Source organism: Vibrio sp. 10N.239.311.G01 (assembly GCF_041465805.1).
Classification (GTDB): Bacteria; Pseudomonadota; Gammaproteobacteria; order Enterobacterales; family Vibrionaceae; genus Vibrio; species Vibrio crassostreae_C.
This window is the reverse complement of the sequence record NZ_JBFSRM010000016.1, coordinates 1-115343: the sequence shown is the minus strand read 5'-3', so window position 1 is coordinate 115343 and position 115343 is coordinate 1. Positions and strand designations below refer to the sequence as shown.

Genomic DNA, 115343 nt, shown 5'->3' with positions numbered 1-115343 from the left:
ACTTACGCAGCATTACTACTTCTAGAAGCGACCATCAAAGCGGGTGGCGGTCTAGGATTAAACTCTATTGCCCGAAAAACCTTGGGTAAACAAGGTCAGTTGCTTACCAACGGCTTGCTATACGCGTTGTTGATTTGCCTATTAATGGCTTACATTCTGGGCGCAGGTGACTTGCTGAGTAAGTTACTGTCTAACTTTGGCGTCGAAATTACCGCGATTACCAGCCAAACCGTGTTTACCTTGCTTGCTGGCGCAGTAGTCGCAAGTGGTACTGGTGTGATTGATAAGCTCAATCGAGCATTGTTCTTCGTGATGCTTGCTAGTTTGTTTGCAACCATGGCCTTCTTAGCGCCGAGCATGACTCAAGAAAACTTGATGCAGGTAACCAGCCATGACCACGTTGACCTAATCAAAACCAGTGCCATCCTGTTTACGAGCTTTGGCTTTATGGTGGTGATTCCAACCTTGGTTTCTTACAACCACGAAGCGACAGACAAACAGCTGCGTAACATGGTGATCATCGGTTCTCTGATCCCATTAGTGTGTTACTTGTGTTGGTTGTTTGCGGTAGTGGGCAACTTGAGTGAAGAGCAATTCAGAAGCTTTGAGAACGTATCAGATTTGATGGCGGCGTTTGAGGCTCAGTCTCCTTGGGTGGGTAACGTTCTGTCTACCTTCACGGGCTTGGCGTTGTTGACCTCTTTCTTTGGTGTGGCGATGGCGTTGTTCAACCAGAACAAAGACATGTTCAACCAAAATACAGCGGTAACGTACTGCATTAGCTTTATCTTGCCGTTGGCTGGTTCATTGCTTGCGGCAGACAAGTTCCTACAAGTACTGAATTACGCAGGTATCATCTTGGTGTTCCTAGCGGTGTTTGTTCCTCTGGTTATGGTCCACAAACAGCGTTTCATGAAAGTTGCTGATGACCGATACCGAGCAGAAGGTGGCAGCGCAATGATGTTGTTCTCACTGCTGTTTGGTTGCTTCCTGCTTATCTCACAAGTGATCTAGTTCTTTGGTCCATTATCTAAGATGCGAATCGAGCATCTTAGATATAAGTGGCCGGAATTCAGATACAAAAAAGGAACGCATCGGCGTTCCTTTTTATTATCTGCTGATTAAAAACAGATTGATTCAAAGGCTATCAACAAACAACCTTAACAGCCAAACCACCTTGAGAAGTCTCACGGTATTTAGCGTTCATGTCTTTACCTGTTTCTAGCATTGTTTCGATAACTTTATCTAGAGAAACAGTAGGAGCAGAAGAACGACGAAGTGCCATACGAGTCGAGTTGATTGCTTTAACTGCAGCAATACCGTTACGCTCGATACATGGTACTTGTACTTGGCCAGCAACTGGGTCACATGTTAGACCTAGGTTGTGCTCCATGCCGATTTCTGCAGCCATACATACTTGCTCAGGGCTACCACCCATAAGCTCAGCAAGACCAGCAGCAGCCATAGAGCATGCCACACCAACTTCACCCTGACAGCCAACTTCAGCACCAGAGATTGAAGCGTTACGCTTGTAAAGACCACCGATCGCGCCAGAAGCTGCGAAGTAACGGATGTAATCTTTCTCTGTCACTGTTTGGATGAACTTATCGTAGTAAGCCAATACAGCAGGGATGATGCCACATGCGCCGTTTGTTGGTGCCGTTACTACACGGCCGCCAGCTGCATTTTCTTCGTTTACTGCGAAAGCAAACATGTTTACCCAGTCAACAACCGACATTGGATCATTGGTTGTTTTTTCTGAAGTCATTAGCTGTTGGCGAAGTGCTGCTGCACGGCGAGGAACACGTAGTGGACCAGGCAGGATACCTTCAGTATTCATACCGCGATCCATACACTCACGCATAGTTTTCCAGATGTTAGCGAAGTAAGTGCGAGACTCTTCGTCTGAGTGGAACGCTGCTTGGTTTTTCATAACCAGTGTACTGATAGAAAGACCGCTTTCTTTGCACTGATTAACCAGCTCTTCAGCTGTTGTGAATTCGTAAGGTGCTTTGATTGGGTTTTCTTCTTCTTTGCCGAAGTTCTCTTCGTCAACGATGAAACCGCCACCAATTGAGTAGTACGTTTTTGAGTATGCAACTTCGTCACCAACCCATGCATGAATGCTCATGCCGTTCTCGTGTAGAGAAAGGTTGCTAGTGTGGAAGTTCATACCGCCATCGCGTGGGAACGATACTGTATGACAGTGCATGCCAACAGGAAGGCGCTCAGTTTCTTCTACGCGAGCAATGAAGCCAGCAATAGAATCGATATCAACACGCTCAGGAGTATTGCCAGCAAGACCCATGATGATTGCGATATCTGTGTGGTGACCTTTCCCTGTCAGTGATAGTGATCCATATACGTCCACGGTGATTTTAGTGATGTCGCGCAATTTTCCCATTGAACGTAGGTCATCAATAAATTCTTTACCCGCTTTCATTGGTCCAACTGTGTGTGAGCTCGATGGACCAACACCGATTTTATAGATATCAAATACACTAATCATAGCGATTACCTCAAAAAGAGAGCCTCCCAAGGGGAGTCGGGAGGCTCATTTATTATCATTATATTTTTTGTCTAATCTCGCGATATAAGATGGATGCCATCTTATAAAAACGGCTTGAGATTAAAGAGCGCCGTAGATTACAGAACTAATAGCCGCTAGACCACATAAAGCTGTAAAGATTTGCACAGGTGCTGAAGTTTTGTACTTAGCCATAGCTGGTACTTTCTGCATCGCGAACACAGGCATTAGGAACAGGATAGCTGCAATCATTGGAGCACCCATTGTTTCAATCATACCTAGGATACTTGGGTTAACTACTGCAACAATCCAAGTTGTAACAACGATGAACGCTAGAGATGCTTTTTCAATCTTAGAGATTGAAGAACCAGAGCGAGACTTGATTAGACCAACAAGACCTTCGTGAGCACCTAGGAAGTGACCGAAGTAGCTAGAAGTAATCGCTGCGAACGCTACTAGAGGACCCATGTAAGAGATAAGTGGAGACTCATGTACGTTAGCTAGGTAAGAAAGAACAGAGATGTTCTGTGCTTGCGCTGTTGCTAGTTGCTCTGGAGATAGAGAAAGCACTACAGAGAATACGAAGAACATTACAAAACCCATCAGCATCATTGCTGCGCCACCAGTGATCGCGTCAGTTTTCTTAACTGCGTCATCACCGTATACACGACGTTGCTCTTTAGAGAACTGTGAAATGATTGGGCTGTGGTTGAAAGAGAACACGATGATTGGAATAGCAAGCCAGATAATAGAAGGCATTGTTGACCATTCTGGGCTTACGTCCATCATTGAAGTGTTCCAATCAGGAACTAGGTAAAAAGATAGCGCTAGTAGGATGAATACTAGTGGGTAAACCATTGCTGAAGTTGCTTTAAGCATCAGCTCTTTACCGAATACAACACCTGCTGTCATAGCAAGGATAAGTGCACCAGAAAGAAGAGGACGAGGAATAGATTCCATACCCATTTGGTTTACTAGGAAAGAATCAACGGTGTTTGTGATACCAACACCGTAGATAAGAACGATCGGGTAGATAGCGAAGAAGTAAGCAAAAGTAATAATGTTTGCGCCAGTCTTACCGAAGTGCTCTTCAACTGTGTCTGTAATATCAGCTTCAGGGTTTTTAGCAGACAGTACGAAACGAGCTAGAGATTTGTGTGCGAACCAAGTCATTGGTGCCGCAATTAGAGCTAGGATAACTAATGGCCAAAAACCACCCGCACCAGCTTTGATTGGAAGGAATAGTACGCCAGCACCAACTGCTGTACCGAATAGTGATAAACACCAGGTAAAATCTTTATAGTTAAACTTGCTTGAATCTTTAACGGCATTTGCCGAAGAAGTTGTTGTGTTCATGTTAAATTACTCATTTTTTGGGAACAGGAAATAAGTCGGGGCTAATTCTGCAGAATTTTCTTCTGCAAAAAATAGATCTAAATCATGTAATGAAACGGCGTGTCACATGATATGCGAAAAACGAATTTTTGATCACGAAAATGGCGTGCTACATGTGATTTATGTTTATGCCTGGTATTAGTTTTATTTATGCGAAAGGCGGGGTTGTATAGATTTATACCAGGGAAACGTTTGCGTAAAATTGCATTAATAAATCTGTTCCATAGAAAGTCTGGATTTTGTTAACAGAGATTAAACAAAACGTAGTTGCTATGTGATTCGTTGCAGTACGTGTTGCTGCAGCGATTGGATAATTTGCGCCGTAACGCCCCAAATTAGGTGCTCTTGGAAAGGCATCGCAAAAACCCGATGCTTGATTTGTTTAAAGTTAACAGTGTGGCTGTGTAACTTGGCTTGGTCTAAAACATAGGTAGCGGGTACCTCAAAAATTGAGGCAACTTCGTTCTCATCAATGATGGCTTCATAGTCAGGATCGACCATGGCAATAATCGGCGTCACAGAAAATTTACTAATAGTACTCAATGCTGGTAATTGCCCAATAATTTTAACTTGATCCGATCGAATTCCCACCTCCTCATGGAGCTCTCTGAGTGCAGTGAATTGCATAGAAGGGTCAGAAAGTTCGTGTTTACCACCAGGAAAGCTGACTTGGCCGGGGTGATGCTTTAAATGAGCCGCTCTTTTAGTAAAAATGACATGTAAACCATCTTCTCTTTCAACTAAACCTACCACCACTGCCGCTTTACGTAATTGCTCGCCACTGATGTGCGAAACACGCTCTACTGACTCAGGATGATAGCCAACGGTAGGGTTAAGTTGGAATTGCTGAAGGAAGTTTTCTTTATTCATATCAAGCCAATATATTGATTATTATGATTTTAAGTATAGACATAACCGTGGGTTGATTACCAATATCGAGTTTTTCTTCATTCACTTTCCCTCTTTTAGTTATCAATTGGGCGTCATGAGAGGCTGTTTACCGATGAATCTCCTCAAAATGACGATTTTTGCTATATTCAATATGTGCATACAGGCGAGTAAGCGTTACCCATGTCATAAAATTGGGTGACGAAACGTAGATTTTTTGTTTAAGAATTTGATAACAATAACTTAGTGGACCATTCTAAAAAGAAATAGAAGAAAAGGTATGAGATGAAAGGAATCATATTCACCGAATTTTTAGAGCTTGTTGAAGACAAGTTTGGGCTAGAGCTTTTGGAAGAAGTTCTAGAAATGTCAGAAGATGAAGGAATCTATACGTCGGTCGGCAGTTACGACCACAAAGACCTTGTCAGGTTGATTATCAACTTGAGTAAGAAAACCGATATTGATGCGGCAAGCTTGCAACGCGTGTTTGGGCAGTCTGTATTTAAGAACTTACTGGCCTCATTACCGAATAAAGCGAGCCTTGCTCACAGCAATACCACCTTTCAATTTATTCAGCACGTAGAGCGTTACATTCATGTTGAAGTGAAGAAGCTCTATCCAGATGCTGAGCCACCTGAATTCAGTTTTATCACCACGAACGAAGCACAACTTGTTTTTGACTACAAAAGCGCAAGGTGTATGTCTCATGTTTGCTTAGGGCTTATTGAAGGATGTGCTGAATACCACGGTGAATCTATCGCGGTGGAGATGACGCCACAAAATGATGACCAAAGCGTGGTTAGGTTTAATCTCAAAGTAGAAAAGTAATATGGATCTGGCATCTGCCCTAGAGAAGAAGCTTAAGCGTCAAATCGCGGCAAGGAAAGCGGCTGAAGGATTGTTGGAACAGAAGAGCCTCGAACTGTTCGAGGCTAACCAACAGCTTGAGCTTGCTTTGCGTCAGTTAGAAAAGCGCTCCAACGCGAATATACGCCGCATTGAATTCCAAGAACAAATCGACAACCTGTTGATTGATTTTGGGCGCGCGTTTCTAAGAAATGATCTCGATGATGTCATGCTATCTGAACTAACGACCAACGTGACTAACAGTTACTTAATCGAAGCCAGTCGTTTGATTCTACCTCCCAAGCTCATCCCTCAGTTACAGACCTATGATTATGGCGATGAGACTGTCGAGGTGTTAGAGCAAGACATTCAAGAACCTCATTGGCAAGACAACCTACTGACCGTGCCCTTAGAGGTTGAAAAAGTCATAGTTGGTGCGTTAATCGTCAGAGTCAGGTTGTTAGACCAAGACTACGAGTTTATCCAAAGCCAACTGTTGTTGGTCACGGACCTTATCTGCAGTGCCTTAACCCATCAACTAGCAATCAACCGAAATATTGAATCACGTAAACGAGCGGAAGAGTCCGAAAGGGCAACGCGTGACTTTGTGGCCATGATTAATCATGAGTTAAGAACTCCACTTAATGGCTTACTAGGCAGTGCCGAGTTGATCAGTGATACCGAACTGAATAGCTCTCAGCGTGAGATAGTGAACAACCTGAGCCAATCTGGAGAGTTTCTCCGAACCATCATTAATGATCTATTGGATTACAGCAAAATCAATGCAGGGATGTTGGAGCTTATTCCAAAGAAATTTGCCCTACGTGATTTGAGAAACACGATTGAAAGCATCTTCGTCAATCGAGCAATTGAGAAGCAGCTCGAATTCAATATCAGTGTTACGTCAAACGTTCCCTCCCATTTCCAAGGCGATTTAGAGCGCATCACACAACTGTTTGTGAACTTAATAGGTAATGCGATTAAATTTACAGAAGAAGGGCATGTGAATGTTGATATTGAGTGGGACAAAAACCAATTTGTTTTCTCTGTAGAAGATACCGGAGTCGGAATTGCTGAATCAGCACATAAGACGCTATTTGAACCTTTTACACAGGCAGATAACTCAAGTAGCCGAAACTATGAGGGCACCGGGCTTGGCTTAGCGATTTGTCGCAAACTGGTGGCTCTGATGAATGGCGATATTGGGGTGACCAGTGTTGTTGGCTCAGGCACGACCTTTACCATCTCGATTCCTCTTCAAGTTGTCGATGTTCCGGCAGAGAGTGATAGTGTCGCCAAGGGCTTTGAGTCTGAAGCGGAATTGTCACTACTTAAAGTGCTGGTGGTTGATGATATTAAGATGAACCAGATCATCATCCAGCAAATGCTTCGTAAACATGAGATTGAACCTGCTATCGCAAGCAATGGTGTCGAAGGGTTTGAACTCGCGTCAGACAATGAATACGATATTGTATTCATGGATTGCAGAATGCCTGTTATGGACGGGTTTGAAGCAACAGAGAAGCTAAGAGAGAAGGGTTACGTTAAATCTATTGTGGCTCTGACCGCCGGAACGACACTTGAAGAACGCGAACGTTGTATTCAGTGTGGGATGGATGACATTTTGAGTAAACCTTACACCGCCAACGATCTGAAAGAGATGCTTAAGAAGTGGGGTGTCTCTGCGGTGAAGGTCGCTTAAACACGCGAATAAAGCGTTGTGAGTTATGTACTCTAACTTACAGACTAAAAAACCGAAGTGATCTTACGATCCTTCGGTTTCTTTTTATATCGAACTTTTGCTAGCCGTTAAGCTACGGAACTCGCAGTTAATGACACTAGGTTTAGCAATCTTCAAGTACCGGTAGAATTCGACTCAGCTTATCCAGTGTTTCTTGGTATTCAGAAGCACAATCACTATCAAATACCACACCACCGCCAGCCCAAGCATAAAGCGTGTTGTTCTCGGCGACTAATGTACGAATGGTAATACTGGTATCCATTCTGCCATTTCGGCTGATGTAGCCAATACTGCCGCAGTACGCTGAACGTCGATGCGGTTCTAACTCTTCAATGATCTGCATCGCGCGAACTTTTGGTGCGCCAGTAATCGAGCCTCCAGGGAAACAGGCTCTCAGAAGGTCAGTTACAGAGTATTGGTCATCAAGGTCCGCTCGTATCGTGCTCACTAAGTGGTGCACGGCAGGGAAGCTTTCAATATCGAAGAGCTTTGGTACATGCACTGTGCCCGGTTTTGCTACTCGGCCAATGTCATTACGAAGTAGGTCGACGATCATCAAGTTTTCCGCCTGATCTTTATCGGCGCTTGCTAGGTCTTGCGCGTTGGCATTATCAATCATCGGGTCCTCAGAACGAGGTCGTGTGCCTTTGATTGGCTTGGTTTCAATGACGTTGTCTTTGAGTTCTAAGAAACGCTCTGGCGAAACACTGATGATTGCGCAGTCGGCCAAACGGATAAAACCCGAAAAGGGCGCTGAGTTGTACTGTTCTAACTTGTCATAAGCCAGCCATTCACTACCTTGGTATTGGGCATTGAAGCGCTGAGCTAAGTTAATCTGATAGCAGTCCCCGGATAACAGGTACTCTTGAACACTATCGAACTTAGTGGCGTAGCTCTCTTCGCTCATATTGGATTGCCACGGTGTGGTTAACCCAAAGGGCGCATGTGATAGGTGTGATTGAGCCATCTGCTGCATTAGCCAATCATGATGTTCATCGATATTGCTACCGACAATACACGCCGTTTTCAATTGGTGGTCAACGATAACAGCCCATTCATACAAGCCAACTGCCATGTCAGGTGCTTCAATATCACGCTTTGCGAGTGATGGAAGTGTCTCGACTCTGCGCCCTAAATCATAGCTAAAATAGCCTAAAGCGCCGCCAACGAATGGCAACTGAGTGTGCTCTTTAGTCGCAGGCAATAATTGTTGCTGATATTGGTCGAGTAGTTCGAAAGGATCAGAGTCTGAAACCTCGCACGTCTCATTAACATTAACGGTCGTTTCTGCACCGATTGTCTCGAAGGTGGCGATGGGTTGAGCAACTAAAATATCGTATCGACTATCAACGTGGCTTTCTGAAGCGGAGCGTAATAGCATTGCCCACGGCAGGTTTTCAATATGAGAAAACAGCTGTTTAGCTAAAGTTGATTGATATTCAAGCGGCTTGATTTGGATAGAGCGAAATTCGTTGTTATTCATTTGTTTAATTTGTGACAAAGAGTTCGATCACTGCATGGCGTGTGAGAGGAAGCAAGAGTATCATAAATTGAAAATAAAATGGGTTCTTGATTAGAACGGAGTAATCCAAGTGGTTTAGTTTAAAGCTATGCAAGCGATTGCTAAAGCAACTAAATACAGCTCAACACAATAAAAAGCTAAACCACCTAATTCGATTTGGCACATATAGTCAAACTGTGAACCCACATGGAACCAGAACAATAAAGAGGCATGCAATGACGGTTATTCGTAAGCAAGATGTGATCAGCAGTGTCGCTGACGCACTTCAGTACATTTCTTATTATCACCCTTTAGACTTTGTCCAAGCCCTAGAAAAAGCGTACGAGAAAGAAGAGAGCCAAGCAGCTAAAGATGCGATCGCTCAGATTCTTATCAACTCGCGCATGTCTGCGGAAGGCCATCGTCCAATTTGTCAGGATACGGGTATTGTTACTTGTTTCGTGAACATCGGTATGGATGTTAGGTGGGAAACGGATCAAACAGTACAACAGATGGTTGATGAAGGCGTTCGTCAAGCTTACAACAACCCAGATAACCCATTGCGTGCATCTGTCCTAATGGACCCTGCAGGTAAGCGTATTAATACCAAAGACAACACACCAGCGGTTGTCCACATTAATATGATTCCAGGCAACAAAGTTGAAATTCAAATCGCGGCTAAGGGCGGCGGTTCTGAGAACAAAACCAAGATGGTTATGTTGAACCCTTCTGATGATATTGCAGAATGGGTAGAGAAGACGTTACCAACAATGGGTGCAGGCTGGTGTCCACCGGGTATGCTAGGTATAGGCATCGGCGGTACGGCTGAGAAAGCAGCTGTGCTAGCGAAAGAATCTTTGATGGAACACATCGATATCCAAGAGCTTATCGAGAAAGGTCCTGAGAACGCAGAAGAAGAGCTTCGTTTAGACATCTTCAACCGTGTAAACAAGCTTGGCATTGGTGCACAAGGTCTTGGCGGTCTCACTACTGTGGTTGATGTAAAAATCAAAACAGCACCAACTCATGCTGCTTCTAAGCCTGTATGTTTGATCCCGAACTGTGCAGCAACGCGTCACGTTCACTTCACACTAGATGGCAGCGGCCCAGCAGAGCTAACGCCACCTAAGTTAGAAGAGTGGCCAGACATCACTTGGGAAGCGGGCGCAAATACACGTCGTGTTAACCTTGATGAAGTGACTAAAGAAGACGTACAAGAGTGGAAGACCGGCGAAACGGTTCTTCTGTCAGGTAAGATCTTAACCGGTCGTGATGCTGCTCATAAACGTATTCAAGGCATGCTAGAAAGCGGCGAAGGCTTACCAGCCGGCGTTGATTTCAAAGGCAAGTTCATTTACTACGTGGGTCCTGTTGATGCTGTAGGTGATGAAGCGGTAGGTCCTGCGGGCCCAACAACTTCAACACGTATGGATAAGTTCACTGACATGATGCTGAACGAAACTGGCATTATGGGCATGATCGGTAAAGCGGAACGTGGCCCTGCAACGGTTGAATCAATCAAAGAGCACAAAGCGGTTTACCTAATGGCGGTTGGTGGTGCAGCTTATTTAGTCGCAAAAGCAATTAAAAAAGCACGCGTTGTTGCGTTTGAAGATCTCGGTATGGAAGCGATTTACGAGTTTGAAGTTGAAGATATGCCTGTAACGGTAGCGGTTGACTCTAACGGCGTGAACGCACACCAGATCGGCCCTGACACGTGGAAAGTGAAGATTGCTGAAGCTGAGAAAGCGTAATTAATCGACGCCAAAAAATCGTAATTGTCGCTAACTTCAGCGTTTGAATTGCAATTTTTGACAGAAAGTTAAAGACAAAAGTGCAGCATTATCTGCACTTTTGTCTTATTATCAATGATATAGTGATAAACACATAGTTTGATATAAGAACATAGGAGAGAGGAATGCCTCGTTTTATTCAGATCCTACAGATTATCTTGGCAGTGGTGATTGGTGCTTTTGTTGGCTACGACCTGATCTTGAAAGGGATCAGTATCTTTGATAATAAATACGTGACGATTACATGTGCGCTTTGGCTAATTGCAGAGATTGCACTGTTTGTTATCTACAAGTTGATTGAAGACGATTAGACGTCGGATATCGTGCAAAAATTCTAAAGCCCCTGATTATGAATGTAGTCAGGGGCTTTTATTCATCTAGCATTAAGAATGTGTATTGCATACTCATCAACATAAGCAAAAGCATACAAACTATCCCAACGGGGAAAGAACATAGGCTTGCCTTTCTATTATCATAACCAGCTAGCCTAACTATCACGGAGTCGTTCAAATGAAACACCTAACTCAAGAAATGAGTGACTTTATAAGCAGAGGAACGGATTCTCATATTCGAGTAGCGGTCACGGGGCTCTCTCGTGCGGGTAAGACAGCATTCATTACTTCGCTGGTTAATCAGCTTCTTCATACGTCTACCCACAAAAACTTGCCACTGCTTGCATCTGCGAGAGATGGAAGAATTATTGGCGCAAAGCGCATCCCGCAACACAACATGATGATTCCACGCTTCTCTTATGATGAAGCGATGGAGTCGTTGAATGCACAGCCACCAGAATGGCCAGTGCCAACGCGTGATGTCAGTGAGATTCGTCTAGCAATCAAATATAAGCCTGCGAAGGGCGCGAAAAAGCTACTGAGTAAAAACAGCACCCTTTATCTCGATATTGTCGATTATCCAGGTGAATGGCTGCTTGATTTGCCGTTACTGGATATGGACTTCGATACCTGGAGCCAATCTCAGTTTGCCGCATTGAAAGGCGACAGAGAAACTTACTCGCAACAGTGGAACGCCATGCGTGGTGATATCGATTTGCTAGCAGAAGCGGACGAAAAGAAACTGGTCGCGATTGCCGATAGCTACACTCAGTACCTTCATACTTGTAAAAGTAACGGGCTGCATTGGGTACAACCGGGTCGATTCGTATTACCCGGTGAGCTTGAAGGCGCGCCTGTGTTGCAATTCTTCCCGTGCATCGCACCTGAGGGTAAGTTCTCAAAAACAAGTAACTATGCGGTACTGAAAGCGCGTTATGAAGAGTATCAACAGAAGGTCGTCAAAGCGTTCTACAAGAATCACTTCGCGACGTTCGACAGACAAATCGTGCTAGTGGATTGCTTACAGCCACTTAATGCGGGCTATGACTCTTTCATGGACATGCGTGGCGCGTTAGAACAGTTACTTAAGAGCTTTAAGTACGGTCGAAGCAATATCTTAAGACGTTTATTCGCGCCGAAGATCGACAAGATCTTGTTTGCAGCCACAAAAGCTGACCACGTGACACCGGATCAACATCCGAACTTGGTGTCACTGTTACAACAGATGGTGCATCCAGCTTGGCAGCAGGCGGCGTTTGAACACATCGACATGAGTTGTATGAGTATCGCGTCTATTCAAGCGACCAGCGCGGGTTATATCTCGTCGGGTTCAGACAATGTTCCGGCGTTGCAAGGTGTGACTTTGGATAATGTCCCTCAAACCATGTATCCGGGAGAGGTGCCGCGTAAGTTGCCTAATAAACAGTATTGGGAAACCAACCAGTTTGATTTCACGAGCTTTAGACCGATGGAGCAACATTCCGATGAGCCTTGCCAACATCTAAGAGTCGACAAGGTTTTAGAGTATCTCATTGGCGACAAGTTGAAGTAATTGAGGCAATCAAAATGAGTGAATTAAAAACAAAGCAGGTCTTTAATGAACCGTTGAAGACCTCTTTTGATGAGCAAGACAAGAGTGACGTTGGCCCGGATTTAGGCGCTCAACAACTGTTCACAGAGCAAGAGAAATTTGTCCCTGTCGCACCGCAAGTGAAAGCTGATCTTGATGGTGAAGCTGAGCAGCAATTGGAACAAGTGATTCGACCGAGCAAAAAGAAGAAGTGGTTTGGAACGGGTTTATTGGTCGCTTTCTCTGGCCTAGTTGGATGGCAGGCAATTGATTCGGTCATTACCGCGATTCAATCGGCTGACTGGCTGGCGTTAGGTTGGGCAGGCTTCATTGCTGCCATTGCTTCATTGGGTTTAGGCGCAATAGGCAAAGAGCTGTGGAAACTGCGTTCACTTAAAGATCACTTTAGTGTGCAAGAGCAGAGTGAAGAGCTACTCCAAAGTCAAAGTGTCGGCAAGGGCAAAGCGTTCTGTGAAAACATCGCCAAGCAAGGTGGCATTATCGCTGAGTCTCCTTCGTACGATAAGTGGCGAAACAGCATTAACCCAGCACACAGTGATGCAGAAGTGTTGGATATGTACGATGCGTTAGTCGTGAGTCAACAAGACAAAGTAGCGACTCAAATCGTCACTAAGTTTTCGACCGAATCGGCGGCTTTGGTCGCGGTGAGTCCATTGGCGGCGGCTGATATGTTGTTGGTGGCTTGGCGGAATTTCACCATGATAGACAAGCTTGCTGATGTGTATGGCATTGAGCTTGGCTACTGGTCTCGCATTAAGCTATTTAAACTGGTGTTAATCAACATGGCCGCTGCAGGAGCAAGTGAGCTCGCGATTGATGCAAGTATGGATCTCGTCTCGATGGATCTTGCAGGCAAAGTCTCAGCTCGAGCAGGGCAGGGGCTAGGTGTCGGTATCCTTACTGCAAGACTGGGCTTAAAAGCCATGACATTGCTGCGTCCTATGCCTTGGCATAACGAACGAAAAGTAAAACTGGCAGACCTCCGCAAAGCCGTCCTTTCTGAAATAAAGCGTATCACTCTTAAATAAAGCATTTGAAGCTCAATAGTTTGAGAAGAAGAGTAAACATATGTTTACTCTTCTTCTTGACTGAACTCAGAGCTTAATCCACACTACTGTCAACTTATCCTGACACCTATAATAGGACTATTTGTGCGTCTTGAAGTATTGTGTGAAGACAGACTCGGCTTAACGCGTGAGTTGCTCGATATCTTGGCCTCAAAAAGCATTGATTTAAGAGGAATCGAAATTGATGTTAAAGGTATTATTTATCTAAACTGCCCTGATATTGATTTTGATGCTTTTAGTGAACTTATGGCTGAAATTCGCCGAATTTCAGGTGTGAAGGATGTACGTAAAATCCAATTTATGCCAAGCGAAAGGCATAACACAGAGCTGATTGCTCTGCTGGCAAACCTACCTGATCCTGTTATTGCGATTGACCTTAAAGGCTTAGTCGATATGGCTAACCACGCTGCATTGAACCTTTTTAATAAGCAAGAAGACGCAGTCATCGGTGAACCGCTAGCGACGTTTGTTCCTAGCTTTAACTTTGCTCGCTGGATCGAAGGCGATGTAACGCGTCATCGTGAAGTTGTCGTGTTAGATGGTTTAGATTTCTCTATTGAGATCCTGCCGATTTACCTTGGTGGTGATGTCAACGAAGCGGTACTGGCAAGCGCAGTAATGACGATTCGCTCTTGTAATCAAGAGATGAACTCGCCAGATTCAATCCCAGAACAGAACAACCTAGGTTTCGAACACTTTGTTGGTGTCTCTAATCGCCATAAAGCCTTGATCAGCCAAGCTAAGAAATTGGCTATGCTGGATCAGCCTCTATTAATTGAAGGCGATACAGGGACAGGCAAAGAGATGTTGGCAAAAGCGTGTCATAACCGTTCAAATCGATCGTCTTTCCCATTCTTGATTCTAAGCTGTGCATCGATGCCTGATGACGTAGCGGAAACGGAATTGTTTGGTCATGCGCCGGGTTCATTCAACCATGAGCAAGGTCATAAAGGTATTTTCGAACAAGCGAATGGCGGTACCGTATTTTTAGATGAAATTGGCGAGATGAGCCCGCATCTACAAATCAAGCTGCTGCGTTTCCTACAAGATGGTTCATTCCGTCGTGTTGGTGAAGAAGAAGAGATGCACGCTGATGTTCGTATTATTGCATCAACGCGCCACCGTCTTTCTGAATTAGCCGACTCGGGTTCGTTCCGTGAAGATTTGTTTTACCGCTTGAATGTACTGACTCTGTCTATCCCTGCATTGCGTGAACGCTCAAACGACGTAGCGCCACTGTTGGAACTGTTCGTTGCAAAGTACGCGCAGCAGTTAGGTATGTTAAAACCAAAACTGACTCAAGAGTTAGTCGACCAGCTTGGTAATTACCAATGGCCGGGCAACATTCGTCAGTTAGACAACATGGTTCTACGCGCACTAACAGAGTTGGATTCAGACACGCTAACGGTTGAGCAATTCCACTTGCCACAGCTTGAAACAATGACGGCTGGAATGGCGAACCTGAGCTTAGACGGCTCGCTCGATGAGATCATGAAAGACTATGAATCTCAGATTCTAGAGAAGCTTTATCAGTCTTTCCCATCAAGCCGTAAGCTAGCAAAACGTTTGAATGTTTCTCATACCTCAATTGCGAATAAGCTTCGTGATTACGGTATCAGAAAGAACTGATCGAATAAGAACAAGATTATGGAAGATTTGAGTACACCAGAGCGCATTTATAAGCATGATGGTAATCTGATTCTACGCACGGCTGAAATCGATGATGCTGGCATGATCAGCGAGTACTTTCAGGTTAACAGAGAGTATCTGAAACCTTGGGAACCGATTCGCGAAGACGCGTTCTTTGATAGAGCGAGTTGGGCGCAGCGACTGATCAAGTTAAACGAGCTTCATAAAATGGGGCTAGGCTATTACTGTTTACTGATTAACGCTGACTCTAATGAAATGTTAGGCACCATATCGTTCAGTAATTTGTCTCGTTTCCCGTTCTACGCTTGTAATGTCGGTTACTCATTGGCGCAAAGTGCACAGGGCCACGGTTACATGCGCAGAGGTTTGAACATGGCCAAAGACTACATGTTTGATGTGCAGAACATGCACCGCTTAATGGCGGGCTACATGCCTCACAACGAACGCAGTGCTGGCGTATTAGAACATCTTGGTTTTGTCCGAGAAGGTTTTGCTAAAGACTACCTACAGATTAACGGTAAATGGGAAGACCATATACTGACGGCATTAGTTAACCCAAACTGGGAAGATAGACGCGCTGTATAGAGATCAATAGTCATTAGGCGTAAGTACCAATTAAGCGTAAATACAGATTTAGAGGCAGTGACGACATAGATAAAATGAAACCGTCACTGCATCAAAAAGAACAGATAGGCATGGTAAATCCATCAGCCTGAGAAGATATTTGAGGAATTTTGATGTCATACACAACTTTGGACGAATACCAAAGAAAATGGATTTTCACACACCAGTCAATGCCGCTGCCGGCAGAGGACTTGGAAAAGATTAAGCCAATGACACAGGCGAGAGCTTCTCAGTTCTGGAAAGAGAACGTGAGCCCTCAAAGCCCAGACGCAGAACGACTGAGCTCGCAAGACTGGCCAAGCAAAGCATCGAACTGGAATGAAGAGATCAGCTGGATGGCGCATTGGGAAGCGGATGAGCCTGAAATGCCAGAAGAGATTCTTAACTTTATTGATTGGCAAGATGACGTAACTGTTTATTTTTGTTATGAAAAGTACAATGTTCTTGAAACCAAATGGGCGATTTTCAAGAAGCATTGGAAGAACTTTTTGTTCTACGATGATGGCCCGATTTTAATCGGTCGTCGTCGTTCAGAAGCCCTTTGGTTTGCTACCAATGGCAAGGTGAAAATCGGTAACCGTGCTTAATCTCGGTGTGATTTAATCGAGTGAGTGTTGGTGTTTCGATCAACAGATAGAAAAACAAAAAGCGAGCATCGAGCTCGCTTTTTTTGTGCCTAATGATCTTCGAAGATCATGGGGAAAGACCCACTATTTGAGCCCAACTAAAGGTGACCATATCCACTCATTTAAAGCGAGTGAATTACGAAATTGAGATCGCTATCTCATTGGGTTAGTTGAAGTTTCATGGGGTTGAGCTATCTTTATATTACTGCCTTAGTGGAGGTGAAGTATTATGATTTGGGATACTCTCGAACGTGTAAATAAACTTCGCAAGGAAGCAATGGAGGATCCAGAGTTTTTGGATTCAGCAAAAATGCATGAGGAATGGCTTTTAAGCGAAACTCATAATCAATCGAACAAAGGAGCAAAAGAGAAGAAACCGAAAAAACTATCTGACATTTATGAAAATACGGATTTTCCTATCAACCCAATTGGAACCAAACATTAACAATGATGAACTGCAACACGGCTAAGGCTCTTAACCAAAAAGCTATAAGTCGATTACACATACCAGCCTTAAGCCACCAATAAAAAAGCCACTTTCAACGAATCGAAAGTGGCTTTTTCTTTTCTTGCTAGCTTCTTTACCATTAGCAACGAAAGCTAATCGTTTTCAAACCTAGTTATTGATTAGGCTTAATCCGCTTGGTAACGCATCACCAAACACACGCTTAGATTCACTCTCAGAAAGCTCAGTCACTTCACTCACTAGTGTTAACCATGAGTCAGGTACCTTGCTTTGCTTAAGCTTCTCAATCACTTGATTGCGATAGTCGTCAGAGATATCAAACTGACGGTCACCGGTTTTTCGACAAATCATCACCGCTGCGAAGGCGATCATCTGCTCTTTCTGCCAGTTCTGTTCAAGCAGTTTTGGTAACCACTGTTCAGCTTGCTCTCTAGGAATTACGCTGTGTTGGCTGCCATACAAAGGCGTTCTTGATGCTAATCGTCCTAGCGCCCACCAGTGAGCCTGTTCAAATTGGTTATGGTTGATCGCTTTGCTTAAGAACCAACTTGCCAGCAGCACTTTGTCTTCAACCTCAAGTTGCTCAAGTGACGCCGCTAAACGGACCATGGCTTCATAACCATTATCTTGCGCATCTTTGGCTGTCTTAGGGTTCTTCATTGCACCTGGGTGAAGGTATTTAGCGATGTCAGCCAAGATACTCTCTTGCTGCTCTTGGTTTAGCCCACCAGCGACACGACGCCAGAATACCCACCAGTCTGTCCAGCCTTGGTGGTTCTTGAACTGAATGTTCTGTTGGTAAAGGCCCCAAATCTGTTCGATACGCCATGAGTCAGTCGGATCGCCAAAGCCAGGACGTAGCGAGTATCCCGCCAAACGTAGCCAGTTCTTCTCGTGTGCTTCTGAGCGGCGACGACGTTTACGACCTAATGAGAAGGTATCAAATAGATGACGAAGGGTCGTGAAGTCCCATTCATCGCGTTTACCTAGTCGCTTCTCAAGATCTTTCGATAGTGTTTTGATCTCTTTCGATTCAGCACTCTTCTTGTTGCCGCTGTACAGGCGAGAAATCAACTCCTTACACTCTTCCAATCTTGGGTGAAGCGCGGAGGTATCAGATTCATCGCCTTGCTTGTTTCTTACTTCAAACTCAAGCAACCAACGCTTAGAGTCATCTTCTATACTCACACACTCCATTTTCAATGTGCCGACTTCGGTTAACTGACAAGCGAGCAGTACTTCGACGCGTTCTTTTTGGTTGGCTTGAAGCTCTGCAGTACCAGACCCTTCCAGCGTAGAAATATAAGGTGGAAGAGGGGAGAACAAGTCGGCATCCACATTGACCATCACACCGTTTTGAATGGCGGTGTCATGAGCAATTTGATCGTGTGTTGAAGTCAGAAGATTAAATCGTACTGGCTCACCTAAAGTCAGCGAGAAACGACGGCTGTTCAAGCGTATCTCTTGGCCTTCTTCGGTTCCTTTGGCAAGCAGACAAAGCGCTTTACCCATCTTGTTTTTCTCTTGCAGATGCAAGAAGTAAGAACGGGCAGCACCGCCACCGATTTTCAGCTGTGCACCGCGGCGTGCTTTACCAAAGGCAACCGCGCCAAGGGCAACAGACCAATCTGGATGAGGGTTATCAAGTACTGTGATAGGAGAACCGTTCCAGTTGCCCAGTAGCTGAGTAATTCGCTCTGTTACCAGTTCACTGTTAAACACACCACCATTGAGCAGCACGCCAACTGGAATTGCAGGTTTGGTGTCATCGAACTCAATAGAGTCTGAGTTTTCCAATGCGGCTTTAGACACTTGTTGGTGCGTTGCTAGGAATTCTGCAACGTGCTTACTCACCGCAGGGTCAGCCACGTAAGGCAGACCAAACTCAACCACAGCACTGCGGCGTTTGTCGGGTGTTTCAGTAAACTCAGAAAGCGGGAAGAAACCTTCCAATGCGATTTGATGGACTTCTTGTTTAGTTAAACCAATACTCTTAGTACCGCCAAGCAGTTTTGAACCGCTGCCCAGCATGGTGATCTTTACATCATCGGGCGCATTGGCAGAAAGCAGGCTCTCTTTTGCGGCGCGAGTCTGTTGAATCAGTTTGGTTAGGCTAGAGGCATTCAGCTTTTTGTTTTGATTGAAGCGTTGCTCTGCAAGGTGGGCAAGGGCTAAATCGAGGTTATCACCACCAAGCATCAAGTGTTCACCAACACCAATACGGTCGAGTGCGAGCTCGTTATTACCGTCGCTGTTCGCATCGAATTTGGCTTCAATTAAGCTTAAATCGGTGGTACCACCTCCAACATCACACACTAGAATCAGTGGGATTTGTTGAAGTTCATCTGCTGCGGTTTGTTGGTGACGGGCATACCAGTCATAACAAACGGCTTGCGGCTCTTCGAGTAATAGAATCTTACCTAAGCCCGCCAGTTCTGCGGCTTCGAGTGTTAGCTTGCGTGCTGTCTCATCGAAGGAAGCAGGAACGGTAACCACAACATCTTGGTCTTCAAGCTTGTTGCTCGGGTTACGGTAGTTCCATGCTTGGCGAATGTGGTTGAGGTAGCTTGCACTCGCCACAACTGGCGAGACTTTATCGACATCTGCTGCGCCTGCCCAAGGCAGAATGTCGGAGTTACGATCCACCGCTTGGTGTGACAGCCAACTCTTAGCACTCGATACTTGGCGGCCTTCAACCTTAGCGCCTAATTCACGTGCCCATTCACCGACGATAACGTTCTTAATATCGCCTTCAACGGGGCTTGGTTCCCACGGCATTGTCAGGTCAGAAGGGGATATTTGACCTTGTGCTGGGTGGTAACGAAAGGATGGGAGTAAGGGCTTGCGAACCACTTCACCGGGGCCGATGAGTTGGTCAATATCGAAAAGAGAAACGGGAGCATGTTGTAGGTCGTCGTTGATTTCACAGTAAGCGACAACCGTATTGGTTGTACCTAAGTCAATGCCGACTAAAAAACGAGGAGTTGCCATACAAAACCTTATTCTTCCAGAGTGATGACCAGTTTTTTGATAGCTTTGGTCTTATTGTTGTTATTCGTAAACGTCATTCCTGAGAAACAGGCAGGACTAGATTGAGAAATGCATTGATAAAGTAACGGCACCCGCTAAGGTGCCGTTGATTCATTATGCTTGTTCGTTTGAGTCGTTATTCGAGTCTTCACGAACATCGAACTCAACGTGCCACTTCTGACCGTTGTCAGTAGCAATCGCTTCTAGGTGTAAGGTGCCTAGCTCAGTAACGCGAGAAGCCAAAGTCACTGGAACCACTTCACCTTCGCGACGGCCTTCAGAAACCGGCAATGTCACTTGGATTTCAGGAAGCTCATCAAGCTCTTCAGGCGCCCAGTGATCAAGGTGCGTACCCGCTTCATCTTCACGACGAATGGTTGAACCGAAGAACTGGAAGTGTACTGGCTGACCAATCACTAGACCGAATTCTTGGCTAGGTACTTGTACGCTTGAACCTTCTTCCATACCAAATGGTGCAACACACAAAGCTTCCATCGGAGGAGCCATACCTGGGATAGCTGGCATCGCGCTTTCAATTCCTACGTAGTAAGAAGATGCGATACCACCACGGATACGAACGCCTTGGCCACGACGAACTGCGCCGTAGTAAGAAGCGCCACTTGCAACCGCTAGGTCTAAGTCTAAACCTGAAAGTTGTTTAGCAAATTCAGCATCTGCATTAATTAGCCATTCATTGATCGTGTCTGAAAGACGATCAGCAAGTAGGTTAGATTTTAGAACACCACCATTGAACAGTACCGCTGTTGGTTTGATGAAGTCTGCCGCTGGCGCTTCTGACCCTTGCGCTTCTGTACCGGGCATACCGGGCATGTTTGCAAACGGGTTGAAATCTTGCTGAGCGGTTTCACTATTTCCAGAAAGCGCGTTCGCTTGCTTAGAAAGGAATGCAGCAATGTGACGAGTAATACCTGCGTCTTGAGCGTAAGGCAGACCCATTTGAGTCAGTGCGCCACGCGTCTTTTGTACTGGGTGCTCAGTCACCGCTACTTTCGGGAAGAAGCCATCAACCAATGTTTGTTGTACTTCTTGCTGAGTTAGATCTGTTTTCAGTGTTGCGCCCAGTAGTTTAGAACCACGGCTTGGAACAACGATTGGCACAGATTGAAGCTCAGCATCGTTAAGCAGTGCTTCTTTCGCATCACGACACGCGTGAGTCATTGCTTGAACCTGCCAAGGAGCCAGTTCTTTACCTTCTTGAGCCAGTTTCATCTTCAGACGGTAAGCCAGAGCTAAGTCCATGTTGTCGCCGCCCAGTAGGATATGTTCACCTACAGCGATACGGTTCAGGCTTAAGTTGCCTTCATCTTGTGTTACTTCAACTAACGAAAGGTCAGTCGTACCACCGCCGATATCGACAACAAGAACGATGTCACCAACGTTCACTTCATCACGCCATGTGTCGTTGCTGTTATCAATCCAGCTATACAGTGCTGCTTGAGGTTCTTCAAGAAGTGTCAGGTGAGTGAAGCCAACATTACGCGCAGCTTCTGCTGTTAGGTCACGAGCCGCAGGATCAAACGAAGCAGGAACCGTGATCGTTACATCTTGGTCTGCCAGTTTGTGTTCTGGGTTAGCGTGGTTCCAAGCATCTTTAAGGTGCTCAAGGTACAACTCAGTGGTCTTAAGCGGAGATACCTTTTCAACTTCTTCAGGGCTGCCTGCAGGAAGGAACGCATCACGACGGTTCACACCACCGTGGCATAGCCAAGATTTTGCACTTGCTACCAAACGGATAGGGGTTTTCGAACCTAGGTTACGAGCAATCGCACCGACTAGCGCTTTTGGCTCAGAAGACCAAGGAAGAACGCGAGATCCCGCATTCATTTCATGTTCGTGCGGCTGGTATAGGAACGAGCCAAGTTGGCTGCGAGTTTCTACTGTACCTGGAGCCGTCAATTGAGGGATTGGCATCACCTCAACGCGAGCGTCTTCATTGCTTGTGTCGATGAAAGACAAAACGCAGTGTGTGGTACCTAAATCGATACCAACACTGAACTTAGGCGCTTGCTCTTGTGAATGCATCTGCGGCGTATGTTCTTGAGAAGAAGACTCGTGCGATGATGGCTGAGTTTGGTGTTCCATTATAGCTCTACCTCTGCCGGTGCAATTACAGATGCATCGTAGTTTTCAGCAAGCTTAGGCAGGTTCATGTCAGTTGCTTTCCAACCTTTGTGAACCAATGTGCCGTTGAATGGTGCATTGCCCGTTACGTTGCCTGTTAGGCGAATTTCTTGAGGATTGAAACCTTCAGCGATAGTGATACGTGTTTCTTCATCTTCAGTGCGGATGTGAGACAGCGTTACGTAATCGGCTAATACTTTTTGACCGCCAGTGTGAATAACACGAGCAGCTGCGCCAACTTCTTCATCAGAGAATGACGTTAGGTCTTCTTTTAGGAAGTCAATTAAACGAGCTTCTTGCTGCATGATAGACAGTAGCTGCATTGCAGAATCTGTTGGTGCTGTTGCCAGCTTAGATTCAACTTCTACTACTTTTTCGATCACACGTTCAACTTCAACAACTTTCTCTACTTCGACAATTTTCTCAACTGGCTTTTCAACTTCAACGATCTTTTCTACTGGTTTTTCTACGACTTTCTCAACCACTTTGGTTTTACGAGAAACGGCAATTAGCAGTAGTAAAACGCTTGATGCAGTTAGGCCTGCGTGAAGCATATCAAACGTTTGTGGGATTAGGTTCAAATCAACGATCATAGTGATTTCTCTTTAAAATTGATTTAACGGTATATTCGTCGGTTTAAAGGAATATACAGGTTGGAAAGAAACTCAGTGGCATAAGGCCGAAATGGTCACTTTCAAGCTATAAATATGGGTGGATACTAGCATATTCAAGGCTTAAGGGCTTTATTTAATGTTTTCAATAAACTGGCTTTTTGGTGAGTTAGCTTGAAAGTTAATCGAGATTTGTTGGTTTATTAGCCGCAAATGTCCATGGGTTGTAAATAGTGTTAGTTTTATCCCATTGTGAGAGTCAAAGATAAATAGAGCCTAGCATTCCGGCAGTGTATACTTTCGACTCAAAATAACATCATATGGGAAGCTGTATGCCCCACACTACCGACCCTATAACAGGGTTGAAGAAACGAACTTTGCCGTTAGTTGTCTTTTTTGCCACATTTTTGATGACGGTGTTGTGTTTTGTTTTGGTTGCGGCGAATCAAAATAGGTCTTTGAATGAGAATCTGGATAGCTTTGCTCAGCATCAAACGCTCAGTTTAAAAGCGTTTATTGATAACGATGTCGCTTATATCGGTTCCGGTGCGAATTTTTTCTATTCGAATGATGTCGATAGTCGGGATCGATTTGATCGTTTTGCTCAGCAAACGATTAACGGTTCGAAAAGCCTGATCGGATTGCAGTGGATGCAAAAAGTGGCGGTACAAGATATCGCCGCGCACACCGCCAAAATGAAAGCTCAATACCCATCCTATAGAATGTTTACTATCCCTAAACATGGGCCAAAAACTTATGGTTATGTCTTGGATGGCGAGCCCGTATTTATCGCGACAGATATTTATCCGAATGATCCAGTGAACAACGGTGTTTTGGGTTTTTACTCTTCTCGTGAGCGGTTTAATCTGGTCATTGATAACATTAAAAAAACACGTGAAGCGAATATTTCAGACAAAGTTCGTCTGTTGCAAGACGGTTTAGACAGCAACACACCTAAGAGCGGAATGTTGGTCTACCACCCTGTGTTTGATGGTCAAACGGACAATTTGTTAGGGGTTGTGATTGGTGTTGTTCGTACCACATACTATTTTGAGAAACTTCTGGCGTCTACTGTCGGCGATATGGACGTTTATGTGCGTGTTACCGATAGCGGTTTTGAAGCTGAAGATGCCCCGATAATGTTCGAAACCAATGGTTATGAAGCGGTAACTGGGCAGCACATTACAAAGACGATTACATTAACTAACCGTGAATGGATTATCGACTTCAAGATAGATGCATGTATTTCATTTAATGGTTACTTAGTGTTGGCGGGAATCGGCATAGTTGGTACCACTATCTCATTACTGCTCGCTTATATTGTGAACCTGCAAATTCGAGAGAAAGAGCGCTTGTATCGAATGATTGATGAAAGAACAGAAGAACTTCGCTTTCTTGCCAATCATGACAGTTTAACGGAAATTTATAATCGCCGAGCTTTTAATAAGATGCTTGGTCAATCGATACAAAGCGATAAGCCGTTTAGCTTAATAGTGTTTGATGTTGATAAGTTTAAAGAGATCAATGATAAGTTTGGGCACCCAGCCGGTGATGCGTTACTTATTCATGTGATTAAGGTTATCTCAGTGAGCTTGAAGTCTGGAGATAACCTATTCCGGATGGGAGGGGATGAGTTCGGTATCATTTCGAGCATCACTGAACATGACTCATTGTCTCGCTATTTAGAATGTATTTTAGATACGGTGAGTGAGTCTTATTGCGAGCATTCTGGCCAGCTATTGAGTTGCACTCTAAGCATCGGGGCTACCATCCGCACTAATGAAGACATTGAAGCGCTCCTTCAAAAAACTGACAGCATGTTATACCTAAGTAAGTCAAATGGCCGAAATCGAGTCACAATTGCAGGCTAAATGAGCACTTGATGCAACTGGGGTCGAGTTCTTTATTAGGCTCATGTACAATTTCACGAAATTTTTGACGAGAGAATTAGGCGACGTATGAATCACAATCGAGTGGTGTGTTTCGATTTGGAAATGTGCTGTTGGAGCGAAGACGGTGTAGGAACAACAGGGGAGATCATTGAAATTGGTCTTGCTGAGATCGATCTTGTATCTGGAACCATCGTGAAGCGCGCGCAATATTACGTTAAGCCCGAAAAAGACGAAGTCTCTCTATTTTGCGCCGAGTTAACGGGCATTACCCCTCGTAAAATCGAAAAGCAGGGTCGCCCATTAGAGTCTGTTATCAAGTCGATGATTAAGAACTTCGGTGGCCCAAAGAAAATCTATGCAGCGTGGGGACGCGACGATCTTATCTTACACAAAGAGTGTATTGAGAAAGGCATTGAACCTCCGTTCAGCGAGTTCTTGAATATCGCCACGCTTTATCGAGTTCAGAATCGCTTGAAAGACAAACGCATTGGTCATCGCGCTGCTCAAGAAGCCAAAAATATTGAGTGGGAAGGTCGTCAGCACTCGGGTTATGTCGATGCTTATAATCTTGCGAAACTCACATTAACTATGTTGTAGCTAAATTTTTAGCTCCTCTCAGCCCTGTTTAGTCAGCTTTCAGTTTACCGATTCAAAAAAGCGACCGGTTTCTTAACCCGTCGCTTTTATTTCAGTTTCCAATTCATTATTTCAGGCACTAATTTTCGCCTAAAACACTTAACTTACTCTTGATGAAGTCACAGTGGTCGACGTAGAGCAGTTCTGCTGTTTTACGGATCACAGAATCTTCGATAGGGTCAATTTCCCCGTCGGCATGCGCTACTTCCCACATCGCTTTGATTAAGTCGATTCGCACTGGCTGAGATAGGTCTCTGAGTTGCGATGTAAAGTCATACAGCGATACTGATTGCTCTACTTTCGGCTCTGCTTGCGCGAGCAGTACCTTTGCTTGTTCTTCATCTAAATCCAGCAAACGCTGCAGAAGCTGTAGCTTAGCGACTCTTTCTGATTCATTGATCTGATGGTCGGCACCCGCGACTTCACACAACAAACTCGCGATGGCGATATTAGGTGATGTGCCTTGGTTTTTGCTTAGGTCCTGGCCTTCAATCAATTGTTTAAACATTGATGTGAGAGAATTGAACATAACGAGCTCCAGTTAAAATTTGTATCGAGTTCCGTAACGCTGATAGCTATCAACTATAACCATAAGCATAACTATTGGGTCTACAGAGTGTGATCGCAAGCGTCTTTACTAAAAACTGACATTACGGATACGCGAGCGATAAGGAGCATTTTATCAATCGGGCTCTGGGAAACGGGTAATTTTACCGTCGCCACTGAGTGTCGTGATCGATTGCGGTTTCCCATCAGTGTCTAGCCTCAATTCTCCAATCGCACTGCGGTTTGAAAGGCGATAGAAGGTCTGATTGTCAGGGCTTCGCTTTTCGATCTTCAAGCGTTTACGCTTAGTGAAGTAGTTCAAAACTGAGCGAGGGCTGTATAACAGGCGGTCCCATACATCGCAGAATTTAAGCAGCGGAGCAGGGAACTGATTTTTAATACCACTGCAGGTGATTTGATAGATGTTCGGGCTGTTGCGACGATACCTAAGCTTGATGTCATAAGCGAAGGAGTAATGAACATCGCCAGAAAGTACCACGAAGTTGGTCGGTGTTTTGGTATGGGTAAAGATGCTAATCAGCGTATTAGCACTGCCCGGATGCGCCATCCAGTTTTCAGCGTCAATCACTAATGGCTTGCCGATTGTGGTCGCCATCTTTTGCAGTGTTTCAATAAACTTCACGCCAAACATCGGTGCAGCAGAAACGATCACCACTTTATCTTGATTCATTAACTGATGTTGAAACTCAATCAAGGCTTCCCAGTCCATTAAACCTGAAGGCTTGTTCATGCGTGACTCTGAACGCCAACGACGCGTACGAGTATCCAACACAATGACTTTGGGTGAGGTATCTATTGTGTAATGCCACTCTTCAAAGCGACTTAACATCTCAATGAAGGCTTGATGCTTGTCTGGCTCGATGTTGCCAATAGAGTGAGTAGTCGCTGCATTGCCGGCTTCATTATGAGTTTGTTTACTAATGCGCGGTTGTTTAGTAATGAGCGGTTGAGCGACAAAAAGCTGTTTTGCTTGCTCGATAAACGTTTCATCGAAGCTCTCCGGTTTGTTACCCCAACCTTGACACATCCAGTAAGCCGCAAGGCCGTTACCAATGACTTGGGTCGCGAACTGGTTTTGGTCGACGGCATGCTCCCAACCCACGGTAAGGTTCCAATCATCCGTCACATCGTGATCATCGAAGATCATGTACGTTGGAATATGCGCGAACAGACGTTGCACTTGCGGTAAGCCAGCAATGAAATCATCCATGATGACGCTTTCATCACGCCATTGTTGCTGCTCAGTCGGTGTTAATTGGCGTCCACCTTGAGTGAAGTTATTCTCAATTAAACGCTCTCGATTGACGCATTGCCACAGTGTCGGAGACCAAACCAATAAGTACATCGCGATAAACTCAGACAGCGTGACCAAGTGGTTTTCACAATCGGTAGAGCTAAAAATCGGCACGCCACGGTTCGGGAATAACTTATCGAGCATGGATTCTGAAGCTGTGTGGTGCGGCAAATAGTGATGACGCTGGTATAAGTGGTATTCACTGTTATACAGAGCGTCACTGTTGTTGATTTGTTTAATTTGCGAGTCAGTCGGTAAGCTTTCGCCTACAAGGCCAAGCAGGTGAATCACTTGTTGAATAGCATCAAGTGTTGGGCCTGCCACATGGTCGGCGTAGATCTGATCGCCGCTCATCATCAGCATGTCGGGTCTTTCAGCGACGGTTTGATCGGCCATCTTGTTATCGGCTGCAACTAGGCTGTCTTTGCTTGGATGATGCGGGTTGCGGCAAGAGCCATGAAGAATGTAATCAGCTGAGGTCGATATCTTAAACTCAACGCGAGATTTACCGTTGTAAACAAGGTGAGGGGCGAGCTCTTTTAGTGAACCTGACTCTGTGTGAATGTCATATTCAAGCAGCGTATTAGTCGGAAACTCACCTTGTAAGCGAATTAGCGTTATCCACGCATGTGTACCGATTTGAATCGAATCATGTTCTTCAAGCGATGAGGTATAAAACGGCTGGTCTTGTGCTGCTTCAGAATCGTCTATTTCTTGAGTATGAAGCTCGGCTCTGCCTGTAAGAGGCGAGCTGGTGGCTAACCAAAGTACCACTTCAGTCGCGGTGGTTTTTCTTAAAATGGGTCCGGCGAGTAACAGGGGAAGAGATGATGTCGTAGAGGGTTTCAATACGGTACCTAAAATCGTTGGTGGCTAGTCGTCGTGGTGTTCTTTTGTTTCGAGCTTGTTCGTGTCTGGCTTTGTGGTTCCAAGCGTTGATGCTTCAAATTCTACTGAGTCAGATTCTGTTGATTATGCTCTGCAATCTCAGGCTCTGTCGTTTCAGATTCTGTTGATTCAAGAACTTCGATAACTTCTGAGCTAGAAAGTTCATGGCCCATTAGAAATATTGCCAATAGGGCATCGGCTTTGGTCTTGGTATCGGAAGGCTCGTCTAATAACAGTTCGAGCTTTTCTCGAATCATAGCAATCTCGTGCTCAACAAAGCCACGGCCTTCTTCATCCCCTTGATTGTCTTCAGGGGCATTATCGAATTCAAGAAATAGCATGTCACCGTCTAGGTTGGTATCCACCAAACGCTCAGGCAACCACGCCTCACCCATAACAATATCTGGATCGGAATCTTTGGGTAAGTGATCTATAATGTTTTGTAATTCGGAGACTTTCACAATACTTTCATTTAACCGAGAATATTCTACATTGTAACGGTCAATGCCGAGCAAACCTAAAAATAGTTAGCCGTCATGGTTAATAAATGTCTAATCAGTAAAACAATATTTTTTTCAAAGAGTAATTACACAAGAATGAAGCTCAAATATTTACCGACTCTTCCTTCATCTGGATTGGTTTTACTAGGTAGCGCTTTCCTAAGTGGCATTTTCGTAAGTGCTAATGCGTGGGCCGCTGAAGAGCAAGAGTGGGGCATCGCTGCAATGTTCCGTACAGCAAGCATCCCTTATGACACGTCTGGTGGCGACCAATCGGTCAGCTCATTCGTACCGATGCTGTTTTTCAAGAACGATTATGTGTTTATTGACGGTACTGAGATGGGGGCATACCTCTATCAAACTGACGATGAGAAGTGGTCTTTCAATGCTATCTCTCGCATGCGCTTTATTGATATTCCTGCATCTGAGCAGAACGCGATTGAAGGCGATACGGCGGACTTTGGTGCTCAACTGACCTACCAACTTGATGATTCTTGGTCTGTCGAGACGGAGTTAATGAGCGACAGTGAATACAACTTCCACGGTAACTTACGAGCTAAAGCCAAGTATGAAACTGGAGATTGGGAGTTTTACCCGAGCGCGACGCTGCGTTATAAAAGTGCTGATTTCAACAGTGAGTATTACTCCGCATCTAATGAAACCATTGGTGCTGGTGTTGACTTAAATGTTGGTGTTGAAACGCGTTACCATGTGGTTTCTAACTTGTACTTATTGGGTTCAACCAGTGTGACGCGATTGGACGATAACGCTTACGATTCTTCGATTGTTGAAGACCGTTATCAGGGGGAATTGTACCTTGGCTTTGGTTTCTTTAACGACAAAGAGAAAGCGCCAAAACCTAAACTGAGCAATGCGCCTTACTTACGTGTCGCACACGGCTGGGGAACGCCATCCAATATTGGCGACATCATGAAGTTCAATAGAGAAAAAGACGAATACAACAACCAGTTGACCTCGTTCTTCTATGGACACCCATTAACTGATGAGATCTTCGGCTTGCCATTGGATATCTATTTGACCCCAGGTATTGCCCACCACTGGAGCTCAGACGTTCAATCAAGCAGCACCGAATACATCATCGCAATCAAAGCGTATTACACCTTTGATTGGCCAACTCAGTGGCGTGTTGGTGTGGCAGAAGGTATGTCTTACATCGATTCGATTACCTACATCGAAGGCTCTGAGATGGACCGTAAAGGTTACACCGCAAGCCATCTATTGAACTACTTAGACTTCTCATTCGATGTCAACGTTGGCGACTTGATTGGTAAGAATGACTTGAACAACTTATGGTTCGGTTATTCATTGCATCACCGTTCTGCAATCTTTGAAAAATCCTCTCAGTATGGTCGTATCAAAGGCGGTAGTAACTACAACACGGTTTACTTCCAATATGAGTTTTAAGCGCAGTTTTTAACGTTAGCTTTAAACCAGAGTTGACTAAGTACGAATTACATTTGACCGCGCTTTCATAGCTCCTGCGAGTGTTAGCGAGATTAATCAGCCTGATAGCTAAAGGTTTTCCCTTTGCTGTCAGGCTTTTTTGTTTGAGACTTGTGATATAATCGCGCGAGTTTAATAAGTACAAGAATAGGACACGCTTTGACTTCGTCTCCGGAAAAAGCAGATAACAACAAGAATGCAGCACAGCCAAGTTCTTCACAGAGCAAAGCGAAACCAAACCAAGCTGCATCGAAAAAATCTGCTGAACAATCAGCGACAAACAACAAATCATCTCAGAATAGCCCAGCCTCTCTTCGTAAAGCGCTCAACGAATGTATGATACGCGATCGCTTCCGTTTGAGTAAGCGAATTGCTGGTGCGAGTAAAATTAAGAACGAACAAGCTAAGCACGCTGTCTTTGATGAGATTGCGTTAGACATTGCTAAGTCAATGATGACGGCAACTCAGCGCGCGGCACAGAAACCAACGATTGAATACCCAGAAATTCTCCCGGTTAGCCAAAAGCGCGAAGACATCGCGAAAGCCATCGCTGAAAACCAAGTGGTTATCGTGGCGGGTGAAACGGGTTCGGGTAAAACCACTCAGCTACCAAAAATCTGTTCTGAGCTTGGCCGCGGCCGCTTTGGCTTAATTGGTCACACTCAGCCCCGTCGTCTTGCGGCGCGTTCGGTTGCGAACCGTATTGCTGAAGAGATGGAAACACAGCTGGGTGAGTTCGTTGGTTATAAGGTTCGATTCAACGACCAGATTTCTGACAATACCCAAATCAAACTGATGACCGACGGTATTCTACTGGTGGAGATTCAACACGACCGTTTCTTAAATCAGTACGACACCATCATTATCGATGAAGCGCACGAACGTAGCCTGAACATCGATTTCATCATGGGTTACCTGAAAGAGTTACTGCCAAAGCGTCCTGATCTGAAAGTGATCATCACGTCGGCAACCATCGATCCAGAGCGTTTCTCTAAGCACTTTAACAATGCACCGATCATTGAAGTGTCTGGTCGTACTTACCCAGTTGATACGCGTTACCGCCCATTAGGTGGTGATGAAAGTGATTCAGACCGCGACCAAATCGAAGGCATCTTTGAAGCCGTTGATGAGCTGTGTGATGAAGGCCTTGGCGATATCTTGATCTTCATGAACGGTGAGCGAGAAATTCGTGATACCGCAGATGCATTAAGTAAACGCAACCTTCGTGATACCGAAATTGTCCCGCTTTACGCGCGTCTATCGGCGGGTGAGCAGAACCGTATCTTCCAGTCTCATACTGGTCGACGCATCGTTCTGGCAACCAACGTGGCAGAAACCTCGTTAACCGTTCCGGGCATCAAGTATGTTATCGACCCGGGTACGGCGCGTATTAGCCGCTACAGCTATCGTACTAAAGTACAACGTCTACCGATTGAGCCAGTGTCTCAAGCGAGTGCAAACCAGCGTAAAGGTCGTTGTGGTCGTGTTGCAGAAGGTATCTGTATTCGTTTGTACTCTGAGGAAGATTTCGAGTCACGCCCAGAGTTTACTGACCCAGAGATTCTTCGTACTAACCTAGCATCGGTTATCCTTCAGATGACAGCGCTAGGCCTAGGCGATATTCAAGCGTTCCCATTTGTTGAAGCGCCCGATAAGCGCAACATTCAAGACGGTGTAAGGCTGCTTGAAGAGCTTGGTGCGATCGCCACCGTTGAACCGTCAGCGAACAAAAACAAGAACCACGGCGACGACAAGAAGAAGCTAACCGCGATTGGTCGTAAGCTGGCAAAACTGCCTATCGATCCACGTTTAGCGCGTATGGTAATTGAAGCGCCACGTAACCGATGCCTACACGAAGTGATGGTGATCGCGTCTGCGTTGTCGATTCAAGATCCGCGTGAGCGTCCATCAGATAAGCAACAATCGTCTGATGACAAGCACAAGCGTTTCTTCGATAAAGAGTCTGACTTCATCACGTTTGTGAACTTATGGGATTACATCAAGCAGCAGCAAAAAGCATTGTCGAGTAACCAGTTCCGCAAACAGTGTAAGCAAGATTACCTCAACTATTTACGTATCCGTGAATGGCAAGATGTGTACTTCCAAATTCACCAAGCAATGCGTGAACTGGATACTAAGTTGAATACAGAACCGGGCAGCTACGATGGCATTCACATGTCACTGCTATCAGGTCTGCTTTCGCACATCGGTATGAAAGATCAAGAGAAGAATGAGTATCAAGGTGCACGTAATGCACGCTTCCATATCTTCCCTGCGTCTGGCTTATTTAAGAAACAGCCTAAGTGGATCATGTCTGCGGAGCTGGTAGAAACCTCAAAACTTTGGGGGCGCGTTATCGCGAAGATTCAACCGGAATGGATTGAACCGCTAGCGAAACACCTGATTAAACGTAGTTACAGCGAACCACATTGGTCGAAGAAGCAAGCGGCAGTAATGGCACACGAAAAAGTGATGCTTTACGGAATCCCAATCGTACCTAAGCGCCTTGTGAACTACGGCGCGATTGATGCAACCGTCAGCCGTGAGTTGTTTGTACGTAGTGCATTAGTAGAAGGTGAGTGGGAAACCAAACACGCTTTCTTCAAGCAGAACCGTAAGCTTCTACAAGAAGTCGAAGAGCTTGAGCATAAATCGCGTCGTCGCGACATCTTGATCGATGATGATGAACTGTTCGACTTCTATGATCAACGTGTTGGCGAAGAGGCGGTTTCTGGCCGTCACTTTGATACATGGTGGAAGAAGACCAGTCAGAAAATCCCTGAGCTGCTTAACTTTGAAAAATCGATGCTGTTCCGCGGTGATGCTAGCCACGTTACTGATTTGGATTATCCGAACTTCTGGCACCAAAACGGTATCAAGCTCAAGCTGAGTTACCAATTTGAGCCGGGCGACGATAACGATGGTGTAACGGTACACATTCCGCTGCCTATCTTGAACCAAATTGACCAAAACGGTTTTGATTGGCAGATCCCGGGTCTACGTCAAGAGCTAGTAATTAGCTTGATTAAGTCGTTACCTAAAACGCTACGCCGTAACTTTGTACCTGCGCCAAACTACGCAGATGCATTCTTGGCACGTGTGACACCGCTTGAAGCACCGTTACTGGATTCTCTTGAGAAAGAGCTACGCCGCATGACGGGTGTGGAAGTGGTACGTGATGACTGGAAGTTAGACCAGATTCCAGAGCACTTAAAGGTAACATTCCGCGCTGTAGATCATCGCAAGCGTAAGCTGAAAGAACAGAAAGATCTGCATGAGTTGAAAGAGAGCCTGAAAGACAAGGTTCAAGAAACGCTTTCTAAAGTGGCAGACGACGATATCGAGCAGCAGAACCTGCACACGTGGAGCTTTGGTGAATTACCAAAAGTCTACCAACAGAAACGTGGTGGCTACGATGTTAAAGCCTTCCCTGCGCTGGTGGATACCAAAGACAGCGTAGAGATCAAACTGTTCGAAACCGAGCAAGAGCAAATCTCGGCAATGAAATCGGGTCAGCGTCGTTTAATCTTGTTGAACGTGCCATCACCGATCAAATACTTGCACTCGAACCTGCCGAACAAATCGAAACTTGGCTTGTACTTCAACCCATACGGACAGGTACTCGATCTTATCGATGACTGTATCGCTTGTGGTATTGATAAGCTGATTGAAGAGAAGGGCGGTTTGGTTTGGGAACCAGAGCAGTTTGAAGCTCTGAAAGAACACGTACGTGCAGAGCTGGGTGATACCGTAGTAGAGATTGCTCAACAGGTTGAAACCATCCTAACCACGGCATTCAGCATCAGTAAAAAGCTGAAAGGACGCGTGGATCTTTCTATGGCATTCGCACTTTCTGACATAAAAGCTCAAGTAGAAGGTTTGATTTTTAAGGGTTTTGCCACAGAATGTGGGTGGAAACGCTTGCCGGATATTCTACGCTATATGAGAGCGATTGAACGCCGCATGGAAAAACTGCCAATTGACCCGAACAAAGATCGTCTTCACATGATCAAAGTTGAGTCAGTAATGAATGATTACAAAGAACTACTGAATAAAATTCCAAAAGGGATCGCGGTTCCAGAAAATGTAAAAGAGGTGCGTTGGATGATAGAAGAGCTTCGTGTAAGCTTCTTCGCACAGCAGCTCGGTACGCCTTACCCAGTATCAGATAAGCGTGTTAAAAACGCGATTGATGCTTGCTAAAGGAATAAAGCTAGACGCAATGGCAAGGTTTGGGTATAAATCTTGCTTATTGCATTACTAATTGAATAGTTATTACATACAGGGCGACTTGGTGGCAATTTATTACCACTCAAGGCCTGCCACTAGGACGAAAAAGGTCGAATATGAAAAAAACGTTATTGGCACTAGCACTACTAGGTGCATCTTCAACAGCAATGGCTGATTCTTGGTTGTACGGCGGTGTAATGGGTGGTCAAAACTCATTCGCTGGTGAAGATGAAAACGCGGTGGGCATCCACGTAGGTACAGGTATCCTTCCACTAATCGGTGTTGAAGCGGGTTACTGGGATCTAGGTTCTTTCGGCAGCGTTAATTACGGCAACCGCGATCTTAAGAATTTAGACGCAAGCACTGCTTACCTAGCGATTAAACCAAGCATCGATTTTGGTCCTCTTCACGTATACGCGAAGGGTGGTCTTCACTCTTACGAGCTTAAAGCTGATGGCTTCAAGCAAGACGATGTTGATATCATGTACGGTGTAGGCGCTGAATACTTCATCTTTGGTCCACTATCTGTAGGCGCTAGCTACCAAAACTTCAAAATGAAAGATGACGACTCTGGCGTATTCACGCTAAACGCAACTATCCACCTACTGTAATCAATCAGTAAAACGATCGTAAATAACGGTCGGATAGTCGTTAAAGAGTTCGTTAGAATTCATAAAAAATGCCAGCTTGATAGCTGGCATTTTTGTATCTGTTAACCGGGTAATTGCAACTCTGTTTTCTTCTAACAGATAGCAAGCGGATGGTTATTTTTTACTGTTCAGAATACGCTGAATTCTTGGGTTAATCGCTTTACCGTGTTTACTTTCGTACTCTTCACGTTTTAAATCGTTCAGGTTCTTTACAGAGTTAGCGGCAAGAAGGAATTCTGGTAACTCAGTTTCAAGCATGCCTTTCTCATCTAAACGTTTTGCTTCCAAGTAGTACTTCTTAAACAGACCATCCAGCTTGTTTTCAGCCGTACGCTTCAAGTCATACAGTTTGTTCTGAATCAGCCATTTTTCAATTTTGTTGGCAGCGGTGCGAGACAACACACGGATACGGCTATCCAGCAACTCTTCTTCAGTTAAAGAATCTTTCAGGATCCACAGCTCACCCATTTGCGGCGGCCAGCTGTTGCCAAGCTGAATACGTTCGTGGCAGTGCATTAAAACGCGGTTAAGGCCGTCTGAATCAACAGAGTTGGCAAACTCAATGAACTTACCGCTTGGCTCACTACCGTACTGATATTCCCACTGCGTTTCGTACACGCTCAAGAAAGAGCCGAACACGTGAATACACCAATCGGTTAGTTCCAGCTCTGCAGGATCTTGATCAACAACAGGTACTTGTTGAGACGCACCGGAATCCGCAGCTTGTGCAGCCGCTACTTTCACTTCGGTACTTTGCGCTTCAATCACTTCAGGTACTAATGGACCTGTAGCGTCAGGTACAACAGGTTGAGCTGGCTCAGAAGGTTGGCTTTTTGCCTTTTTGAATGAGCTGCTGCCTGAAGCGTTCAGATGGGCTAAGCTTTTGTCTATACCCATTTCCTTGAGCTTGTCCTGCATTTCCTGAATATTGAGAGGTCTTCTGCTGTTGTTGTCTTTCATTTTGCTTCTCGTTAACTAGCCAGTACTGCAGCTTGGATTCAATCCGAGATAATGGCATTAATTCATTGGCTTTGGCTTTATACCAGAGGACAAATTTCTTCCATACTAAACTATGGTCACCGGTCAAACCGGAGAATTTAAACGCACGTTCTGCCCATGATGGTATCTCTTCTTCGTTGAGATCATGAGTAGAGACGGTGTTGCTGTTCATTGAGCCTCGACCTTGTGGGCGAGGGGCCTGCTGCATGTGTTGCATTGGTGCCGGAGCAGGCTGAAACTTAGGTGCAGGTGCAGGTGCAGGTGCAGGTGCAGGTGCCGTAGAGTAGACCGGAATACTATTGGTCGGTTGAACCTCAACGTGCGCCGCAGTTTGCTCTTGCTCAATGAGCATTTTGAAAACGTGAATCTCTTTTTTATCCCGATAATCTACTTTTACCTTATCGAGAAAACCTTGGTCGACTAAACACTTAAGACAGTCGGCTAAACCAAACGTAGAGAGAGCACAAAGTTGACCTGCTGTTTGTAGGCACACATTGGTGTAGCCGAATTCGTCAGCACCGTCTGCAAGCATCAATAAAACCAGCTTTTCTGCAGGGCTAGAAGTATTCACTTGCCAAGCTAAATAAGAATATTTGGCGCTCAATATCGTGTTCTCAAAAAAGGTAAGTCGTTGTCACTATTGTAAGTCACCCCTTACCGAATTTATAGCAACTTAACAGAAAACGGCATTAGTAAGCCAAATATTGACCATAAGGAGACGTCTGCCCCATAAAGTAAGCCTACAGTCATTCATTCTTGTGGTTTAAGCTAGGAATCATTGGGCATGAATACGCATAGCAGCTTAAAGTGCCGACATTCTTTGTTAGGTTAAGAATGCCCAATTCGCGTCCACATTCTGTTGGTCACAATACAGGTCTTCTTTTAAAGTCTTCTCTTTAGGTCAACTATTGATGATTTTCTTAGCTATATCCCATTTATTCTCTTTCCATTCACAAAATGTATTTAATTTATAAAACCCCTTGATATGATCAATACTTGCGCTATTATGACGATAAGTCAGAAATGACGAAGCGTCACAAAATGGTTAACTACATGAATTTACTATTCGTGTTAATATATTGGATAGGAGTGTTTTAAATACTGGCGAAGCTTAGATAACGGCTAAGCTCATATACGGACTAAAAAATTATGTTTGGCTTTGGTTGTAAAGGCGATAAACAAGGTATCTTTGGTTGCAAAGGCGTGTTGTCTAAAAAGCAGCAGTCTATTGCAGACCGAGAAGTAGAGTTGATGTTGTTAGCAAAAGATCTGGTTCGAGAACAAGGGTTCGGAAACCTCACGATGGACAAGCTAACGGCAGCGAGCTCTTATTCTAAAGGTACGATATACAATCACTTTTGCAGCAAAGAAGACGTCGTTTTAGCGTTATGTATTCACTCTCTCAAGACAGAAGCAATGATGTTTGCTCGCTCTGGAGAGTTTGAAGGCAACACACGTGAAAAGATCGTCGCATTGCACGTTGCTTACCGAATCTATGCTCGCATGGAACCGGTACTATCAACCTGTGCGATCATGGCTAAAAGCCCGTGGGTACTAGAGAAAGCGTCTAGTGCACGCGTCGCCGAGATGAATGAACTGGAAGAGTTGGTGATTGAACAATGCGACTCTATGGTTAACCAAGCGGTAGAAGCGGGTGACCTAAAGTTCTCTTCTGGCGTTGGCTCAGATGCCATCGTTTTTGCTAACTGGTCAATCGCATTTGGTTCAAATGCCTTGTCACAGAATGCATCAAACAGTCATTGTATTAAGCGGTTACAAGACCCGTATTCAGTATTACACAACGCGAACATGATTTTAGACGGCCTCAATTGGCAGCCCCTTTCTAGCGATTGGGATTACCGCAAAACTTGGCGTCGTGTAGAACAAGAGCTGTTCAGTGAAGAGATCGCTTACTTAGAGTCTGTAGGTCGATAGCTTCCATTAAGCCCACACATGTGGGTTTATTAATAACCATTTTTGACGATTCGTCATAAACTTGAGATTAACCGACTGTGGTTGCTGTTTTCTTGAGTATTTGACTAAGCATTGTGTCTTTTGTCAGCTTCGGCTGGCTTTTTATGACACATATATGACGAATCGTCACAAATGGAGACTGTGATGAAACATGACAGCCAGAAGCCCACGTTCGATCAGCAAAACCGAAATAACCCTAATGCCGATAGCGCAAACGCCGATCTAAATAACAGTTGGCACTCAATACCGACCAAGCGTTCGTTTATCGTTCTGCTGGTGGTGTTTTCAATCATCATTCTCTCTGCATTAGGGGCTAAGAACCTCTATTTTAGAGGGGACTACAACATCTTCTTCGAAGGCACCAACAAGCAGTTGATGGCGTTCGATGAAATCCAAACCACCTTTGCAAAAACCGACAACCTTGCGATTGTTGTCGCACCTGAAGATGGCAATGTCTTCACCCCTGAAACTCTCACCCTGATTCAAAACCTCACGGTCGATACGTGGCAGATCCCGTATTCAAGCCGTGTCGATTCCCTAGCTAATTATCAGCACACCGAAGCCATTGAAGATGATCTTTTGGTAGAAGACTTGCTGTATGAAGAGTACGAGCACACACCAGAGCGCATCGCCAAAGTAAAACAGATCGCCCTTAACGAACCGTTGCTTAAGAATGCCTTGGTGTCGGCCTCTGGCGATGTGACGATTGTTAACGTAACCGTGCAGCTGCCAGAAGTGGACAAAACCGCGGAAGTGCAAGAGGTGATTGCGGCGATCAATGCCATGATCGGTAAGTACCAAGCTCAGTATCCCAACGTCGAGTTCCATAAAGCGGGCATCATAGCCATGAACAACGCATTTATGACTTCGGCTCAACAAGGCAGCTCAACGCTCGTTCCCTTAATGCTGTTGGTGGTACTGGTGTTCCTGACCTTTATGCTGCGCTCGTTCTTTAGTGTGGTGGCGACGCTCATTGTGATCATCTCTTCGATTGTTGCCACCATGGGATTGTCTGGTTGGGCAGGGATGTTCTTGAGTACCGCAACCGTGAATGTGCCAACCTTGGTTTTAACTTTGGCGGTGGCTGATTGTGTTCACGTGATTGTGACCATGAGACAAGCGATGCAGCGCGGTATGGAGAAAGCACAAGCCATTCAATACAGCATCAAGCTCAATGCGATGCCGATTCTGATCACCTCGGTGACCACTGCGATTGGTTTCCTGATGATGAACATGTCGGACTCACCAGTGCTGCGTGATTTCGGTAACTTATCGGCACTGGGTGTACTTATTGCGTGCTTCTTGTCTGTGACTATGTTGCCAGCGTTGCTAAAACTGCTGCCAGTCGAACGTCTACCTGCCAACCCTAAGGCGGCAGACAAAGTCACCTTCATGGATAAGCTGGGCGATTTTGTCGTAACTAACCGTAAAGCACTGCTGCCGATTTCTACGCTAGTGATTGTTGGCGCTGCCGCGTTAATTCCGCTCAACAAAGTCAACGATGAATCGGTGAAGTATTTCGATACCTCAAGTGAATTCAGACGAGCGGCTGACTTCATGGAAGAGACCGTAAGCGGCATGACAACCCTCAGTATCGCAGTGAAAACTAACGAGTCTCAAGCGATTGCTGATCCTGTGTTCTTGCAAGCAATTGGTGACTTTACTAAGTGGCTACGCGTTCAACCAGAAACTGACCATGTGGCAACGCTTTCTGATGTTTATATGCGTTTGAACAAGAATATGCATGCCGACGACGACAGCTACTACAAGCTACCGCTGAACCGTGAACTTGCCGCGCAATATCTGCTGCTTTACGAAATGTCTCTGCCGTACGGCTTGGACTTGAACAACCAGATCAACGTCGATAAATCATCGATCAAAATGGTACTTACCGTCGATAACCTTGGCAGCGTTGAGCTAGTCGAACTCGAAGAGCGCATTTACTCATGGTTTGCAGCCAATGCACCGCAATATGAAGTGGTGGCTTCGAGCCCGTCACTGATGTTTGCTCATATTGGCGAAACCAACATGGCGAGCATGCTATCAACTTTGCCTATCACCCTAGTGCTTATCTCTGGCTTGATGATCTTTGCATTGCGCTCGGTTCGCTTAGGCATGATCAGCCTAGTGCCCAACATTGCGCCTGCGATCATTGGCTTTGGTTTATGGGCGCTTATCTCAGGTGAAATCAACCTCGGTTTGTCAGTCGTGGTCACGCTCACGTTGGGTATCGTGGTTGATGATGCGGTGCACTTCTTGAGTAAATACCAGCGCGCAAGAATCGAAGGGAAATCAGCAGAAGAAGCGGTTCGATACGCTTTCCACACCGTAGGTCGCGCTTTGTGGATCACCACTGTTGTGCTAGTGGCCGGTTTCTCTGTACTGGCGATGTCGAGCTTCAGACTCAACTCCGACATGGGCTTACTCAGCGCGATTGTGATTTTCATTGCGCTGGTGGTCGATTTCATCTTGTTACCAAGCTTACTGATGATCTTCGACAAACAGACCCACTATTCAGCTAAAACTCAGCACGAATCAAAGCCAGATACCAAGTCGCAGCCTAGATCGACAGCCGAACTGACTACTTCGACCAAATAAGGAAACGTCGGCCTGCTGCGGTGGGCTGACTCAAGGAGATATTTATGAAAAGCGTTAAACAAACATTCGCTACTACATTACTTACTGTTAGCTCGTTGGCACTGAGCACATTCGCCGCTTTCCCAGCGTTAGCAGACCCTGCGAAAGGCTTAGAAATTGCCGAGCAACGTAAAGCGGTCGATGTCGGGTGGGGCGATTCTGTCGCAACCATGGAAATGCTACTTCGCAACAAACAGGGCGAAAGCAGTACACGTCTGATGCGATTGAAATCTTTGGAAGTCGATGACGATGGCGACAAAGGCTTAACCATTTTTGATGAACCACGCGACGTAAAAGGCACGGCTTTCCTAAACCATTCGCACATCACCAAATCCGATGACCAGTGGTTGTATCTTCCTGCACTCAAGCGTGTAAAACGCATCTCTTCACGCAACAAATCTGGCCCGTTTATGGGCAGTGAATTTGCGTATGAGGACTTAAGCTCGTTTGAACTTGAAAAGTACACCTTCAACTACATTGAAGACGCGAAACTGGAAGGCGTAGACACCTTTGTTTTAGAGCAAGTACCGACCGATAAAAACTCAGGCTACACCATGCAAAAGGTATGGCTAGACCAACAGCACTACCGCCCAATGAAAGTCGAGTTTTACGACCGCAAAGGCGCACTGCTTAAAACTCTATCGTTCCAAGATTACAAACAGTACCTAAACCAATACTGGCGCGCACACACCATGGCGATGCAAAACCATCAAACAGGCAAAAGCACCGTATTAACCACGACAGATTTAGTGTTCCAGACCGGTCTTAAAGACAAGGATTTCCAAAAGAACACACTAAAACGTGCGAAATAAGGCAGGAATATGAAAAGGATTGTGGCAACAGGAACCCAATTATCCTTAACCTTGGCGGCGACCGTCGGGCTTATGCAGGTGTCGTTGCCTTGTGTGGCGGCAGGCTTTAGTCCTGATATCGCAGGGCAGGTTAACCTTGAACATAGGCAGTTCTTTAGCGACGGCTTACAAGGGCAAGACAAAGGACAAAGCTCACTGGTGTTGCAGCCAGAGTTTTACTGGGAGCAACAAGAGGGCAACGGCAGCATTACCTTCACCCCGTTTTATCGCCTAGACAGTGAAGACGATGAACGAACTCATGGTGATATTCGCGAAGCCTTGTATTTAACCTATTGGGATGATTACGAACTGCGAGCGGGTGTTGGAAAGGTATTTTGGGGCGTAACCGAATCGGCGCATTTAGTGGATGTGGTAAACCAGACCGATGCCATTGAATCGGTCGATGGCGAATCCAAGTTAGGTCAGCCTATGGTGCACTTCACCTCGATAAAAGAGTGGGGCACCATAGACGCCATGTTACTGCCGTATTTTCGTGAGCGTACCTTCGCAGGCGAAGACGGTCGATTAAGGCCAACCGTGCCAGTATCGGACGATGCGCTTTACGAATCTTCACGAGAAGAAAAACACGTTGATGTGGCATTGCGTTACAGCCAAATGTACGGTGATTGGGATGTCGGTTTAAGCTACTTAGGCGGCACAAACCGCGACCCTTATTACCGTGTGGAAGACAATCAACTCAAGCCATACTACGCCCAAATGCAACACTTCGGATTGGATGTTCAAGGCATTATCGGTGACTGGTTATGGAAGCTGGAAAGCATTTATCGCGACAGCTACGACAACCATACCGGCGTGGCGACAGGCTTTGAATACACTTGGGTAGGGGCGCTTGAATCGTACTGGGACATCGGCTTCATCGCTGAATACCTGTATGACAGCCGAGGCAACAATGCCCAAACCATCGGCCAAAATGATGTGTTCCTTGGGGCACGTTTCGCTTTGAACGATGAAGACGGCACCGAAGTGCTTACTGGTATCACTCAAGACTTAGATAACAGTGATGTCTACAGTGCCAAGCTAGAGGCATCGAGCCGTATTAACAACAATCTCAAGTGGCGACTGAATGCTTGGTTGTTTGAGAACGAAACCCCAGAGGACTTGTTGTTCTTCGCACGCAAGGATGACTTTGTTGAACTGGCGTTGGAATACTATTTTTAGTCTTTACAAAAAGTTAGTATTTCCAACCATTTAGCATTTCCAAAAAAATTGGCATTTCCAACAAGTTAGCATTTCCCGAAAAGTTAGCATTTCCCGAAAAGTTAGCATTGGTTTCGTGGGGCGCTCTTGCTAAAGGGGGCGTCTCAGATTTAAGAAGCGCAATATTTAGAATGTTTAATGTCATCTTTTTATAAAATAGAGCAAATAATCGAATAGTCCCAAAGGTAAAATGGTTGTATTTTTCGAGTATCTATAACCTCCGAATATGCATGTAAATCGTGCTGGTGGTATCGGCCCTAAGGGATTTATGAATTTATTTAATTGGGATAAAAACTTTGAAACAGGCATTGGTGTTGTAGATGAACAACATCAATACCTTGTTGGTTTTATCAATCACTACGGAAATCTTTTGTCAGAGAATACTATCTCTATAGACGACATTAACATCGCTTTACTCGAACTCGCGCGCTATGCAGAATTTCACTTTAAAGAAGAAGAATCTTTGATGAGAGATTGCGGTGTACATGAGTTACACATTGAAGAACACATCAAAGTGCATCGTGTATTTAAGCAAGATATCTACGGTATGCAAGCTTTCATCTTAGAAGAAGATCAGGTGTCAGCACGGCAGTTATTGGACTTCCTCACCCATTGGCTTGCTTACCACATCCTCGGCATCGACCAAAACATGGCGCGACAAATGACCGCGATAGAAGAGGGCGCGACACCTCTGCAAGCCTTTGAAGCGGAAGAAAAGCAGCAAGATTCTGCGACTGTCCCGCTGTTGGCTGCGCTTAACGGCCTGTTTGAACAAGTCTCTGAACGAAACAAACAGTTGTTACGCTTCAACCAGTTACTCGAAGATAAAGTTGAGGAACGTACGGCAGAATTAAAACGAGCGAATAAGAGACTTGAAGAACTGTCATTAACCGACTCTCTTACTAATTTGCATAACCGTCGTAGTGCTTTTAAACAGTTAGCGCTGCATTGGCAAGACTCCAAAGAACTGGGCATGCCTTTAGTGTGTATTATGATTGATGCCGACCACTTCAAGCGCATTAATGACACCAGCGGCCATGATGCAGGCGACTTGGTGCTACAAACCCTCTCGCGTGAACTGAAAAACACGTTCCGTAATGATGATATTGTTTGCCGGTTAGGTGGCGATGAGTTCTTGGTTATTTGCCCAAACACCGACCTTAAAGGTGGGATGTACATCGCGGAAACCGCTCGACAGAAAGTGTCTGAATTAGAGGTTGAAACCAGTCATCAAGTTTGGATTGGCAGTATTAGTGTCGGTGTCGCTGAAATGACCCAAGAATTCGAAACCATGAACGAATTGATTAAAGCGGCGGATGAGTCCGTCTATTTAGCAAAAAACGCAGGGAAGAACAGCGTTTGTTCTATTCAGATCTAGCCTTCAGGTCATTTCCAAATTAAGAAGTGGAACCTGTAATTGTTCCACTTCTTCCTACTCCTCATTAATATCCTGTTAAATTTGCCGTGTTTTTAGGCAATAACTTGTTCTTTTAGCGATTCAATTTGGCATTGGTTGCGTGTTTGATTACTATGTGTAGCTATCTAAAAAAACTAATCATCCGATACGGACACTACCAACTGGTAGATGAGGAAATGATGCAACATCTAGAAGAGATCATTGCTAATGCAACGACTGCTATTGATACAGCAGATTCGTTAGTCGCACTTGATGAAGTGCGAGTTCAGTATTTAGGTAAGAAGGGTGAACTAACTCTTCAACTACAAAGCCTAGGTAAACTTCCACCTGAAGAGCGTCGCACTGCTGGTCAAGAGATCAACAAAGCGAAAGGTGCTGTTCAACAAGCGATCGCAGCTCGCAAAGACGCACTACAACGTGCAGAGCTTGAAGCGAAACTAGCTGAAGAAACTATCGATGTGAGCCTACCAGGTCGTCGCATTGAGAACGGTGGTCTTCACCCAGTTACTCGCACTGTTGAGCGTATCGAACAGTTCTTTGGTGAGCTTGGCTTTAGCACTGAGTCTGGCCCTGAGATCGAAGATGCATTCCACAACTTTGATGCACTAAACATCGCAGACGATCACCCAGCTCGTACTGATCACGATACTTTCTTCTTCAACCCTGATCTAATGCTACGTACGCACACTTCTGGTGTTCAAATCCGTACGATGGAAAACGGCAAACCGCCATTCCGCTTCATTGCTCCGGGTCGTGTTTACCGTAACGACTACGATCAAACTCACACGCCAATGTTCCACCAAGTGGAAGGTATGTTAGTTGATGAGAACGTAAACTTCGCACAACTTAAAGGCATTCTTAACGATTTCCTTTGTAACTTCTTTGAAGAAGAAGTTGAAGTGCGTTTCCGTCCTTCATTCTTCCCGTTCACAGAGCCTTCAGCTGAAGTTGACGTGAAACGTAAAGATGGCAAATGGCTAGAAGTTCTAGGCTGTGGCATGGTTCACCCTAACGTACTTCGCTCTGTTGGCATCGACCCTGAGAAATACTCTGGTTTTGCATTCGGTATGGGTGTAGAGCGTCTAACGATGCTTCGTTACGGCGTAAATGACCTTCGTGCGTTCTTCGAGAACGACCTTCGTTTCCTTAAACAATTCAAGTAATCCGGGGCAGTCGAAACTATGAAATTCAGTGAATCTTGGCTACGCGAGTGGGTTAAACCTGCAATTAACAGCGAAGAGCTAGCTCACCAAATCACTATGGCTGGTTTGGAAGTTGACGATGTAGAACCTGTTGCTGGTGAATTCACCGGCGTTAAAGTAGGTAAAGTGGTTGAGTGCGGTCAGCACCCAGACGCAGACAAACTACAAGTAACTAAAATTGATATCGGCGAAGAAGAGCTGTTAGACATCGTATGTGGTGCATCTAACTGTCGTCTTGGCCTAACTGTAGCAGTAGCAACAGTTGGCGCAGTACTGCCTGGTAACTTCAAAATCAAGAAAGCAAAACTACGTGGCGTTCCATCGCACGGCATGCTTTGTTCTTTCTCTGAGCTAGGTATCGACGTAGAGTCTGACGGCATCCTTGAGCTACCAGAAGGCACAACGCTAGGCATGGACGTACGTGAGCTTCTTGAGCTTAACGACGTAACTATCGACGTAGACCTAACAGCAAACCGCGCAGACTGCTTCAGCATCCGTGGCCTTGCTCGTGAAGTTGGCGTACTAAACCGCGCAGACGTTACAGAGCCAACAGTTGACGCTGTTGCAACAAGCATTGAAGACACAGTATCTGTTGAAATCAAAGCAACTGATGCTTGTCCACGTTACCTTGGCCGTGTGGTTAAGAACGTAAACGTGAAAGCGGAATCTCCAATCTGGATGCAAGAAAAACTGCGTCGTTGTGGTATCCGTTCAATCGACCCAGTTGTAGACATCACAAACTACGTGATGCTAGAGCAAGGCCAACCAATGCACGCATTTGATCTCGCTAAGATCGAAGGCGGTATCGTGGTTCGTCTAGCAGAGCAGGGCGAAAAGCTAACACTTCTAGATGGCAACGAAGCTGAACTAAACAGCAACACGCTTGTTATCGCTGACCAAAACAAAGCACTAGCAATCGCTGGTATCTTTGGCGGTCAAGATTCAGGTGTTACTACTGAAACGACAGACGTACTTCTTGAAGCAGCATTCTTCGCACCGGATCACATCCGTGGTCGCGCACGTGCTTACGGCCTTCACACTGATTCTTCTCTACGTTTCGAACGTGGTGTTGATTCAACGCTACAAGCAGCAGCTATGGAGCGTGCAACACAGCTTCTAGTTGAAATCTGTGGTGGTGAAGTTGCGCCAGTAAACGGCAGCGAATCTGAAGCTGATCTTCCTAAAGCAAACGTAGTTGCTCTACGTCGCGCTAAGCTAGATAGCCTACTAGGTCACGAAATCCCATCTACAGACGTAGTGGAAATTCTTACTCGCCTAGGTTGTAACGTTGAAACGACAGACGCTGGCTGGACGGCAACGTCTCCATCTTGGCGTTTTGATATCGCAATCGAGCAAGACCTAATTGAAGAAGTAGGTCGTATCTACGGTTACGATAACATTCCAAACCAAGCGCCTAAAGCGGCACTTAAAATGAATGACCACAAAGAAGCTGACCAACCGCTTAAGCGCGTTCGTGACCTTCTTGTAGACCGTGGCTACCACGAAGCAATCACATACAGCTTCGTAGAACCAGAACAGCAAAAACTTGTTGTACCTGGTGTTGAGCCGCTAATCCTGCCATTCCCAATCTCTGCGGACATGTCAGCAATGCGTCTTGGCCTAATCCAAGGTCTTCTAAACACAGTTGTTCACAACCAGAAGCGTCAACAGTCTCGCGTTCGTCTATTCGAATCAGGCCTACGTTTCATCCCTGAAGCAACTGCTGAAAACGGCATGCGCCAAGAAATGATGCTTGCGGGCGTTATCTCTGGTACTCGTGGCGAAGAGCACTGGGACATTGCAACTAACACTGTAGATTTCTTCGATCTTAAAGGTGACCTAGAAGCAGTTCTTGAGCTTTCTGCAAACGAAATCGCATACAGCTTCAAAGCAGCGAAGCACCCAGCACTTCACCCAGGTCAAACTGCGGCTATCGTAGTAGACGGCAAAGAAGTGGGTATCATTGGTACTGTTCACCCAGAACTAGAGCGTAAGTTTGGTCTAAACGGCCGTACTATCGTATTCGAAATCGAATGGGCAGCTATCAACACTCGCGTGCTTCCAGAAGCCGTAGCCGTATCTAAGTTCCCTGCAAACCGTCGTGATATCGCAGTAGTTGTTGACGAAGCAGTCGCTTCTGGCGACATCGTAGAAGCGTGTATCGCTGCTGGTGGCGAATTCCTAACAGGCGCTAAACTGTTCGACGTATACGTTGGTCAAGGCGTTGAAGAAGGTAAGAAGAGCCTAGCAATCGCACTTAGCCTACAGTCTGTAGAGCGCACACTTGAAGATGCAGACATCGCTGGTTCAGTAGATGCTATCGTAGCTTCAATCTCAGAGAAATTTGGCGCAGCACTTCGCGACTAATCTCTTCTGATAGATAGAAAACCAAAGGCCTCGCATTGCGAGGCCTTTTTGTTTGTTTAAGCTATGACAAAATATTATCTAGTCTTGCGAGAATCTGAACCTTTTCCTTATTTAGTGATTTATCTGTAATATCAATAGCAGGTTGGAAAATATTCATATCCATTTCAAAGTGGTTGAATTCGTTCAAGAGTGTTTTTCTTGACATGAAAAATACACGATGTGCTCTTTTCTCCGCAGTGTCTTTCTTAAATGGAAATGCAGCTAATATGATTTGAGACAAAAGGTCATGTTTTTTAGTATCAATAGAAAATTTATCTACAAGTTTCCTCTCTACATTTAGTCTCAAAAATAAATAGCTCATAGTATGCCTTAGAGACTTTGAAAGTAGGGGGTATTTATTATCTTTTATTGGTTTAAAAGTTTGACTATCCATTGAAATAATATCAGCGGCGGAGACTAGATAATCACCAGTAACTGGGTCTCTAATTTCTTGATCAAATAAGGCCATATAAATCTCACTGAGATTGACCTTTTCATTATTATACCCATGCATTAGCTTTGTTATACTATTTTTTTCTTCACGACGCCCAAGTATTTGACAATATCCACGCATGAAAGGGGCAATAGATATCAGAAATTGCTTATTATCTATTATTTCATCTTTTATATCTTTTCTGAGCAAGTTTAAAAATTCATGTATGTAGAGTAAGATCTTTAGTTCATTTCTATTAACCGGAATAAAACCGTTGTTTTCGTCTTGAACATTATTAAAATAATACAAGTTTATACACTGCTGCTGCTGGTGCTCTAAAAGCTTAATTAGATCGGTGTTATGAGTAAGAATTATTGTTTTCTTATTACGTAGGAATGATATTATTGCATAAGCAAGCTTGTTTTTGTAAATAGAATCGAAGCTTGATATTGGGTCATCTAACACTACAAATTTTTGCTTTGTATTTTTTGCTTTAAGTAGCTCAAATGAAAGTGATAAGAAATTTTGCTCACCATTGCTCAGTGATAGTTGTTTTCTATCTACTTTTAGAAACTCCGAACCACCTAAGAGAAGTTTTATATTATTGTCGTCATCTCTCTCTAATGTTATCTTTCGTTCGAGCGTTTCATTTAAAAACTTTTCGATGAATAAAATGTCTTCACTGTCGAATTCAGGTTTATTAATCTTAAGTTCCTGATACTCATCATTATCATTTTTTAGATTATATTTTTTACTTTCTTCAATTAGTTCTGTTTTTAGGTAGTTCCAATAAATTAGCTTATATTTTTCAAAATCTGCCACCAAGTCAGTAATAAATGTCTTATCGGACTTGTTTATAGCTGTGAAGATTCTCTCTCTAATATTGAATGGGTCACTCTGTGGTAAGCCCTTTATTATTTTTTCGGCAATTTTCTTTTCTTTATCTGAAAGAGACTTATGAGTTTTTTCTACTTGATCGCTCTTTTCACTCAATAATTTCTTTGAGTCTATTTTGTGGTCACATACGATACAATCATCAAGATAGTTATACTTTTTAAGGATGTTTACCGCCTGACTCTGCTCTTCAAGTTTAGCGATTTTTTTATCTTTATCAGTTAGATTGAAATTATAAGCGATTATTGTTCTTATAGTTGATTCTTTATCTGAAAAATCTTTTACAAAGTACTCGAATTTATTTTTATCTAATTCAATCTCTCCTAATAAGTCTTCTTCACTGTAAATTTTCTCTATGAAATCTTCTCGGTCGATTGTCTTTCCTTTTGAACGGCTATTAGCTATATCAGATATTACTTTTAAGTAATATTTATCTAGTATTATTTCATCAAAGCACGAACTTTTAGTGCCTATACCAAACTTACTTTTTAGTAGCTTTACAAGGTCTTTCTCAAAAAGAGATTTAAAGTTGTTATTTATCCGCTCTCTCAATTCATACTCTCTTTTTATATTGTCACCCAATATAAAATCTTGAGTTTCACCTTCAATGAAATTTCGATCATTTTGGTCAGATATTATGTGTGCGATTTGCTCATCTTTTTCTGTGAATGTTATGTCATCTATTTTAACTGTATACTCGGTCTTTTTTTCTCTAGAAAGTACTTTTGATAGGCTTGTTTTCCCGGTCCCGTTTGGTCCGTAAATTACACTTATGCTTTTTCTAGTTAGATCAATTTCATTGCTTGCTTTTAACGCTAAAAATTCATCTGTGAAAATGTTGTCTTTTTTTATTTTTTCTAAAACAAGTTTCATTTTAAAGTCCGACGTTATGATTTTTCTGTATCGTAGCACTGCCTTCTGATGCATACGTTGCTGAATGTCATGAAAAAATGAATGCATATAACAATTGGATTTCTATACTAAGAGCTTGACTTGTCTAAAGCTTCACACTTTATAGTGACTATATTGATTGAGAGGGGCGCTTTCTGTGTTCCCTCCAAAGTAAGTAGAGAGACACTATGAAACGTTTAATTCTAAACATCACACTCTTGGTATTTATCGCTCTTGGTAGCATGAATGCCATGGCTCATGATTCAACGGTTAAGTACGGTATCGCGGTATCTCACGATGGTGAGAAAATTGCGTATGGCAAAAGTGGGAGTGGGGATACAGCGCTGATCTTCATTCACGGCTGGAGCCTAGACAGTAGGCTGTGGCAAAACCAAGTGAGTGAGTTTTCAAAGCAGTACCAAGTGATCACCATGGACTTAGCAGGGCACGGTAACTCATCCTTCAACCGCGAAGAGTACACCATGGTAGCGTTCGCTGAAGACATCAAAGCTATCATCGAGAAAGAACAACTCGAATCCGTCATCTTAGTCGGCCATTCCATGGCGGGTGGTGTGATTGCAGAAGCCGCTAAACTGATGCCGAAAAGAGTGAAGGGCATTATTGGTGTCGATACATCGCAAAACGTCGCACTAGCGGTTTCAAAAAGCGACCTAGATGCAATGACTAAACCATTTGAAGCAGACTTCCAAGCGGGCATTACTATGTTCGTGAAAGACTCGCTACCAAAAGACGTAGACGCGGATTTACTTTACTGGGTAACACAAGACATGGCATCTGCACCACCAGTTATCGCGATAAACCAGTTTCGCCATTATCTAGGACAATACGTGACAGGCGAAGCTCACCGCGTGTAAGAGAACGTGAATGTGCCAGTAATATTGGTCAACGCTCGCCTATGGCCAACGGATTCAGAAGCGAACAAGAAACACATCAAGGATTACAGTATTTACTACATTGAAGACTCAGGCCACTTCCCAATGCTTGAGCAACCACAGCAGTTCAACACAACGTTCATGAAAGCGGTGAAATCAGTGAAGTAGGGCGCTGTAGTTGTTAAAAGATGGTTGTAATCATTCTATAGATAAAACTAAAGCCTCGAGATTGCGGGGCCTTAGTTTTTTAAGTCAAATCGATGGAATCTGTCACTCTGATAGAGTCCATTATTTTTTGTCTTGAGATTCTTTATATTTTTTTGCAATCCACTCATGCAAGTGAAGTCCCGTTTGACGCTTTAGGAATACACTGATACCAGCCAAAATTAACAGTCCAATTATTGTGCCCATAATCATCTCCACGCTTTGTCATTTTTTAAATTCAGTTTAATCAATATGTTAGTGTTTTGATTAATCCATTGATTTCATCATTTTATCTATATTAAGCCCACCAAGATCCTCGAGGTTATTCTTAATCTCTTCATCGATTGATAGCTGGCGTTCCACTTTCTTTATTTCCTTCTCAAGAAACTTTTCAACTTCTTGAGATACGTTGAACATTAAGCCCTGTTCACGCGCTGCTTTTCTCGCTCGTTTAAGACGAACATCTAAGTCTGATGAGATTTTGATGTTCAGTGATACTTTGGATTGTTTTTTCTGTAATGACATATCGATTCTCAACGTTATCTAAAAAATACTATAAACTTTTCTACCTTTTTAGCAAGAAATTCCGAGGTTGACGGATTTAGGGGCGAACAAGAAACACATCAAGGACTACAACCTTTACTACATCAAAGATTTAGGCCACTTCCCAAAGCTAGAGCAACCACAGCAGTTCAACACAACCTTGATGAAAGCGGTTAAGTCAGTGAAGTAGGGCGCTGTAGTTGTTAAAACATGGATGTAATCATTCTATAGATAAAACTGAGGCCTCGCATGTGCGAGGCCTTTGTGTTCGTTGGAGGTTTTGTTAGCTACATTCATTTCAATTTGCGAGTGATGATCGCATCGTTCACTCGTTTCTGGTCCTTAAACGACGGCCTCATAGTTATATAAATGCTCTATCAACCACCCCTAGATACGTAATTAGCACCACTGTTATTAGCAAGGGCTGACCGAATCTAGTGGTGCTTTCTGCTGATAATCACTTTAACTATGTGTTTAGGACGTCCTGCTATGGCTAAGAAAATAATATTCATTCATGGTCGCGCTCAAAAGCCCGATAAAGATTCCCTTCAATCACTTTGGTACGAGGCTACAGAATATGGCTTGCAGCGAGATTGTGGAGACTCAAGTTCATTACAAGCTTTTAAAGATGTCGATAAACGGTTTGTCTATTACGGTGAACTATCAAACACATTGTTAGAGAAACCAACGGAAGACCCTGCAAGTCGACAGCAAGCGCTGTCTGAACTCAAAAAGTACAAGACAAGCCAGTTCAATAAAACAACGTATAACAAGGTATCTAAAATTGGTTTTCTAAAAGAGGCGTTAGCAGATACTTTTTCATCGCTATTTGGAAAGCTAGGAGTGGCTGAGACACTCATAACGAAGGTCGCGCCGGATATGGCGCACTATTGGAATGAAGATACCTATTTTGGTAGCGATGTCAGGCACAGGCTAATGGTTGAACTGAAGGAAGCGCTTGATAATCAAGATGATGTGATGATTGTATCGCACAGTCTCGGGTCGATAATTAGCTATGACGTGTTATGGAAGTTGTCTCATTACGGAGAGTATAGACACGACTATGGTGCGGATAAGAAGGTCAACTTATTGCTCACGCTCGGGTCACCGTTAGGCGATGAAAACGTAAAAGATAGGCTAAAAGGGAGCCGTTTCAAAGATGAGAAGAAGTACCCTTTAAACATTCAGCAATGGATAAACATATCGGCAGAAGATGATTTTATCTCTCATGACAGCAAAATTAGAAATGACTTTAAAGATATGCTCAAACTGGATCTGATACCCGGCGGAATGAAAGATATCCACCCAATCTACAACCTCAATATTCGCAACAGAAAAAGCAATCCCCATGCTTCCATCGGTTACCTCATCAACCCTAAATTCATCAAAGTATTGGATGAATGGCTCTCTAGTTAATTTGGTTTTACTATCGTAAATTGCTAGCTGCTTGTTCGTTGGAACGCAGATAAAACAAGGCCTCGCGTGTGCGAGGTCTTGTTAGACTCGTTCAACACAACACTGATCAAAGTGATTAAGAATTTGTGTATTCGCAATAGTTAAGCTTTTTTGAAAGCGACTCTAGGCTAAGTTTTGCCAATGTATCTTTAAAAGGCGAATTATGTAAGGCAGTAGTGAGGATGTCGCGCTCTTCTGCTGAAAGCAAACTCGCGTGCCTGAATAGAACGTAATCTAATGCTATGTGCAGGTACAATGTTGAGAAGTCAGCTTCAAGCAAATCGTCATTGTTATTCAACTGCCCGATAAGTGCTTTAACGCTTCTTTTAATACCTTCCTTTCCCCTAATCGTTAGCTCGTTTTGCTCAGCTTCGAAGCGGCTCAGTGCAGCACACCGAAAGGCCACTTCCATCAACGTTTTACTCACTCCCAATAACGACATACGTTGAGTGTCGCTAGCCTTGGTCACTGTTAGTTTTTCTGTTGGGTATGCTTGCATGAGGAACTCACAGATCGTTAAACTCTCGGTCAGTGCAACCCCATCACTGGTTTCTAGAACCGGAATGGTACTAAATGGATTAACTGCGACCAATGTGCTGGGTGTTTGCCACGGGTCGACCCATTCAAGAACCATTGGAGCATCACACAAATAGGCCGTTGCCAGCACTGCTCTGGAGAATGGAGAGGTGTCGTTTAAATACAGTTTCATGAGCGATTCCTTTGCTAAGAACTTGTTTGAGCAGTGTTTAATGTCTGCTGTTTAGTTGATGTAAATGCGATGCAGAGTATCGACAAAATCAGTGCACTCGCGCTGATCATAAATAAGAGGTTATAACTGGTGAGTTGAGGGGCGTAGTGAGCCATAACGAAGCCGACTATTCCTTGCGATATAGCAAAAGCCATTGTCATTGCTCCCCAAGATTTCGTATGGAGCTGAGTCCCGACGATTTCTAAGGTGTAGGTTGATACCAGTGTTACGGTGCCAGGCGTAAACATACCGACCAACAAAGATGAAGCAAAAAGTGCTGTTTCACTGGTGCTTAATAGTGGAAGAGCAACCCCAGCAGCTTTACAAATAAACGCCGCTAATAGTGCTTTTTTAAGTCCAAATTTATCCCCTAATATACCAGTTACTATTGGCCCAATCGCTGCTCCTATTCCAAACACAGCCCAATAAAAACCACCGCTCGCAAAACTCATTTTTAGCTCTCGAACAATATAGTCGACCCAAAAAAGAGTATGAGGTAAATAACCAATGGCGCTAAAGGTGTAGGCTAAAAGTACGCAGCTAATACTAATGCGCTTATTCTTAGATAAGGCATCAAACGTCGATGGGCTTTTATCACAATGGTTTGGTTTAGCTTCAAGAGCCCATGTTTTCCACGTCAGGACAGTTGCGAGAAAAGCGATCGCTCCCATACCTAACCATGCACTTTCAACACTTTGGTAGATAAGCAAAGGTATGATTGTTCCTGAAATCATGGCGCCGAGTCCAATGCCTGAAAATACGACGCCACTGATTCTTGCTTTCATCTCTTGAGGGTGAAGGCTGGTGATCACGGGTGGTGCGAGTACCATGAGTACGGCACCTGATATACCCGCAATGGTTCTAAGCGTTAAAAACCATTCAAAGGGCGCAGATTTTAAGGCACAACCAAGATAGCTAAAGCTACTTAACAACAAAGAGGCACGTATGAGTGTGCCTGTTGAATAATATCTTTGTAAAAAGCTCGATGCAGGAGCTCCGAATATATAGCCAATCAGTGTTGCTGCGCCGAGTATGGAGGCATCTTCGCTTGAGAACCACCCACTTTGAATGAGCACAGGCATTAATGCTATGTAGGCAAAGCGACCAATCCCGTTCCCAACTAATGTTGCTGCGAGCCCAGCGAAGGTGTTGCGGTTTAAGAGTTTTACGTGCTGCATATCTCGTACTGTTGGTTTGCATATGTAACATTACGCTAACATTTAAACTTGAACTATCTAAGCTGAGTTTTTGCTCTAATGTTTAAGGTTTGATGACAACTTACATTTTTTGTAAGTGTCAGATTGGTCATTTACATCTCTAATCTCTAGCTAGTATAGGTAAAAGCTAATGGGAGAGGGGGAGTAACTGAATATCGATCGTTACAACTATAGCCATATGTTCAATAGCAAAGAATGATCTCTCCCTCGAACGTTAATCTAAAGAGAGCGTTTAAGTTCATTTGAGAGGCTTTGATGCTAGATCCGTTCAATATAACGTTGATGAAAGCGTTTAAGTTGTAATCGTTGATAGATAAAACAAGGCCTCGCGATTGCGAGGCCTTTTTGTGGTCCGACTGAAACTCAATATTAATCGAGCCTAGCGAAAGCTCGGGATAATCGCTGGAATCCCCGGTAGAAGGCCAACCAACGCCATTACGCCACTTAGCACAATAAACATAGTGCCAGGCAACACCCAGCGGCTCATTTTACTCAGTTCACTACTACGTTCTTTACAACCGACTAAGCCTAAGTTATCCAACAGCATGGTGAGAGCCCAACCAAATGCAGGGTTAACGAGCGCTGAAGAGAACACAACAATCGCGGCCGATTGGGTGGTTTTCCCTTCACGCGTCATTTCCATGCCAGCTTCTAGCAATGGAACAAATACCCCAACAATCAGCGCCACACACAGTACCGGTTGCCAGATAGCTAAATCCATCGGGTAACCCCAAACTGCGGCGATGATACAGAACAGAGCTGTGAGCAAAGCGCCCGCAGGAATAGGGCGTTTAGCAATCGCCGCCGGTACGATGTAAGTACCCCATGAGGACGTAAAGTTAGTACCGCCAAGTAGAGAACCGAACGTTTGACGAATTGAAGCCGTGGTCATGGTGTCGTCGATGTTCATGTGTACTTTTTCGGTACGCTCTGGGTAGCTGATCTTTTGGAATACTTGATGCCCTAAGAAATCCGGTGACCACATCGCTACGGCTAGAATCGCAAACGGCAATACCACCATGAAGTGTTCAATCGTCGGTAGGCCTAGCATCCAACCTGTATCTTCTCCCCACCAATACATAGGGTTCATGTTGGGCAAGCCTGGCTCAGTGTGGAAAGCAAATGGGGCGCCCATGGCAAATGCGATCGTACCACCCAACAAGCAGCTAAGAGGTACTGCTAACCAACGTTTGCGGAAGTGTTCCAATAGCGCGTACAAAATAATGGTGCAAAAGATCACGACAAAAGCAATGTGGCTCATGCCAATTCCCTCAGCCCAAGCGAACAGCTTTTTCACTTGAGAAGCGGTTCCAACAAAGCCGAGGTAGAGCAACAAGCCGCCACACACACCTTTACTGGTGAGGTTGGCCAACATGCTGCCACCTTTACTGATGGCTAAGATGAGGCCAAAAGCGCCAATCAATAACCCAAACGCCATAGGGTGTCCGCCTGCTGCAACCACAATTGGAATTAAAGGGATGAGTGGGCCGTGTGTACCTGCGAGGTTCGCGGTCGGCAACAGGAAGCCAGAGAAAATAATAATGAAAACAGAGGCGATGAGGAGTTCATAACGAACGTTTTCTAGAATGAAGTCTTCATTTAATCCGAGAGCCCCAGCAAAGGTGGCTGCAATAGCGCCTACCATCACCACTTTACCAATGGTCGCCGCCATCGCTGGGATGGTGTCTTCTATCTCAAATCGATAATCTTTAAACGGCAAATTTGGACGCCAGCGCTTAGGCGACATGATTTGCAATTCGTGTTCTAGATACTGTTCTCGGGATTCAAACTCTGAGCTTGGTTTATGTTGTTGTTCATAGGTGAGTTCATCCTCATTGGCTTGAGGCTTCTCTGTTTGTATATGTGCGGACTCTAAAGTAGTGCTCATTTTGATTCCTTTCGTTCACACTCTTAGGTGTGTTATTCCAACAAACGTTGTTGACTCACGGTATGAAGCGCAAACAATGCGTCAACTTATAATTAAAAACTCATTAACATTTAGTTGTTAGTACCTTATACCAAACCAAAAAAAACAAATAGACTCAGTCGGTTAGACATTAGTCGTAGAGTCGGACGACTAGTATTAGACCCTGTAGATAGTATGTGTCTGGTTATTTGTAGTCCCTTAATTTCTCCCACGTTCTGCACTTGATAGTGATAGAATCTCCGCATTAGAGTTATCGAGAAACTAGGTATTTATAAACAATGTTTATCCATCACGTAAATGGCATCGACTGGCTGGTAATTACAGCCTTTGAAGAACTGAAAACTATGTTTATCGAAGATGCAGGCCCAATCCCAGCTTGCTTTTCTACCGCCAGCGAGTTGAGCCTGATTGATCAAGCCAAACGCAGTTATGGATTTTTGCCTAAACTCCGCGGTGTGATCACCGATACCGGCACTTTTCAAAGTAGAGATATTGAAGAAGATTTGAACCCACAGCTTGCGTGTATCGTTGAAGGGCGTGGTCGGGTTTTTATCTATCACGGCGACTACGTGGCTTTTGTCGATGACGAGCAAACCTTCATTACCCGTATGGACTGAGAGTGATTCAGTGAGTTGAGATCGGCGAATTGGTAAATCGGCGAGTTAGCCCACCTAGAATTTAAAACTAAAGGATTAATATGATGGCAAAAACGATCTCATTGGTACTTGGCAGTGGTGGCGCAAGAGGCTTGGTTCACGTTGGAGTCATCCGCTGGTTAATTGAGCATGGCTATCAGATAAAATCCATTTCTGGCTGTTCAATTGGCGCACTTATCGGTGGTGTCTACGCTGCGGGCAAGTTGGATGAATTTGAAGAGTGGGTCACCAGTATCGACCAAGGTGATATGGCGATGTTGTTGGACTTTTCATGGCAGTCGAGTGGTATGTTCAAAGGGGACAAGATCATCGACACTCTGCGTGGACTGATCGGCGAGATTTCAATTGAAGATCTGCCCATCCCTTATACCGCAGTTGCCGCTAACGTCGCCGATGAAAAAGAGGTTTGGCTGCAATCAGGTTCTCTGTTTGATGCCATTCGCGCCTCTATCTCTTTGCCACTGTTCTTGACCCCTCACGTTATCAATGGAGAAGTGCTGATTGATGGCGGCGTTCTTAATCCCGTACCGATTGCGCCTACCTTTGGTGATAATACAGCCTTTACACTGGCTGTGAATTTAGGTGGTGAACCTGAAATGGTTAAACAGGAAGTGATACCGGTTTCCCTGCCAACAAAAGAGAGCAACCTGCATGAGAAGGTTGTGCATTTTATCGATAACCTCGGTAGCAGTGTAAAAAGCAAAATGAGCTTCAACTTTGCTTTTTACGATATTGCCAACCAAGCATTTGATGCGATGCAATCGACCATTGCTCGCCAAAAGTTGGCCGCTTACCCCGCCGATATCACGCTTGAGATCCCACGCAATGCTTGTGGCACCCTAGAGTTTGATCGCTCACAAGAGATGATCGACAGAGGCTACCACTTAGCACAGGCTAAACTGGGCAATCGACTTTAATGTATTTGCTGCTGAATGAGGGTAACTATGGAAACTGAACTCAAACTATCTGAACTCAAAGAATTGGTCACAACAAAAGATGTCATCGTGCTCACCAGCATAGAAGAGCCTGCTGTATCTTGGTTGATAGATTGCTATCAAGAGAATGCTGATATCCAAATTATCGAGAACGCACACCAACTAGATACTGAAGCGATTTTGTCGCAATGCAGAAGCAGCCTTAACGAAAGTAAAAAGGTCATCCTTACAGCGCAGTTTCGTAGCCAACTGCCTATCATCAATATCGCTTCACTGTGTAATGAGAAGCGCAAATCATTGATCAATATTGAGCTATCAGGCTGGGATGAAGACAAACGCGTTCCTCATTCTTACAGTAGTTTCTAGCTTATATTTGTTGCTAGCTTATATTTGTTGCTAGGTAACTGCAGTTTTTAGGTAACCGACAGCGTCTCTATAACCAGAGCAGTTCAACACAAGGTTGATCAAAGCGGTTAAGTCAGTGTCCGGAATTTGTTGACCACTACAGGGTGGTTGTATCGAATCAGGAGTAGAAAAGTCTCTTGAGATTTTACTTGTCTAAATTGTGCTTAATTATTTGTTCCACCACACCATTCATCGTCCTTGAGCTAATCTCCGGTTTCAAATACAAGGAATGATACTCAACTCCTGTTCGGTCTATATAGGCTGCTTGTAAGCCAGCGGATAGCGCACCATGAGTGTCCCAATCATGAGTAGCGACAAGACGAAGGTTTTCGACAGGCTCTTTTAAAGTTTCGGCTGCAAAGTTATACACATCTGAATTGGGTTTGAAACTGCCTGTTTCTTCAACGGAAATGACGGTGTCGAAATAATCTTCTAAGCCTGAGTTCTTGATTTGAGAAGTGATGAGATCGAGGGATGAGTTGGAAAAAGCGACGGTTTTAAACCCGTTCTCGCGCAATTTGAGCAAAGACGCTTTGATATCTGTGTGCGGTGGTAGATTGGCAAAAGAAGTTAACAAGGCACCTTTGCTTTCCGCCGTTAAATCACACTTGTACCGTTGTGCAATAGCGTTGAGCGCTGCATTCGCTAATTCAGAAAAAGTAGATTTTACGTTTGTTGCGATGCAAACCGTTGAAGAGTGTAAAAGCTTTGAAAACCAAAGTGATAATGCATCCTCCTTTCCAAACACCGCTTTAAATTTAGGCTGTAATGACTCCAAATTTAAAACCGTTTCGTTTATATCAAAAAGTATCACTTCTTTTTTCATGCAAAGCCCCCAGATTTAATTGAATTTTATGCTTACATAATCTGCTCTGACGATATGGTTTTCAACCTCCATTCAAGTAACTAAAGCTTTGCTCTCTAATTTGAAAAGAAGCTGGAATGCGTCAACGACAACCCGCCAACTCAAATCTGGCGTTGCTTTATGAGTATCATGCAACGCCAAATCTGAAACGATTTAGCTTAATTTGCGGCTTCGATGGTGCCTTTGAAAGTGCTGTCTAAAAAGTCATTGATCTCTTGTGAGTGGTAAATTGAGATAATCTTTTTATACGTTTCATTATTTTTGTCTTCTTCTCGCGCCGCAACAACCATCACTGCTAAAGGTGCGTCTTTTTTCTCTAAGTAAATGCCTTGTTTCTTAGGGTCGAGTCCAGCCGACATTACATAGTTCATGGTGATTGCAGCAGCATCTACATCGTCAAGAGAGCGGGGTAGCTGCGCGGCATCCACTTCAACAAATCGAATGTTCTTCGGGTTGCTAACAATATCGTTTAAAGACGCGTTGAAACCAGCGTTGTCTTTTAATGAGATCAGCCCTGCATCTTCAAGCAGTAATAGTCCACGCCCGCCATTCGTTGGATCGTTTGGAATCGCGATTCGAGCGTTTTCGGGAATAGAATCAAGCGAAGTGTACTTGTTCGAGTAAATGCCCATACGCATCAAAATTGAACGTCCGATAGAAACTAACTGGCTATCGTGATTGGCATTAAAGTTATCGAGGAATGGCTGATGCTGGTAACTGTTCAGTTGGATACTTCCATCATCTAATGCTGCGTTAGGGGTGATATAGTCTGAGAACTCGACGAGTTCAATGTTTATCCCTTGCTTTGCTGCTTCTTTGGCAACAGCTTGTACAACTTGTGCATGTGGGCCAACTGTCGCCCCAATCTTGATGACAGCCTCGTCTTTTTTTCCACATCCTGTTACACCGAATACGAAAGCTAATGCCAACAGGGATGCTGTGATTTTTTTGTAGCTGTTCATGATAACTCCATTTAATAAATAAAAGACATGTAGACGTCTAGCTATCTATATTATCTATTTGCGCGATCGGGTCAATAGGTTTGTTTGAAGCGAAGTTACATTGATGAGCGGTTAAGTCAGTGAATCAACGAGGCTTCTGTACGTGAGACTCGACCGACAATCCCCTTCTAACCCCCTTGGTTTACATCTCAAACCTATTGTTGGTAATAGGAAAAGGGAGGAACTGATTACCGACCAACAAAGGCCTCGCGAGTGCGAGGCCTTTTGGGTTTTGTAGGGAATAGGGCAGTCACTCGGAATCTAAAGAAAACGGGTTCAGTAAAGCTAACTATTAAGAAAGCTTTTGGTTAAAGAACTCAAGTGTACGTTTCCAAGCTAACTCTGCTTCTTCTTCAGCATAGCGGCCAGTTGAATCGTTATGGAAGCCATGGTTCACGCCGTCATAGATGTAAGCTGTGTAGTCTGCTTCGTTCTCTTTGAGTTCGGCTTCATAATCTGGCCAAGTCGCATTCACGCGTTTATCGATTCCCGCAAATTGGATGAGCAAGGGGCCTTTTACATTTTTTCTTAAATCTGGTGCGGCAGGAGTACCATAAAATGGAACGCCTGCATCGAGTTGCTCTGGCATGACAGCGGCCAACATATTCACGATATAGCCACCGAAGCAGAAACCGACTGCGCCTAGCTTACCGTTACTTTTTTCATGGGACTTCAAGAAGTTTGCCGCTGCGATAAAGTCTTCTTCGATTTTCTCTTTTGATAGCGACTTCTGCATCGTTCGACCTTCATCATCATTACCTGGATACCCGCCAAGCGAATAGAGTGCATCAGGTGCAAACGCAATAAACCCCGCCGCTGCGAGTCGTCTTGCCACATCCTTTATGTATGGATTGAGGCCTCTATTTTCATGAATGACCAATACAACAGGCGCATTGCCCTCTAACTCTTTGGGTACAACCAAGTAACCATAGCCTTCGCCGTGTCCTTTAGGTGAAGGAAACTTCTCGTAGGTTGCTTTGATGGAAGGGTCATTGAAAGAGACTTGCTCTGCCTGCGCATAATTAGGAATCAGTGCAGAAGTTAGCGTCGTCATGGTTAAGCCAAGTACAGCTAGCCCAGATAGACGAGCCATAAACTCTCTGCGATCAATCAGGCCGTGTGCATATTCGTCGTACCAATCAAATGCTTCTTGAGGGATAGATCGAGTCGGCGTTGATTGAGATTCGGTATTTGGATTCATAACTTTTCCTTGTTGTGAGTTGTTTGACCAATCAACTATAGTGGAAAATTTGATATAATTGAACGATCACTCAATAACTTTTGAGCTATTTGTTATATCAAAGTACAAAAATTAGATGACAGTCCGATAAAACGATCACTTCGAATCGATTTCCATCGCTTTGGTTTGTTTTACGGAGCAATTCAATACAAGGTTGATTTGAGGGTTAAGTCAGTGAAGTCGGGTGTGATGATTGTTTGTTTTTAGGGAGGCTCTAAATCTAAGTTGGGCACATTAGAGCTAGGCTTATTTTCCGCAGACATGGACAAGTAAGTTTCAATGCAAAACGCTTGATTTTACTCTGGTATAATCTTTCTCATAGGGACGACCTTAGCGTTATCAGAACCTTCTTGATGAGAGATAAAATAGATGTTGAAACTTCTGCGTCAGATAAAAAAATGGAAACTTGTAACGTTTGGCTTACTGATGCTCATTGCCGCTTTTTTTATCTACAACCAGTTCGGGAACCGTATGTCCCGTGTCGACGAGGCAAAATTTCTAATCGGCCAACTGAATACTGTTTTGGATGCCGCTGAGCAATATTCTCGTGATAATGGCTCTCTGCCTCCTATTGCTTCCGATACCGATACGAACTTCGGCTACTTAAACATCAATCACTTAATTGCAAATCCGGGCTTATCCACATGGAAAGGGCCGTACCTACCTTATGAAGATACATGGATAGGTGGCGATCAGTACATCGACCACCCAGATTACATAGCAACGCAATTACTGCTTAAGGAAAAGGATAGTCTTTGGATAAGAGGAAGCTCCGAGACAGGTTGCGAATCGTCATCATCCACTTGCTCTGTTGCAGCTTGTATCTGGTTGGTACCAACAAAAGTCGCACAAGAAATTAATAAGATTGTGGACGGCAGTTCGAGTATAGAAAGCTCAGATGCGACAGGAAAAATACGTTACGAAAAAGCTTTTGGTGGCGCTCTTATCTGTATGATTGGAGATGATTATCCAATGCCTTCAGCACAGACAAATTAAGTCGTTTCTAATTACCTCACTGGCAACTTGGTCTTAGTTTTTACCTGACCGAAGGCGAAGCTGGATTCAATAGAAGCAATATTAGGCAGGCGAGTTAGTTGTTTACGGATGAACTGCTCGTAGCTTTTTAGCGATTCACTGACTACATGCAATAGGTAGTCGTGATTGCCCGTCATCAGAAAACACTCTAACACCTCGTCAATCACTTCAATGTGCTGCTCAAAGTCTCGCATGTTCTCTTCTGTCGGCTTTTCAAGTTTCACCAACACAAACACATTGACTGGCAGGCCACACGCTTCTTGGTCGACACTGGCGTGGTAACCACGAATTATCCCTTGTTTCTCTAATGCTCGAACTCGGCGTAAGCAAGGAGAGGGCGACAGTGCTACTCGATCGGCCAACTCTTGATTAGACAGCCGAGCGTTGTTTTGCAGTTCAGCCAGTATTTTTTTGTCGATCTCGTCCATTGGCATAATCCATCAATATTGAATTTAGTTTGGCAATATTATTGCTCAAAGTGTATGTCTTACTTCGCAAATAGCAATTTTTAACATCTGCCCAAAACTAAAATTAAAGAAGGAACAACAAGCATGGAATGACTTAGGAATTATGAATACTTCAACTCAACTTAGCCCGCTGCGTAAAACCACCAAACACGAACAAGCAGAAGCTCTTGCCGTTGAGCAAGCAAAGCATTTTGGTATCGACCCAAATAGCGATTACGGCATCACGCTGATTGAACTGGCGACGACACTGTACCAAGCCAATACCAAGACACACGATCTTTGGGCATTGACGGTTGATGGACTTTCAGAGCTCGATAAAAGTGACCGAATCGCTTGGTTTAACGCCAAACGTTTTTTGTCATTCCAGATCGCTAAGATCCTCGATAATCTGCAAAACCCAATGCGCGCCACTTACCAGTCTATTGCCACCAATAATGGTAATTTTGCGTCTAAAGGTGCGTATCCAATTTTCGATAATGTCGCTGCTATATTTTCTGCAAGCCCTGTGATTACACGTACCGCGACCTATTTGTTTGCGTGTACAGAATGGATTGAAGATGCGTTTAACGGTAAAGAGCCGTTGCACGATATATATTCTCGACTGCTTAACCCTACATCGATTTCACTGGCTAACCATATGGTTGATATCGAGGCAGGCTCTAGAGCCAACGAATACCTCGCATGGAACTTTAACTCGGGTATGGCGGCTATTGATGGGTTGTTGAGCCACTTGCTCGGGCATGAAGAGATTGTTTTGGCTTCACGCAATATCTACGGTGGTTCTTACCAGCTGTTGGAAGATTGGTTTGGAAAACCTTCTAATCTGAATGTCGCGGTAGAGTGGGTGGATGGTTACTCCGGTGATGAGTTTGCGACGCGCCTTGATGAGGTTGCTGATAAATACGCAGATCGCATCGCTGCAGGTAAGAAAATCTACGTTTACCTAGAGTCACCGTGTAACCCGCATGGATACGTGTTGGATGTTTCTAGCATCAGTAAAGCTGGTCACTCTCGTGGTTGGGATGTGATTGTTGACTCAACAGTGGGTACACCATTGTTGCACCCAGTACTAAAACGTGACGATGTGATGGAAAGACCAGATTATGTGATTCACTCCTACACCAAAGAACTGGCGGGTTCTGGCACCACAACTGCTGGGGTTGTGATTGGTCGCAATGAGACTATGTTTGTGCCAAAAGGAGAGGAGGTCACTTTCACCAAGCCCAACGGTGATGAGGCCAAAATCCGATGGAACGAAACGCTGTTTTGGAATGTGTACTACATTAAGGGTGCATTCCTAGATGCAGATAAAGCGTTTGAAGTGCTCAATGGTATGAAAACGTATGAGATGCGAGTGGTGCAAAAAACGATTAATACACTGACTCTCGCGAAGATCTTTGATGCTCACCCAGACATCAATGTGTCGTGTCCTGCTTTGCCAGATAGTGATAACTATGAACACTGCCAGAACAACATGTACTTGGGGCTACCAGCGGCGCTTTTCACTATCGATATGGAAGGCAATGGCGACCGTGCGCCAATCAATCGAGATGGCTTCAAACAGTTCTTCGACATGCTTGAGCCCGCTATCGGCATGCAAGTAAGTTTAGGGCAAACCAATACAGTGGCGCTGTGTCCAGCACTGACTACGCACTCAGAACTCAGTGATGAAGCGCTCAATGAAGCCGGTATCAAACCGACGACAATGCGTATCTCTATCGGCTTGGAAGATCCTCGAATGTTCATTGCTCATATTGTCGAGGCGGCTAAATTGTCGATTGACCGCAACCACGTAGATTTCTCATCCAGCTTCCCGGGTAGTGACAATATCGATGAAATCTATATGCAAACTTATATGGATGTACACCAGAGGTTTGTGAAAAGCTTGCCGAAGTTCAGTGAGCTGAGTCAGTAACTTAGGTCAGTAAGGAAAGCTAACAAGAGAAGTCAGCGAAGTAGGTTAGCTGTAAACGTTAAATGAAAAACGTAAGGCCTCGCATGTACGAGGCCTTTTGGTTTTCGAGTAATAACATAAACCAATCTAGAATAAATCTTAGAAAAATGCATCGATGAATCACCTAATAGCCTTTAACTCGTAGAATATGGGTAATTCACTTCTTATAACATAAGGCAAATATGAGTGGAAAAAGTAGTTTTTTGGACAACACTGATGTTGAGCACTTTTTCCACTCAATGAAGCTGCAATTAACGTTGGCTAGGGTCCTTTAATTAAAGACGCTATCGCCCCAAAACTCGGCGCACTAGCCACGATTTTTCTCTTCACTCCTCGTTTTTTAAGTATTGTGTCTATCTCGGTTTGGTGAGAATGCTCAAAAGACATGATGGCGTGAGGTTTGGAGCAATATTGCTCTATCGTTGTTGGCGGTGTTTGCTTTTGAGGATTGTAAAAACAGACCTCTTGGTCAGAAAACAACTTAGTTTGAATTAAATCCGACTCGTTACTCATTAGTTCAGGTGACAAAACAAAATCTACATCGCCAGACCGAAGTAATGAAGCCCACTGAAGTTGAGTTCTGGCTGGAGCTATGTGCAGCGAACTCATCGGCGCTGCTTTCTGGAAATCATGAAACATAGGTTTTATAACGGTTTCTATTTCATAGTCGTTAGCCGCGATGGAAAAAACTTTATCATCTATTAGTGGGTTGTATTGTTGTGAGCTTGCGAAGGCTTGCATCGCTATTACGATTTCTCTGGCTTTTTCAATAAGTTCTCCCGCCTTTGGCGTAGGCGCGATGCCTCTTCCTGAAGTGACAAACAATTCATTTTTTATGGATCAGGTCGCTGCTTTAAGTATTGCGCTGATTATACATCACCTTTGAATTGGGTAGCTAAATTTACTATGCCACTAGACACCTTTTCGGCTTAGTCAGATCGATATTTTTGAATGTCGACCTCGTCAACATGTGCTTCCGGCATAAATTTCTTCGCGTAGTCGAGGTACACTCCGCTCTCCAAGAACAGTAAGAATAAGTCCATATCCAAATGCTCATCCACTGCCATTTGATACATTATATCGATAGCGATACTCACAGGCTTCGCTTTCTTGTATGGCCGGTCTCCTGCGGTTAACGCTTCAAATATGTCTGCAATCACCAATATACGTTCTGGTATCGATAAATCCTCGGCATTCAATTTCCGTGGATAACCGTTACCTTTGAGTGTTTCATGGTGCGTGGAAGCATAGCGCGGTACATTGCTCAGTTCAGGTGGAAATGGCAAAGCTTCAAGCATTCTTATCCCACTAATCATATGCTCATTGATTTTGAAACGATCCTCAGGTGTCAAAGTCCCACGTGAAATCGTTAGATTGTATACCTCACCCATGTTGTATTGATGCTCAGGAACTTGCATTTGGATGCCATGCTCAGGTTCGAATTCGACGGGTCGCACACGTCTAATGATGTGCTCAGGTTTATCTTCTAGCAGTTTTTCCATGACTGGTAGAGACGAATCCTGTTCGGGTTTGTTCATTTCTTCAAATGGCGACAAACCCAAGCGATCGTCAAAGTAACGTAACCATGTTTTCTCAGCAATTTGCTTAATTCGAGCAACTTTATCTTCACTCATGAATTCACCACCGATGTTAGCCTTGGCAAGGAACTCAAAGTCATCGTTCAACTGGCGTACTTTTTCTTTAAACTCGGCATTTGCTTTATCCTTACTTACCTCACTGTGCAATAACACGTTTAAGTAATCGATTTCTGCATCTCTCCGTAGGACTTCAAACCGAGTTCGAATTTCATTGATTCGGTTGTAGTTCGCTTCAAGTTTAGTGCCCTTATCAACAATATGTTCTGGCGTCGTAATTTTTCCGCAGTCATGCAACCAGGCAGCAATACGAAACTCTCTTCGTTCGGCATCATTTTGGAAAGCAAAGTCTTTGAGCTTACCGCTTTGGCATTTCTCAGCTGCACTTGCCAGCATCATGCCAATTTCTGGAACGCGATTACAGTGTCCTGCTGTGTACGGTGACTTATCATCGATCGCTTGAGCAATAAGGCGAATAAACGCTTCGATGAATTCTTCTTGTTGTTTTTCGTGCAATTGAATCTCAGCCATCATTTCCATCATGGCTTCGGAAAGTTCATCAATTTCTTTGACTCTGGTTGTCACATGCTGAAGCAATGCGAATGTGGTGCACCAAGCCAAAAAGTGAAGTTGAAGAAGGCTGCTTGGAACGATGATTATCGGGCACGAGTCTTCTTTGGGTTATAAATTGAACAAAGTGTGCTCGCGCCCTGCAACAGGGGGGGGATGCACATGAACAAGGGTTTTCATGAATAGGGGCAATCGATGGAAGTGGCAATTTCGAGAAGGAAATTGCCCCTAGTTAAAGTGTAACCTGCATGCATATCGGCAAATAAGCGCTCACATACGCTATATAACAATGTTCCGTATTTAGCTTTCTCGATTATGCCTGCTAAGTCAGCAGGCATTTATTGGTGTTATTTCGCTTTTGATGCGGCGTGGTGTTCAATCATGAAGGCAATAGCTTCATCGTTTAAACAAGATTTACTCACATATTGGCGCTGTTTACCGATATGCAGGATAAAACCAAGATCGGTCTGCTCAAGTTGGTCGATGTCACTCCACGCGATGGTGTTGGTCGCTTTGTGGTTTTTGTAACTTACTCCGTTAGCGTCACCTTGAAAGACAATTTTGCTGCCTGCGCCTGAGCTGATTTTTTGTCGCCATAACCACCAGGTTCTTTTGCAGTACACACTGAATGCTTCAATCACACTCAAAACAATAAAGAACCAGCCAACATAGCCGTTAGGTAATAGTTCAAACTCCAGCAGAACCACACCAAAAATAAGAAACAGTATTCCTTTTAAGTAGGCTTTTGGAAATTGAGTCGGAAGGCTAGTTTGATCATAACACTCCGCGAAAAACGTCTTGTCGAGTTTGTATTCTGTAGTGAAACCGGGTTCTTTAGACATGTGAGGCTACTTTATGGTTCTCTGTGAATGGGCTGTCAGTGGGCAGGTGTCCCACGCTGCAATTTTGCAACTTGATTATTGTATCGCTTCTCACTGTTTTTATTTAGATATTTTGGCTCTGTTTTGTAAATCGATGATACTTAACGGGTCTATTCTAACTTTAGCTATCAGACTAGTGTAGGGGCATCTTTAAAGTCACCTAAAAAATTGGTGATGGGATGGATAGATCTGTGGAGTCACCCGGTTGTTGGGACTACTGGCCTTTTTGGATAAAACTTCGATCTCATTTTGTTGGTTGATGGAGTCTATAGTGATTAGCGTGCTTTATCACTACTGTTGAGGGGCTGGCATAGTCTGCTCTAACAGAATAAACATATGAAGCTTGCAAAGTTCATCACTGTTCACTCTGAGAGGCCATGCCCAAAGCGATACCTTGGGCATGGCCTTATTCTATTTCAGTTTTAGGATCAGTACTCGATGAATAATGACACCTGCTTAACGTTAATGAAGAAACTTCTTTCATAGGGAGAAGAGGTAAGAGCAATATCTAGTTTGTTCAACCCAGACACTCTCTTCTCATTTAATGCTTCTAATAGTTTAGAGTTGGTAAACCTAAGCGTTTGACCGGCTTCTACGTTGTTGAATGTAGTGAGTGGATTACTCCATGCTGCACATATTGTAAAAGACTCACAGAACGTGTCGTAATCCAGTGTGTTTGGAGACCAAGTTTGATTAACGATATGCGCAGTTACATTGTTGAATGGAAATTGAAGAGTTGAATCTCCGAAATCAACAATAAGCGTTGCCTATTTAATTTTCCCTCGAACCTCACTTAAGTCAAAACTCGCTAGTGTTTCGTAGTCGTATGGGATTGAAGCCCCCGCTCTTAAGTAACCACCGACACGATGTTGCGTGACATGTGTTGCCGGGGTTGCTTGCCAGTTTTCTCTTTCCAAACCGAATAGGTTAGAGGGGAGGGTCACATTCACTGGCGGACTGAAATCAGAGGCTTGGTATGGTGGAGTTTGACCGAGAACTCCTTGTCGATAGGAGTCAACGCCACTGTAGATTAGCAGTGCGTTCAGTTCATAAGGACCATCGGCTTGCTTAAACGTGTCACCAGGAACGGTAAACTTGATGGTGTTTTCGCCAGCCTCAAGCGGTTCTTGGAAACTCACTAGCTCTAAATACTCTCCGGCTGCACCAACGATATTTACCGAACCTGTGTAAGTTCCACTGCGCGTAACATGGATAGGAAACTCAAAACTCAGCGAATCAATGTAGGTTCCATCTTGCGACATAGTCGGTGTGGTGACTAAACTCCCCGTGACTTCAATCGGTTCGCGGCAACGCTCAAAAGATGCTAAATCAATAAATTCTTCAAACTGAATTCGAGGGGCTGAAATTCGTATGTCATCTTGAGTGATTGCGTAGATGATCGTCGGGTTGGAGGTCAAAGTAGACGCTGAATCAAACGCGCCAAAAATATCTTCAGTTGAGTACTGTAGAGTGACGATTTGCTTCGCAGGTTTGAGTTGCAGACGTTTGCTTGTGTTGAGCTCGTCAATTCCATCGGTGAGGTAACCATGAATGGCAAAATCCCCCGCGGATTTAACATCAAGTTCCAAGCGCTGCTCTAAGGCAATAACACAGCCTTCAGAGGAAAACAGTGGAGCGAGTGAGAGGCTGACAAATTCAATGTCAGAGGGTAGTACGTGGATTTTTTTACTTGTCTGGCGAGTGATAGTTGTTCCATATTCTTCAAAAGACGTTATGCCTTCAATTAGATAATCCCCTTCAGCGGGTGGAACGAAAATATTGCTGTAGACACCATCTTTAGCAATAGCATCGAAATTGACACCCTCATCTTTAAGCGTCAGGCGTGTTTTTATTCCAGCTTCATCAATGATCACTGCGCTGGTTTGGGCACCTGTGATTGGATTCCCTTTGTTTGTCAGCAATGCAGAAACGGGAACTGGTTCACCGACCACAAATTGGTTTGCAGCTATCGCCATGCCAAACGCAATAGGGGATTGGATCGCAACCTGAGCAATAATTACTGTGTTGTAACTTGGGTTTGGAAAATCAACGACGATCTTCCATTCGCCAGGTTCAGGGTTAGTTACTTCAGGCAAAAATAAATAGCTGCCCGGTAGCGGCGGACTTTGTGTGTCACCTGAAAGTATGTTCGCTTGCACATCATTGGATGATGTTGCGACTTGCCCGTTAGGCTTGACTAAATATACGGTTGCATCATCCAACGGCACGATGATTTCTGCTTTTAGGGCTTCCGCTTTGTCGATGGTAAATAGCATTGTGACTTCGTTATCGTTACTAGTCACTGGTTGAGATAGTGTCGTGCTTGTACTCATCCCAACGGGTATTGCATTACTGGCGATAGCCGGTGTGATGAAGGTACAGAAAAGACTGAACACCATCACTAATTGCTTGATGAATTTCATTGTGGCCACTCCTTAGCGCATTGAAATAATTTGTTGTAGAAAACGTTCAACGTTTTGTCCCGTTTTCATTGTTGAGTGGTTAGCCAATACGTTACCCAATGCATTGGTATAACTTGGGTTAGCGCTTGCCAAGGTCACAACAACATCATTTTCTTGCGGTACTGTTTGAATGGCTTGGTAACTGACTATGGTGATTGGATGAGCTTGTGGTCCATGCACACTTGGCATTGTGACCGATTGAGTTTGAGTATCGAGGTAGGCCGCAGAACTAAAGCTTCTTAGCGCCTGCCAAGCGGTAACGCCTGCCCAACGCGATCCCCACGGGAATAGGCCAACGATATCAGGATCTTTCTCAATAACACCGTCTTGGTTGAGATCGGCATTTGCCCCAATAGAAAATGTATTTGCAATATTGCCGCGAGTACGCATTTGGATCGCGTTTGATGCTGTATCCGTTGTTAGATCACGGATACCAGGCATTTTAGGACCCGCAAACGGAATATTTGGGAGTTGCATGTACTTGCCGGCGTAATTATTTGGATCGGTACTGACGTTACTGTAGATATCGGCGTAGTGGTCCATTTTTATCACCGACAAATCTGCTGCGACGCTACCAAGGTGAGGTGTGGAGAAAGTAGAAAGGGAGGTTATCTCAAAGGAAGGGCTAAGTGCTTTGAGGTTTTGGGTATCTAGCCCGCCTTTACTGTGTGCAATGACGTGAACTTTGTCGGATTTCAACTCATCGAGAAAACCCTGAATTTTGTTGTTCAAGATATTAGCGTTAGTCGCTGTGGTTCCATTTTTGTCAGCAGAGAAACGAGTATAACGAATGCCATAGTCATCAAGTGTAGAAAGCACGCCTGGAGCCGTATCATCATCCCAAGTGTCTGATTGTGCAGCAATGCCATGAGCAAGAATCACAGGAATGGCAACATCAAACTCGATTGAGACCCAATCGACAGACATACACCAGTTGTCTCCCGTATTGCCAGTATCAATATCGACGCGAATCTCATTGTTTTGGCCGAACTTGATATCACTGATATCGACTTGAAGGTTAGTATCCGTCCAGCGGTTATCAGAGCCTTGCAGCGTACCTAAAGATTTTCCGTTAAAAGATACGACATCTATTTCTGGAGCAATATTACTGACGTTGGCATTGGAGTCTATGTCGAAGACCGGCATGCTAATCCTTGCGTTAGAACCGAGAACGCCTTTTTGCTGCATATCGCCCAGTTTACTTGGGGCAATTCTCCCGTCACTTTGTAAAACGTTGGGGCTGACAACCATAGGAACAGGTAAAGAGATAAGTAGAGGTCCGCCAGAAGCATAGGTACAACCGGTATCCAGACCAGGACCAGAATTGACAACATAAACGCCGAGTACTTCTTGCGGTGGGGCTATCCCAGAGCTTTGTGAACGCATCGAGAAATTACGCAATTCGTGTGAATCAGGTATATCTTCGGCACTCGCGAAACTCGGAGAAAGTAACAAAACACTGAGCGTGGCGCTCGGAATGTATAGTTTCATTTGTTTACCTTTGAGTATAGGTTATCCAAGAATTTGGTTGAAGAAAGCTCTATCTGTAGTTGTAAGGTAAAGGCTTGGAGTTTGATGTGAAATTTATTGGGTATAATTTCGGCTTGTTACTCAATTGATAAAACTGCTGCTCTATTTTTTTTCAAAATAGGAAGAGTGCGATCGTAGTTTCTGGATTGCGGAAGTTATGTCCTTATTTTCAAAAGGAGGGGGATAGTGCTCTAATATTGTTAGAACAATCTAAGTTAGTTTATGAAAGAGTAGCTAAGAATAGGAAAATCAAAGTTGGATGTAGGTTTGTTACAGAACTACATAGAGCGCGCTGTTCTGAATGGCTGACTACTAACCTAACTGGCTGTGCAAAGTTAGGTTAGTAGAAATTATGTGGCTGTTAATTCAGATTTGAGAGATAAGGGCTAGTGTTTTTTAGTAAAAATGGTAAAGGTCGCAATAAACTGAGGTTTGTTATTACATCGTTCGCTACATAGTGAAAACAGGCGACATACCGCTGTCTTGTCCACTCATTAGCAACAAGCCAATTAAGACAAGCAAAACCCCACCAAAGAGTTGTAAATAATGACCTGCGGCTTTCAGTGTCGCACTGTTACTCTTGCTACCTGCAGCCAAATAGCGTTTTACCAAGTTCTTGCCTGTTAGTGTCATTATAGCAATCGTCGAGGTTGTGAAAGCAGTACCAATCGCCATTGCAAAGGCACTGACAACCCCCATCCAATATAAGCCAACCATGTTTGCGAAAAGCAGAACCATAATCGCGCCAGTACATGGTCTCACGCCAATCGTCACGATGATTCCCGCATATTCTCGGAGCGTTGAGGCTTTGTTAATTGCGTCTGCATCGGCAACATGCTGGTGGCCGCACCCACAGTCGGCATGAGAATGATCTGCATGAGTGTTAGCTGCGGCTTGCATTGTGCTAGTAGCGTCGATTATCGGAGAAGGGGCTGATATTGATGAACGAAGTGCCATTGGCGAACGCGCTGAAATTGTCGCAGCTGTGTCTGTTGCGAGTGTAGTGATGGCTTTCACTTTCAGCTTAGGCTTACGCATAGCGGTGTAGATGTTTTTCAAAGCCTTCCAACATATAAGCGCGCCGACGACCGCGACTAAGGCAAAGCTTAATGAAACAAACATATTCGCTTTGTCATTCACTACTCGCATGGAAGCACTAAAGCCCCACAGCAACACGCTTACTAGTAAGATTGCGACCAATGCTTGTAAAAAAGCGGAGACGACCGTAAGCACTAAACTCGCCTTGGCTTTGGTTGGGTGAGTCGCTAAGTAAGTCGACACGATAACTTTGCCGTGCCCAGGCCCCAAAGAATGAAGCATGCCATAGATAAAGCTGAACCCGATAAGGTAACTGCCTGCGCCCCAAGGGTTGGATTTAGCTTCATAGAGCAGGTCTGCAAGTTCTGAATTGACTTCTCTTTGCCATTGAATGCTAGAGATAACTAACGATGGCCACATGGACCACAGTTGATACGCACCAATAGCAATAAGCACGAACGCGCCAGCACCAATGAGGTAGTGATTGATTTTGGATTGATTTTTCTTCATTTAACAAGAACCTATATCTGAAATCTTTCTGTTAATTAGTTGCCATGCTTAATCAGCTAGACGCTGACTTAAAGGCTGAAACGAATCACTGCGACTAAGAAGCGGGAACTGCCGCACAATGAAGCTCAACCGATTGTGTAAACAGTTGGCCTAGCGTGTTATCTGGATCTGCATCGACAGGTAAAGACATTGCATAACTCATTTGCTCTGGCGTCGGGTTAGGCTCGATTAATTCTAAATGGCATTGTCTTGCTAGTTCAGGTGACAATGTCACGTCTCTGTTGGATAGCCACGACATGTCGACAAAGTAACTAGGGTCAAAAATCAATACGCGAAGCGAGTTTCGTGTCACAGGCTTAGGTTTAGAAAGTGGTAGGTCAAATGTTAGAACCATCTTGGCTTTATCACGCTCAAACTTTGCGTTCTCAACCACCTGATATTTGATGGGCTCTTCACCATCATAAAAGTACGTGAAGTAGTGCTCGTACATCATGTTTTCGATTACAGACGCAGCGAGCTTTTTGAATGTTTCAGTTTCTGTATCGGCAGAGACGTCTTCTCCATCCAACATGTACATCGAGGTCATTGCATCAAAAGACCACTCCATAGAGAGACCGGTGATCATGCCATTCTCTCCCTCAATATGAGTTTTCATCTCTATCCAAGAGTGAGGGTGGGCATATAGATTTGGCGCAAAACACAATAATGCTAGGCCAACAGTCAAGCCCTTGAGAGAGCGAAAGCATGTCGAGAAACGGCTTACATAGCGTGTGGAGAGGCGATTGATGACATCGATTAGAATAAATGGCTGTTTCATGAGAAATGATGGTAATTTAGTGTGATGTTATATTATAACAACCCGATGCGTTGTTCACTTCAAATTATAAGCTTGTTTACATTGAAGCCGACTGCAATTCTTGATTTTCAATCCAACCTATTTTTCCTATAAACATCTTTGATTGGTCCCTAATTCGACATTATTCAGACTAGTGTGTGACGTTGAATAGTCGATTAAGCTCTCGGTTGTGCGAGGCCTTTTTGTAATGGGTTTGAGCTTGGCTCTTGATAACAGGCATTAACAACGCAAAAAATACCCCCAGTAAAAATACTACCCCCTAGTATATATGGTTATTTGAAAGGTAACTGAGATAGGCTGAAGATGACGGTAAGTTTGGGTGCTTGTGATCTTAGTTATCGATCCAGTAAATCTTATTTTTCACATGATAGTTATTGGCATATGCCAATAATGGGGCGTATGCTGAACTCCTGATCATCAATAACAGGAAGTTACTATGTTATACGCAGTACCTTGTCGCGACCTTCATGTTGGCAACCACTTTGCTCGTTCCCCACAGATCGCGATTGTCGATGAACAACGACAGATAAAACAGATTGTTCCTTTGATTGACTCCGACACCTCTTGCAATAAAAAGAAGCAATGGATTTCGGTTCTCCGTTCTTACGATGTGAAATCTGTGGTGGTTCGTTATATTGGTAAGAAGATGCTGGCGCACTTGTTCAATAACGATATTCGAGTCTTGGCATCGACAGGTAAGGCAGAAATCGGGGCTTTGGATTTCGACAATCTACGGGAAGTGACCGATCTCGATTATGGTCGCGAGCCGAGAAATAGTGGGTGTGGCAATAAAACGTGCGGCGAAAACGGGCACAAAAAACAAGCTTCGATTCTAATGGTACAGCCTAATCAGCTAGGTGCTATTCGAGGGTTCCGACAATGACCTTTTTGTTGACGCTATTGGGGTTTGTCGGAGTCGTTACATTGATGGCGATAGGCGTGATTTTTTCGCGCAAGCCAATCAAAGGCAGCTGTGGAGGATTGGCGCAGTTAGATATTGAGCGTGAATGCAATTGCAAGGATGTGTGTGAAGGGCAAAGCAAAAAGCTGTATCAGATTACTGAGCCATCAAGCTAAGTATCGAAGTAAGCATCAGAGTTCTCGCTCACTGAGTTAAATAACTTCTGGCTAACACGTTAATTAACTACTTTGAATCACCAACGCGTGACCATTGACGATGCACTTGGCGACTTTAGCTCGTGCACGCTTGATAATGTTGCCGAACGTTTGGCGAGACACCTGCATTTGTTCAGCGGCTTCAAGCTGGCTCAGGCCTTCTTGATCAGCCAAGCGCAAGGCTTCGAGCTCTTCCAATAGCAATTCTTCTTTATGAAGCTCGTCCATAGGAACACCATTGGGCTTAAAACAAGAGTAAGCCGTACGGGTACACAACTGGCGATGTTTTTTTGGTCGAGCCATATCAATCTCTAGCAATCTATGGGTAAAGGTAAGTATGAAGGTTTTCATTCCACACAATCATCGGCGTTGCCAAGTGTGCAGCCAAGGTTTTTTCAACGACAGCGCCATTTGTTTTGAAGCTATTGGCGAGCATGACACTTTAACTAAGCATGAGGCAGTAGCTAAATATAAAACCAGAGCCAAGATTGTACCAACAGATAAAACTGAGGGCTACGATGGCATCATGCAAGGTGGCATTGTCACTACACTGCATGACAGCGCGATGTTGCATTGTCTATTTCAGAATGATATCAAGGCGATGACGGTGAGTTTAACCTCTCGTTTTCATCATCCGATTTTGATTGGTCAAGAACTGGAAGTTCGTGCCCAATGGGTGAAAAGTAGACGTAATATCTACTTCCTAGAAAGCCAAATTACTCAGTGCGGAAAGTTATGTTCGTCGGCACAAAGTCAGTTTATGTCAGTTTCTAGCTATCAAACTTAAGCTTGGTATAGCGGTGTTGTTTTATCAGTTATAAAAGTCCAACTACGGTTTCATAATCACTGAAAATAACGTGTACGAAGAAGAGATTAACCGCGCCCTGTTGAAGATTCGTGAGTCACGAAAGTGGCGTAAAATCTTGGTCGATTATTTCGCAGATCAGTAATCGAAATTAGAGGCTTATTCAAAAGCTTTTGGACTTTCGCCGTTACAGTTGATCTGAATCTGAGGCCTTGATCTTTTTGAAGTATTTAAATGCACTCCAAACCGCGTAAGCCGCAACCCCTACAATCAATGCCGAGCGAAGGAGAATAGGCGCATCATGCTCAAGTTGACCAACATGAGGAACAATACTGGCAAACAATCGACTGGTAAAAAGCAGCCCCATTACTAACATAATTACTTTATTCATGTGACCTGCCATTCAATTGAGTACGTTGCACAGAACGAGTTTTGGGGCGATTACACGGTTAACACGCCAGACAACGATTCTGCTCGAGATAAAATCATGCGCTTCTCAAACGTAACCGTCAATGCGATATCGGCGTTAAGCCAGTAAGCTAAAATTTCGTTTTTGGAAGGGGGCTGTTCTGGTGCTGGAGTTTCGAGTTCGAGACTGTGGAAGGGCTATGACATCTTCCCGTGAAATTGATTTTCCGGATTTAATATTCTGATTTATGATCGCATGCAATCTAGGGGGGACAAATGTCCTCCTCTTTGTTTCTATCGGCGCTACAAAAATCAAATAATAAAGGACACCCCTATGGACCTATTCGCCCTACTTGATATCAATAATACCTTAGTCAATATCCCAATAGGGGGTGGCTACGCGATGAGCTGGATTGAAGCATTCGGCACCGTGTTTGGTCTGTTGTGTATTTGGTTTGCAAGCCAAGAAAAAACCATTAACTACCTGTTCGGATTGCTGAATGTCACCTTATTTGCGGTTATCTTTTTCCAAATTCAGTTATACGGACTGCTACTTCTTCAATTGTTCTTCTTCTGTGCCAACATTTACGGTTGGTACGCATGGACACGTCCTAATGAGCAAGGTGAAACGCTAGAAGTTCGTTGGTTGAGCCAAAATAAACTAGTAGCAACGGCCGTAGCGTGTGTGATTTCTATTGCTTTGTTAACTATGTACATCGACCCATTCTTTTTTGCGCTAGCAAACATCGCGGTAGATAGCTTGAATCTATTTGGTGCGGATTTAGCGGAGCCAGTGCTTGAACCGGATGCGTTCCCATTCTGGGATGCCACGATGACCATTCTATCTATTGTTGCTCAAGTTCTTATGACACGTAAGTATGTTGAAAACTGGATACTGTGGATTGTGATTAACATTATCAGCGTTGGTATTTATGCGACGCAGGGTGTGTACGCAATGTCTGTTCAATACGCAATCTTAATGTTTATTGCGGCAAACGGTACTCGTGAGTGGGCACGCACAGCTAAACGAAACAGTGATAAATCGTTAACTCAAGCAACGGCTTCTTAGGAGTGAAGATGGCAAAGCAACCTCATATCTGCGTTGATGAAACGCAAATTGCTCCGTTAGTTATTGTTTGTGGGGAGCCAGATAGAGCGAATCGAATCGCTAACTTGCTTGAACATGCTGAACTGGTCTCTGAAAACCGTGAATATCGAATCTTCACTGGTCAATATCAAGGTAAAGCGATATCGGTTTGCAGCACGGGCATTGGTGCACCTTCAATGATCATTGCGGTAGAAGAGCTTAAGTTTTGTGGTGTGACTCATATTGTCCGAGTAGGGTCTGCAGGCGCAATGCAGTCACATATCGGGCTTGGTGAGCTAATTATTGCAGAGGGCGCGGTTCGTGATGAGGGGGGATCTGCGGCTTACGTTAAACCGTCGTATCCCGCTTATGCAAGCTTCTCCCTGCTCAAAGAGCTAGATGGGTTCTTGCAGCAGCAGTCAACACCTTACTATTTGGGCACGGTACGCTCACACGACAGTTTTTATACCGATGACGAGAAGGCGCTTTGTCAGTACTGGAATGGCAAAGGCATTTTAGGTGCAGACATGGAAACATCCGCGCTGTTTACCGTGGGACGCTTGAGAGGGCTTAATGTCGCTTCTATCTTGAACAATGTTGTCTTGTACGAACAAGATGTAAAGGAGGGCGTTGGGCAATATGTCGATGAGGCAGAGGTAATGATGCAAGGAGAGCGGCTAGCGTCATTAGCGGCACTGGAAGCATTAATTACTCAATAAGAGCCTGAATAAATGCAAGACGAAAGCGATGGGAGACCGTCGCTTTTTTATTGGGTTCTCTCCTGTGGTTTAAGTGGTTACAATCGTTTGAATATAAACAGCAGTAATGCAATGAGAGAGTAAGTATGAAGATTGCACCATACTCAAGCGGACGCTTTAAAAACTACTTAGAACAAAAAAGCTCTGAATTTAGAGATCTCATCTACCAACACCAAGTTAACTCTCGTTACTTCAATCAAAATGATGAAATCCTACGTCAAGGTGAGCAGCTTCAGTATCTTTATGTAGTGCCCGCTGGAAGAGTCTCTATGAGTATTTCGGCGGCTAATGGGCGACGCTTTCAATTGGGCGAAGTGAATTGTGATTATCATATCTTCGGTGAGATGGAGTTTTTCACGCAGACCCCTTGTCAGTGGAACGTAGTGGCTGATGAACACATGCAAGTTGATGTTATTTGTATCCAGAAACTATCAGAAGCACTACTTGAAAATCCGGGGATGATGTTCTTCTTTGCCTCTGCATTGGCGGAAGATTATCAAGACTCTATGGGTATTTACACTAACCGTCTTTTACACTCAATTACCTACAATATTGCGTATGATTTATTGGTTCAAAGCGAGACTAACACTGTGTTAGGCGGTTTCGATAAAGTGAATCAAGAAGCAGAACGATTTGGTACATCGAGCAGAGTGTATCGAAGAGCGGTTAAAGACCTATTAGACAAGGGTTTCATCAGAAAAGGAGATCAAGGGTTAGAAATTGTCGATCAGCGAGCACTGCAAGCTTTTATTGACTCCTACGAATAATAAAAGAGCTTGGCACTTACTTAAATGCCAAGCTCGGTTTTTCAATGTTTACTATTAACTACTCGCATCTATTTATGAGCGACTTTCTCTCAGCAACTAGCAACTAGCCCGTAAGTGTCCGCGCACCATTACCGGCGACTAAGTATTAATCCTTAAGCTTTTGCATACATGAGTGTTCTATAACCACCGATTAAGTTGCGTGCTTTAAAGCCGTTGTTGACGAGTTGGCGATAAGCCACGTTACCACGTAACCCGACTTGGCAGTAGATTACAATCTCTTTGTCTGCTTGGAGCTCACTCATTCGATCACGCAGTTGGTCGACAGGAATGTTGATTGCGCCTTCAATAAAGCCACCATTTTCTAGTTCGCTAGGGTTACGAACATCGAGTAGGAGTTGGTTGTCGCTTAATGTTGCAATCTCATCGAAATGAATAGGTGTCGCGTCACCTTTAATAATATTGTTGGCAACAAATGCGGCTTGGTTAATCACGTCTTTGGCACTCCCGTAAGGTGGTGCATAGGTTAATTCAAGGTGTTGAAGCTGATCAACGGTCATACCTGCACGTTGAGCTACTGCCATAACATCAATGCGTTTATCAACGCCATCTTTACCGACGGCTTGCGCACCTAGTATTTTCCCTGTCTTAGGGGCGAATAGCATCTTGAACGAGACAATCTCAGCGCCAGGATAGTAGCTAGCGTGGCTTGCGGTATGCACATAGACTTTTTCATAGTCGACGCCTTCACGCTTCAACTGTTTTTCGTTTTTCCCTGTTGAGGCAACGGCTAGGTCAAAAATCTTACAGATAGCTGTGCCCTGTGTACCTTGATAGATTTCATTGCGTCCGAGCATGTTGTCGGCAGCCATACGACCTTGACGGTTAGCAGGGCCAGCAAGCGGAACTAGAGTTTGTGCACCTGTGACAAAGTCTTTTTCTTCGACCACATCACCCACAGCGTAGATGCTAGGATCGCTAGTCTGCATCATTTCATTGGTGTAGATACCACCTAGTTCGCCAATTTGAAGTCCTGCTTCTTTTGCTAACTTAGTCTCAGGACGCACACCGATAGCCATGATTAAGATATCAGTAGTTAATGACTCGCCATTATTAAGTGTTAATTCTAATTCACCCTCTATGTGTTGGTGCTTCTCGCTCTCGCCTGAATCAAAACTTGCGATGTGTTCGTTAGGTATATATTTCACAGACTCAAGCGCGACGCCGAGTTTTAGGTCGATGCCTTTGTCACGAATCTCCGCATGGGCAAAGCCGGCCATTTCCCGGTCTACTGGCGTCATTACTTGGTCAGCCATCTCAATCAACGAAGTCTTGATCCCAAGCTGATGAAACGCTTCCATCATTTCCAAGCCGATAAAGCCACCGCCAACAACTGTCGCGTGCTCAGGTTTATTCATTTGGATTGTTTCGATGATGCGATCCATATCTGGAATATTGCGTAGTGAATGGGTGAGGGGGTTATCGATTCCTGAGATGGGAGGAACGACGGCACCGGCTCCAGGGCTGAGTAATAAGAAGTCGTAACTCTCGCTGTAGTGATTACCATCAACAAGATTTTTGACTGTAACGGTTTTATTGGTGCGATCAATAGAGGTAACTTCGTTCATCACTCGTGCGTCAACGTTGAAGCGAGCTAAGAAGCTTTCAGGTGTTTGTAACAGAAGCTTGCTTCTATCCTCGATATCGCCACCTATGTGGTATGGCAATCCACAGTTGGCAAAAGAGACGAATGGTCCTCGTTCAAACATTATTATTTCGGCTTCTTCACTAAGACGACGAGCGCGTGCAGCAGCTGAAGCACCTCCAGCTACGCCACCGATGATTACAATTTTAGTCATACGTTTACCTATTACTGTCTCTAAGTTTAACTATACAAATTGCCGAGCATAGAGCTTGTATCTTCTTAATGATCAGTACTGGCTGGTCGCCGGCGATTGAGTAGTTTTCGAAATACCTAGATACTATAAAGATGTAAATTAGCATTGTCTAATATTTATTTTGAAGCTATCACCTCGGGATTGAGCGTTTGGTCCAAGGGCTGTGATTAGACTAAAGCACGCTAGTAAAGGTAATACGCGTTAGCGAGTCGAGTACAGGTTAGCCAAATTAACTGTCATGAGCATAATGAACAGGATCACGGATGTGCTGACTGATTACGTTCTTCAGATCTTGTTCATACAGATCTAGCCAGGCATAACGCTCGCGATACAACTTACGCTTTTGACGTTTTAGAGCTTCAAGATCTTTCCTGTTCGGGTTTGTCGGGAGACGATAGAAATAGTTATCATGCACCTGTCCATCGTGCTCTTCCCACAGACTGTCGTATTTAAGGCTGATGTCTTTGTTTTTCTTACCGTAGCGTAATGAGTTCGAGACATGACCAGACTCTTTTACCGCATAGATATTGTCGATACCCAAGTTAATAGCGAGCAGTCGTAGTGTTTCTACCATGAAGGATTTAGGTCTTAAACCGTAAAAAGCTTTGGTGAATGTGCGGCTAAATCCATTGTCATTGGCGCCACCCTGTATACCGCCGATGTAGATGTTGTTGTCGAAAACAGTAAACGAAATGGTATACATTTTTTCGAGTTGAGAGTTGGTCAATGAAATTGTCAGTTCACCTTCTTTTCTCGCGTTTCTTTCGAAGCTGAGATTAACCAGATAAACGTTGTCATCTATCTCAAGTTTTAAAAGATTGAGCCTTTCGTTATAGATTTGGTGTCTAGCTTCTGTTGCGAAGGTGTTTTCAAACCAGTCGTAGTGTTTGGATAAGATATCGATCTTTTCTTTATTGCTAAAGCCAGTACATAAGTAGGGAGTCACAAATTTAGAAAGGAAGTTGGGTTGCTTGATAAATAATAACTTTCTCTCTTCAGAGTTGAAATTATTACTCATTTTTCGAGTAGCTGAATAATAAAACAGGGCTCGAATAGTAAACTTAACTATCGCTTTGTACTTACCCTTATTTTTATGGGTATTTGCTTCAATCCCCATGCGAACGACATTCATAATCACCTCAAAGAAGAAGGATTGCTCGAACATAGTCGTGTCATGAACCCTTCCAATAATCTCACCAATAATCTCACCAATAACAAGAAAATGATGATAGTGAAAAAGGTGATTTGGGTAAGTATGGATATGTATAGCTATGTAACTCAATCAGTTACTTAGCGTTCAGATGTTGGACAGATGTGTTTGTCGCTTTAGTGGGGAGGGGTATCAATGTTATTTATTAGAGGCGCTTGCTCCTAAATCAAAAATGCCACTACAAATCTGCAGTGGCATTAGAACGATAACAAACTATCACCTTGCTTAAACCTAAACTTTAGTTCTTATATAAACTAAAGTTCTAACAGTTTAGCCAGTTCACGCTCTTCGAGAAGCTCTTCAATGCGTTGACGAGTCTTAGGCGTTTCGGCTTGCGCTTTAGTCGACTTGCCTGCTTTTTTGCTTCGGCTCGTTTTCGCTTTTTCCTTAGTCGTCATCGTAATCTTCCTTGTGTTTTTTGTGTTACAGGTTGCACGTCTCTTTTAGTGCCTTGCCCGCTTTAAATGCTGGCGTCTTTGATGCGGCAATCTGAATCTCTTCTCCGGTTCGCGGGTTACGACCAGTGCGAGCAGCTCGAGAGTTAACTTTAAAGCTACCAAATCCAAGGATCGATACGTCATCACCGTTCGCAAGCGAAGTAGAGATACCTTCAACTAGCGCATTTAGTGCTGTGCCTGCTTGGTCTTTTGAGATGTCTGCAGAAGTCGCGATGTGTTCAACTAATTGAGATTTGTTCATAATCTATATTCCTTATTGAGTACGGCTGGCGTCTACCTTTAGCACCTAGCTTATGCGATCTTATCAACAGCAATTGAAATAATGTCAGTGAGCGGGTAGAGCTTTGTAAAGTAACCAACAGAATTGACTATAAAAGCATCTGTCGGTTCAATCAATGCAATTCATTGATTATTATTGGTTTATAGACATGTTGCCCAAATTTACTTGAGAAAAGAGCATTAGGGTTGCCCGTTCGATTCATAATCCAAATCGAAGCTGTCATCTATCACGTTGATAACGAAAGAGTAAAAACAAAGAAGCCCAGCTTAATTGCTGGGCTTCATGTTGTGCTGTCAGAGCGATTTGTTAATTCAGAACTATTTAGTAATAAAAATTTGTTCTGTTTCTAGTGATGTCATCGTGCGAACTTGACGCCAAATGTAGTAGAAAATACCTAACATCATCAGCATGCTTGGGATGGCGATTGCTGGGTAGCTGTAAAGTGTCAGCTTGCCAAGTTCTTCATTAAAGGCAGCGGTGCCAGCAGGGCTAGTCACAATCCAAGTCGCTAGGAAGTAGTTCATAGCTGAAGAAAATGCGAAAGTACTCGCGAATAGGTAGTTGGATGTCATTAGACAACGATCAAACTTTGCTTGGTTACCGAACTGCTTTAGGCGCTCTTCAATAAGAGAGATATTTAACAGGGCCGGTGTGAAGATAACTTTCTGGATAAACGGGTAGCGGGTGAAGGTTGAGCCAAGAACCGCCAAACCAATTAGACCAGGGATTAATGCTTCTTTTAGTGCTAACCAACGAGTGTCTAGCTCAAAGAAACCAATACCGCCCGTCAATAGCACGCTTACAAAGCCGAGCGCAGCGATGAAGTTGAACTTCTTATTGCGGATTAACTCCATGCCACCATAAGCAATAGGGAAGGCAAGGGCAACAAGCAAAGCTAAGCCTGTTCCGAGATGCTCATCTCCACTGAACTTCATTAAAATGAATGAAGGAAGAAAGACGTTAAACACGACTTCGAAAAGAGGACTCGATTTTTTGTTTTCTGTGTTACTCATAATTTCTAAATACATTATGTTATGGATTTATTCTCAGGGATTGTTGTTTACCTCGCCCAAGATGTAAAGCCTTAAGGCGTCATGCTGTGTAACGACATGTGACATCAACGACATCTCTGAGCCTATATAACGCTCAATTTAATACTTTGTGAGGGATGTTTATCTGGCCGACTTGGGGAAATCGAGTGGAAATTTTGGTTTAGTTTATTCAAACCTAATTCAGTTTATTGCGTTGTCGCGTACTCTCACTCACATTCACCGCTCTTAAACGATTGATGAATGTGAAATGAGGCAGAACAGAAAGGAAGAGTTATAAGCCCATTATTCGTCGAAAAGTAGGTTAAAGCTCAAAGGGATTTGGTTGGAAATCGCTAATCCACCCACGGTCGCTGAAAGTTTGTTTAGATTCTCTGTAGATATCCCAAAATCAGCGCCATTGACGATGATTGTTGAAGCTGAGCTAACCATGACAAACCCTGAGGATGGAACCACCACAACTGGGAAGTCGATCGTTTTGGTTACGCCGTGTAAAGTAACTTCCGCTGCTACTGTTGTTCTTTTTGGATCACCAGATAGCATCGACGGTTCAACCTTCCCAGAGATCTTCACTTCAGGAAAAGTCATCGATTCAAAGTAGAGTTCATTCAGTCTCTGGTCACGAATAGCGACTCCGGTGCTCACGCTTTTCAAGTCCAATACTATTGAAAACTGGCCCTCTTCGGTAAGTCCTCCAGACATAGGTTTGATGGATGCGGGCTCGACAACAAACTGCTTTTTAATGGTCGCGAATGTGATGTTCGATAACTTCGGATCTAATGTGTAGCCCGACTCCGCGAAAGATTGAGCGGAGATAACGGTGCATAGGAGGCCGAATGTAGAGATTAGTTTTTTCATAAGTTGTCACCAGATTGATGAATTCACAGGTTTACGTTCTTGAGTCGTACGTTTTTAAAATGACTTTTTGGAAAGAGTGATTGAGAGAAGCTTAGTTCAGCATTCGAAAAATTACCGCAGGAAAAGAAGAGCGTCGCTGTATTACTGGAATCATGATCGACGAAGTGACTTGTTTAATTTTGGCTATGTTATAACATAACCAAAATTACTCTTGCCAAGAATAATTATTCTGTTGGTAAAAGGGAAGCGATGAGCATGTATCAAGGAGACGACGTAATGAATGCCGTGTTAACCAAGCCTTTCCAGCCACTCAACATTAGTTCAGCTGTGAGTATTCAGGATAAGGCAAATCACAAGCCAAGCTTGAGTGCTTCTGAGCAGCCAACGGTATTAGCGGATATCTACCAAAGTGATATTAATATAGCGGTATGGCAGCGACAGTTTGATGAAGGCTTAACGACGGCAATTAGTGAATTTATCGCCTTGAATCCAAACTTTAGTAAGTCTGTTAGCGTGTCACCTGAAAATGCTTTCGATAAGTTGGAATTTGCCACCGATGGCACCGCCTCTAAAGCGCTGTTAGAAAACATGGCAGAGCTGGTGGATATGTTCTGTTGTTTGTTTGAGCTTGAAGAAGTCGGGTTGCGTTTAGCCGTTCTGAATCAAGCGATGTGCCCACGTTTCCATTTTGATCAAGTGCCTTGCCGCTTGGTGACAACTTATCATGGTGTTGCGACTCAATGGTTACCAAACGACTTAGTCGACCGTTCTAAGCTAGGGCTAGGGGCTAACGGACAGCCTGATTCTGTTTCAGGCCTGTACAACGACGAATCTGACATCCAGAAAATGGCCAGTGGTGATGTTGCGTTATTAAAAGGGGAGCGTTGGAGTGGCAATGAGAATAGAGGCCTTGTTCACCGCTCACCAGTCACTTCATCTGACGAAACACGATTGCTGTTAACGTTGGACTTTGGTTGATCAACTTTTGACTATTTAGTTCGCAACCTGTTTCTATTCAGACGTTCAACTCATTTAAATACCTTCCTAATGAGCTAACGGCATGGCGCGATCTGTGCCGTTATTATTCTCAAACAGAGACACTCATCAGCTGACCATGTTTAGCACATTAATTCAAAATTTAGAGTTTACCATTCTCTAAATCAATGGGTTACGATGCGTGCACTTACTCACATATATCAATATTTCAGTTCCTCATCGGTTTCTTAATTTATTTTAAAGCGTAAAATATATCCCGCTTGCAAACCTCTTTGGCAACCAATTTGTTCGCCACGGTTTTTTACTTCCACATTATAGGTTTCCTATGTTCAAGAAACTCTCGCTTAAAAATAAACTGGCGATTTCAGCCAGTATGGCCATTATCCTGGGGGGGATCTTGGTCGAGGCATTGTCTTTTCGTGCTTCATTGCAAAGGTTGGATACAGAAGTTGAACAGCGTTTAGAAGGCGCATCGGCTTCTTACAATCAATATGTATCGGATTGGATCTTATCCAAAGAGCGTGCGCTTACTTCTCTTTCGAAAGAATCCAAACAAGAAAGCTTGGTGACTCACCTAAAACAGGTTCGTGATTCAGCCTCTTTTGATAATGTCTTCTTGGCGTTTCCAGACGGTTCGCAAAAGAACGCAAACGGAGTGGTATTGCCGCCGGGCAATGATGACCCACGTCTATGGGGTTGGTACACCAACGCGGTAGCAAACCCTAGTAAGGTGTTCATGGATAATCCAACGGTTGCAGCTGCAACTGGGGCGAATGTTGTGTCGCTGGGTACTGCCATGCAATTACATGGTCAACAGGTTGTGTTAGGCGCGGATGTTGAAATTACCGACATTCTTAATAGCCTAGAGCAAGTGATTCTTCCGGGTGAAGGTTACATGTTCATCGCGACCAATAAAGGCACGGTTTATACGCACCCTGACACCAAGTTACTGAACAAAAATATCAGCTCACTTGGGTTAGATTTTGCGGACGTACAAAAGGCGCTGACTAGCGGTAAAGACACTTCTATCGAGTTGAATGGCAGCGACTATGTTCTGTACGCACGTGCGATTGATGGAACGAGCCTGATTACTGTGAGCGTTGTTAACCATGACTCTCTGGTTGCGCCACTATTTGATGCAGTGATTGGTCAAGTGTTGGTGACGCTACTTGTGGTGATCGTATGTACCATACTGTTTAACCTGTTGTGTACGATTCTATTCCGTCCGTTGAACCACGTATCTCAAGCACTGGCGCAAATCGCGAATGGTAGTGGTGATTTAACTCAACGCATTCATGTTGAAAACCAAGATGAAGTGGGCGAGTTGGCTCATAACTTCAATACCTTCGTTGGAAGTTTACAGCAGTTGATTGGCCATATCCGTGGGCAGTCAGAGCAGCTAAACAGCCAGTCAGAGCAAAGTGCTCAGCGTGCGAACCGTTCGGTGGATGAGCTTAATCATCAGCAGCAAGAAATCACCATGGTCGCGACGGCCGTAACTGAAATGGCGAGCGCCACGCAAGAGATAGCATCGCATGCCGAGCAAACAGCAAAAGCGGCACAAGACTCAGCGACAAGCACTAACAGTGGTCACGCTCTGGTCGTCGACACTAAAGGTTCTATCAATAACCTAGCCAATGAAGTGAACGAAGCAGGTAATGTGATTAGCGAACTTAACAAGCATGCTCAAGAGATCTCGACTGTACTCGCAACGATTCAAGGCATTGCAGAGCAAACCAACTTACTTGCTTTGAATGCTGCGATTGAAGCGGCTCGTGCTGGTGAACAAGGTCGTGGCTTTGCTGTGGTTGCTGATGAAGTACGTGTGCTTTCGCAGCGCACTCACTCTTCAACAGAAGAGATCAAATCAACAATTGATATCCTGCAGCGCACAACGGCGCAAGCGGTTGAGCTGATGGAGAGCAGTTCTAAGTTGGCAATACATTCAGTAGAAGATGCCGATCGAGCTTCGCATGCGCTTGAAGAGATCAATACTGCAGTTGCTTTGATCAGCGATATGGCGACTCAAATCGCGACGGCTGCTGAAGAGCAAACACATGTGACGGGTGAAATTACCCAGAACGTGGCGACCATTAAAGATGTTACCGACCACTTAGTTGTGGGCGCACAGGACAGCTTAACTGAGTCGAACGAACTTAAGAGCCAAGCCGCTGGCTTAAGTGACAAAGTGGCGACTTTTAAGCTTGCTTAACTGGTTCGCTCACTGATGCCTGATCAGTGAGTGCACGTTAAGCAATAAGCCAAAGCGACGTAGATTACGTCGCTTTTTTTGTATTTGTGAGTCATCGAAGTCTTAATTAATCAGTTTCTGAAAACTCTTTTAGCGCGCTCATTGCAGCTTCTGCTTTGTCTTTTTGAACGAAGATATGGTCGTGATAGTAGCCCGCAACAACGTTAGCGCTAATGCCGTAAGAGCCAAGCTTCGTCGCAAACGCCGCCGTTAATCCAACCGCTTCAAGGCTCGAATGTACCGATAAAGTGATCAGGCTAAACACAGCGTCGAAGTCTAGCTGAGCTTTGGTCGCAACGTCTTCTTCCAGAACCAGCGTTAAACCTTCTTTTTCACGAAAAGTCGAGATTGGATTGAGCTGAACATAGTCTGCTAGCGCTCCGTCGACAGTGCAAAAAACATAGTTACCGTCGATTAATTCTGGTGACATGGATTTCAGTAGGAGGTCTAGGTCGGTAATGGCAGTCATAGTCAGTTTCCCTGCGTTAATAAGCTAATTGATGATGTATGCAGTCACGATAGAAGCAACTGACAGTTAAGTAAAATTAATGATTTTAATTCTGCATCAGTTTTACTAATGGCAAGTTTTCCTCCTTAGTGATGGCATCGTACTTCTACCAACTTGTCGATTGTTCCATCTCGTCAGATAAATGGTCGATAAAGGCTCTTAACAGCGGTGTGACTTGTTTACGCGTTCCATAAATAGCATGAACACCGAGCGTTTTAGGTTGCCATTCAGAAAGCAGTGGCACTAATAGACCATCACGCATCAAGGTTTCCACTGAAGGGAAGGGCAGTAAACAGATACCGTTGCCTTTGAGTGTGGCAGAAAGCAGAACCTCTGAGGTGTTTGCACTGATATTCCCTTTAATCGGAACCGATTCGAGCCCATTGGGGCCATTGAACGTCCAAGCGGTTTTGCCAAAGTAACTGAACGATAAACAGTTGTGGTGCGCTAGATCTTGGGCTTCTGTGGGTGTGCCTTTCTCTTTTAGATATTGAGGCGATGCGCAAATCACGGAGCGGCATTCACCGATCTGCTTCGCGACAATATTGGGCGTCAGTTCGTTGGTTATGCGAATGGCCAAATCGATGCGTGACTCAACCAGGTTGACGGTCTGATCAGTCGAGATAATGTCGATAGAAACCTCTGGCCATTTGGCGATGAAGCGACTAATTGATTCCATCAAGAAGCTATCGACAATCGAGTAGCTCGCAGTAATACGCAGCTGACCTTTTAAATGCTCTCGGTTTTGGTTTCTGATCCCAGCTAGGGATGTTTCCAGTGCCAAAAGTTCTCTGGCGACCTCAAGTGTTTCTTTACCTGCGCTGGTTAAACTCAAGCTTCGTGTTGTTCTGTGAAGCAAGCGTGTGTCCATCCATGCTTCTAACTCACCCAAATAACGAGTGACCTTGGTTCGTGAGAGATCAAGGTGCTCTGCCGCAGCGCTTAAACTGCCACGTTCCACTATGGTGACAAAGACATTCATTGCCTCGAGTTTATCCATTGTTTTATTGCCTAGAGAATTAAACCGACCTCAGTATATGTCCGAAAACTGCAACAGTTAAAGTAATTTGATGTCTATTTCATCTAAAAACAATCAAATAAGATATTTGGACATTCAGCGAGTTGGCAGGTGTTCAACTCCAAATATCGGAATAAAGCCATGAATACGTTATCGAAAACCCTGTTATCAAAAAGCATGCTTTTAGGAACCATAAGCCTAGGAACCGTGCTGGCATCAAGTGTTGCGCTAGCGACAGAACTGAACATTACTCACTATAACCCCGGCGAGAACGCGATATTCCCGGCAAGCTCGGTATTGGTCTCGGGTGAGAAGGAAGTGATTTTGTTTGATGCGCAATTTAGCGTCGCAGATGGGCAAAAGTTGGTGGATCAAATCAAAGCGACTGGCAAAGAGTTGTCGATGGTTTACATCAGCAGCGGCGACCCAGATTTTTATTTTGGCTTAGAACCTATAGTAAAGGCATTTCCAAACGTCGAGATCGTTGCCAGTGAAGCGGTTGTTGCACATATCAAACGCACTAAAGATGCAAAGCTCGAATACTGGGGCCCAATCTTAGAAGACAACGCACCGTCTAAAGTCATTGTTCCAACCGTGCTTAACGACACCACGCTGAGCATAGAAGGTGAAACTATCGAAGTGAGAGAAATCAATACACACCAAGCTTATCTGTGGGTTCCATCTGAAAAAACGGTGTTTGGTGGCGTGTCGGTTTATAGCGGCGTGCATGTATGGATGGCAGATACTGCATCGAACGAGATTCGTAGCCAGTGGGCACAATCATTAGAGCGTATGAAAGCACTTGAGCCTGAAGTTGTCATTCCGGGTCACTACTTAGGTGAAATGCCAACGGGTACTAATGGCGTTCAATTTACATTGGATTACGTGGCTGATATTGAAAAGGCGTTAGCAAGCACAAGCAATCCAACGTCTGTTGATATCAGTGATTACATGAAGACAGCTTACCCGCAATTTAAGGCAACGGAAGGCGACCTAGAACTGGGTGCTAAAGTGCTAAGTGGTGAGATGGAGTGGCACTAAGTTCATTATCTCGGTTGTGTCTCAGAACAGCTTGAAGATTGTGTGCTAGATTTAAGTTGATACACAACTGGAGATATCGATGATCTGGCTTTCAGTGAAAGTACTACAGATTGGACTTGTCTATGGATACAGGAAGTATCAAAAAACGAAAAGAGCTCCAGTTTAGGGGCTCTTTTTTTGTTTCGGAGAGGCGATTTTTTATTTCAAGTGGGAAAGAAAATCTGCATTTTCCCGGTTTACTGTTAGTAGTCAGATTAGCCTAGTAGCCAGATCTGTCCTGCAACTCAAAATCCCCAATAAGCGAAAGTATGTTGAAAATAGAACCCATTACTCCTCACATCGGAGCTCACATCCATGAATTAGAGCTCTCTACATGCAGTGCTGATGAACTCGATAAGGTGTATCAGGCACTGATTACCCATCAAGTCATCTTCCTAGGTGAACAAGTACTCTCACCAGAACAGCATTTGATGATTGCAGATCGTTTTGGACAACTTGAGCCAGCACATCCGTTTTTTCCTCGCGTGGAAAGCGCGCGTCAGGTGAGCGTGATAGAAACAACGCGAGGCAATGCTCCGATGGAAAGTTATTGGCATACCGACTTAACCTGGCGAAAACTGCCATCGAAAGCGTCGTTGCTGCATGCTCAACATATTCCAAGCGTAGGCGGAGATACGATTTGGTGTTCTATGACGGCGGTCTTTGAATCTCTAAATGAAGAGATGAAAACAAAGCTCAGAGGGTTATCGGCGACTCACTCGCTGGTGGCCTTTGAAGGTATAGAGTCGGATCAGATTGAGCTTGATTGGCATAAGTCGTTAATCAAAACGGCTCAAGAAAATCCACCAGTGATTCACCCGGTTGTTCAGAGCCATCCGGAAACAGGTAAAGAAACGCTCTATATCAATGAGCAGTTTACTCGCTATATCAATGAACTCGACCGACAAGAGAGTGATGTTTTGCTTAACCAACTGTTCGCAATTGCACGACGCCCTGAGTTTCAAGTTCGTTTCAAATGGGACAAGGGATCAATAGCGATATGGGATAATCGAGTAACTCAGCACTATGCTGTGATCGATTACGGCGATACCCCAAGAAAGATGCATCGCGTTACAGTGACATAATGGTAAGTAAGAGGGGTAATTGGTATAAGCGCTAACGGACAAATCTTAGGAACTCATGTTTAGTGTCCGAATTAGAGTATAAAACTGAGACTTCATTCATCTAAGTCAATAATTAAAACAAAAGCGTTGATACATATTTGATTGAAACCTCACTGCTCGGAGGTGATGTGTAATATAATCGACGCCAAAATATAAGAATAAAAATCAAACCATAGAATTAGTAAACGTTAGGGCTTAGAGAATAAAGAATTTCGTATGAACGCTATTCGTAAAGTTTATCAGTACGCAGAACCAAACCTTACTCTCGTGGGTTGGATGGGCTTTGTCGGCTTCCCAATTTACTACATAGTGTGGGAGTTCTTGTTCCCTCAACCTTATGAAAACTTAATGCTGCGTCTGTTTTGCTCAGTGTTATTTTTCGGCATTATCTATCGCAATCGTGTCCCATTTGAATGGCGAAAATACCTTCCGGCTTATTATCAAGTTGCTGTAACTATCTGTTTGCCAGGTTTCTTCTTCTACATGCTACTCATGAATAATTGGTCCAACGTTTGGGTTATGTCGTTCATGTCGGCCATTTTCCTCCATATTTTATTAGTGCACGTGACGAGAGTGATGTTTGCACAAACCTTTGCCGGTATTGGGATGGCGACCTTGTGCGCTTGGATTGCACAAGGCTTCTACCTAGAACTCACAATGGATTGGACGCATGTGCCAATCTTTTTGTTTATCTACTTATTTGGCAACTTGTTCTATTTCCGCAATCAGATGGAACACGAGAATAAGGTGTCGTTGGCGAAATCTTTTGGAGCCGGTATTGCGCACGAGATGCGAAACCCCTTGAGCGGTTTGTTGACCTCTATTGATGTTATGCAGTCCATATTGCCGAACCCTAAAAGTGGTGATCACAAAGGGCAATATGCTTTAAGCAACGAAGAAGTCATACAGTTACGTGAAGTGGGCGATGAAGCGATGGAGATCATTCACTCAGGTAACGAGACGATTGACCTGTTACTGACTTCAATTGATGAAAACCGAGTATCTCGATCTACCTTCAAGAAGCATTCAGCTCAAGCGGTGATTGAGGGTGCGATAGACAGCTTTAACTACAAGCGTTCAGCCGATAAATCAGCAATCTCTTTAGACGTACAGAGTAACTTTGATTTCTTGGGTAGCGACACTTTGTTGAAGTACGTGATGTATAACTTGTTCAAGAACGCATTCCACCATCGCAGCCCTGAAGATTTTCATATTCATGTCACCATGTATAGTGATGAGGTGGCTAATCAAATAATGGTTACCGATAACGGCTCAGGCATCTCAAATGATGTGATTCGACGCATTTTTCAGGACTTTTATACTACTGGCCAATCGGGTAATTACGGCTTAGGTTTGCCATTTTGTCAGAAGGTAATGCGCTCGTTTGGCGGTGAAATTAAATGTCAGTCTGAAGTGGATCAATGGACACAGTTCACGATGACTTTTCCATCTTTGTCTTCCCATTCGGTGAAAGAAATCAAGAATGAACTGACTAAACTTAAGACTGTGCTAATGGTGAGTGATCAGAAAGTTCTCACCAATAAAATGACTGAGGTAGCCCGTTTTATGGGTTTTGAGCTCACGGTGTTGGATGTAGCATCAGCGCTTAAAAATAAGGAATACCAGTTCGAATTCGACTTGATATTCGTTGACATGGAGAGCTTGGATTTAAGAGCAAGTTGCCTCGATAGGATTGAATCTTTACTTTCATTCACTGAAGCTCGAATCATCTATTTGTATGAACATCACCCAATTAAACGTGTCCGAAACGTTGCTTTTGAACCTATTTGGGTGGAAACACAAGTTTGGCTACTGAATACCAAGGCGACCATTGAACGCTTACTTTTCGACTCCAACTATGTGATGCCATCAGTTTCTGTAAAACCGTTAGAAGCTACCAATAAGCGCACGATCATGGTGGTCGATGATAACGAATCTCTGCGCCGATTTACCGCGATGTTATTGGAAAAGCAGGGCTTTGATGTTGTGCAGAAAGAAGATGGCCAACAAGCCTTAGACGCGTTGGATAGCGACGAGATCGACTTGATTCTGATGGATATCGAAATGCCCATCATGGATGGAGTGGAAGCTTCTCGTCGAATTCGAAGCGCTAACAAAGCATACTCTTCAGTGCCAATTATTGCTCACACGGGTGACAGTTCTCCTGTGACATTGGAAAAAATGGAATCATCAGGCATGTCAGATTTTATCGTGAAACCGGCAGACAAAAATCGATTGTTCGACAAAATTGCTCACTGGATTTGATTTGTTGTACCGTCCGGTTATCCAGCTGAACTAGATGAATAGATGAATAGATGAATAGATGAATAGATGAATAGATGAATAGATGAAAGAGCTCAGCAATTCGCTGGGCTCTTTTTGTATCGCGACATGATAGCGTCCATTCAGTCCTGCCGTTTATATTGATTATCGGAAGGGGTCTTATCTTTCAAAGAATCCTTTTGTGTGAATTGCCCTTACAATCACACGAACTCTAATTCCGGATGATTGTACGCTTCATGACAAACGGTGAGCACATGGTCAATATCTCTTGGTGTCATGTCGGCATTGACCGAAAAGCGGATGATGTTTTTGTTCTTGCCCGTCGCGGGGCGGCAGAAAACCGCACCGAATACATCTCGTTCTTCGAGGAAATCACGAACACGTTCGGTGTTTCTTTCACTACCACACTCTAGTGCCACGATTTGAGACTCGCTGCGGATGTTAAAGCCAATCCGTTTGAGACCAGTAGTAAGCGATTTAGCGCTTTTGAATAAGGCTTCTCGTTTGTCTTCTGCGCCTTTTATTACCTCTAATGTTTTCTCTAAACGAACCACCTCTTGTGGTAACACGGTCGAGCTGAAAATAGCTGGATACGCGACAAAAGGTAAGGTTTCTGAAAGCTGCTTTGGCCCAAGGATAGCACCTGCACGATAAGCAAAGGTTTTAGCCAAACTGACGGTAATGAAGTCGACTTGATTAGTGAGATCCAATGCGTGAACTAAGCCAGCTCCATTTTCCCCATGCGTACCCAGTGAATGCGATTCATCAACGACGACGGCACAATCAAACTCTTGCGCCATTTCGTAGATGTCGCGTAGTGGGGCGATCGTCCCAATGGTGCTGTAAACCGAATCGACAACAATGACACCTGAGCCGTGGCGCTCTAACTGTTTGCGTAGGTGATTCATATTGTTATGCATAAACGGATGGGCAACTGCGCCGGCAGCCCGAATCCCTTCCCATAGCGACATGTGTGCAAGGAAATCAATATACACAGGTGTGCCCGGTGGGCAGATGGTTTGCAATAGCCCAATATTGGCCGCCCAGCCCGATTGAGAAAGCAAACAGCTCTCCATTCCAACATAGTTCGCAAGCTCAGTTTCGAACGCAGGTTTAGACTGATCATCTTGTAAGAAAATGGCAGACATCACCACGTTGTCATCGTGCTCACAGATCGCCGCTTGATGGGCTTGTTGGATCTGTTTGTTGTGTGACAGCGCTAAGTAATCATTGCTCTGCATCACAACGGAATTACGCTGGTGGCGTTTACCCAATACTAAATGCTTCTGGCTTTGGTTCTGGGTAATCAGGTCTTGAATATAGAAGTTCAAGCGTTCTTCGATAAAGGAAGGTAGTGGTTTGTTTTTTGTTTTATCACTCATAATAGTTCTCTTCAAATACAGGAAAACGCCAGCGCTGACGGCTGTATATTGACGATAAAAAGTGATGTGTCATTAGCCAAGTTGCATAATTTTGTGGGTGCTTGCAAACTCAGCATTTAAGGGTTTTGAGGCGAGTGGGTTTCCTTACGGTTCGGGGCTTTACCCGAATTAAGATAGGAATAATAGCCTTCTTTTTTATGACAAAAGGCTATTAGAATTCGGCATTCGAAGGCATTTAAAAAAGCGGATTTTGAAAGGCTACGTGCTACGTGCTACGTGCTACGTGCTACGTGCTACGTGCTGTTAGCTGTGAATATGGATAAGCTCGATTAAGGCATCCAATTGCTGCTTGGCTCCACCCTCTAACGAATACCCAATATTGATGCGTAAGCAATTGCTGTAAAGGTCGAGAGTGCTGAACAGGTGTCCAAGCCTAATATCAATGTTCTTCTCGGTAATGCCCTGAGCAAAGGCTGACTGGTTCAAGCTTGGGATTTGCAGCCAAAGCACCATGCCACCTTGTGGATTACTTATCTTCACATCTTGAGGAAGGTGCTGAGCCAAATAACTTAGGTATTGTTGGCGCAAAGACAAGATCTGAGTGCATCTTCTCCTCACGTGCTTAGCGTATTGGCCAGATCCAATAAAGTCAGCAACCGCAAGCTGAGTGGGCAGGGCAACGCCGTAGCTCGCAGCTGAGAACTGAGCCTTGTATTCGTTGATAAACCTGCCCGGCAAGCACCATCCCAAACGGTAACTCGGTGACAAACTTTTCGATACTGATCCACACCATAAGACAAAACCGCCTTTGTCGTAGTATTTCGCGGGGAGCGGCGTGTGTGAGGAGTAGGACAGTTCCAGATACACATCATCTTCAATGATCGGCACTCGATAGTGATTCGCTAATTCAGCCAGTTTCTGCTTTTGAGTGGCTGACATGTTGATCCCTTGAGGGTTCATATGAGAGGTACAAAAGATCGCGGCATCGACTTGTTTATTTTTCAAATGCGCTTCCAGTTGTTGCAAGTCGACACCATCATCTAGAGACGGGATCTCGATGATTTTTCGCGACATTTGTCCGAGCAATTCCAGAATACCGTTGAAACATGGCGAGCTAATAGCGATGGTATCGCCTTGTTTGGTACACGATTCAAGCGCAGCCTTAATCGCTGACATACAGCCTGCCGTAATCACCATCTCTTCAGGTGAAAAGTGTACATCGAGCTTGGCAAAGTGAGTGGATAATGCCTGACGTAACATTGGCTCACCTTGTGTATCTGGGTAATGGTTTAGCCTGCTGCTCATACGCCTAATAGCGCGGCGAAAACTACGTTCCAGTTCAACGACCGACTGTTGATCATTGGTGGTGCTTGAGACCCCTAAAGATCCATTGATTGAGTTGTGAGTCGATGAGTTTTGCTTGACGCTCGACACCTTACTCTCAAACTGTGCCCACTCTGGGGTTGAGTGAGCAGGTTTATGAGGAGAAACAAAATACCCTGCTTGCGGTCGAGAATGTATCCAGCCTTGTGATTCTAATTCTTGGTAGCAGCTCACCACGGTCGACATGCTGATCGCCTGTTGCTTGGCCAATTGACGCAGCGAAGGCATGCGTCCGCCTTCCGGTCTTTTGCCGGTTTCTATCTCATCGATAAACTGATTGGCTAGCTTTCTGTAAATGCTCATTGTCACGACCGCTATTAACTGTACTGGTTTTTATTATAAAAATTGTATCTGTACTGGTTTTATTGTTCAAGGGATACTCATTCAAAACAAAGGAGGGGTGAGTATGAAAAGAAATGATTTGTTGTTAGCGGTATTCGTTATGGCAATTTGGGGGTTCAATTTCTCGATGATCAAGATGGGCGTGACCAACGTTCATCCATTATTGGCCACTGCAGCACGTTTTTCGTTAGCGGTGATTCCGGTGATATTTTTCGTGGCGAGACCTAATGTCGCTTGGCGCTACTTAGTCAGTTATGGCTTTGTGTTCGGTGTGGGAATTTGGGGTATGGCTTCATGGTCGATTACTGCGGGTTTGTCTTCGGGGCTTTCATCGGTCTTGCTTTCAACCAACGTATTAATCGGCATGGCGGTTGGCGTGTGGGTGTTCAAGGAGAGTGCTTCCGTTCGTAAATTAATGGGTGCGATGCTAGCGATGTGTGCGTTAGCGGTGTTGGTTTCCGCAGCAACGGGCAACGTGACACTCAATGGTGTTATCTTGATTATGATAGCGGCATGCAGCTGGACCTTGATGGGTGTGATTGTTAAGGCATCTAAAACCACTCAGGCTTTTGCATTTAATGTGTGGGGGATGCTGTTTGCTCCGGTGCCATTGGTGTTGTTTGCCGTGATGTTACACGGTGACCAAATTATCTGGCAGGGTATTGAACAATGGGACTGGAACACGACGATTGCGGTGCTGTTTCAGGCTTATCCAACCACGCTATTTGGTTATTGGGTGTGGAATAAGTTATTAATTCAATACCCGTTAAGCACGACAGCGCCGTTAACCTTGCTAGTGCCAATATTCGCGTTGATAAGTGGTTACTTTATGTATGACGAAGTATTGTCAGTCGCTCAAGTTGTTGCATCTGTACTGTTTCTTGTCGGGATTGGTTTGATTGTGAAACCTGCGAGTTCATCGAAGACCAAAGCGACACAAACACTTGCGGAACAAAAGTGATTGAAGAAAACTGATATTGCATAAGCAGCTTTGAATGACAAATAAGACCTCGCACTTGTGAGGTCTTATTCTATGTCGAAGAAGTGAAGTTATTTAAATAACCAACTTACTAAGCAATCAACTAACCATACACGCAAGTAACTGGCTCTCAAGATCATATTCTATTTCTAGACCGATCATTTCTATTCTGATTTCGATACACTCATCGAGTTCTGATTCCGTCAAGCCATCCTCTGTTAAGTTGTAACCGAAAACCTCAAAAGAACATAGGCTTTTATAAGTGAATTCGAATTAAATTCTGAAATGATACAAATCTTATATTTAATAACGCTTATTTAGTAACCTTTGTTGAGTCCCATATCAAATCAAGTGGCTGATTTTATTGGGTATCGGAGAAAAGTCTCAAAAATTATTATTTAGTTCGCTAAAGTTTTAAATTCTATTAATGGTTGTTTGTATGGAATATAACTCCATTTCGTTACTGTTGAGTAGATGGTTTTTAGCTATATATGTGAAATTTGAAGCGAGTTATCTTTCTGATTTGAAAGAATAATTAAATAGTTAAGATAAAAAAGTTGGCGAAAATCAGAAGCTTGGCATACACTTTCCTTGTAAATGACCTTATCTCATTGATTGAATAGGGTAAATGCTTTGGCGCTACTGGCGATGGTAGCAATGTTTAACATAGCTTTGAGGAAAGTTTTATGGCACTCACGAAGGCCGATTTGGCTGAGAACCTGTTTGAGACACTCGGATACAGCAAGCGGGATGCCAAGGAAACGGTGGAAGTGTTTTTCGAAGAAGTTCGTAAAGCGCTCGAAAATGGCGAACAGGTAAAACTGTCTGGTTTTGGTAATTTTGATCTTCGCGAGAAAAACGAGCGACCTGGTCGTAACCCGAAAACTGGTGAAGACATTCCAATTTCTGCTCGACGTGTTGTTACTTTTAGACCGGGACAAAAACTAAAGGCCCGTGTCGAAAATATTAAAATCGAGAAGTAGCCAAGCAATAGACCACGCCTAGCGTGGTCTTTTTGTATCTGCATAGAGTTTAAGCTAAACGCATTTCTTTAATTTTTAGTAACCTTTCTCAAACTCCATCTATTTACTGTCCGGTAAGAACTTGCTTTAGATGCGAAAACAGAGGCTAGGCCTCTGACTTTGAATCTTCACTCTAAAGGGCTTGTTGAACCTTACTTGCGATGTCTTCAGACACCCAAGGCTTCCATACCTGTGGTGAGCTTTCTAGAAAGTAATACATGGTTTCTTCGGCGTCGGCTTGGTTGTCTTCCATCCAGGCCAGCAACTCACTCATTTGTTTATTGGTAAAACCACGCTTTTCAAAGTATTGGTAGGCAAGAGGTTCGTTATTAGCAAAGGCTTCTGTGGTGATTGTGTGAACCGGTGCTGGTGGATACATGGTCACTTTAGGAGATTCACAATCAGGTTGTGTCGTACAGTTACGGAATTCCTCAATGTCAGTACCACTTCCGAAATCAACCTTCACCATTTCATACTTACCTAGCACAGGCGTAGGCGACCAGTAATATCCAAACCATGCTTTTTTGCGTTCGTAAGCTTTCGCTATCGTACCTGCTAAAGCGGCGCCTGAGCCGGGATCAACCATTTCAAAATTGTGATCTTCTAACTTAAGCGCATCGAACAGGTGACCGGAGGTAATCTGACAAGTCCAACCCGCAGGGCAGCTATAAAACGCAAACTTCTCATCATCTTCTGGGTGTTCAAACAGCTTTGCGTTTTTAATCACACCTTCAATGGTTGTAAGCTCTGGGTACTGTTCAACAAGGTAGTTTGGTACCCAGAAACCTTCTTCACCGCCGTTGACCAAAGACTTGCCCGCGTAACGTAGACGCTTATCCGCAACACCCTTATCCAACGCTTCTTTGATGCCATTAGTCCAAAGCTCTGGCGCAACATCAGGTTGACCTTTTTCAATCATTGACGTGCCCGTAGGGACGCTATCACCGGGGATTAAGTCCGCTTCACAGCCGTAGCCGTTATTCAAAATGAATTGGTCGACATGAGCAATAGGCTCGCCGAGTTCCAGTTCATGTCTGCAATGGTGATCTTTCCGCATTCGTCAGCACTAGCGTGTACAGAAAACGCAGCAAGTAGCGCGATGGAAAGCATGGATTTGTTATTCTGCATTGACGTAATTCCTTTTCTTGTCAGAAGCTTATTCGCTATAGAAACAGAAATGTTCGACGGAGAAAAGAGACTGAGATCTAAATTTAAACGATCTGATTATTTGGGATAGGAAGTGGAGAGGCTACTCAACAAGTACTAAAAAGGGCTGCGACTGCAGCCCTTGTGATGTTTATTGGAATAGCCTATCTATGTGTTAAGCCGCTTTAATGTGCGTTGTAATGTACGGTTGCCATGCTTGTTGGTAAAGCTCTAGCGATTGGCGTCTTAAGCTATTGATTTGTGCGGCCTCGATATCGTTGATTGGGCGATGTTCCGCAATTGCGTGACGCTCAATGCCTTGGATAATTTCGTACAGCTCGTGCTCAGGACCACTTTTCACATCAGCAATCGCTTTTAAGTGAAGTTGAACCTCTGCAATGATGTTGGTTTTAGGCAAACGAACCAACAAGTTAAGGTCACGGTAACCAGAGTCAGCTGGTGATTTAAACTTGTTTTTCAGCTTTACAACGTCTGCTTCACGGCTTAGCGCTTCGTAAACTTCAACCAAGCTCTCTACATCGTTCGCGATGATAGTTGCACGGGCTAAGTCGGTAATTTTTGTCACATCACCATCAAGCTCAAGGGCGATTTTTTCTTCTGCACGAGCTTGAGATTTAACGCCAGCAAATAGCGCTTCAGAATTGGTTAGTAGGGCAGTACTTTTACAGATAGTCTCTAGTTCAGCTTGGCCTTGATGCGCTTTGCTGTACAGAATATCGAAGTCGGTGTAAGGCTGAGTCGGGCGTGAGTCGAAGGCTTTGATGCCGTAAAGGCCGCTCAAACTATGACGGAATACGTTTGAAGATACTTGGTTTTGCGCAGGAGTGCGCGTTTGATCTGTTGAACTTGTTGAAACAGGTGCTGCTGCGAATGCAGGCGCTCGGCTCAATACCAAAAGCATTAGGGCCGTCGTACGGAGAAATACACTCATTCAAACTCCAAAATACAAGGTTACAAAAAACGGGTAGTCAAAAGGGGTAACCAGTAACGCACAAGAGTAAAACAGCTTAACTAAACTCACTACATATTAAATGGGGCTAGCTAAGACAGAAACCAACTCTAACGTTTAATATTGCTTTAAAATGTGAAGATATAGACAAATTATCCAACCGTTAGTTCCGCAATTATCAGAACTTTGAACTTAGCCAGTTTCTGATTTTATGGAAACCAATTTGGTACTTTAAACCAAGCTAAGGTTGCTCTTACTTCTCTATACTGTACCCTTGCATTATGACTGTTTAACATGAACGAAAGATGAATAATCCTGAATTTTGGCACAATAAATGGGCAGCCAACCAAATTGGTTTCCACCTCGAAGATGTAAACCCACTTCTGATTAAATTTTGGGAAAAGACTGAGCCTAGCTACGAGAAGAGTGTGTTTGTTCCACTTTGTGGTAAAAGTGAAGATCTGATTTGGCTAGCTTCAAAGCATGAAGATGTTCAAGGTGTCGAGTTAAGCCAGATTGCGGTTCGCGCATTTTTTGCAGAGCACCTTTACACCCCGACTGTGACTCAAATTAGCGGTCAGCACGAGCTGTATCAATTCGATGAACTGAACATCTACACGGGCGATTACTTTACAGCGCCAATCCAGCCTGTCGATACCATTTATGATCGCGCGTCTTTAGTCGCATTGCCTGAAGAGATGCGAGTGCAGTATGTAGAGCGTTTAAAACAACTGCTGAAACCGGGTGGTAAGATCCTTCTGGTGACTCTAGATTATGACCAAAGCGAGATGGCGGGGCCTCCGTTTAGCGTGCCTAAACTAGAGATCGATCAGTTGTTTGCGGGTTACAAGATTACGTTATTGAACCAAGACATTGCAGACCAAGAGCACCCTAAGATTGCTAAGAAAGGTTTGTCTCGATTCAATGAGGAAGTGTACTTGATTGAGTCGGAAGTCTAAGCTCAGTTTGCTTACGAAAAGATAACACCAACAAAAAGACGGGCTCGATAGCCCGTCTTTTTTGTTGTTCAGATTTGAAATCGTGATTGTTCAGAATTGAATAGCAGGTTAGTAAATTACTTTTACTTTAGAAGCACTCTCAATTGCATCTTCAATCGCAGTCTCAGTGCTGTTGCGACGAGTCAGCGCCACACCTAGACGACGGCGACCATCGATATCAGGTTTACCAAACAAGCGAACTTGCGTCTGTGGTGCGTCTAGCGCCTCTGTAAGACCTTCAAAACGAATGTTGGTTGAAGTGCCTTGGCCCAGAATAACCGCTGATGCACACGGGCCGTATTGCGTGATGGATTTGATCGGCATACCAGTAAAGGCGCGTACGTGCAGTGCGAATTCCGATGAGTCTTGAGACATAAGAGTCACTAAGCCAGTATCGTGTGGACGAGGGGATACTTCGTTGAAGATAACGTGATCGCCTTTAACAAACAGCTCTACGCCGAAGATACCGTGACCACCTAGTGCATTAACCACTTGTTCAGCGGTGTATTGCGCTGTTTTAAGTGCGTTGTCTGACATCACTTGTGGCTGCCATGATTCACGGTAATCTCCGTCTTCTTGGCGGTGACCGATAGGCGCACAGAAGTGAACACCGTCGACTGCGCGAACGGTTAGAAGGGTGATCTCGTAATCAAAGTCGATGAAGCCTTCAACGATCACACGACCTGCGCCAGTACGACCGCCTTCTTGTGCGTAGTCCCAAGACTTCTGAATATCTTCTTCTGTTTTGATAACGCTTTGACCTTTACCTGAAGAGCTCATTACTGGTTTAACAACGCAAGGCATGCCCACGAATTCAACAGCGGCAGCGAAGTCTTCAAAGGTGTCTGCAAAGCGGTAAGGAGAAGTGCTCAGCTTTAGCTCTTCTGCAGCTAGGCGACGGATACCTTCGCGGTTCATCGTTAGCTTAGTCGCATTTGCAGTGGGAACGACATTTAAGCCTTGCGCTTCCAGCTCTACCAACTTGCTGGTGGCAATAGCTTCAATTTCAGGAACCACATAATCTGGTTTTTCAAGTTCAATGACTGCTTGCAGTGCATCGCCGTCTAACATGTCTAATACATGACTACGATGTGCAACTTGCATTGCGGGTGCGTCTGCGTAACGGTCACATGCAATAACTTCCAAGCCTAAACGTTGGCACTCGATAGCAACTTCTTTGCCGAGTTCACCTGAACCTAATAGAAGTACACGAGTAGCATTTTCACGAGTAGCAGTACCAAACATAGAAATTCCTTCCGATCTTTTGAGCGATTGATTGAAAACGGGGTGATCATACTTATTTCAATGATAAAAGCAAACGTTTGCGCAAGTTGTTGCGTTAATTACAGGTATAAAAAAAGCAGCCCCGTTAAATAGGGCTGCTTATTTAAAACTTTGTTAATTAGATGTACTTAGATTGCTAAGTAAGTCACTGGAATGTAGGGATTAATCGCTTCTAATGTAGATTGCGTATCCGCTAGGTGACTGATGCTACCTTCGGCAATTTCAACCAACGCTGCACTTTCAATCTGTTCAAAATCGAAGCCAGCCAGTTTAAGTTGAATCAACGCCACTTGTAGAGGAGGTAAGCTCGGGTTGAACGCTGCGTTTTCAGCGTAAGCACCGGTGAAAATCTCACCCGACGTCAATTGCAGTGAAACACCACTTAGGTTTTTGGTGTAAGGAGCATGGCTGCGGTTTAGTGCTGCTAGCGCTTCTACAACAATAGGCGTTGTTTCTTCAGTCGTGTGCTTATGATCAAGCTTAGTCATTAGGCCAGTCGTCACACCTAAGTCAGCAGGGCCGAATGAGTCTGGTAGGTACTCTTGCAGAGACATTTCATCACGTTGTGGAAGCTGAACTTTAAGTTCTTTTGCTGTGGTCAGTTCGTTCATGAATTGACGACAGTGACCACAAGGGCTGAAATTGATTGTGATATCAGAGATACCTTGCTCGCCTTTCATCCAAGCGTGGCTGATTGCAGATTGCTCAGCGTGTACTGTTTGGCCAAGTTGAGCACCAGCGATTTCAAGGTTTGCACCAAAATACAGAGTGCCAGACAAACCACGCACGATTGCACCAACATAAAAGTCAGATAACGGAGCGTAAGAATAGGCTGCGGCAAAAGGAAGTAGCGCAATACGTAGCTCGTCATCCGCTAAACCACTTGCTTGCAGTAGGCTAGCAAATTGTTCTGGAGACAATGTCGCGTCAAAGTTGTCTGCTAATACGATGTCACTCAAAAGTGCTTTGATTGCTGTTGGAGCACTTTCCAGCGCCAGGGTAATACGACTGTTCATGTTGAATCCTTAATTGACCTTAGGCTTTAATTCTATGCAATGCTCAGGAATTTTCTGTGACTTTGATCGCTACTGCGCTGTTGTTGTTACATTGGTTTGCATAATTAGAGTGAGGTCACAGATGAAATCGATTGCAAGAGTAAAAACTACCATTGATATCCCACTTATTGGCCTAAACAGGGCGCGATTTGACTGCTATTGCCGAGTAATTGCGAGCAAAAAGCCCAAGCTATCACTGAAATAATCAGGTTATGCTTGGGCTTATTGATATCTGTAACGCCTAAAAGTCGCGAACCAGTGAGTTTAGCTATTTACCAATTCATCTATTAGAGCGCGTATAAACTGTAATCAAAGTGGTTAAGAATAGAACCAAACCACGAGCGAAAATATACTCGGTGCAATGATTGAGGTGATAATCCCACAAAGAACCAATGCCAACGAACTGAATGCTGCATCTTCCTGATTCTTTTCAGCACAAGTTGCCGTACCTAAAGCGTGAGACACGGTACCCATGGTTAAACCTCGGGCAATAGGGCTCTTAATACCAATGAGATTGTAGATTGGGTAAGCAAAAATTGCCCCAAACAGACCAACAATCAATACCAGTATTGCCGCAATCGCTGCTTCACCACCTAAATGACTCGATACTTCCATCGCAATTGGTGTGGTGACTGACTTACCTAATAAACTCGCAATCAAAGTTAAGTCAGCTTTAAAAGCCACTGCTATTAATGCCGTTGTTGTCATCGACATCACACTGCCTAGCGTGCAAGCAAAGGTAATGATGCGCCAGTTGGCTCTGATTTGAGGTAGCTGTTCGTAAAGCGGGTAAGCAAGGGCAACAACCGCAGGCTGAAGCATGTAGGTAATCCAGGTGTTGTCGGCATAGTAAGTCTCAAACGGTACTTTGAAGAACGTGAGTATCGGAATGATGATACCAATGCTGATAAGCAGGGGATTACATAGCGGTGAGTTTACTTTTTGACTTACCCAGCGAGCAAACAGGAATACCACGATGGTAAGTAGAATCCACATGATCAGTTACCTCTCGAAAGCAAGCGGTCTAAAAACCATGATAAGGACACCAACACCAGCAACGTGCCACCAACGGCGCTCGCCATAATTGGCAATGCGTTCGCGATGAGCATGTCGAAGTGATCCATCAACCCAACACTGATCGGAACAAACAGTAAGATCATTAGGCGGATAATCAAGCTTGCACCGGGCTGTACCCAGTGCGAAGGAACAATACCAATCACCATGGCGGCAAACAGAATCAACATGCCAAAAATACTGCCTGGGATTGAGGTATCCAAAAAGTGCTGTAACGCGTTACCTGCTGTAAGTGCACCTATGATTAAGGTGAAGGAGATTAAGCAGTAAACCAGTTGGATCAATCTTTCTTTCAAAGTGTTACGTCTCTTGATAATGGAATTAGCTAGCTAACTTTTCTACGTATTGATAAACCGCCTTCAAGATAGCCATTTTCTTCTCGTCGCTTTCATGTTCATGCGCGAGGTTTTCAAGGTTGAGCATGTACTCTTCTAAACGGCTTTCATAAAACTCACGACAATGGTTCGCCCATTTCAATTGCTCAGCTTCGTCGAGCGTCCATGGGAAGTTACGCGCACGGTAACGGAACAGTAACGGTTTAATACGTTCATCACCGAAGGTGATATCTAAAGCTGCCAAGTTATTTGGGTCAGTTTCGCGAATGATGTTCATCGCTGTTTTATCAGCAGGTGAGAAGAAACCGTCATAAAGGTGTGTATCAACATCATCACTCTTTTCGTACTCTCGCTCTTGTGAGTACAGGCCGATCAGTTTTTCGCGGATCTCTGGGTGTTCGCGCAGCAGTGCCAAGTTCTTCAAGCATTGTTGGCGATCAATACCGATGGTTTCGGCATTTTCAGCCGTCAGCGTTTTAGCTGGAGCAAGAATAGGGCACTTGTTCAGTTGAACCAATTTGATTGGTACGGGTAGCTCGTCTTCACCCAGTTCACTGCGTTTGGTGTAGAGTCTGTCTCTGAGTTCATCAGCGTCCAGTTCTAACAGTGGGCTTGGATCTTTGGCTAAATCAACCACGATAACGGCATTTTGATTGGTTGGGTGCCAAGCCATAGGCACAATCCAACTTGTGTAGTTGCAGTCACGGCCAAACATGCCCGAAACGTGCATCAATGGTGTCATGTTTACAATATCAACCAGGTCATTCAGCTTACGCTTATGACGCATGTTGTAGAGGTAATCGAACATCTTAGGTTGTGCAGCTTTCAGCTTCTTCGCTAACTCGATGGTCGCAATAACATCGGCCATCGCATCGTGCGCGTTCTCATGTTCAATGCCGTTTGCCACAGATAGGTGTTCCAGTTTGAAGCTTGGATAACCTTCTTCGTTCTCTGGCCAAACAATGCCTTCAGGGCGCAGTGCGTGAACAGCGCGCATTACATCTAACAGATCCCAACGCGAGTTGCCGTTCTGCCAACTCCACGCATATGGGTCGATGAAGTTTCGGTAACAGGTGTAACGCGTTACTTCATCATCGAATCGAATACTGTTGTAGCCAAGGCTTGTGGTGTTTGGTTTGGCTAACTCAGCATGGATCTTAGCGATAAACTCTGGTTCAGGAAGACCTTGTGAAGCCGCTTTTTGTGGTGTGATACGGGTGATCAGTGCAGCTTCAGGCGCAGGGAGGTAATCAGCGGGAGGTTGGCAATAGATAACCAGAGGCTCTCCAATAACATTAAAATCTTGGTCGGTACGAACACCCGCAAATTGACTCGGACGGTCTTTTGCTGGGCTAACGCCCCACGTTTCGTAATCGAAAAAGAAGTAGGTCGGCTGATTATCTGAACTCATTGAATTTCCTGAACAGCAAGCGCGGAACGTTTACTGTGGCTGAAGGTTAGTTTTGTTCAGTATCTGATAGTATGCGGTACGCGTGCAACCCAGATCACAAATAAATTGCCGGAAAACGGTGCTTTACTATTCAATCGAGTCGGTAGGGAAGGTTTTGAATCCAATTGAGGCGGTTTCTTAGTTAATACAATCTGTCTATCGTCCGTTTAATCCGATGGAGGCGAGAGTATCAACTGGACTTTCTGCTTCATGGTTAACTCTCGGTTCTTCAAATCTTTGAATATGGCCTTCCATTCTTGAAAGGTGACCACTATCGGATTAAAACTGTTCACGGGTTTGGTGACGCCATAACGTACAGTTTCAACTTCAGGTTCGAATGTACCAAATAACTTATCCCAGATAATAAGAACGCCGGCGTAGTTCTTATCAATGTATTGCGGGTTTTTGCCGTGATGTACTCGATGATGCGAAGGGGTATTAAAGATGTATTCAAGTGGCCCCAAGCTTCGTATCCATTGTGTATGGACGAAGAACTGCAAACCTAGATTGAGAAGCACCACAAAGATGACCCACTTAGGGGCAAAACCTATGATGACCAACGGTATCCAGAAAAGCCACATCCCAGCAAGTGGATACATTAAGCTTTGACGGAAAGCCGTACTGAAGTTCATGCTTTCTGAACTGTGGTGTGCCACGTGTGCTGCCCACATCCAGCGAACACGATGGCTTGCTCTGTGGAACCAGTAATAGCAAAAGTCTTGCAACACCATCAATACAACAAAACTCAGCACGCCCATTTCAATGTCCATTAAGCGCCAACCAAACATCCAGAGATACAGCTGCACGACCAATAACCCGGTGAGCAAATCGGAGAGTTGATGCATTCCCGCCAGCGTGAAATTACACATCACTTCTGAAAGCTTATAGCTGGAGTTATCAGGCAGTCGACCTTGCTTCTGACCGATAAAATACTCAGCCAACATGCACACCACGAACAAGGGCGCTAATACCAGCAGTAGCCATTCTGGGTAATTGATTAATGCGTCGATATTCATGTTTTATCCTTGTTGAGACGCCATACGCGTTCTTAGTATCAAGTTTACTTAGACTTGCTCGCCTGAAATTCAGTTAGCAAAATTTCGCTACCAGCGAGCAAAGTGATCTTCTGTTAGGCCAAGAACACCATCGAGTTGATGTGTCACTCCATTGTTGTCTTCAATCGAGCCAGAAAAGTGACCAATGAACTGACGAAAGTTACTTTTTAACAGCCATAAATTGAGCTTTTCGCTGCGATTATTTAAGGGCGTAAAGGTCAGGTTTATACGTCCATCTTGTGATGTTATCTGCCAAGGTAAATTGGTGTCTTGGCGACTAAACGCAAACTGTACCGGGTTAAGTAAGTGCCGAGTTCCATTGATCCATAAAACGTTCTCGCAGCCTCCGGTTTCATTGACGCCTGCTGCGAGGTTCAAGCCAATATCTGTCCCATTGGATTGCGTGTTGATGCTTGCCCAGCGCCAACTGGTTTCACGTCTCATGTAACCCGCTGAAAAGTCATAACCGGCACGAGCTTGTTCGAGAACGAGTGATTCTCCCTTGATTTGGATTTCACCGCTGATGCGCAAAGCATTGTGCTTTTGGGTGTAAGTCCAACCTGAATAACCCGTTGGGCTGCACATCGCCATGGGCAAGCTGTCGGTTTCAGGCTCTAAAGAAATATCGGCCTTGATGAATTTCGTATTCAAGCGAACTCGCCATTGTCCGCCCTCGATATAGAAAGCAATGCTTTGATCTGCAATGCTTGTCTTTCCTTCAAATGGTGAAGGCGTTACATGCTTATCAAACCCTAATGGCCTCAACCAAGATGACTCTTGCAGATGGTTGTTTTCTATGTCGTACAGATAACAAAATGCCGAGCCTAAGTAGCGAATATCCGCGATAGCGACGCCGATAATGTGTGTGTCGGTGACGATGCTGACAAACTGGAATTGCTTATAGTGGAAGTGCTTCTGCCAAGGGTTTGCTTTTGAATCCATCGAGTTTCGGTAGTCAAAGTTCTCGATGTTTAGGTGTTTAAGGATGCCATCGAAATGCCCAATGATCGGCTGACCATTAGAATTAATCAAACTGTGTGGGGCTGGGTTGGTTTTTATCATTGCGATGGTTCACATTATTTTAACAACTAAAGCCATTGTGCGATGAGTAGCGTAGAATTGGGAGGTCATATTCGGACAAGAGCGCGTTACCAATCACGATTTTGTCAGCATGTGTTGTTAAGGCTGAGTAGTCATGTTGATGGGAATGGGCTCGATATAAGGAGAGACGATTGGAGATTATCGCGGAGTATAAGCCAACCGGACATAGGCACCAGTTGGGTACATTAGATATCGCGCTGCTGTTGAATACGCTAGAGCAACGAGGTATCGATATTGAAAGGCTACTCAATGATGTGGGTTTGCCGAACATGGATTGGCGAGACCCGAATGGAAAGCTGACTTACGCTGATAAACTAGCGTTATTTAGCGTGGCGAATCAGAGCTTTCCTCACGATGGCTTAGGGCTTTGGCTGGGGGAACACGCTAGCTTGAGCCACTTTGGTGTGTTGGGTTATGCGCTATCGACCAGTCAAAATGTCGGGGAGGCCATCAAGTCGGGCTTTAAATATCTGCGCCTGAACGGTCCTATTTTCTCGGTTAAATTGTTTCTAGATTCCGAGCACGCAGTGATTCAGATTGAGAACACCTTGGAAGTGGGCGATCTGCTCCCTTTCTGCAGTGAGTATTTCTTAAGTTCCATCGTCTCTTTGTTCAAAGAACTGACTGGTCATGAGTTGGATATTCACACTTTGGCTTTGCCTTACGCTCGTCCCAATTACACCAAGCTTTATGACAACCGCTTCCAGTGCCCGGTGATTTTTGAGCAAAACCATTGTGAACTGCGTTTTGATGCCTCGGTTTTATCACAAACCTTATTGACTCATGATGCCGCGACACTGAAGCGCTATCTTGCGTCTTGCCAGTCGATAGTCCAAACGCTGGACTCTGAGCACCTGCTGACTAACCAGATCAAAACGATCTTTTATCAAACCGCAGGTAGTTTCCCGAATATAGAGCAACTCGCGGATGAGTTTGGTTGTAGCTCTCGTACGCTCAGGAGAGAGCTAGTGACCCATGATTCCAGTTATCAAATATTGCTTACCGAAGTTCGAGTGGAACTGGCCAAAGAGCTGTTACTCGGCACAACTATGAGTATCGATGACATCGGTGAAAGGCTCGGTTATAGCGACCCTGCAAATTTCAGAAGGGCGTTTAAAGGTTGGCTCAATAAAACGCCCGCTCAGTTTCGTGATGGTTTAAGTTAAGGCGTTACTTGCTAAAGAACTGTTCTCTGAAATCGGTGACTTGCTGCTGATAGTAACTGTCCCAATCTTGTTGAGTCCAAGTGGCATAACTTGATGAACGCTGAGAGCCTAAGGTCGCTTTGAGCTGATCCAGTTGCACGTGATAACTCATCACGGTTTGTTGCTGTTGTGCGACTTGTTGTTCTCGCGCGGCAATGTTGCTGGCCTGCGCTTCATCTAAGTAGGCATCTTGAAGGTCGGCTTTGACTGATGCTACTTCAGCAGGGCTATAGCTGCTGGGTATCAAAGATACTGCCAGTTCATATTTTTGAAGCTGTGTTTCGGCGTTTAACGTGCCCGTATTGTTTTGCCATTCACTAAGCAAATCTTGATAGTTGGCCAAAAACTGGCTCGCTTCGTTCTCTTCAAGGGTGTTGGCGTCAAGCGTAAAATCCAGATGAGCAAACTGGTCAGCGAATAGCTGGTGGGCCAACTCTCCCCATACTTGCTGTGCAGATTGCTTGAATAAGGCAACACGATCTTCAAGAGTCTCTATGGATTCAAGTGGGATAGTGCTTTGTGTTAATTGCCAGTCAGCCGATAGCTGCGGATAGTCGCTCAGTAACTCAAACCATATGCCCGGCAATTCTGATTTCAATCGTGCGAGTTGCTCTGCGCAGTCATCGCGTTGTTGGCAAAGCTTCCAGAACCCATCGAGTTCATCGAACAAAGCCTTGCCTTCAAGCTCACTCAAGTTTTCAGCAAGAATTTTACCGTCCAGTGCTCCAGCTTGGGCTTGATTGCTGTGCGATGCGGAGTTTTCCGAACTAGCGGTTGCAGTAGGCGTGGAATTATCGTCATTAGTTGTCGTAGAAACACGCGGCTTAGGTTCTGTGTGTTGAGCAGAATATAGCGCTGTTTCGTTCGTTTTTGATGACCACGAATAGCCAATAATGCTAGCCGTTAAGACGAGCATTAGGATTAATATAACTCGATGCATTATTGGGTCACCGAGTTACTTGATCACGGCGCTAACAGGGAAGTGGTCTGAAAGGTTGTAGTGCTTCCATAACTCACTGCTTGTTGATCTTGGGACATCCACACGATTGTCGTTATGAGCTTTGGCGGCATATTCCGAGCTCACTACCACATAATCGAGATACTCAACGTTTTCACCACCCGACATAGGTTCACCCGCAAAGTTGTTGATGCGTGGGTCAAAGGTAGAAGCGGTGTAACCTGAGTAGGTTGGTTCGTCAGCTTGCAGGTTAGCGAACATCTGTTGGTAGTCGTCTGGGAACTTGAGCTTGTTCACGTTGAAGTCACCGCTGTAAACCACAGTTTCTGATGCCGGGATATTCAGAGACTGCGCCAGTGCACGCATCTGCTTGAATTGACGTTGTCGGTAATCACGAGCGGTGTCCGTATCGAATGATGCCGTGTGGGTACCGAAAACATGGTAAGCCTGACCATTCTTGATAACTTCCGCGTAGTTAACACCTTTATCAGCAAAGCAATCTGTGCCCGTGCAATCAGGGAAAACATACTGCGCTTCATTAACGATAGGATAGCGGCTGACAATGATCACACCACCGTCGTATATGTTAATCCCATCTTTATCGAGCATTTTAGTTTGATAAGGATACTCTTTCGCAAGCTCACGCAAGAACTCATCTCTGCCGTTAGCAAACACCTCTTGAAGCGCCAACACGTCATAGCCCTTTACATATTGAGGGAGTAGGTCATAGCGGTCACCAATATGTGAAGCGATGGCAGGCAGCGCCCAGATGTTGTAAGTCATGACCTTGAGTGTATTGGCATCCGGCTCTGGTTGCTCATCCACTTTTGGTGGGGTGATGGTGTAATAAATATCATCATAGCGCGCTGTAGAATCGGATTTGAGGGCTAGCTCTGCATTGACCCCGAACGCATCGGTTGTGCTGCGATGAATATTACGATCGTCATGCAATGTTAGGTTGACGTCTGCGGCACTCAAACCATGTTGCAGTGTCGAGTTATACCAATGTCCCTTCATGGTTTGGTTGAGCGTGACACTTTCGCCCACAGCGTTTGATACCACAGTGTCAAACTCATAGGTCTTCCCAGATTTCACACCAGTCCAGCGGTTGAAACTTATCAGCTTCTTCGTCTCCCAAGGACCAATCTGTTCAACATGCTGTTGCCACTCATCACCGAGTTGAAGCAGGTCGGTACCAGTGTGGTTGGCTTGAATGGTCATCACTTGATTGGTGTTATTGGTGAGATACACGTCGGTGTCTGCGATCGCAGAGGTCGAAGCGATTGATGTGGATGCCACAAGTGCAGCTAACCAAGTCCATTGAGTTTTCATCGTTTACGTTATCCTTATTGATTGATGTCTAGAATAACGTAGTCAAGAGTTATGACATTGGAGTTATAACTCTATGGCATTTATTCAAATATGAGATATATGCCAAGGTTTTATAAAATTGATTAACCATTGAAAATTAACATATTGTCTTATCGGAATGATAAGTGGTACGCGCGCGAATAATAGGGTCAGTTAATGCTTTCGAGTCGGTGGAACAGCCAATATTGGCGTGCTTAAGTGAAAACTGTGTGTCGCGGTAAAGTGGAGGTTGTGAGCAACAAGAAGGGAATATGGACACAGCTTAGAGCTATCAGCATAAATTTTGCGATTGTTCTGTAATTTACTCTTGTTCAGTAAACAGAAACCTCAAAAACAGGTATGATAGTGCCGTTTTTAATCCTGAACTGGGAAAGTCATGGCAAAGTTAACACTCCAAGAGCAGATGCTTAAAGCTGGCTTGGTAAATGAGAAAAAATTAAAGAAGGCGAAGAAAGGCTCTAAAAAGTCTCGCGTTCAGTCTCGTGAAGCAAAAGCGGCAGCTGAAGAAACTAAACTGGCGCAGCAAGCGAAAGACAAAGAGCTAAACCAACAGTTGAAAGAACAACAGTTGAGCAAAGAAATTAAAGCTCAAGTGAAGCAACTGATTGAGATGAACAAGATCGAACAGAAGAACGGTGAGATCAAATACAACTTCACCGACGGTACGCTAGTTAAATATCTTTACGTAGAAGAGCTGACTCAAAAGCAACTAAGTAAAGGCATTCTAAGTATTGCTCGTCAAGGCGAGAGCTATGTTGTTATTCCAACAGCAGTAGCGAACAAGATTGCTATGCGCGACGAAGAATCTATCGTTGATACGCAGGCAGGTAGCACAGACGAAGTAGACGAAGATGACCCGTACAAAGACTTCGTGATCCCAGATGATCTAATGTGGTAATCCGTTTTACCTAGCTCTATTTTAATGGTTAGCTAAGTTTACAGGATCTAAGAATGCAGCGAACAATCACTCGATTGGCGCTGCATTTTTTTTGGCGCGAAATGACTTCAACAAATCTTGAATAAAGCTTAGTGTTCTGACATGCCGTAAACAAGGCTATCATTGGCACTTGCATGATCGATAAAATCGGTATTAGCGCGCTGTTCGTGTTGGTCATAGCCATCGAAGTAACAGTCGCCAATTTCATTGCGCGGGCAAACGTGAATGTGGTCTTTGATGACCAGTTCGGTAGAGCAGCATGGGCAGTGTTTTACATGTCCAGTGAGTACCGTAGATCGATTTGGTTTCATACATCCTCCTGATAGGCACTGTAATATGATTGCCTATTTGCACCCTAAGTTACGCAAATTAGTGTGTCGTTATGATTTCATTTTTAAGTCAATAAAAAACGATTCGTAGAGTGAATGTTTAGGGCGTGTTGATCTTTCGTGAGTGTTTTTTGAACAGCATGGTAAAGAGTTATA

The 115343-nt window shown here is 44.3% G+C and carries 96 protein-coding genes and 6 pseudogenes (1 of these 102 running past the window's edge); 48 read left to right on the top strand and 54 right to left on the bottom strand.

Annotated features, from left to right (window positions below; translation table 11 throughout):
• On the top strand, positions 1-1014 hold the 3' portion of the coding sequence (locus AB6D06_RS14300; RefSeq protein WP_372110626.1) for an amino acid permease. 129 nt of this gene lie to the left of the window's left edge; only the last 1014 of its 1143 coding nucleotides appear in the window; its start codon lies off the left edge, out of view; it ends in the stop codon at positions 1012-1014.
• 133 nt (positions 1015-1147) lie between these two features.
• Here AB6D06_RS14300 and AB6D06_RS14295 read toward each other — a convergent pair whose 3' ends face one another.
• The 3 genes from AB6D06_RS14295 to AB6D06_RS14285 all read right to left on the bottom strand — a co-directional run bounded on the left by AB6D06_RS14295 (position 1148) and on the right by AB6D06_RS14285 (position 4792).
• Complete coding sequence (locus AB6D06_RS14295) at positions 1148-2509, bottom strand: L-serine ammonia-lyase (RefSeq protein ID WP_017060420.1); 1362 nt, start codon at positions 2507-2509, stop codon at positions 1148-1150.
• 120 nt (positions 2510-2629) lie between these two features.
• Entirely contained in the window at positions 2630-3883 is a 1254-nt protein-coding gene (locus tag AB6D06_RS14290; protein WP_048609200.1) for an aromatic amino acid transport family protein, read from the bottom strand.
• Positions 3884-4192: 309 nt separating this feature from the next.
• Positions 4193-4792, bottom strand: a complete 600-nt coding sequence (locus AB6D06_RS14285) for a CoA pyrophosphatase (protein ID WP_102320451.1) — start codon at positions 4790-4792, stop codon at positions 4193-4195.
• A gap of 303 nt (positions 4793-5095) precedes the next feature.
• Between AB6D06_RS14285 and AB6D06_RS14280 the strand changes: the two genes are divergently transcribed.
• Together AB6D06_RS14280 and AB6D06_RS14275 are read left to right on the top strand one after the other, a co-directional pair.
• Positions 5096-5638 carry a heme NO-binding domain-containing protein gene (locus tag AB6D06_RS14280; protein ID WP_065584176.1) on the top strand — a complete coding sequence of 181 codons (543 nt, stop codon included), beginning with the start codon at positions 5096-5098 and terminating at the stop codon, positions 5636-5638.
• A 1-nt stretch (position 5639) separates the two neighbouring features.
• Positions 5640-7358 (top strand): ATP-binding protein, encoded by a 1719-nt coding sequence (locus AB6D06_RS14275; protein ID WP_017065652.1) that lies wholly within the window; start codon positions 5640-5642, stop codon positions 7356-7358.
• Positions 7359-7500: 142 nt separating this feature from the next.
• Here AB6D06_RS14275 and pabB read toward each other — a convergent pair whose 3' ends face one another.
• Entirely contained in the window at positions 7501-8880 is a 1380-nt protein-coding gene (gene pabB, locus AB6D06_RS14270; RefSeq protein WP_372100855.1) for an aminodeoxychorismate synthase component I, read from the bottom strand.
• Between the two features lie 254 nt (positions 8881-9134).
• Here pabB and AB6D06_RS14265 point away from each other — a divergent pair, with 254 nt between their 5' ends.
• From AB6D06_RS14265 to AB6D06_RS14230, 8 genes are all read left to right on the top strand, one after another.
• Complete coding sequence (locus AB6D06_RS14265) at positions 9135-10652, top strand: fumarate hydratase (protein ID WP_102320448.1); 1518 nt, start codon at positions 9135-9137, stop codon at positions 10650-10652.
• Between the two features lie 164 nt (positions 10653-10816).
• The gene (locus tag AB6D06_RS14260) at positions 10817-11002 is read left to right on the top strand and encodes a hypothetical protein (protein WP_004734731.1); all 186 of its coding nucleotides are present in this window, start codon (positions 10817-10819) and stop codon (positions 11000-11002) included.
• A 199-nt stretch (positions 11003-11201) separates the two neighbouring features.
• Entirely contained in the window at positions 11202-12575 is a 1374-nt protein-coding gene (locus AB6D06_RS14255; RefSeq protein ID WP_017067718.1) for a YcjX family protein, read from the top strand.
• A 14-nt stretch (positions 12576-12589) separates the two neighbouring features.
• Positions 12590-13642, top strand: coding sequence for a YcjF family protein (locus AB6D06_RS14250; protein ID WP_102333205.1), 1053 nt, complete (start codon positions 12590-12592; stop codon positions 13640-13642).
• Positions 13643-13765: 123 nt separating this feature from the next.
• Positions 13766-15310 (top strand): transcriptional regulator TyrR, encoded by a 1545-nt coding sequence (gene tyrR / locus AB6D06_RS14245; protein WP_372110612.1) that lies wholly within the window; start codon positions 13766-13768, stop codon positions 15308-15310.
• 18 nt (positions 15311-15328) lie between these two features.
• Positions 15329-15916, top strand: coding sequence for a ribosomal protein S5-alanine N-acetyltransferase (gene rimJ / locus AB6D06_RS14240; protein WP_065584184.1), 588 nt, complete (start codon positions 15329-15331; stop codon positions 15914-15916).
• A 152-nt stretch (positions 15917-16068) separates the two neighbouring features.
• The gene (locus AB6D06_RS14235) at positions 16069-16542 is read left to right on the top strand and encodes a DUF2947 domain-containing protein (protein WP_017060433.1); all 474 of its coding nucleotides are present in this window, start codon (positions 16069-16071) and stop codon (positions 16540-16542) included.
• Between the two features lie 268 nt (positions 16543-16810).
• Positions 16811-17026 carry a hypothetical protein gene (locus AB6D06_RS14230; protein WP_372100853.1) on the top strand — a complete coding sequence of 72 codons (216 nt, stop codon included), beginning with the start codon at positions 16811-16813 and terminating at the stop codon, positions 17024-17026.
• 171 nt (positions 17027-17197) lie between these two features.
• Here AB6D06_RS14230 and AB6D06_RS14225 read toward each other — a convergent pair whose 3' ends face one another.
• From AB6D06_RS14225 to AB6D06_RS14215, 3 genes are all read right to left on the bottom strand, one after another.
• On the bottom strand, positions 17198-20038 hold the full coding sequence (locus AB6D06_RS14225; RefSeq protein ID WP_017067721.1) for an Hsp70 family protein: 2841 nt from the start codon (positions 20036-20038) through the stop codon (positions 17198-17200).
• A 153-nt stretch (positions 20039-20191) separates the two neighbouring features.
• Positions 20192-22180: an Hsp70 family protein gene (locus AB6D06_RS14220; RefSeq protein WP_372100851.1), complete on the bottom strand. Its 1989-nt coding sequence runs from the start codon at positions 22178-22180 to the stop codon at positions 20192-20194.
• The gene (locus AB6D06_RS14215) at positions 22180-22812 is read right to left on the bottom strand and encodes a DUF2760 domain-containing protein (RefSeq protein ID WP_017091262.1); all 633 of its coding nucleotides are present in this window, start codon (positions 22810-22812) and stop codon (positions 22180-22182) included. The genes AB6D06_RS14220 and AB6D06_RS14215 overlap by 1 nt, the downstream gene beginning before the upstream one ends.
• 350 nt (positions 22813-23162) lie before the next feature.
• Here AB6D06_RS14215 and AB6D06_RS14210 point away from each other — a divergent pair, with 350 nt between their 5' ends.
• On the top strand, positions 23163-24701 hold the full coding sequence (locus AB6D06_RS14210; RefSeq protein WP_372100850.1) for a diguanylate cyclase domain-containing protein: 1539 nt from the start codon (positions 23163-23165) through the stop codon (positions 24699-24701).
• An 87-nt stretch (positions 24702-24788) separates the two neighbouring features.
• Positions 24789-25319: a 3'-5' exonuclease gene (locus AB6D06_RS14205; RefSeq protein WP_017060438.1), complete on the top strand. Its 531-nt coding sequence runs from the start codon at positions 24789-24791 to the stop codon at positions 25317-25319.
• A gap of 118 nt (positions 25320-25437) precedes the next feature.
• On the opposite strand, the gene AB6D06_RS14200 is transcribed toward AB6D06_RS14205, so the two are convergent.
• The 3 genes from AB6D06_RS14200 to AB6D06_RS14190 form a co-directional block, all read right to left on the bottom strand.
• Positions 25438-25887, bottom strand: a complete 450-nt coding sequence (locus AB6D06_RS14200; protein ID WP_017060439.1) for a TerB family tellurite resistance protein — start codon at positions 25885-25887, stop codon at positions 25438-25440.
• A 153-nt stretch (positions 25888-26040) separates the two neighbouring features.
• The gene (locus AB6D06_RS14195; protein WP_372058509.1) at positions 26041-28068 is read right to left on the bottom strand and encodes an alkaline phosphatase family protein; all 2028 of its coding nucleotides are present in this window, start codon (positions 28066-28068) and stop codon (positions 26041-26043) included.
• A gap of 101 nt (positions 28069-28169) precedes the next feature.
• Positions 28170-28622, bottom strand: a complete 453-nt coding sequence (locus AB6D06_RS14190; RefSeq protein ID WP_102428589.1) for a hypothetical protein — start codon at positions 28620-28622, stop codon at positions 28170-28172.
• A gap of 81 nt (positions 28623-28703) precedes the next feature.
• On the opposite strand from AB6D06_RS14190, the gene AB6D06_RS14185 reads away from it, so the two are divergent.
• From AB6D06_RS14185 to AB6D06_RS14175, 3 genes are all read left to right on the top strand, one after another.
• Positions 28704-30032: a MipA/OmpV family protein gene (locus tag AB6D06_RS14185; protein ID WP_017070881.1), complete on the top strand. Its 1329-nt coding sequence runs from the start codon at positions 28704-28706 to the stop codon at positions 30030-30032.
• Between the two features lie 198 nt (positions 30033-30230).
• Positions 30231-34274, top strand: a complete 4044-nt coding sequence (hrpA, locus tag AB6D06_RS14180) for an ATP-dependent RNA helicase HrpA (RefSeq protein WP_372110601.1) — start codon at positions 30231-30233, stop codon at positions 34272-34274.
• Between the two features lie 143 nt (positions 34275-34417).
• Positions 34418-34912, top strand: a complete 495-nt coding sequence (locus AB6D06_RS14175) for an outer membrane beta-barrel protein (protein ID WP_017065440.1) — start codon at positions 34418-34420, stop codon at positions 34910-34912.
• 153 nt (positions 34913-35065) lie between these two features.
• Here AB6D06_RS14175 and AB6D06_RS14170 read toward each other — a convergent pair whose 3' ends face one another.
• A complete protein-coding gene (locus tag AB6D06_RS14170; protein WP_017067728.1) occupies positions 35066-35848 on the bottom strand; it encodes a hypothetical protein in 783 nt (260 codons plus the stop codon).
• A complete protein-coding gene (locus tag AB6D06_RS14165) occupies positions 35769-36554 on the bottom strand; it encodes a hypothetical protein (RefSeq protein ID WP_136982501.1) in 786 nt (261 codons plus the stop codon). Before AB6D06_RS14165 ends, AB6D06_RS14170 begins: the two co-directional genes overlap by 80 nt.
• A gap of 545 nt (positions 36555-37099) precedes the next feature.
• Here AB6D06_RS14165 and AB6D06_RS14160 point away from each other — a divergent pair.
• From AB6D06_RS14160 to pheT, 7 genes are all read left to right on the top strand, one after another.
• A complete protein-coding gene (locus AB6D06_RS14160) occupies positions 37100-37885 on the top strand; it encodes a TetR/AcrR family transcriptional regulator (protein ID WP_004741595.1) in 786 nt (261 codons plus the stop codon).
• Positions 37886-38056: 171 nt separating this feature from the next.
• A complete protein-coding gene (locus tag AB6D06_RS14155; protein WP_372110597.1) occupies positions 38057-40522 on the top strand; it encodes an RND family transporter in 2466 nt (821 codons plus the stop codon).
• Between the two features lie 44 nt (positions 40523-40566).
• Positions 40567-41373, top strand: coding sequence for an outer membrane lipoprotein-sorting protein (locus AB6D06_RS14150; protein WP_017060448.1), 807 nt, complete (start codon positions 40567-40569; stop codon positions 41371-41373).
• Positions 41374-41382: 9 nt separating this feature from the next.
• On the top strand, positions 41383-42591 hold the full coding sequence (locus tag AB6D06_RS14145; RefSeq protein ID WP_372100841.1) for a hypothetical protein: 1209 nt from the start codon (positions 41383-41385) through the stop codon (positions 42589-42591).
• A gap of 265 nt (positions 42592-42856) precedes the next feature.
• The gene (locus AB6D06_RS14140; RefSeq protein WP_372100839.1) at positions 42857-44008 is read left to right on the top strand and encodes a GGDEF domain-containing protein; all 1152 of its coding nucleotides are present in this window, start codon (positions 42857-42859) and stop codon (positions 44006-44008) included.
• Between the two features lie 218 nt (positions 44009-44226).
• Positions 44227-45210, top strand: coding sequence for a phenylalanine--tRNA ligase subunit alpha (gene pheS / locus AB6D06_RS14135; protein ID WP_004734764.1), 984 nt, complete (start codon positions 44227-44229; stop codon positions 45208-45210).
• An 18-nt stretch (positions 45211-45228) separates the two neighbouring features.
• Positions 45229-47616: a phenylalanine--tRNA ligase subunit beta gene (pheT, locus tag AB6D06_RS14130; RefSeq protein ID WP_372074243.1), complete on the top strand. Its 2388-nt coding sequence runs from the start codon at positions 45229-45231 to the stop codon at positions 47614-47616.
• Between the two features lie 61 nt (positions 47617-47677).
• On the opposite strand, the gene AB6D06_RS14125 is transcribed toward pheT, so the two are convergent.
• Positions 47678-49855, bottom strand: coding sequence for an AAA family ATPase (locus AB6D06_RS14125; RefSeq protein WP_372110591.1), 2178 nt, complete (start codon positions 49853-49855; stop codon positions 47678-47680).
• Positions 49856-50061: 206 nt separating this feature from the next.
• On the opposite strand from AB6D06_RS14125, the pseudogene AB6D06_RS14120 reads away from it, so the two are divergent.
• A pseudogene (locus AB6D06_RS14120) lies at positions 50062-50934 on the top strand (alpha/beta fold hydrolase).
• A 120-nt stretch (positions 50935-51054) separates the two neighbouring features.
• On the opposite strand, the gene AB6D06_RS14115 reads toward AB6D06_RS14120, so the two are convergent.
• Together AB6D06_RS14115 and AB6D06_RS14110 are read right to left on the bottom strand one after the other, a co-directional pair.
• Positions 51055-51177: a hypothetical protein gene (locus AB6D06_RS14115; RefSeq protein WP_258183960.1), complete on the bottom strand. Its 123-nt coding sequence runs from the start codon at positions 51175-51177 to the stop codon at positions 51055-51057.
• A gap of 60 nt (positions 51178-51237) precedes the next feature.
• Positions 51238-51495: a hypothetical protein gene (locus tag AB6D06_RS14110; protein WP_017085640.1), complete on the bottom strand. Its 258-nt coding sequence runs from the start codon at positions 51493-51495 to the stop codon at positions 51238-51240.
• A gap of 70 nt (positions 51496-51565) precedes the next feature.
• Here AB6D06_RS14110 and AB6D06_RS14105 point away from each other — a divergent pair.
• Positions 51566-51703, top strand: a pseudogene (locus tag AB6D06_RS14105) (alpha/beta hydrolase); the annotation flags it as partial.
• A 299-nt stretch (positions 51704-52002) separates the two neighbouring features.
• On the top strand, positions 52003-52929 hold the full coding sequence (locus AB6D06_RS14100) for a hypothetical protein (RefSeq protein ID WP_372100833.1): 927 nt from the start codon (positions 52003-52005) through the stop codon (positions 52927-52929).
• Between the two features lie 115 nt (positions 52930-53044).
• Here AB6D06_RS14100 and AB6D06_RS14095 read toward each other — a convergent pair whose 3' ends face one another.
• The 3 genes from AB6D06_RS14095 to AB6D06_RS14085 form a co-directional block, all read right to left on the bottom strand.
• Positions 53045-53677: a glutathione S-transferase family protein gene (locus AB6D06_RS14095; protein WP_372100831.1), complete on the bottom strand. Its 633-nt coding sequence runs from the start codon at positions 53675-53677 to the stop codon at positions 53045-53047.
• Between the two features lie 14 nt (positions 53678-53691).
• Positions 53692-54894: a YbfB/YjiJ family MFS transporter gene (locus tag AB6D06_RS14090; RefSeq protein WP_371724441.1), complete on the bottom strand. Its 1203-nt coding sequence runs from the start codon at positions 54892-54894 to the stop codon at positions 53692-53694.
• A gap of 418 nt (positions 54895-55312) precedes the next feature.
• Positions 55313-56821: a DUF3360 domain-containing protein gene (locus AB6D06_RS14085; RefSeq protein ID WP_017059070.1), complete on the bottom strand. Its 1509-nt coding sequence runs from the start codon at positions 56819-56821 to the stop codon at positions 55313-55315.
• A gap of 317 nt (positions 56822-57138) precedes the next feature.
• Here AB6D06_RS14085 and AB6D06_RS14080 point away from each other — a divergent pair, with 317 nt between their 5' ends.
• The 3 genes from AB6D06_RS14080 to AB6D06_RS14070 all read left to right on the top strand — a co-directional run bounded on the left by AB6D06_RS14080 (position 57139) and on the right by AB6D06_RS14070 (position 58817).
• A complete protein-coding gene (locus tag AB6D06_RS14080) occupies positions 57139-57477 on the top strand; it encodes a hypothetical protein (protein ID WP_017059071.1) in 339 nt (112 codons plus the stop codon).
• 83 nt (positions 57478-57560) lie between these two features.
• Positions 57561-58433: a patatin-like phospholipase family protein gene (locus AB6D06_RS14075; RefSeq protein WP_372100859.1), complete on the top strand. Its 873-nt coding sequence runs from the start codon at positions 57561-57563 to the stop codon at positions 58431-58433.
• Positions 58434-58448: 15 nt separating this feature from the next.
• Complete coding sequence (locus AB6D06_RS14070) at positions 58449-58817, top strand: hypothetical protein (protein WP_372100830.1); 369 nt, start codon at positions 58449-58451, stop codon at positions 58815-58817.
• A 184-nt stretch (positions 58818-59001) separates the two neighbouring features.
• Here the strand turns inward: AB6D06_RS14070 and AB6D06_RS14065 are convergent, their stop codons facing one another.
• The 3 genes from AB6D06_RS14065 to AB6D06_RS14055 all read right to left on the bottom strand — a co-directional run bounded on the left by AB6D06_RS14065 (position 59002) and on the right by AB6D06_RS14055 (position 61923).
• Positions 59002-59682 (bottom strand): haloacid dehalogenase type II, encoded by a 681-nt coding sequence (locus AB6D06_RS14065; protein ID WP_017065459.1) that lies wholly within the window; start codon positions 59680-59682, stop codon positions 59002-59004.
• 197 nt (positions 59683-59879) lie between these two features.
• Positions 59880-60683 (bottom strand): MetQ/NlpA family ABC transporter substrate-binding protein, encoded by an 804-nt coding sequence (locus AB6D06_RS14060; RefSeq protein ID WP_108202643.1) that lies wholly within the window; start codon positions 60681-60683, stop codon positions 59880-59882.
• A 331-nt stretch (positions 60684-61014) separates the two neighbouring features.
• Positions 61015-61923 (bottom strand): dienelactone hydrolase family protein, encoded by a 909-nt coding sequence (locus tag AB6D06_RS14055; RefSeq protein ID WP_017059076.1) that lies wholly within the window; start codon positions 61921-61923, stop codon positions 61015-61017.
• Positions 61924-62331: 408 nt separating this feature from the next.
• Here AB6D06_RS14055 and AB6D06_RS14050 point away from each other — a divergent pair, with 408 nt between their 5' ends.
• Positions 62332-62958 carry a hypothetical protein gene (locus AB6D06_RS14050; RefSeq protein ID WP_017065460.1) on the top strand — a complete coding sequence of 209 codons (627 nt, stop codon included), beginning with the start codon at positions 62332-62334 and terminating at the stop codon, positions 62956-62958.
• Positions 62959-62969: 11 nt separating this feature from the next.
• Here the strand turns inward: AB6D06_RS14050 and AB6D06_RS14045 are convergent, their stop codons facing one another.
• Positions 62970-63425, bottom strand: a complete 456-nt coding sequence (locus AB6D06_RS14045) for an Lrp/AsnC family transcriptional regulator (RefSeq protein ID WP_017059083.1) — start codon at positions 63423-63425, stop codon at positions 62970-62972.
• Positions 63426-63567: 142 nt separating this feature from the next.
• On the opposite strand from AB6D06_RS14045, the gene AB6D06_RS14040 reads away from it, so the two are divergent.
• On the top strand, positions 63568-65379 hold the full coding sequence (locus AB6D06_RS14040; protein ID WP_372100828.1) for a PLP-dependent transferase: 1812 nt from the start codon (positions 63568-63570) through the stop codon (positions 65377-65379).
• Positions 65380-65679: 300 nt separating this feature from the next.
• On the opposite strand, the gene AB6D06_RS14035 is transcribed toward AB6D06_RS14040, so the two are convergent.
• From AB6D06_RS14035 to AB6D06_RS14005, 7 genes and pseudogenes are all read right to left on the bottom strand, one after another.
• Positions 65680-66243: a LysR substrate-binding domain-containing protein gene (locus AB6D06_RS14035; protein WP_229647242.1), complete on the bottom strand. Its 564-nt coding sequence runs from the start codon at positions 66241-66243 to the stop codon at positions 65680-65682.
• 104 nt (positions 66244-66347) lie between these two features.
• A pseudogene (locus AB6D06_RS14030) lies at positions 66348-67616 on the bottom strand (HD-GYP domain-containing protein); the annotation flags it as partial.
• 314 nt (positions 67617-67930) lie between these two features.
• Positions 67931-68425: a YcxB family protein gene (locus tag AB6D06_RS14025; RefSeq protein WP_017059097.1), complete on the bottom strand. Its 495-nt coding sequence runs from the start codon at positions 68423-68425 to the stop codon at positions 67931-67933.
• Between the two features lie 806 nt (positions 68426-69231).
• Positions 69232-70887 (bottom strand): choice-of-anchor X domain-containing protein, encoded by a 1656-nt coding sequence (locus AB6D06_RS14020; protein ID WP_372110583.1) that lies wholly within the window; start codon positions 70885-70887, stop codon positions 69232-69234.
• Between the two features lie 12 nt (positions 70888-70899).
• Positions 70900-72417: an esterase/lipase family protein gene (locus AB6D06_RS14015; protein WP_372110580.1), complete on the bottom strand. Its 1518-nt coding sequence runs from the start codon at positions 72415-72417 to the stop codon at positions 70900-70902.
• Between the two features lie 489 nt (positions 72418-72906).
• Positions 72907-74004 carry a nickel/cobalt transporter gene (locus tag AB6D06_RS14010; protein WP_372101446.1) on the bottom strand — a complete coding sequence of 366 codons (1098 nt, stop codon included), beginning with the start codon at positions 74002-74004 and terminating at the stop codon, positions 72907-72909.
• A gap of 94 nt (positions 74005-74098) precedes the next feature.
• Positions 74099-74821 carry a DUF1007 family protein gene (locus AB6D06_RS14005; protein ID WP_029235479.1) on the bottom strand — a complete coding sequence of 241 codons (723 nt, stop codon included), beginning with the start codon at positions 74819-74821 and terminating at the stop codon, positions 74099-74101.
• 475 nt (positions 74822-75296) lie between these two features.
• Here AB6D06_RS14005 and AB6D06_RS14000 point away from each other — a divergent pair, with 475 nt between their 5' ends.
• Both AB6D06_RS14000 and nqrM read left to right on the top strand, forming a co-directional pair.
• On the top strand, positions 75297-75743 hold the full coding sequence (locus AB6D06_RS14000) for a NifB/NifX family molybdenum-iron cluster-binding protein (RefSeq protein WP_017059102.1): 447 nt from the start codon (positions 75297-75299) through the stop codon (positions 75741-75743).
• Positions 75740-75937 carry a (Na+)-NQR maturation NqrM gene (nqrM, locus tag AB6D06_RS13995; protein WP_017059103.1) on the top strand — a complete coding sequence of 66 codons (198 nt, stop codon included), beginning with the start codon at positions 75740-75742 and terminating at the stop codon, positions 75935-75937. The genes AB6D06_RS14000 and nqrM overlap by 4 nt, the downstream gene beginning before the upstream one ends.
• A gap of 63 nt (positions 75938-76000) precedes the next feature.
• Here nqrM and AB6D06_RS13990 read toward each other — a convergent pair whose 3' ends face one another.
• On the bottom strand, positions 76001-76279 hold the full coding sequence (locus tag AB6D06_RS13990) for a DUF134 domain-containing protein (RefSeq protein ID WP_029235478.1): 279 nt from the start codon (positions 76277-76279) through the stop codon (positions 76001-76003).
• A gap of 34 nt (positions 76280-76313) precedes the next feature.
• Between AB6D06_RS13990 and AB6D06_RS13985 the strand changes: the two genes are divergently transcribed.
• Both AB6D06_RS13985 and AB6D06_RS13980 read left to right on the top strand, forming a co-directional pair.
• Positions 76314-76763 (top strand): PaaI family thioesterase, encoded by a 450-nt coding sequence (locus tag AB6D06_RS13985; protein ID WP_372101449.1) that lies wholly within the window; start codon positions 76314-76316, stop codon positions 76761-76763.
• A 34-nt stretch (positions 76764-76797) separates the two neighbouring features.
• A pseudogene (locus tag AB6D06_RS13980) lies at positions 76798-76926 on the top strand (ABC transporter substrate-binding protein); the annotation flags it as partial.
• A gap of 42 nt (positions 76927-76968) precedes the next feature.
• Here the strand turns inward: AB6D06_RS13980 and AB6D06_RS13975 are convergent.
• Positions 76969-77172 carry a hypothetical protein gene (locus tag AB6D06_RS13975; protein WP_017059106.1) on the bottom strand — a complete coding sequence of 68 codons (204 nt, stop codon included), beginning with the start codon at positions 77170-77172 and terminating at the stop codon, positions 76969-76971.
• A 351-nt stretch (positions 77173-77523) separates the two neighbouring features.
• On the opposite strand from AB6D06_RS13975, the gene pnuC reads away from it, so the two are divergent.
• The 3 genes from pnuC (at position 77524) to AB6D06_RS13960 (ending at position 79801) form a co-directional block, all read left to right on the top strand.
• Positions 77524-78258: a nicotinamide riboside transporter PnuC gene (gene pnuC / locus AB6D06_RS13970; protein WP_102320059.1), complete on the top strand. Its 735-nt coding sequence runs from the start codon at positions 77524-77526 to the stop codon at positions 78256-78258.
• Positions 78259-78266: 8 nt separating this feature from the next.
• Positions 78267-78995: a nucleoside phosphorylase gene (locus AB6D06_RS13965; protein WP_372101451.1), complete on the top strand. Its 729-nt coding sequence runs from the start codon at positions 78267-78269 to the stop codon at positions 78993-78995.
• A 125-nt stretch (positions 78996-79120) separates the two neighbouring features.
• Complete coding sequence (locus AB6D06_RS13960) at positions 79121-79801, top strand: Crp/Fnr family transcriptional regulator (protein ID WP_372101453.1); 681 nt, start codon at positions 79121-79123, stop codon at positions 79799-79801.
• Between the two features lie 152 nt (positions 79802-79953).
• Here the strand turns inward: AB6D06_RS13960 and AB6D06_RS13955 are convergent, their stop codons facing one another.
• The 6 genes from AB6D06_RS13955 to AB6D06_RS13930 form a co-directional block, all read right to left on the bottom strand.
• Positions 79954-81657 (bottom strand): FAD-dependent oxidoreductase, encoded by a 1704-nt coding sequence (locus tag AB6D06_RS13955; protein ID WP_372101455.1) that lies wholly within the window; start codon positions 81655-81657, stop codon positions 79954-79956.
• A 268-nt stretch (positions 81658-81925) separates the two neighbouring features.
• Positions 81926-82828 carry a VirK/YbjX family protein gene (locus AB6D06_RS13950; RefSeq protein ID WP_133153774.1) on the bottom strand — a complete coding sequence of 301 codons (903 nt, stop codon included), beginning with the start codon at positions 82826-82828 and terminating at the stop codon, positions 81926-81928.
• 332 nt (positions 82829-83160) lie between these two features.
• Complete coding sequence (locus AB6D06_RS13945; RefSeq protein ID WP_017059112.1) at positions 83161-83304, bottom strand: hypothetical protein; 144 nt, start codon at positions 83302-83304, stop codon at positions 83161-83163.
• Positions 83305-83329: 25 nt separating this feature from the next.
• Positions 83330-83605, bottom strand: coding sequence for an HU family DNA-binding protein (locus tag AB6D06_RS13940; RefSeq protein ID WP_017059113.1), 276 nt, complete (start codon positions 83603-83605; stop codon positions 83330-83332).
• Positions 83606-83961: 356 nt separating this feature from the next.
• Positions 83962-84657 (bottom strand): VC0807 family protein, encoded by a 696-nt coding sequence (locus tag AB6D06_RS13935; protein WP_017059114.1) that lies wholly within the window; start codon positions 84655-84657, stop codon positions 83962-83964.
• A 321-nt stretch (positions 84658-84978) separates the two neighbouring features.
• Positions 84979-85551 carry a YceI family protein gene (locus tag AB6D06_RS13930; protein ID WP_372101274.1) on the bottom strand — a complete coding sequence of 191 codons (573 nt, stop codon included), beginning with the start codon at positions 85549-85551 and terminating at the stop codon, positions 84979-84981.
• A gap of 276 nt (positions 85552-85827) precedes the next feature.
• Between AB6D06_RS13930 and AB6D06_RS13925 the strand changes: the two genes are divergently transcribed.
• Both AB6D06_RS13925 and AB6D06_RS13920 read left to right on the top strand, forming a co-directional pair.
• Positions 85828-86529 (top strand): DUF1826 domain-containing protein, encoded by a 702-nt coding sequence (locus AB6D06_RS13925; protein WP_372110623.1) that lies wholly within the window; start codon positions 85828-85830, stop codon positions 86527-86529.
• A gap of 343 nt (positions 86530-86872) precedes the next feature.
• Positions 86873-88759, top strand: a complete 1887-nt coding sequence (locus AB6D06_RS13920; RefSeq protein WP_372110573.1) for a methyl-accepting chemotaxis protein — start codon at positions 86873-86875, stop codon at positions 88757-88759.
• 106 nt (positions 88760-88865) lie between these two features.
• On the opposite strand, the gene AB6D06_RS13915 is transcribed toward AB6D06_RS13920, so the two are convergent.
• Entirely contained in the window at positions 88866-89267 is a 402-nt protein-coding gene (locus tag AB6D06_RS13915) for an ACT domain-containing protein (protein ID WP_017070811.1), read from the bottom strand.
• Positions 89268-89412: 145 nt separating this feature from the next.
• Entirely contained in the window at positions 89413-90306 is an 894-nt protein-coding gene (locus tag AB6D06_RS13910) for a LysR family transcriptional regulator (RefSeq protein ID WP_017069834.1), read from the bottom strand.
• A gap of 159 nt (positions 90307-90465) precedes the next feature.
• Here AB6D06_RS13910 and AB6D06_RS13905 point away from each other — a divergent pair, with 159 nt between their 5' ends.
• The 3 genes from AB6D06_RS13905 to AB6D06_RS13895 all read left to right on the top strand — a co-directional run bounded on the left by AB6D06_RS13905 (position 90466) and on the right by AB6D06_RS13895 (position 94793).
• Positions 90466-91365: a Vmh family MBL fold metallo-hydrolase gene (locus tag AB6D06_RS13905; RefSeq protein WP_371705651.1), complete on the top strand. Its 900-nt coding sequence runs from the start codon at positions 90466-90468 to the stop codon at positions 91363-91365.
• A 308-nt stretch (positions 91366-91673) separates the two neighbouring features.
• The gene (locus AB6D06_RS13900) at positions 91674-92489 is read left to right on the top strand and encodes a TauD/TfdA family dioxygenase (protein WP_108166661.1); all 816 of its coding nucleotides are present in this window, start codon (positions 91674-91676) and stop codon (positions 92487-92489) included.
• A 255-nt stretch (positions 92490-92744) separates the two neighbouring features.
• A complete protein-coding gene (locus AB6D06_RS13895; RefSeq protein ID WP_372110568.1) occupies positions 92745-94793 on the top strand; it encodes a response regulator in 2049 nt (682 codons plus the stop codon).
• A 218-nt stretch (positions 94794-95011) separates the two neighbouring features.
• Here AB6D06_RS13895 and cqsA read toward each other — a convergent pair whose 3' ends face one another.
• Both cqsA and AB6D06_RS13885 read right to left on the bottom strand, forming a co-directional pair.
• Positions 95012-96193, bottom strand: coding sequence for an alpha-hydroxyketone-type quorum-sensing autoinducer synthase (cqsA, locus tag AB6D06_RS13890; RefSeq protein ID WP_372110566.1), 1182 nt, complete (start codon positions 96191-96193; stop codon positions 95012-95014).
• Between the two features lie 303 nt (positions 96194-96496).
• On the bottom strand, positions 96497-97879 hold the full coding sequence (locus AB6D06_RS13885) for a PLP-dependent aminotransferase family protein (protein WP_372110563.1): 1383 nt from the start codon (positions 97877-97879) through the stop codon (positions 96497-96499).
• A 103-nt stretch (positions 97880-97982) separates the two neighbouring features.
• On the opposite strand from AB6D06_RS13885, the gene AB6D06_RS13880 reads away from it, so the two are divergent.
• Positions 97983-98879: an EamA family transporter gene (locus AB6D06_RS13880; RefSeq protein WP_102490665.1), complete on the top strand. Its 897-nt coding sequence runs from the start codon at positions 97983-97985 to the stop codon at positions 98877-98879.
• A 117-nt stretch (positions 98880-98996) separates the two neighbouring features.
• On the opposite strand, the pseudogene AB6D06_RS13875 reads toward AB6D06_RS13880, so the two are convergent.
• Positions 98997-99134 (bottom strand): annotated as a pseudogene (locus tag AB6D06_RS13875) (GTP-binding protein); the annotation flags it as partial.
• Between the two features lie 449 nt (positions 99135-99583).
• Between AB6D06_RS13875 and ihfA the strand changes: the two are divergent.
• A complete protein-coding gene (gene ihfA / locus AB6D06_RS13870; protein ID WP_004734853.1) occupies positions 99584-99880 on the top strand; it encodes an integration host factor subunit alpha in 297 nt (98 codons plus the stop codon).
• A 172-nt stretch (positions 99881-100052) separates the two neighbouring features.
• On the opposite strand, the pseudogene AB6D06_RS13865 reads toward ihfA, so the two are convergent.
• Positions 100053-101047: pseudogene (locus AB6D06_RS13865) on the bottom strand (ABC transporter substrate-binding protein).
• Between the two features lie 193 nt (positions 101048-101240).
• Positions 101241-102017 (bottom strand): RelA/SpoT domain-containing protein, encoded by a 777-nt coding sequence (locus AB6D06_RS13860; RefSeq protein ID WP_017059130.1) that lies wholly within the window; start codon positions 102015-102017, stop codon positions 101241-101243.
• 323 nt (positions 102018-102340) lie between these two features.
• On the opposite strand from AB6D06_RS13860, the gene AB6D06_RS13855 reads away from it, so the two are divergent.
• A complete protein-coding gene (locus tag AB6D06_RS13855; protein ID WP_372101282.1) occupies positions 102341-102994 on the top strand; it encodes a thiopurine S-methyltransferase in 654 nt (217 codons plus the stop codon).
• 108 nt (positions 102995-103102) lie between these two features.
• Here AB6D06_RS13855 and purT read toward each other — a convergent pair whose 3' ends face one another.
• The 7 genes from purT to AB6D06_RS13820 all read right to left on the bottom strand — a co-directional run bounded on the left by purT (position 103103) and on the right by AB6D06_RS13820 (position 110348).
• Positions 103103-104278 carry a formate-dependent phosphoribosylglycinamide formyltransferase gene (purT, locus tag AB6D06_RS13850; protein WP_017077980.1) on the bottom strand — a complete coding sequence of 392 codons (1176 nt, stop codon included), beginning with the start codon at positions 104276-104278 and terminating at the stop codon, positions 103103-103105.
• A gap of 167 nt (positions 104279-104445) precedes the next feature.
• A complete protein-coding gene (gene cdd / locus AB6D06_RS13845; RefSeq protein ID WP_372110559.1) occupies positions 104446-105333 on the bottom strand; it encodes a cytidine deaminase in 888 nt (295 codons plus the stop codon).
• Positions 105334-105690: 357 nt separating this feature from the next.
• Positions 105691-106368, bottom strand: coding sequence for an LrgB family protein (locus tag AB6D06_RS13840; protein WP_108208507.1), 678 nt, complete (start codon positions 106366-106368; stop codon positions 105691-105693).
• Positions 106369-106370: 2 nt separating this feature from the next.
• Positions 106371-106742, bottom strand: a complete 372-nt coding sequence (locus AB6D06_RS13835) for a CidA/LrgA family protein (RefSeq protein WP_004734867.1) — start codon at positions 106740-106742, stop codon at positions 106371-106373.
• A 25-nt stretch (positions 106743-106767) separates the two neighbouring features.
• Entirely contained in the window at positions 106768-108192 is a 1425-nt protein-coding gene (gene sbcB, locus AB6D06_RS13830) for an exodeoxyribonuclease I (RefSeq protein WP_017080644.1), read from the bottom strand.
• Positions 108193-108398: 206 nt separating this feature from the next.
• Positions 108399-109247, bottom strand: a complete 849-nt coding sequence (locus tag AB6D06_RS13825) for a sterol desaturase family protein (protein ID WP_017059137.1) — start codon at positions 109245-109247, stop codon at positions 108399-108401.
• Between the two features lie 87 nt (positions 109248-109334).
• Positions 109335-110348, bottom strand: coding sequence for a DUF2804 domain-containing protein (locus tag AB6D06_RS13820; protein ID WP_017070924.1), 1014 nt, complete (start codon positions 110346-110348; stop codon positions 109335-109337).
• Positions 110349-110518: 170 nt separating this feature from the next.
• Between AB6D06_RS13820 and AB6D06_RS13815 the strand changes: the two genes are divergently transcribed.
• Positions 110519-111553, top strand: a complete 1035-nt coding sequence (locus tag AB6D06_RS13815; protein WP_372110555.1) for an AraC family transcriptional regulator — start codon at positions 110519-110521, stop codon at positions 111551-111553.
• A 4-nt stretch (positions 111554-111557) separates the two neighbouring features.
• Here AB6D06_RS13815 and AB6D06_RS13810 read toward each other — a convergent pair whose 3' ends face one another.
• Together AB6D06_RS13810 and AB6D06_RS13805 are read right to left on the bottom strand one after the other, a co-directional pair.
• Positions 111558-112508 (bottom strand): chromosome partitioning protein ParA, encoded by a 951-nt coding sequence (locus tag AB6D06_RS13810; protein ID WP_372110620.1) that lies wholly within the window; start codon positions 112506-112508, stop codon positions 111558-111560.
• Between the two features lie 39 nt (positions 112509-112547).
• Positions 112548-113882 carry a sphingomyelin phosphodiesterase gene (locus AB6D06_RS13805; RefSeq protein WP_229647258.1) on the bottom strand — a complete coding sequence of 445 codons (1335 nt, stop codon included), beginning with the start codon at positions 113880-113882 and terminating at the stop codon, positions 112548-112550.
• A gap of 415 nt (positions 113883-114297) precedes the next feature.
• On the opposite strand from AB6D06_RS13805, the gene AB6D06_RS13800 reads away from it, so the two are divergent.
• Positions 114298-114819 (top strand): DUF2058 domain-containing protein, encoded by a 522-nt coding sequence (locus tag AB6D06_RS13800; protein ID WP_010441213.1) that lies wholly within the window; start codon positions 114298-114300, stop codon positions 114817-114819.
• Positions 114820-114947: 128 nt separating this feature from the next.
• Here the strand turns inward: AB6D06_RS13800 and AB6D06_RS13795 are convergent, their stop codons facing one another.
• The gene (locus tag AB6D06_RS13795) at positions 114948-115169 is read right to left on the bottom strand and encodes a hypothetical protein (protein WP_017059142.1); all 222 of its coding nucleotides are present in this window, start codon (positions 115167-115169) and stop codon (positions 114948-114950) included.
• Positions 115170-115343: the final 174 nt, after the last annotated feature.

What these genes read in the sequence shown, in the direction of transcription:
- AB6D06_RS14295 (WP_017060420.1), bottom strand. Translation starts at nt 2,509, where the DNA reads ATGATTAGTGTATTTGATATCTATAAAATCGGTGTTGGTCCATCGAGC.
- AB6D06_RS14290 (WP_048609200.1), bottom strand. Translation starts at nt 3,883, where the DNA reads ATGAACACAACAACTTCTTCGGCAAATGCCGTTAAAGATTCAAGCAAG.
- AB6D06_RS14285 (WP_102320451.1), bottom strand. Translation starts at nt 4,792, where the DNA reads ATGAATAAAGAAAACTTCCTTCAGCAATTCCAACTTAACCCTACCGTT.
- AB6D06_RS14280 (WP_065584176.1), top strand. Translation starts at nt 5,096, where the DNA reads ATGAAAGGAATCATATTCACCGAATTTTTAGAGCTTGTTGAAGACAAG.
- AB6D06_RS14275 (WP_017065652.1), top strand. Translation starts at nt 5,640, where the DNA reads ATGGATCTGGCATCTGCCCTAGAGAAGAAGCTTAAGCGTCAAATCGCG.
- pabB (WP_372100855.1), bottom strand. Translation starts at nt 8,880, where the DNA reads ATGAATAACAACGAATTTCGCTCTATCCAAATCAAGCCGCTTGAATAT.
- AB6D06_RS14265 (WP_102320448.1), top strand. Translation starts at nt 9,135, where the DNA reads ATGACGGTTATTCGTAAGCAAGATGTGATCAGCAGTGTCGCTGACGCA.
- AB6D06_RS14260 (WP_004734731.1), top strand. Translation starts at nt 10,817, where the DNA reads ATGCCTCGTTTTATTCAGATCCTACAGATTATCTTGGCAGTGGTGATT.
- AB6D06_RS14255 (WP_017067718.1), top strand. Translation starts at nt 11,202, where the DNA reads ATGAAACACCTAACTCAAGAAATGAGTGACTTTATAAGCAGAGGAACG.
- AB6D06_RS14250 (WP_102333205.1), top strand. Translation starts at nt 12,590, where the DNA reads ATGAGTGAATTAAAAACAAAGCAGGTCTTTAATGAACCGTTGAAGACC.
- rimJ (WP_065584184.1), top strand. Translation starts at nt 15,329, where the DNA reads ATGGAAGATTTGAGTACACCAGAGCGCATTTATAAGCATGATGGTAAT.
- AB6D06_RS14235 (WP_017060433.1), top strand. Translation starts at nt 16,069, where the DNA reads ATGTCATACACAACTTTGGACGAATACCAAAGAAAATGGATTTTCACA.
- AB6D06_RS14230 (WP_372100853.1), top strand. Translation starts at nt 16,811, where the DNA reads ATGATTTGGGATACTCTCGAACGTGTAAATAAACTTCGCAAGGAAGCA.
- AB6D06_RS14225 (WP_017067721.1), bottom strand. Translation starts at nt 20,038, where the DNA reads ATGGCAACTCCTCGTTTTTTAGTCGGCATTGACTTAGGTACAACCAAT.
- AB6D06_RS14220 (WP_372100851.1), bottom strand. Translation starts at nt 22,180, where the DNA reads ATGGAACACCAAACTCAGCCATCATCGCACGAGTCTTCTTCTCAAGAA.
- AB6D06_RS14215 (WP_017091262.1), bottom strand. Translation starts at nt 22,812, where the DNA reads ATGATCGTTGATTTGAACCTAATCCCACAAACGTTTGATATGCTTCAC.
- AB6D06_RS14210 (WP_372100850.1), top strand. Translation starts at nt 23,163, where the DNA reads ATGCCCCACACTACCGACCCTATAACAGGGTTGAAGAAACGAACTTTG.
- AB6D06_RS14205 (WP_017060438.1), top strand. Translation starts at nt 24,789, where the DNA reads ATGAATCACAATCGAGTGGTGTGTTTCGATTTGGAAATGTGCTGTTGG.
- AB6D06_RS14200 (WP_017060439.1), bottom strand. Translation starts at nt 25,887, where the DNA reads ATGTTCAATTCTCTCACATCAATGTTTAAACAATTGATTGAAGGCCAG.
- AB6D06_RS14185 (WP_017070881.1), top strand. Translation starts at nt 28,704, where the DNA reads ATGAAGCTCAAATATTTACCGACTCTTCCTTCATCTGGATTGGTTTTA.
- AB6D06_RS14175 (WP_017065440.1), top strand. Translation starts at nt 34,418, where the DNA reads ATGAAAAAAACGTTATTGGCACTAGCACTACTAGGTGCATCTTCAACA.
- AB6D06_RS14170 (WP_017067728.1), bottom strand. Translation starts at nt 35,848, where the DNA reads ATGGGTATAGACAAAAGCTTAGCCCATCTGAACGCTTCAGGCAGCAGC.
- AB6D06_RS14160 (WP_004741595.1), top strand. Translation starts at nt 37,100, where the DNA reads ATGTTTGGCTTTGGTTGTAAAGGCGATAAACAAGGTATCTTTGGTTGC.
- AB6D06_RS14155 (WP_372110597.1), top strand. Translation starts at nt 38,057, where the DNA reads ATGGAGACTGTGATGAAACATGACAGCCAGAAGCCCACGTTCGATCAG.
- AB6D06_RS14150 (WP_017060448.1), top strand. Translation starts at nt 40,567, where the DNA reads ATGAAAAGCGTTAAACAAACATTCGCTACTACATTACTTACTGTTAGC.
- AB6D06_RS14145 (WP_372100841.1), top strand. Translation starts at nt 41,383, where the DNA reads ATGAAAAGGATTGTGGCAACAGGAACCCAATTATCCTTAACCTTGGCG.
- AB6D06_RS14140 (WP_372100839.1), top strand. Translation starts at nt 42,857, where the DNA reads ATGCATGTAAATCGTGCTGGTGGTATCGGCCCTAAGGGATTTATGAAT.
- pheS (WP_004734764.1), top strand. Translation starts at nt 44,227, where the DNA reads ATGCAACATCTAGAAGAGATCATTGCTAATGCAACGACTGCTATTGAT.
- pheT (WP_372074243.1), top strand. Translation starts at nt 45,229, where the DNA reads ATGAAATTCAGTGAATCTTGGCTACGCGAGTGGGTTAAACCTGCAATT.
- AB6D06_RS14125 (WP_372110591.1), bottom strand. Translation starts at nt 49,855, where the DNA reads ATGAAACTTGTTTTAGAAAAAATAAAAAAAGACAACATTTTCACAGAT.
- AB6D06_RS14115 (WP_258183960.1), bottom strand. Translation starts at nt 51,177, where the DNA reads ATGGGCACAATAATTGGACTGTTAATTTTGGCTGGTATCAGTGTATTC.
- AB6D06_RS14110 (WP_017085640.1), bottom strand. Translation starts at nt 51,495, where the DNA reads ATGTCATTACAGAAAAAACAATCCAAAGTATCACTGAACATCAAAATC.
- AB6D06_RS14100 (WP_372100833.1), top strand. Translation starts at nt 52,003, where the DNA reads ATGGCTAAGAAAATAATATTCATTCATGGTCGCGCTCAAAAGCCCGAT.
- AB6D06_RS14095 (WP_372100831.1), bottom strand. Translation starts at nt 53,677, where the DNA reads ATGAAACTGTATTTAAACGACACCTCTCCATTCTCCAGAGCAGTGCTG.
- AB6D06_RS14090 (WP_371724441.1), bottom strand. Translation starts at nt 54,894, where the DNA reads ATGCAGCACGTAAAACTCTTAAACCGCAACACCTTCGCTGGGCTCGCA.
- AB6D06_RS14085 (WP_017059070.1), bottom strand. Translation starts at nt 56,821, where the DNA reads ATGAGCACTACTTTAGAGTCCGCACATATACAAACAGAGAAGCCTCAA.
- AB6D06_RS14080 (WP_017059071.1), top strand. Translation starts at nt 57,139, where the DNA reads ATGTTTATCCATCACGTAAATGGCATCGACTGGCTGGTAATTACAGCC.
- AB6D06_RS14075 (WP_372100859.1), top strand. Translation starts at nt 57,561, where the DNA reads ATGGCAAAAACGATCTCATTGGTACTTGGCAGTGGTGGCGCAAGAGGC.
- AB6D06_RS14070 (WP_372100830.1), top strand. Translation starts at nt 58,449, where the DNA reads ATGAGGGTAACTATGGAAACTGAACTCAAACTATCTGAACTCAAAGAA.
- AB6D06_RS14065 (WP_017065459.1), bottom strand. Translation starts at nt 59,682, where the DNA reads ATGAAAAAAGAAGTGATACTTTTTGATATAAACGAAACGGTTTTAAAT.
- AB6D06_RS14060 (WP_108202643.1), bottom strand. Translation starts at nt 60,683, where the DNA reads ATGAACAGCTACAAAAAAATCACAGCATCCCTGTTGGCATTAGCTTTC.
- AB6D06_RS14055 (WP_017059076.1), bottom strand. Translation starts at nt 61,923, where the DNA reads ATGAATCCAAATACCGAATCTCAATCAACGCCGACTCGATCTATCCCT.
- AB6D06_RS14050 (WP_017065460.1), top strand. Translation starts at nt 62,332, where the DNA reads ATGTTGAAACTTCTGCGTCAGATAAAAAAATGGAAACTTGTAACGTTT.
- AB6D06_RS14045 (WP_017059083.1), bottom strand. Translation starts at nt 63,425, where the DNA reads ATGGACGAGATCGACAAAAAAATACTGGCTGAACTGCAAAACAACGCT.
- AB6D06_RS14040 (WP_372100828.1), top strand. Translation starts at nt 63,568, where the DNA reads ATGAATACTTCAACTCAACTTAGCCCGCTGCGTAAAACCACCAAACAC.
- AB6D06_RS14025 (WP_017059097.1), bottom strand. Translation starts at nt 68,425, where the DNA reads ATGTCTAAAGAACCCGGTTTCACTACAGAATACAAACTCGACAAGACG.
- AB6D06_RS14020 (WP_372110583.1), bottom strand. Translation starts at nt 70,887, where the DNA reads ATGAAATTCATCAAGCAATTAGTGATGGTGTTCAGTCTTTTCTGTACC.
- AB6D06_RS14015 (WP_372110580.1), bottom strand. Translation starts at nt 72,417, where the DNA reads ATGAAACTATACATTCCGAGCGCCACGCTCAGTGTTTTGTTACTTTCT.
- AB6D06_RS14010 (WP_372101446.1), bottom strand. Translation starts at nt 74,004, where the DNA reads ATGAAGAAAAATCAATCCAAAATCAATCACTACCTCATTGGTGCTGGC.
- AB6D06_RS14005 (WP_029235479.1), bottom strand. Translation starts at nt 74,821, where the DNA reads ATGAAACAGCCATTTATTCTAATCGATGTCATCAATCGCCTCTCCACA.
- AB6D06_RS14000 (WP_017059102.1), top strand. Translation starts at nt 75,297, where the DNA reads ATGTTATACGCAGTACCTTGTCGCGACCTTCATGTTGGCAACCACTTT.
- nqrM (WP_017059103.1), top strand. Translation starts at nt 75,740, where the DNA reads ATGACCTTTTTGTTGACGCTATTGGGGTTTGTCGGAGTCGTTACATTG.
- AB6D06_RS13990 (WP_029235478.1), bottom strand. Translation starts at nt 76,279, where the DNA reads ATGGCTCGACCAAAAAAACATCGCCAGTTGTGTACCCGTACGGCTTAC.
- AB6D06_RS13985 (WP_372101449.1), top strand. Translation starts at nt 76,314, where the DNA reads ATGAAGGTTTTCATTCCACACAATCATCGGCGTTGCCAAGTGTGCAGC.
- AB6D06_RS13975 (WP_017059106.1), bottom strand. Translation starts at nt 77,172, where the DNA reads ATGAATAAAGTAATTATGTTAGTAATGGGGCTGCTTTTTACCAGTCGA.
- pnuC (WP_102320059.1), top strand. Translation starts at nt 77,524, where the DNA reads ATGGACCTATTCGCCCTACTTGATATCAATAATACCTTAGTCAATATC.
- AB6D06_RS13965 (WP_372101451.1), top strand. Translation starts at nt 78,267, where the DNA reads ATGGCAAAGCAACCTCATATCTGCGTTGATGAAACGCAAATTGCTCCG.
- AB6D06_RS13960 (WP_372101453.1), top strand. Translation starts at nt 79,121, where the DNA reads ATGAAGATTGCACCATACTCAAGCGGACGCTTTAAAAACTACTTAGAA.
- AB6D06_RS13955 (WP_372101455.1), bottom strand. Translation starts at nt 81,657, where the DNA reads ATGACTAAAATTGTAATCATCGGTGGCGTAGCTGGAGGTGCTTCAGCT.
- AB6D06_RS13950 (WP_133153774.1), bottom strand. Translation starts at nt 82,828, where the DNA reads ATGAATGTCGTTCGCATGGGGATTGAAGCAAATACCCATAAAAATAAG.
- AB6D06_RS13945 (WP_017059112.1), bottom strand. Translation starts at nt 83,304, where the DNA reads ATGACGACTAAGGAAAAAGCGAAAACGAGCCGAAGCAAAAAAGCAGGC.
- AB6D06_RS13940 (WP_017059113.1), bottom strand. Translation starts at nt 83,605, where the DNA reads ATGAACAAATCTCAATTAGTTGAACACATCGCGACTTCTGCAGACATC.
- AB6D06_RS13935 (WP_017059114.1), bottom strand. Translation starts at nt 84,657, where the DNA reads ATGAGTAACACAGAAAACAAAAAATCGAGTCCTCTTTTCGAAGTCGTG.
- AB6D06_RS13930 (WP_372101274.1), bottom strand. Translation starts at nt 85,551, where the DNA reads ATGAAAAAACTAATCTCTACATTCGGCCTCCTATGCACCGTTATCTCC.
- AB6D06_RS13925 (WP_372110623.1), top strand. Translation starts at nt 85,828, where the DNA reads ATGAATGCCGTGTTAACCAAGCCTTTCCAGCCACTCAACATTAGTTCA.
- AB6D06_RS13920 (WP_372110573.1), top strand. Translation starts at nt 86,873, where the DNA reads ATGTTCAAGAAACTCTCGCTTAAAAATAAACTGGCGATTTCAGCCAGT.
- AB6D06_RS13915 (WP_017070811.1), bottom strand. Translation starts at nt 89,267, where the DNA reads ATGACTGCCATTACCGACCTAGACCTCCTACTGAAATCCATGTCACCA.
- AB6D06_RS13910 (WP_017069834.1), bottom strand. Translation starts at nt 90,306, where the DNA reads ATGGATAAACTCGAGGCAATGAATGTCTTTGTCACCATAGTGGAACGT.
- AB6D06_RS13905 (WP_371705651.1), top strand. Translation starts at nt 90,466, where the DNA reads ATGAATACGTTATCGAAAACCCTGTTATCAAAAAGCATGCTTTTAGGA.
- AB6D06_RS13900 (WP_108166661.1), top strand. Translation starts at nt 91,674, where the DNA reads ATGTTGAAAATAGAACCCATTACTCCTCACATCGGAGCTCACATCCAT.
- AB6D06_RS13895 (WP_372110568.1), top strand. Translation starts at nt 92,745, where the DNA reads ATGAACGCTATTCGTAAAGTTTATCAGTACGCAGAACCAAACCTTACT.
- cqsA (WP_372110566.1), bottom strand. Translation starts at nt 96,193, where the DNA reads ATGAGTGATAAAACAAAAAACAAACCACTACCTTCCTTTATCGAAGAA.
- AB6D06_RS13885 (WP_372110563.1), bottom strand. Translation starts at nt 97,879, where the DNA reads ATGAGCATTTACAGAAAGCTAGCCAATCAGTTTATCGATGAGATAGAA.
- AB6D06_RS13880 (WP_102490665.1), top strand. Translation starts at nt 97,983, where the DNA reads ATGAAAAGAAATGATTTGTTGTTAGCGGTATTCGTTATGGCAATTTGG.
- ihfA (WP_004734853.1), top strand. Translation starts at nt 99,584, where the DNA reads ATGGCACTCACGAAGGCCGATTTGGCTGAGAACCTGTTTGAGACACTC.
- AB6D06_RS13860 (WP_017059130.1), bottom strand. Translation starts at nt 102,017, where the DNA reads ATGAGTGTATTTCTCCGTACGACGGCCCTAATGCTTTTGGTATTGAGC.
- AB6D06_RS13855 (WP_372101282.1), top strand. Translation starts at nt 102,341, where the DNA reads ATGAATAATCCTGAATTTTGGCACAATAAATGGGCAGCCAACCAAATT.
- purT (WP_017077980.1), bottom strand. Translation starts at nt 104,278, where the DNA reads ATGTTTGGTACTGCTACTCGTGAAAATGCTACTCGTGTACTTCTATTA.
- cdd (WP_372110559.1), bottom strand. Translation starts at nt 105,333, where the DNA reads ATGAACAGTCGTATTACCCTGGCGCTGGAAAGTGCTCCAACAGCAATC.
- AB6D06_RS13840 (WP_108208507.1), bottom strand. Translation starts at nt 106,368, where the DNA reads ATGTGGATTCTACTTACCATCGTGGTATTCCTGTTTGCTCGCTGGGTA.
- sbcB (WP_017080644.1), bottom strand. Translation starts at nt 108,192, where the DNA reads ATGAGTTCAGATAATCAGCCGACCTACTTCTTTTTCGATTACGAAACG.
- AB6D06_RS13825 (WP_017059137.1), bottom strand. Translation starts at nt 109,247, where the DNA reads ATGAATATCGACGCATTAATCAATTACCCAGAATGGCTACTGCTGGTA.
- AB6D06_RS13820 (WP_017070924.1), bottom strand. Translation starts at nt 110,348, where the DNA reads ATGATAAAAACCAACCCAGCCCCACACAGTTTGATTAATTCTAATGGT.
- AB6D06_RS13810 (WP_372110620.1), bottom strand. Translation starts at nt 112,508, where the DNA reads ATGCTCGTCTTAACGGCTAGCATTATTGGCTATTCGTGGTCATCAAAA.
- AB6D06_RS13805 (WP_229647258.1), bottom strand. Translation starts at nt 113,882, where the DNA reads ATGAAAACTCAATGGACTTGGTTAGCTGCACTTGTGGCATCCACATCA.
- AB6D06_RS13800 (WP_010441213.1), top strand. Translation starts at nt 114,298, where the DNA reads ATGGCAAAGTTAACACTCCAAGAGCAGATGCTTAAAGCTGGCTTGGTA.
- AB6D06_RS13795 (WP_017059142.1), bottom strand. Translation starts at nt 115,169, where the DNA reads ATGAAACCAAATCGATCTACGGTACTCACTGGACATGTAAAACACTGC.